The organism is Janthinobacterium sp. JC611, from assembly GCF_018682595.1.
Lineage (GTDB): Bacteria > Pseudomonadota > Gammaproteobacteria > Burkholderiales > Burkholderiaceae_D > Janthinobacterium.
This window is the reverse complement of sequence record NZ_JAFLJN010000015.1, coordinates 112,353-201,948: the sequence shown is the minus strand read 5'-3', so window position 1 is coordinate 201,948 and position 89,596 is coordinate 112,353. Positions and strand designations below refer to the sequence as shown.

The window sequence follows — 89,596 nt, the reverse complement described above, 5'->3', positions numbered from 1 at the left end:
CTTTCGCGCTATCGACAAAGCGTTGTGTTTGTCAGCTGCGAAGAAGGAAGAGTATGAAGCATTTCAGCACAATCGTCAACTCCTTCTTTTCTACTACCCAGCCCCTGAAGGCCGTCCCCTTTGTGCCGCAAACCAGTGCGTCTCATCGGGGAGGCGAATCATATCAAAGACCGTCGAAGTTTGGCAAGCGCTTTTCCAGGAACGCGTGCATGCCTTCTTTTTGCGCAGGCGTCCCGAAAGCGGCCTGGAACAGGCGGCGCTCGTAGGCGACACCATCGGTCAAGGTCGTTTCAAAGGCGCGGTTGACGCAATCCTTGATCATCATGGCCACCGAGGTCGGCATGGCGGCGATGGTCTTGGCGGCGGCCAAGGTTTCTTCCAGTAACTTATCGGCCGGCACCACGCGCGACACCAGGCCGATGCGTTCCGCCTCGGCGGCGTCGATCGTGCGCGCCGTCAGCAGCAGATCCATGGCCTTGGCCTTGCCGATGGCGCGCGGCAAACGCTGCGTGCCGCCCGCGCCTGGCGTGACGCCGACCTTGATTTCCGGCTGGCCGAATTTGGCGCTGTCGGCGGCGATCAGGAAATCGCACATCATGGCCAGTTCGCAACCGCCACCGAGCGCATAACCAGCCACCGCGCCCACCACCGGTTTGCGCACACGCAAGATATACTCCCAATTGCGGCTGATATAACCTTGGGTAAAGGTGTCGGGATACGTGTAATCGGCCATGGCGGCGATATCGGCGCCGGCGGCAAACGCTTTTTCGCTGCCCGTGAGCACGATACAGCCGATATTGTCATCCGCATCGAACTTCAGCAGGGCGTCGCCCAGCTCATTCATCATATTGTCGTTCAAGGCGTTCAATGCCTTCGGGCGATTCAGGCGGATGACCGCCACTTTGTCCTGGATATCGATGATCAAGTCTTCGTATTGCATAGTGTCTCCTCTGGATGAACGGTGCAACGATTGTAGCGGCTAACGGCAGCGGCGCGACAGGCGCGCTGCTATTATTGTGAGTCCGATCATCTTTTATCGAGCTGCGTATTTTCTCCTCCTTCTTTCAATACTGCGCCCATTACCTGCGCGGCGACGGCAGCGCCGCCAGCGTCAATTTTCGCCGTCTATGGTTCAGCAATGGCCTCAATTGCTTTGGCGCCCAGATCACCTCGCTGGCCCTGCCCCTGTGCGCGGTACTCTTGCTGCATGCAACGCCGGAACAGATGGGCGTGCTGGTCGCCCTGCAGGCGCTGCCGTTCGCCCTGTTCGGCTTGCCCGTCGGCGTGCTGCTGGATCGGCGCAGCAAGCACCCGATCATGCTCTTCAGCGAAAGCATGTCCGGCCTGGCCCTGGCCAGCGTGGCCGTGGCTTACTGGTGCGGCGTGCTGTCGATGCCGTGGTTATATATAGTGGGGTTCATCATCGGCACGGGCTTTGTCGTCGGCGGCGGCGCCGAGCAAGTGTTTTTGACCTTCCTGGTGGGCCGCGATGGCTTGATCGATGCGCAATCGAAATTCGCCGCCACCGAATCGGCTTCGCGCCTGATCGGCCCCGGCCTGGCCGGCGTGCTGGTGCAGGTCTTGTCCGCGCCCGCCGCCATCCTGTGCACGGCGTGCGCTTATCTGATTTCCGTCTTCAATTTGCGCGCCATGAGCGTGCGCGACCCACGGCCGGCGCCCTCCGACAAGCACGCCCTGCGCGACATCGCCGACGGCTTGCTGTTCGTCTGGCGCGAACCACTGCTGCGCGCACTGGCCTGGGGCGCCGGCATCTGGCACTTCCTGTTTTACGCCAGCATGGCCTTGACGGTGCTGTTCGCCACACGCAACCTGGGCATGAGCCCTGGCGTGCTGGGCATGACGCAGATGCTGGGCGGCGCCGGCGTCCTGCTCAGCGCCTTCATCGTCAAACCGCTGACGAAGCGCTATGGCGCCGGACGCACCATCCTGATCGGCCTGGCATCGACCTCGCTCTGCTTTGCCCTGACACCAACGATTCCGGCAGCACTGTTTGGCAGCGCGGTCGCCAGCGCCGTCGCTTATGCCGTGCTGATGTTCTTTTTCGATTGCGGCGTGATGCTGTTTTTTATTCCCTACCTGGGCTTGCGCCAGAAAGTCACGCCCGACCCCATGCTGGGCCGCATGACGTCGACCATGCGCTTCCTGACGGTGGCGACGGCGCCGCTGGGCGCGCTGGCCGCCGGCTGGGTAGCGGAACACTTCGGCGTGCGCAATGGCCTGGTTTGCATCGCGGCAGGCAGCATCCTGTTGACGATTGCCATGGTGTGGGGCACGCCGCTGCGTAGCGTGCGCACCTGAAGCGATGAACGGGCATACACTGCCAGAAGATTGCCTTGGCGACACTATTCATGCCAAAGCTTGCGAGGTTTGATTTATATCAAGGTTTTAATTGATGTAAATCCATAAGCTGTCTGACATCACTTGAGGAGCACGCCATGTTTAACACCATCTTATTTCCCACCGACGGCTCGCCGTTGTCCGACAAAGCCGCCGAGACCGCCCTCGCCTTCGCCCAATTGAACAAGGCCAAGCTGGTCGCCATCAGCGTGGTGCAGCCTTTCCCGTTCTCGCCGATGGCCGACGGCGGCATCGTGCTCGACGCCAGCCTGTATGAACAGCAGATGCAGGAAGCATCGCAACGCGCCATCGACAAGATCGGCGCGGCGGCACGCGCCGCCGGCGTGCCCTTCGAAGGCGTGGTGGCCGTGTCGCCGAGCCCGCACGACGAAATCGTCAATGCGGCGCAAACCCACCATTGCGACATCATCCTGATGGCCTCGCATGGCCGCAAGGGCTTGAACAAGCTGTTCGTGGGCAGCGAAACGCAAAAAGTGCTGGCGCATACGCACTTGCCAGTGATGGTCCTGCGCTAACCTTGCGCTAGCGCAATCCCCGCCCGGCGCCGCGATAAACTCAGCGCGCCGGCGCCTGCTTCGGCAGCAACACCCACACGGCGCCGCTCTGCTTCATGCGGCCCGCATTCTCGGCCGCTTCCGCGCCAAAACCAAAGAAATAATCGACACGGATCGGCCCGCGAATGGCGCCGCCCGTATCCTGCGCCATCACCAGGCGCTGCATGGGAATCTCGCTGTTGGCTTGCGTGGTGGACAGGAACACGGGCGCACCGAGCGGCAGGAAGCGCGAATCGATGGCCACCGAGCGCTGCGGCGTCAGCGGCACGCCCAGCGCCCCCTTCGGCCCCACTTTCGGATCGGGCAGGCGCTCTTCCTTGAAGAACACATAGCTGGGATTGGCATTGAACAATTCATCCTTGCGCGTGGGATGGCCGGCGATCCACGCCTTGATGCCCTGCGCCGACGCCTGGTTCAACGTCAGCTCGCCCTTGTCGACCAGGTAGCGGCCGATCGATTTGTAGGGGTGGCCGTTTTGATCCGCATACGCCACGCGCACGGTTTCCTGCGTATCGGTCAGCTGCACGCGCCCGGAACCCTGCACTTGCAGGAAGAACGCCTCGACTTCGTCATCCACCCACAGCAATTCCTTGCCCGTGACGGAGGTGGCGCGCTCGATGTCGGCGCGGGTCGCATACGGTATCACCTTCTTGCCGACCAGCTTGCCACGCAAGCGCATGTTCTTCAATTCCGGATACACGCCGGCCAGGTCGACCGAAACCAGGTCGTCGGGCACCTTGTACAGCGGCGTCTGGTACGGGCCGCCGCGCTTGCGCGCGCCGTGCAGCAACGGTTCGTAATAGCCGGTGACGAGGCCGGTGCTGGCGCCATCGGCGGTGACGACTTGATTGGGCACAAAGAAGGTTTCGAAAAACAGGCGGATGGCCTTGTCGCTGTCGGCATTCACCTGGCGCGCGATCGTGCACGATTCCTTCCAGTCAGGACGCTTCACCAGCACGCCACACGAAGCCATGAAGGCGGGCCAGGCGGCGCGCATGTCGTCGCGGGCCCAGCCAGGCAAGGCGGCAAACTTGGCGGGCACGAAGGTAGGAGCAGCCACATCCGCGGCCTCCTTGGCGTCGGCCGGCTTGGCCGGCACCGGCTTGACGACGGTCGGAGCGATGGCCGGCGCCTTGCCGCCGGTGGCAGCAGGCGGCGCCGACGGCGTGGTGCAGGCGGAAAGCGCAAGCGCGACGGCGCCGACTGAAACGGGTAGACTACCGCGTGTAAAGAGATGGCGGGTAAATACTAAGCTGCGGGTAAATAACATAGGGGTGCGTATGTGGATCTTGATGATAGAGGCGCTGGTGGCGTTCTTCTTGCTGGCATTCATAGTCTGGTGGACCATGTATTCGGGTAAAAAACCCGCACCGCCGGCACGCAAGCAGCTCGGTGAAGAGCAGGACGCCACCGAAAAACTGAAATAAGGGGGCAAGCCCCCGGCGTTTCGTCAATGCAGGGTACGCGGCACCGACAGCACGAACTCGGGAATCAAAGCTTCAAACTGATGGCCGTCTTCGGCCACGCAAAAATATTCGCCATGCATCGAGCCTTGCGGCGTGCCCAGCATGGTGCCGCTCGTGTATTCGAACTGCTCGCCCGGCTGCAGCAGCGGCTGGTGGCCGACGGCGCCCAGGCCGCGCACCTCTTCCACCTTGTTGTTCGCATCCGTGATGACCCAGTGGCGCGAAATCAGTTGCGCGCCAACGGTCCCCGTGTTGACGACGCGGATCGTGTAGCTGAACACGTGCCGCCCCTGGTCCGGCGCCGATTGCTCGGGCAGATATTGCGTCTTGACCGTTACCGTAAATTCATAAGTCGCCATCGTCATTCCTATTCAGACATTGCCAGTCGTATTGTGTGTCGCGCGCGACGCCTTGTTCATCGCGTGATGCGTATTCTGTGTTTCACCGTATTCAATCAGGCATGGTAGCGGTGTCAGGCGTAAAATAGCGCAAATCGCATTTTCTATCCTTTGGCTACTTCACCATGACAACATTCCGTATCGCTCCCAGCATCCTGTCCGCCGACTTTGCCCGCCTGGGCGAGGAAGTGCGCAACGTCGTTAGCGCCGGCGCCGACATCATCCACTTCGACGTGATGGATAACCATTACGTGCCGAACCTGACCATCGGCCCGCTGGTGTGCGAAGCGATCCGCCCCCACGTGCAAGTGCCCATCGACGTGCATCTGATGGTCAAGCCTGTCGATCGCATTATCCCGGATTTCGCCAAGGCTGGCGCGAACATCATCACCTTTCATCCGGAAGCGTCGGATCACGTGGACCGTTCCTTGCAGCTGATCCGCGACAATGGCTGCAAATCGGGCCTCGTGTTCAACCCGGGCACGCCGCTGCACTACCTGGAACACGTGATGGACAAGATCGACATCATCCTGATCATGTCAGTCAACCCGGGCTTCGGCGGCCAATCCTTCATCCCGCAAGCGCTGAAGAAAATCGCCGAAGCGCGCCGCATGATCGACGAGTCGGGCCGTGACATCATGCTGGAAGTCGATGGCGGCATCAAGATCGACAACATCGCCGCCGCCGCCGCCGCCGGCGCCGACACCTTTGTCGCCGGCTCGGCCATCTTCGGCAAGCCGGACTACAAGGCCGTCATCGACGCCATGCGCGCCGAGCTGGCATCCGTCAAGGGCGCCTGATGCAAGCGGGCACGGTGAAAGACCACGTACTGGCCGGCGTGCGCGCCGCCATCATCGACCTCGATGGCACGATGCTCGACACCGTGCCCGATTTCCATGTCGCCATCAACGGCATGCGCGCCGAACTGGACCTGGCGCCCATCAGCGCCGAGGCCATCAAGCTGATGGTGGGCAAGGGCTCGGAAAACCTGATCCGCACCGTACTGGCGCTCGACTTCGACGCGGCCGGCGTGGAGCAGCATTTCGAGCAGGCGATGGACGGTTACCAGCGCCACTACCTGGCCATCAACGGCCAGTTCAGCACCCTGTATCCGGACGTGGAAGCGGGGCTGGCGGCGATGCAGGCGGCGGGCTTGCGCCTGGCTTGCGTCACCAACAAGCCGATCGCCTTCACCCTGCCGCTGCTGAAGCTGAAAAACCTGGACCGGTATTTCGAGATCGTCTATGGCGGCGACTCGCTGCCGCAGAAAAAACCGCACCCCATGCCGCTGCTGCAAGTGTGCGCGGACTTCGACCTGCCGCCCGCCAAAGTGGTGGCCATCGGCGACTCCTCGAATGACGCGCAAGCGGCCAGGGCTGCGGCTTGCCCCGTACTGACGGTACCGTATGGCTACAATCACGGACACTCTATACACGATACCGATTCCGATGGTATAGTAAAGACACTGCTCGAAGCAGCCCGTTTCATTGGCATGCAAAACTAACCGGCATACTGACCAAACCCAACACCATATCGTGAACACGTTTCTCATCAAAAAACACAATGTCACCCAAACCGGCTCGATTGAGGCCTGGCTTTGGCGACGCTGGCAATCCTGGCAGGCTTAAGGGCCGAGCCGTTACGATTGCTGCCGTTGCACACGTCGTTTGCGCATAGTGCGCATGTAGCGTGCCCCGGCAGGTTTTTTGATAGCCCACCGCAGGGTTTGTGCACTATGCACACGCACACCCTGACGGCATGGAGAGAAACATGACCGAACTCGAATTCAAATCGCTGGGCCAGCAAGGCTACAACCGCATCCCCCTGATCGCGGAAGCGTTCGCCGACCTGGAAACCCCGCTCACCCTGTACCTGAAACTGGCACAGGTCCAACAAGGTGGCAAGAACACCTTCCTGCTCGAATCCGTCGTCGGCGGCGAACGCTTCGGCCGCTATTCCTTCATCGGCTTGCCCGCCACGACCGTATTGCGCAGCTATGGCAAACGCACCGAAATCGTCAAGAACGGCGCCGTGATCGAAGAGCACGAGGGCAATCCGCTCGACTTCATCGAACAGTTCCAGTCGCGCTTCAAGGTGGCCCTGCGCCCCGGCATGCCGCGCTTCTGCGGCGGCCTGGCCGGCTACTTCGGCTACGACACCGTGCGCCACATCGAGAAAAAACTCGCCGGCGGCGCGCCGAAGGATGACCTGAACCTGCCCGACATCCAGCTGATGGTGACGGAGGAACTGGCCGTCATCGACAACCTGTCCGGCAAGCTCTACCTGATCGTCTACGCCGACACCACGCAACCCGAATCGTTTTCGAAAGCACAGCAGCGCCTGAAGGACTTGCGCATGATGCTGCGCCGCGGTGTCGATGCGCCCGTGACCAGCGCTTCCGTGCGCACGGAAACCATCCGCGACTTTTCCAAGGAAGATTACCTGAAAGCCGTCGCCAAGGCGCATGAATACGTGATGGCGGGCGACCTGATGCAGGTGCAGATCGGCCAGCGCATCCGCAAACCGTATGTCGATTCGCCACTGACCCTGTACCGCGCCTTGCGTTCGCTCAACCCGTCGCCGTATATGTACTTCTATAATTTCGGCGACATGCAGATCATCGGCGCCTCGCCCGAGATTTTGGTGCGCAATGAAACGACGGCGGACGGCGGCAAGAAAGTCACCCTGCGCCCCATCGCCGGCACCCGTCCGCGCGGCGCCACGCCAGAGCGCGACGTCGAATTGTCGGCCGAGCTGCTGGCCGACCCGAAAGAAATCGCCGAGCACGTGATGCTGATCGACCTGGCGCGCAACGACATCGGCCGCATCGCCGAGACGGGCAGCGTGCAAGTCACCGACCGCATGGTCATCGAAAAATACTCGCACGTGCAGCACATCGTCTCGAACGTGGAAGGCACCCTCAAGGAGGGCCTGTCGAACCTGGACGTGCTGCGCGCGACCTTCCCCGCCGGCACCCTGACGGGCGCGCCGAAGGTGCACGCCATGGAAGTGATCGACGAACTGGAAATCACCAAGCGCGGCATCTACGGCGGCGCCTGCGGCTACCTGTCGTTTGGCGGCGAAATGGATGTGGCGATCGCCATCCGCACGGGCGTGATCAAGGACGGCATGCTGTACGTGCAGGCCGCGGCCGGCATCGTGGCCGACTCCATCCCCGAAATGGAATGGCAGGAAACGGAAAACAAGGCGCGTGCCGTACTGCGCGCCGCCGAACAAGTGCAAGATGGCCTGGATGGAGGGTTTTAAGATGCTGCTGATGATCGACAACTACGACTCCTTCACCTACAACATCGTGCAGTATTTCGGCGAGCTGGGCGAAGACGTGCGGGTCTACCGCAACGATGAAATCACGATCGCACAGATCGAGGCGCTGAACCCGGACCGCATCTGCATCTCGCCAGGCCCGAAAGCGCCGGCACAGGCGGGCATTTCGGTGGAAGTGCTCAGGCACTTCGCCGGCAAGAAGCCGATACTGGGCGTGTGCCTGGGCCACCAGGCCATCGGCGAAGCGTTTGGCGGCAAGGTCATCCGCGCCAAGCAAGTCATGCATGGCAAGACTTCCCTCATCGCGCATACGGGCGTGGGCGCTTTCAAGGACTTGCCCAGCCCCTTCACAGTGATCCGCTACCACTCCCTGGCGATCGAACGCGCCTCGCTGCCTTCCTGCCTGGAAGTGACGGCGTGGACGGACGACGGCGAGATCATGGGCGTGCGCCACCGGGAATACGATATCGAGGGCGTGCAGTTCCACCCCGAATCGATCCTCTCGGAGCACGGCCATGCCCTGCTGAAGAATTTCCTCGAGCGCTGATTCCCTGCGCACGCCCCGGCGTGCCATCAGTGTCCTCCTGCGCCATCATTGAAGAAGGAAGCATCATGCCGATCACCCCTCAAGAAGCCCTGCTGCGCTGCATCGAACACCGCGAGATCTTTCACGACGAAATGCTGTACCTGTTCCGCCAGATCATGTCCGGCGACATGTCGCCCACCATGATCGCAGCCCTGACCATGGGCTTGCGCGTGAAAAAGGAAACCATCGGCGAAATCGCCGCCGCCGCGCAAGTGATGCGCGAGTTTTCCACCAAGGTGCCCATGGCCGACACCACCAACCTGCTCGACATCGTCGGCACGGGTGGCGATGGCGCGCACACGTTCAACATTTCCACCGCCTCGATGTTCGTGGCGGCGGCGGCCGGCGCGCGCGTGGCCAAGCATGGCGGGCGCAGCGTGTCATCCTCGTCCGGCAGCGCCGACGTGCTCGATTCCCTGGGCGTCAACATCAACCTGCAGCCCGAGCAGATCGCCCAATCGATCGCGCAAACGGGCATCGGTTTCATGTACGCGCCCAACCACCACGCGGCCATGAAGCATGCGGCGCCCGTGCGCCGCGAGCTGGGCGTGCGCACGATCTTCAATATCCTCGGACCGCTGACCAATCCCGCCGGCGCGCCGAACATTTTGATGGGCGTATTCCACGCCGACCTGGTCGGCATCCAGGTGCGCGTGCTGCAGCGCCTGGGCGCGCAGCATGCCATCGTCGTGTATGGCCGCGACAATATGGATGAAGTCTCGCTCGGTGCGGCCACCATGGTCGGTGAACTGGTCAACGGCGAAATCCGCGAGTATGAAATCCATCCGGAAGACTTCGGCATGTCGATGATCGCCAGCCGCAACCTGAAGGTGGCCGATTCGGTCGAATCGAAGGCGAAGATGATGGAAGCGCTGCGCGGCGAGCCTGGCGCGGCTGCCGACATCGTCGCGCTGAACGCGGGCACGGCGCTGTACGCGGCCGGCGTGGCCAGTTCGATCGAAGACGGCCTGGCGCGCGCGCGCAGCGCCGTCAGCTCGGGCGCGGCCCTGGCAAAACTGGAACAGTTCGTGCAGGTGACGCAGCAACTGGGCACGCCAAAGCAAGCGTGAGCCACCCGCCCTCCTTTATAGAATAGCGACCATCATGTCCGACATACTCGATAAAATCCTGGCCGTGAAGGCCGATGAAGTGGCCAAGGCCAAAGCCCGCCGCAGCCTGGCCAGCCTGCGCGGCGACGTGGAAAGCGACGGCGCCCTGCGCGCCGACCTGCGCGGTTTTGAGGCGAGCCTGCGCCAGCACATCGCCGCCGGCAAGCCCGGCATCATCGCCGAAGTGAAAAAGGCGTCGCCATCGAAAGGCGTGATCCGCGCCGACTTCCGCCCTGCCGACATCGCCGCCAGCTATGCGGCGCATGGCGCGGCCTGCCTGTCCGTGCTGACGGACGAACAGTTCTTCCAGGGTTCCGTGGCCTACCTGCAGCAGGCGCGCGCCGCCTGCGCCCTCCCCGTGCTGCGCAAGGATTTCATGGTCGACATGTACCAGATCTATGAAGCGCGGGCCATGGGCGCCGACTGCATCCTGCTGATCGTCGCGGCGCTCGACCATGGCCTGATGGCCGAGATGGAAGCGTGCGCCCACGAATTGGGCATGGGCGTGCTGATCGAAAGCCACGATGGCGAAGAACTGACGGCGGCATTGAAACTCAAGAGCGCGCTGATCGGCATCAACAACCGCAACCTGCGCACCTTCGACACCTCGCTCGACACGACCATCAATCTCTTGCCGCGCATTCCGCAAGAGCGCCTGATCATCACGGAATCGGGCATCCACGGCACGGCCGACGTGCAACGCATGCGCGATGCGCACGTCCACAGCTTCCTCGTGGGCGAAGCGTTCATGCGCGCGCCAGACCCCGGCGTGGAGCTGCAACGCCTGTTCAGCTAAACCATGGGAGGCTGGCAGCCATGAGATTCGCGATCAGCGTCCTTGCCGCCGCCGTCCTGCTGTCGGCCTGCCAGAATGCGCCACCGCCAGCGGTGCGCACGCCAGCACCGACGCCAGCCGCGCTACAGCTCGCCGCCAGCATCGACGCCTACAAGTCGCTGGTGGCGCAGCAGATCATGGCGGCCAATGGGGCATATACGTTCAGCGGGCGCCTGCCGCCCATGCTGCCGGCCATCGTCGTGCTCGACCTGAGCGTGGGCCCGGACGGCGAACTGAAAAGCGTGCATGTGCACCGTTCGCGCGACAGCGAAGCATCGGCCGCGGCGCTGGCTGCCGTGCGGCGCGTGCCAGCGCTCTTTCCGCCGGCGGGGCACCTGATGCGCCGCCACGCCCGAACCTTCGATTTCTCCGAAACCTTCCTCTTCAACGAGCAGTATCGATTCCAGCTGCGGACCTTGTCCGGTCCGCAGTAAGCGCGCAAGCATCGCATTCGATGCGGTCGCGTCCCCGCTCCTTGGCCAGGTACAGGGCCGCGTCGGCGCGCGACAGCAGCTGTTCCAGTCCTTCCACCACCGATCCCCGGCAAGCGATGCCGATGCTGACCGTACAGGATGGCAAGCCCGCATGATTGGGCGCGCGCAGCAAGGCGCGGATGCGTTCGGCCACACCCAGCGCATCAAGCGCCGGCATGTCCGGCATCAGCACGACGAACTCCTCGCCGCCGAAACGCGCCACGCAATCCGATTCGCGCAGGGTGCCTTTGATAATGGTGGCCACATGCGCCAGCACCCGGTCGCCCACGGCGTGACCGTAGCGGTCATTGATCGACTTGAAGTAATCGAGGTCGATGCTGAGCAATGTCAGCGGCAGGCGGCGGCGCCGCGGATTGCCAATTTCCCGCGCATAGGCGTCGCCGAAGCCGCGCCGGTTCAGCACCTGCGTCAGCGGATCGTGGGTCGAGCGGCGCTCCAGTATCTGCTGCAGGCGGCGCGTCGCCACCGTCATGAAGCCCACCGTCAGCAGCAGCGCCATGAAATTGGCGACCGCCAGATAAACACCGGCGAGCGTGCCGGCCACCGTCAGGTTCACGCTGGTGCCGCCATGCAGCAAGGCCGACACGCCACGCGCCAGCACCACGACAGCTTGTATCAGCATCAGCGCGCCAAAGAAAAGACTCGAAAAGTGGCGCTCTCCATGGCGCCACACCAGTTGCACCTGGCGCGCATAAAACAGGAAGACCAGCAGGGAAAAGACCGCCACGCGCGCCGAGAAATCGGGGCGCGCCAGCAGCCACCAGCCATTGCCGGCGATGGCCAGGGCAAGTATCAGCAGATAGGCGCGGCGGCTGGGCGCCAGGCCATAGAACTTCTCCGTACCCAGCATCGACAGGCCGATGCCGGCCGCCAGCGCAGCATTGGCCGCGATCATGGACAATGCCGGCGACAGCATCTCGCGGGTGCCGAACAGCAGCGACGCGCACACCAGCAACAGCAGGCCGGCCGCCCAATGCCCCAGGCCGTCCACCTCGCGCCGGAAACTGCGATAGACCGAAAACATGACGATGCTCATCGCACCGCACATCAGGGTCGTCATCAGCATAATCGTTCGTGGATCGAGGGTTTGCACGTTGGGCGCGATCTAAAAAAAGCAGTTCGGCAATTTTAGTTTAGTTAAAGAAAAATGAGTTCATTTGCAGCAAATATGATGGCAAGCTGCCAGCCTCAGCGGATGATTTGTATTTGAGAAATTGCTGCTTGAAATAGAAAACCGGCCAGTAACGGCCGGTTTCCTGTCTTACAGTACAAAAAACAGCGCTATGCCGCGCTAGGACGCTTCGGCCCCGCGGCCTTCCTTGGCGCCGGCAGCAGAGTCAAGCTGACGCCCGGCACGCGGTCGCCTTGCAGCACGGCCGCAAACGTCATCAGCTCGTCGCGGCGGAAGGCGTGGATCGCCACCTTGGCGCCGACGGCATAGCGGCCCAGCAAGGTGTCGAGGTTGGCCGGGTTGCCCGTCACGCGCAAGCCATCGACGGCCACCAGCACGTCGCCCGCGGACAGGCCTGCCACGTGGGCGGCGCCGCCCTGGTGTACCTGCGCCAGCCTGGCGTCGTTGCCGTCGCGGCCCAGGTTGACGTCCAGGCTGGCTTTTTCCGTCTTGCGCGCGTCGCTGTATTTCACGCCGAACGGCGCCAGCAGGCGCGCCAGCGGCACGTCGTCCGTGCCGCGGATGTAGCGCTCGAAGAAGGGCTTCATGCGCGTGCCGGAGATTTCGTCGAACAGGGCTTCGACTTCGGCCGGCGTCACGCCGCGGCCTTTGCCTTCTCCCTTGCCCTTGTAGAAATCGCGGCCATAGCGCTGCCACAGCGCCTGCATCACGTCGTCCAGCGATTTTTCGCCATGCGTCTTCGCGCGGATCGTCAGGTCGAAAGCCAGCGCGATCAGCGAACCCTTGGTGTAGTAGCTGACGATGGCGTTCGGCGCATTTTCATCCTGGCGGTAGTACTTGCCCCAGGCGTCGAAGCTGGAATCGGCCACACTTTGCTTGGTGCGGCCGCTGCCGCGCAGGACGCTGTTGACGGTTTTCCCCAGCAGCTTGAAATAGGCCGCCTCGTCGATCAGGCCCGCGCGCACCAGCATCAGGTCATCGTAATAGCTGGTGAAGCCTTCGAAGAGCCACAGCAGCGGCGAATAGCTTTCCGCCTGCAGGTTGTACGGCGCGAAGGCGGCCGGCTTGATGCGCTTGACGTTCCAGGTGTGGAAATACTCGTGGCTGCACAGGCCCAGGAATTTCAGGTAGCCGTCACCGATCTCGGTGCTGCTTGAGGCCGTCGTCGGCAAGTCGGCGCGCGCGCAGATCAGCGCCGTCGAGGCGCGGTGTTCCAGGCCGCCGTAACCGTCGCCGACGGCCATGGTCATGAACACATAGCGGTCCATCGGCGCCTTTTTCGTCTTCGGCTCGAAGAAGGCGATCTGTGTTTCGCAGATGGCTTTCAGGTCGCGGCACAGGCGGTCCAGGTCCAGGTTCGGCACCTTGCCCGTGACGACGATATCGTGCGGCACGCCATACGCCGTGAAGGTGGCCAGCGCGAAGTCGCCCATCTCCACCGGGTGGTCGATCAGCTCATCGTAGTTGGCCGCCTGGTAGCTGCCGAAGCCATAGCGCTTGGCTTTGAGTTCCGGCAGGGTGGTGGCCACGCGCCAGGTCTTGCAGGCGGCGTCCTTCGGCTGCACGATGTGCACTTCATGGGCGTCGGATTCCTGTCCCAGCACGCGCAGGAACACGCTGGTGCCGTTGAAGAAGCCGTGATTCTGGTCCAGATGGGCGGCGCGCACGGACAAATCCCAGGCATACACGTCGTATTCGACCGTCAACGGACCCTGGCACGGCGCGGCTTGCCACGAGTGCTTGTCCAGTTTGCTCAGCGCCACGGCCTTGCCCTCGGACTCGGCGCGGATGCTGACGATGTTGCGCGAAAATTCGCGGATCATGTAGCTGCCAGGTATCCAGGCCGGCAAGGACAAGACCTGGCCGATGGCGGCCGGCGACTTGACGGTCAACGTCACCTTGAACATGTGGCCCGCCAGATCCGCTGCGGCGATGCTGTAGATGATGCCGGCGGCCGGCGTGGTTTTCACTGCCGTTTTCGCCGCGGCTTTGCTTGTGGCTTTGCCGCTCGCCTTGGCTCCCGCCTTGGCGATGATTTTTTTGCTCGGTGCTTTCTTCATGTTTTCCTCGTGTTTGGCTTGGATGCTCTAAAATCGCCCGGGCGCGCCACGCACCGGCGACAAATCGTCAGGTGTATCAATATCGCGCAAGATGCCGCCGTCGTCCACTGTCACTTCGCATACGGCATGGCTGTTGACGATGCTGCGCGCGCCCTGGTCGCCATCGAGCGCCAGCAGCAGCGGCAAGTGAAAGGCGCCAAACGCGACAGGATTGCCGCGCCGTCCCTGGAACACGGGCACGGCGATGCGCGCGCCATCGCCGATGGCTTGCGACAAGGCGGCGATTGTAGCCGCTTCCACACCAGGCATGTCGCCCAGGGCGATCAGCCAGCCCGGCGCGCCGCGCACGTATTCGATGGCGCAGGTGAGCGAGGCGGCCATGCCCGTGTCGGCATCATGGCAGACGCGCACCTCGCAGCCCAGCGCGCCGAGCACGCGCGCCACCTGCGTATCGTCGGCGCGCACCACGGCCAGCACGCGCGGCAAGGCCGCCAGCATGGCTTTTGCGGCCGCCGCCACCACGGGCAAGCCCGCGTGCGGACCTTCCGTCAACGGTTGCAATAATTTGTTCTGTACGCCGGAGGGGTCGAACCTGCGTCCCCTTCCGGCTGCCAGCAGGATGCCGACCGTACTCAAGACACCACTGCCGTCATGCGGCCGCCAGGTCGAACGGCAGCTTGCGCAGGCGCTTGCCCGTCAGGGCGAACAGCGCATTGGCGAATGCGGGCGCCAGCGGCGGCACGCCCGGCTCGCCCATGCCCGTCGGCGCGTCGCCCGACGGCACCAGGTGCACCTCGATCACGGGCATGTCGGGCATGCGCGGCACCGGGTAGTCGCCGAAGTTCTGCTGCTCCACCACGCCATCCTTGAGCGTGATGGCGGCACCGGGAATGGTCATGCCCAGCGCCATCAGCGCGGCGCCCTGCACTTGCGCCTCGATCGTCAAGGGATTGACGGCCAGGTTGCAGTGCACGCCCGCCCACACCTGGTGCAGCCTGGGCGCGCCTTGGACCACGGATGCCGTGACCACGTAGGCGACCACGGAATTGAACGATTCATGCATGGCCACGCCCCAGGCCTGCCCCTTTGGCAGCTTCTTCCTGCCGTAGCCGGACTTGGCCACGGCCAGGTCCAGTGCGGCGATGTGGCGCGTGTGCCTGGCGTCGATCAGCTGCTTGCGGTAGGCGACGGGGTCCATCTTCGCCACGTGCGCCGCCTCGTCGATCAGGGTTTCCATGACGAAGGCCGTATGCGTCGAGCCGACGGAGCGCCACCACAGCACGGGCACGTTCGCCTTGGCCGTATGCACGGACAGCTTCATCGGCAGGGTGTACGGCTCGCCCATGCCTTCGACCATGGTGCCGTCGACGCCATTTTTCACCATGAAGGCTTCGAACGGCGTGCCGGCCATGATGGACTGGCCCACGATGGTGTGGTCCCAGGCGAGGATCTTGCCTTTGGCGTCGAGGCCGATCTGCGCGCGGTGCACATGCGACGGTCGGTAGTAGCCGCCCTTGATGTCATCCTCGCGGCTCCACATCAGCTTCAATGGTCCGCTCTTGCCCGCCGCCCGGTATGCCTTGGCGACGTTGACGGCTTCGACCACGTAGTCGGACGAGGGAACGGCGCGCCGGCCGAAGCCGCCGCCGGCCATCATCGTGTGCAGGGTCACCTGCTCGGGCTTCAGGCCGGAGGTGGCGGCAATCGCCGCCTGGTCGCCCGTCTGGAATTGCGAGCCCACCCACATCGTGCATTTGTCCGCCTGCAGGTCGACGACGCAGTTGAGCGGTTCCATCGGCGCGTGCGCCAGGTAGGGAAATTCATACACGGCTTCGATCTTTTTCGGCGCCGAGGCCAGCTTGCCCATGTCGGCAGGCTTGGCGACCGTGCCCGGCGTTTTCGCCAGCGCCTTGAAGGCGGCCAGCTGCTGGTCGCTGCTGACCTTTTCCACGGCGCTGGCATCCCATTCGATCACGAGCGCATCGCGTCCCTGTTTCGCGGGCCAGTAGCCGTCGGCAATCACCGCCACGCCGCTGCCGCCACGGTCGGTTTTCACCTCCAATACTTCCAGCACGCCCTTGATGGCCTTGGCCTTGCCGGCGTCGAACTTCGCCACCCTGGCGCCGAATACGGGCGGACGCGCCACCATCGCCACCTTGGCGCCAGGCGGCTTGAAGTCGATGCCGAACTGCTGTTTTCCCGTGGACTTGGCGGCCGCGTCCAGGCGTTTCACGGGTTTGCCGATGATGGCGAAGTCGCGCGGGTCCTTCAGCTTGACGGTGGTGGGCAGCGGTTGACGCATGGCCGCGTCGGCAAGTTCGCCAAACGTCGCCTTTTGCCCGCCGGGGCCGTACAACACGCCCTTGGCGGCGCGCACCTGGTCAGGGTTGACCTTCCACTGCGCGGCGGCGGCGCCCACCAGCATGGCGCGCGCCTTGGCGCCGATTTCGCGGTACTGCGTGAACGAATGGGCGATGCTGCCCGAGCCGCCCGTCATCTGCATGCCGTAGGCGGCATCCTTGTACTGCTCGCCGGCGGGCGCCAAGGCGCCGTGCACCAGGCTCCAGTCGGCGTCGAGTTCCTCGGCGATCAGCATGGGCAAGCTCGTTTGCACGCCCTGGCCGAATTCCAGCCGGTTCACCTGCACCGTCACCGTGTTATCGGGGGCGATGTGCAAGAAGGCGTTCGGCGCATACACGGGCTTGGCGGGTGCGGCATCGGCCGCCTGCGCCAGCTTGCCGGCGCCGGGCAGGAAAAAGCCCAGCATCAAGCCGCCGCCCGCCACCGCGCCGGCCTTCATGAAACCGCGCCGCGACACGCCATCGGCCAGCGCCACCGGCGCCGATGCCAGCGCCGCGCCCAAGGTCACGCCGCCATGCTGCAATGCTTCCTGATTCAACCATTCGATACGCATGTCGCTCTCCTCAGGCCAGGGTCTTGGCCGCGTCCTTGATGGCCGCGCGGATCCGTTGATAGGTGCCGCAGCGGCAGATATTGCCGCTCATGGCGCCGTCGATGTCGGCGTCGCTGGGCGCCTTGTTGGTACGCAGCAGCGCCGTGGCGCTCATCACCTGGCCGCTTTGACAGTAACCGCATTGCGGCACGTCGTGACGTACCCACGCCGCCTGCACCGCCTTGCCCACCTGGTCGTTTTCCATCGCTTCGATGGTGGTGATCTTTTGCGCGCCGACCGAGGAAATCGGCGTGATGCAGGAGCGGATGGGCTGGCCGTCGAGGTGCACCGTGCAGGCGCCGCACAGGGCAGCGCCGCAACCGAATTTGGTGCCCGTCATGTTCAGGTTATCGCGCAGCGCCCACAGGATGGGCGTGGAAGGATCGGCGTCGACCTGCGTGTCGCGTCCGTTGATATTCAAGGTAATCATCTGCTGCTTCCCCTTTTCTGGATTGTTATGGCGTCTACGAACAACACTTGATGATACGACAGCGGAAAAAAGCGCAAAAAAAAAGCGCGCCTTGCGAGGGCGCGCCGTCCAGCCTTCCTGGCGACAGCCCGGATTACTTAATGGTCGAGAATTTCTGTTCCAGCGTCTTCGCATCGACCGCGCCCGGAATGCGGCTGCCGTCGGCAAAGAAGATGGCTGGCGTGCCCGAGACGCGCAATTGCTGGCCCAGGGCCAGGATTTTTTCATGCGGGTTGGCGCAAGTGGCGGCGACCGCGGCTGGCGCCTTGCCGTTCAACATCCAGTCATCCCAGGCCTTGTTGCGGTCGGGCGCGCACCAGACATTGCGCGACTTGACGATGGAGTCGGGCGACAGGATGTTGTACATGAAGGTGTAGACGGTGACGTTGTCGATTTCCTTCAGCGCGTTCTGGCGGAAGCGCTTGCAATAGCCGCAGTTCGGATCTTCGAACACGGCGATCACGCGCTTGCCATTGCCCTTGACGGTCTTCATGGCAGAGTCGAGCGGCAGGTCGGAGAACTTGATGCGGTTGACTTCATCCAGGCGCACCTTGGTCAGGTCTTGCGACGTCTTGGCGTCGAAGACGTGGCCGACGAACAGATATTGCGCGGCCTTGTCCGTGTACAGGATGTCGCCGCCCGTGCGCACTTCGTACAGGCCGCCGTATGGGGTTTCCTTGACCGAGTCGACCTTGGCGCCTTCGCCCAGGCGCGGTTCGATCAGCTTCTTGATGTTCGCTTCCGTCGGCGTTTCCGCGCCGGCGCACGACATCATCAGGCCCGAGGCCAGCACCAATGCGATTCTGCTCATTTTCATCACTATCACTTCTCCACTTGAAACGCCTGGCGAAACTGGCCCCTGGCCCGACGTCATTATCTCTTTGACAAAACGATCGCCGCAGACCAGCTGCGGCGACCTTGAATTTTCACATCTGCCATTATCCGGCGATATCTTAAGATTGACTGATGTTTACTGATGTCCCAATGCGTGCGCAATCATTTTTCGCTTCAGGGCCGGCAATTTATCCAGCAAGTTTAATCCCAAATTGCGAACCACGCGCAACGGCTCCAGATCGGCGCCGAACAAACGCGCCAGGCCATCGGTGGCCAGCTGCATCAGCAGCACATCTTCCTTGCGCGCGCGGGCATAGCGCGCCAGCACGCGTTCGTCGCCGATGCCGCGGTGCGCTTCGCGTTCGGCGATCGTCTTGACCAGCTGTGCCACGTCGGCAAAGCCCAGGTTCATGCCGTGGCCGGCCATCGGGTGCACCACGTGGGCGGCGTCGCCAACCAGCGCCACGCGCGGCGCCACCATGGCGTGCGGACGCATCAGGGTCAGCGGAAACGCGCGCACCAGTTCCGGCTGCAGCGGCGTGAGTTTACCCAGCTTGTCGTGGCAGTAGGCGGCCAGGCGCGCGGCCAGGGCGTCGGCCGATTCGGCCATGAGGGTATCGGCCAGCGCATCGGGCGCCGACCAGACGAGGGAAACGCGGTCGCCCGGCAGCGGCAGCAGCGCGACGATGCCTTCGCTGCCAGTGAACCACTGGTGGGCCGCGCCATGGTGCGGCTTTTCGCAGGCGAAGTTGCTGACCACGCCGCGCTGGCCATACGCGCGGTAATCGAGGCCGATGTCGCACTGGCCGCGCACCCACGACTGGGCGCCGTCCGCGCCCACCACCAGCGCGCAGGTGATGGTGTCGCCGCCATCGAGGTGCACGATGGCCGAGTCGTCCGTCCATTCCAGGCGGCTGGCGCGGCCCTGCACCAGGTTGACGTTCGGCGCGAATTTCAGGGCGGCGTCCAGCGCCTGGCCCAGGTTTCGGTCCTCGATGATCCACGCCAGCGTGCCCACATGGGCGCCGTAGGCGTCGAAACCGAGTCCGCCCGCCTGCGCGCCGTCGCCGTTGACCAGCATGGCGTCGACGGGCGCCACCCTGTCGGCCTCCAGGGCGCCCCACACCTTCAGCGACGACAGCAGCTGGTGCGCCGTGTGATTGAGCGCATACACGCGCACGTCCCAGCTGGCTTCGACCGGCCTGGCGGCGGCAGCGGAGGCCGCCGGGCTCACCGGGGATAACAGGGTGACGCTTTGTCCTGCCTGGGCAAACGCCAGCGCCGTGGTTTTCGCGATGGCGCCGTTGCCGACGATGCAAACGTCGCTGTGGCTGTGCATGAAGCGCCGCATGGTAGGGGGAGTGGGACTGTTCATGCGGCCATTATAGCGTTTGCCCCACCTGTTTCCGATAGTCCGGAAGTACTGGACGCGTGCCCCAGATCAAGCGGCGCCATGAAATACGGGCAGCACGTGGTCCGCGATCTCCTGCATCGTCTCGGCCAGCGGACGGCGGTTCTGCCGCAGCTGCAAGCCGATGTGCCGCACGCCGGCGTCGCGCATGGCCTGCAATTCCGCGATCAGGCCAGCGCGCCCCGTGCGGGCGCCGAAGCGGAAACGCTGCAGCGGCATGTGCGGATCTTCGTCCAGGTCCAGGTGGATGAAGCTGACGTAGGGTTTATCTTCCCCGGCGACGGCGCGCCATTGCGCCGCGCGCCGCGCATGGTCGTCCGGCGTGCCCGGATAGGCGAGCCAGCCATCCATGTGCGCGCCGATCCACGCGGGCGACTGCTGCGCCAGCCCCGCCACCAGCAGCGGCAGCGGCGCGGCCGGCTTGGGCAGCAGGCGGATGCCGGGCGGCAGGCGCATTTCTCCCCAGTCGCGCAGCATGGCCACCTGTTCGCGGAAGGCGGCGCCGCGCCGGTCGAAGTCGCGCCCAAAGACGGGATACTCGACGGGCCGGTCGCCGCTGGCCACGCCCAGCAGCAAACGCCCGCCGCTCAGCTGGTCGACGCTGGCCGCCGCCTTCAAGGTCAATACGGGTTCGCGCAGCGGCAGCACCACGGCGGCCGTGCCCAGCAAAATGTTCTCCGTGATGCCGGCCAGGTAGCCCAGATATGTAAACACCTCGAAGACCTGGGCCGCGTCGCCGAATGACGGGTCATATAAGGGCACGTCGCGCAGCCACAGGGCGCGGAAGCCCAGGCGGTCGGCCAGCCTGGCCAGCGCCGCGTGCTGTTGCAGGTCCGGTTCGCCCGGCACGCGGACCGATGCCCCATTCGCCAGGCGCCCCGTGGACGTCCAGTCATTATCGAGCGGCAGTTCCAGGCCGATGCTGAAACCGCCCTGTCCAAGCTTGGTCATGGCGCCCATCTCAGTCCCACTGCGGCGCCAGGCCGTCCGGGTTGGCCAGGCGCTCGCACCGCTCCAGCGTGGCCATCTGCGCCATCTCGTCCGGCGACAGGATGATGCGCTGGAAATGCAGGTTCGCTTCCAGGTTGGCGCGTTTGGTCGACGACGGGATCACGGCAAAGCCCTGCTGCAGCGACCAGCTCAGGGCCACCTGCGCCGGCGTCACGCCGTGCCTGGCGGCGATGGCGGCGATCACTGGGTCAGCCATCACCTTGCCATACGCGAGCGGCATGTAGGCCGTGATGTGGATGCCCTGGCTGCGCGCGAACTCGATAACCTTGCGGTTTTGCAGGAAGGGGTGGATCTCGACCTGCTGCGTGGCGATTTCCGCCGCTCCCACCGTGTCGATGGCTTGCCGCAGCTGCGCATTCGTGAAATTCGATACGCCGATGGCCCTGGTCAGCCCCTGCGCCTTGGCCTCCGCCAGCGCCGCCATGTAGTCGGCCACGGGAATGGCGTCCTGCGGCGACGGCCAGTGGATCAGCGTTAAATCCAGCTGCTCCAGCCGCAGCTTGCGCAGGCTGTCCTTCAGGCTGGGAATGAGTTTGTCACGCTGCAGGTTGTCGATCCAGATCTTGGTGGTGACGAACAGTTCGTCGCGCGGGACGGCGCTGGCGGCGATCGCCTGGCCCACTTCGGCTTCATTGCCGTAGATTTGCGCCGTGTCGATATGGCGGTAGCCGACGTCCAGGCCCGTGCTGACGGAATCGATGACGACCTGGCCCTGCAAGCGGAAAGTGCCCAGGCCGATTTCAGGGATAGCGGTGTGTCGGGTAGTCGTGTTCATGCGGCAGTCCTCTCAAATCAATGTCGATGACCACACTATGCGCCCATCCTTTGTTGAGAAAAATACCGTTGATATCAAATCATATTTGATCCTACAGCAAATAAAACGATGCCCATGCAGGAAATCCATGAAAAGTCTCAGCCAGCTCTTGCATTCGCGTTTTGGTCTGCTATAATTCGCCACCTTGGCCTGGTAGCTCAGTCGGTAGAGCAGAGGATTGAAAATCCTTGTGTCGGTGGTTCGATTCCGCCCCGGGCCACCAAGAATTCGTTTTACGTTCAAAAACGCCACCTTCGGGTGGCGTTTTTGCGTTTATCGTCCCATCCCGCTTTCACGCTGCGCATCGCGCTGCCGCGCCAGCGACAATGCCTTCTGCGGCTCTTGATTCAATGAATCCAGCAACGCGACCACAGCCTGCTCGATGGCTTGCCATTCGTGCAGATGGCTGCGAAAGTAGCTGACTTGGATATGAGAATTTCTCAAGCCGTGCAGGAAAATATCGTGCGAGCAGCTAGGGCCTATTACCAATTTCCCACGCTTCTGCAGCGCGTTCGCCCTTTCCGTACCGGGATCGGGAAAAAAATCCGGGGCGCAGACAATCTGCGTTTCTATCCGCTCGCGCGATGGATATAGATACAAGTCCTTTTCATAAAACACCGTGATCACATCTTCCCGCACGCGCTGCGGCAGATCGTTGTGCTCATAGCGCAGCAAGCCATGGCGTGACGCCATCTGCTTGCGATTCGGCATCCAGATCGAGCTAAAGCGCTGGGCAAGCTGATACTTTTCGGCCAGCGTGTTGGCGTCAAAATGCTGCACCAGAATGGAGACTTCATCCTGATGACTGATCCAGACGGGCGTATTGTCATGCGGAGCGACGAAGGGCAGCAACTTGCCCCCCGTCCACCGCGCTTGCAAGAGCAAACCCTGCCTGTTGCCAACTTGCTCGTACAAACCCCGCATATAGCTTGGAATATAGTTCGCGGGAATGCGAAGCTTGTTGCGATTGACCATCATGTGCAGTTCGGTCGCTGGCTGTTTGCGTGGCGACGCATACCAGGCCAGGGTGGCCAGACAAAAAATGGCGAGCAATATCCTGGTTGTCAAATGTCGCTTGCGCGGGGACGGTTGCGTCACCTCATTTCCCCGGCATCAGATGAGAGAGATCCTGCGGATGTTTGTCCATCGGACGTAGACGCTCCAGGCGAAACAGCCTGTCCAGATCCAATTGCTTGCGCAGCCGCTCAGGCGCTATGTCCATGCCGAAGCTGCCATCCATGGCGGCAGGGTAATCGAAATGCACGCGCGACCAGGCGCCATTCGCATAGCGCCAACTGCCGATCTTGTCCGCGTCGGCATAGGCCTGGAATGGATCGAGGGCGTAGCCTGACGTGAGCACGCCAATTTTTCCCAGCCAGGCGGCATGCTCCATGGAATTTACTCCGTTCAATAACGCGCGCCCTTCCGACCGCAGAACACGCGATGCATTGGCATAAAAGCGCTCATCGAGCATGGCCTGCCAGACTTTCTCCGCGCCAGCGACATCATGGGCATCCAGATAAGGAGACAGAGGAACATGCGCGGTCCACGCTTCTGAATCCAAAAGAAAATCTTTGAAAATTACAGTGTGATATCTCGCCACGTCTTCCACCGAAAGCGGTGCGATTTTCCCCAGCGCCATCGAATTCGGCAGATATTTTTCACGATATCCAAGATCAGCCCGCATCAGCTCGATGCCAAACTGATGCCAATCGCGCTCGCTCATCACTCGCCCAAGCTGATCTGCCCGCATCTGCGCATAACCGTTGGCAATGACGCCGCTGATGGTGTCATTGCGCACGACACCCAGCGCCAGCTGCGCATAACGGTCGCCGCCGGCGGCCAGATAGTTCCAGTAGGCTTCACGGTTGCCCTGGGCCGCGTAGAAGCGCAGGATTTCCATGTCGCGCGCGACCTTGTTTGCGTTTGCCGCCACGCCTTTGACGGCAGCGGCCGGTGCGGTGCGCGCCAGCATGGCAGGCGCCGTCTCGATCGCCGCCGTTCGCGCCTGCAAGGACGGATGCCTGGCCAGCGCCAGTTCATTGCGCGCCAGCCACATGGCGACCTTGGGGCCGAGCCGCGCATTGTGCATGGCGGCGCCGAGTATGGCTTGCCGCCGCATGCTGCCGTGGCGTAAACCGAGGCTCACGCTGCGCAGCATGGCGGTGACGGCGAGCGCATGGCCATGGGCGAAATCGGCTGCAACCATGCTGGCATGGGGCGCTGGGCGATGCAAGTCAGACACAACAAAGCGGGCGTGCGCAGGATCAGCACCCCATAGTCTGCCTAAGCCCATGCGGTAAGTGCTGCCGGCGTCGCGCAGGCCGGCAACCATGGACTTGCCCATGGCGCCCGCGTTGAACACCTGCGCCAGCAAGGCTTCCAGCACCGCCTGCGATGCCAGCGTCGCCATGCCCAGGCACAAGGCGACATCATGGCAAATTTCGCTCAGCTGTGGCCATATGGTGGCAATATCGACCTGCGAAAACTGCAGGCGCAAACGCTTGAGCGCTGGATCTTTGGCGTAATCGAGCGCCTGCAGCACGCGACGCGAGCGGTTCTCAGCACGTATCAGGACAGCGGTATCATGCCTTGCATGCAACAGATGGCGCCGCAGGTCACGCTCGGCTTGCTGATCAAGCGCCACCAACATGGCATGCAGGCGCGAGCGGTCGTAGGGAAGTATCGTCATGGCATGCCCGATGGGAAGATTCCCATAGCATGCCGCGCTGGGCGGTGCCGACGTTGAGCAGCCTCAGCGATTGCTCTTATTTTCTTGCTTGCAGCATCTGCATTCGTGTCTCAACGCTGCAAGCGCGGCCTTACCACATCAAATCATCGGGAATCTGGAACGCCGCGTATGGATCGTCCTCGTCCACCTGCGTGCTGGCTTGCTTGACGCGCACGACGATGGCGGGGTCGCGTTCGGCGATCTTGTCGGCGATGATACGCGGCACCAGTTCCACGGCGCCGCCCAGGCAGATGATCACCAGGCGGCCCGCCACCAGGTGGGCTTGCACGGCGGCCGTCACGTAGATGCGCTCGATCTTGTTATCAAATGTAAAGTTGTACGGCACGTCGCCGTTGTTACCCTTGCTCTGGCGGTTCTTTTGCACCATTTGCGCGATCTGCGCCACGATGGCCTTCTGGTTGGCGGCCGCGTCGCGCTGGGCGTTCATTTCGCGCGCGCGTTCCGCGTTCTTGCGCTGGGTCTCGAGCGCGGCCAGGCGCACCTCGTCGACACTTTGCGTGCCGCTCTTGCGCTCGTCCTTTTTCTGCTTGCTCTTGTCCTGGTTGGCCAGCTTGACCTTCTTCTTGTCGACCAGGCCGGCCTTTAAAAACTGCTCTTGCAACGAGACCATAACTACTCCGTATTGAGGGTGCGCCGGCCAAGGCAGCGGCATCGGCCGGTGGAAAGACGCTAGCATAGCAAAAAACAGGGGCGCTGCCGCCGCAAGATGGCTGCCCGGGCCGACCGGCGAGCATCCAACGCCCGCCAGTAACAAAAAGACACACTCGCGTGGAAATTTTGTTGATAAATGTCATATAGTTAGTTACGTTCTGCATATCGGCTTCGCTGCCGCTTGCATGCCCCCCCTTCCACTGACTGCGTCTACAAGGATTTGCCATGAAACAATTAATCGCCCTCTGCATCGCCGCCGCGTTCGCCAGCACCGCCTTTGCCGCCGCACCGGAAGCGGCGCCCGTCGCCAAGACGGCGCAACAGTCAAAAATGACCACCTGCAATGCGGACGCCGCCGGCAAGAAAGGCGATGAGCGCAAGGCCTTCATGAAGGAATGCCTGAGCGCCAAGCCGGCACCGGCGATGACGCAGCAAAACAAGATGAAGGCCTGCAATGCCGACGCCAAGGACATGAAGGGCGATGCCCGCAAGGCCTTCATGAAAGAATGCCTGAGCGCGCCGAAGAAATAAGCAGTGCCAGTGCACGCTGCACAGCGCCAGCCGACAGGCTGGCTTTTTTTTGCCCGCAACACGCTGCCAGGCATGCAATCATGCCTAATGATCAAGATGACATGCAGAAAGATAACGCGTAGTATTTAATCCATCTACGGCTCAGTACGGTTACACGGCATTCTGGAGAAAGGACGGCAGCGTGGCGGCGTCGAACGATCTCGCACACTGGCGCGGCCAGGTCTTTAGCCGCCTGCTGCAGGCGGTGCTGCTGCTCGGCATCGTCACCGCCATCCCCAGCGCGCTGCTGGCCGCGAGCGAAGCCATCTGGTCCATTGTCGCCCTCGACTTGCTGGCCATCGGCTGGATCGGCATCATCTGGCATGGGCGCGCCATGCCCTACCGCCGGCGCGTGTGGCAATTCCTCATCGTCGCCTACCTGGTGGGCGTGGGCCTGTTGCTGAAAATCGGCCCCGTCAGCCAGATCTACATGATGCTCATGCCCGTGCTGGCGGCCTTGCTGCTGGGAATGCGGCCAGCCCTGTCGACCCTGGCCCTGACCTCGCTGACCATCTTTTTCCTCGGCCTGCATCCCGACGTCGCCCTGCAAATGCCGGGCACGCCCGATTCTCCCGTGCTGCGCGCGCTGATCGTGGCCCTGAACTTCCTGTTCATCGCCGCCGTGCTGACCCTGTCCTGCGCCTTCCTGCTGCGCCACCTGGAAAGCAGCACCCAGGCCCTGTCGCAGCTGAACGCCGATCTGCGTCTGACGGCCACGGCGCTGGCCCGCCTGAATGACATGGTGATGATCGCCGAAGTGGCCGATGCCCCGCCCGGCGCGGGCGCTCTATCGGCCACGCGCATCATCTTCGTCAACGATGCCTTCGAGCGCAGCAGCGGCTATGCGCGCGCCGAGGTGCTGGGCCGCAGCCTGCTGTTCCAGCATGGCCCCGACACCGATGCGGACGAACTGGCGCGCATCGCCGCCGCCATGGCCCGGGCCCAGCCGGCACGCGCGGAACTGCTCAACTACAACAAGGCCGGCAAGGCGTACTGGGTCGAAGCGGAACTGGTGCCGTTCACGGATGCGGACGGCAAGCAGACCCACTGGGTGGCCGTCGAGCGCGAGATCGACGAGCGCAAGAAATCGGAAGCGGACATCCACCGCCTGGCCTTCTACGACGTGCTGACGGGCTTGCCCAACCGGCGCCTGCTGATGGACCGCCTCGGCCACCTGCTGGCCGCCGCGCCGCGCGACCATAAGGTCAGCGCGCTGATGTTCATCGACCTCGACCACTTCAAGCACATCAACGACGCGCGCGGCCACGCCACCGGCGACGCGCTGCTGCGCCTGGCCGGCCAGCGGCTGGCGCAGCTGATGCGCAAGGCCGACACGGTGGCGCGCATCGGCGGCGACGAATTCGTCGTGCTGCTGGCGCAGCTGGCCGATGACCTGGACAGCGCCGCCCGCGCGGCGGCCCAGGTGGCCGAGAAAATCCGCGCCGCCATCGCGCGCGACTTCGATATCGACGGGCAGTCCTATCATTGCAGCGCCAGCATCGGCGTGACCCTGCTGCCGAAAGCGGGCCAGCAGGCGCACGACCTGCTGCGCGAAGCCGACATCGCCATGTACCGCGCCAAGGCGGGAGGGCGCAACGGCATCGCCTTCTTTGAGGCGGCCATGCAGGCGGGCGTGGAACGGCGCCTGACCCTGGAACGGGCGCTGGCGCGCGCCCTCTCCCTGGGCGAGTTGCGCATGCACGTGCAGCCGCAGGTCGACCGCCACGGCCGCGTGACGGGCGCCGAACTGCTGATGCGCTGGCCGCAGGCGGACGGCACGCACATCGGGCCCGGAGTCTTCATCCCCATCGCCGAGGAATCGGGGCTGATCGTCAGACTCGGACACTGGGCCCTGCGCGAGGCGTGCCGCGCCGCGACGCTGCTGGCGCAGGCAGGATCGCCCGTCGCCCTGTCGGTGAACGTCAGTCCGGCCCAGTTTCGCCAGCCCGACTTCGCTGCCCGTGTGCAGGCGGCGCTGGCCGAGCACGGCACGCCAGCCGGCGCCCTGATCCTGGAACTGACGGAAGGCTTGCTGATCGACCAGCGCGACGCCTCGCTGGCGCGCATGCGCGCACTGGCGGACCTGGGCATCCGCTTTTCCATCGACGATTTCGGCACCGGCTATTCCAGCCTCGCCTACCTGACCTCGATGCCGCTGTACGAACTCAAAATCGACAAGCGCTTCATCGACGACACGCCGCGCGATGCGCGCGACACGGCCATCGTGCAAGCGATACTGGCCATGGCGCGCCATCTGGGCTTGCGCGTCGTGGCCGAGGGCGTGGAAACGCAGGAGCAGGCCGACTTCCTCGTCGCCCACGATTGCGATGGCTTGCAGGGCTACCTGATCGCGCAGCCGATGCCGCTGGAAGACTTTCCCGCCTGGCTGGCCCGGCATCAAGCTTAGCTTTCCGACATTTCCCCCGCGAAACTCCTCCGCTAGAATACCGGCCGCATAGCCTGTACCTTCACCATCCCCTTTTCTTAAAGCGATCCCCGATGCGTCTGGTTCTTCCCCTGTTGGCCCGCCCTCTCCTGCTGTGTTTGCTGGCCGCCGCCCTGCCCGCCGCCCATGCGGCCCCTTCCACCACCGTCCCCACGCCGATCACGCTGGACCAGGCCATGGCCGATCCCGACTGGATCGGCACGCCCGTCGAAGCGGCATGGTGGGGCTGGAATGGCCAGCTCTACTACAAGCAGAAGCGCATTGGCTCGCCCCTGCGCGACACCTATCACGTGCCAGGCGCGAACGCCAGGATCAATAGCGGCAAGCAGGTCGACGACGCGCAGCTGGCCAACCTCGATGGCCAGCAGATGGTCGTCAACCGGGCCGGCACGCGCGCCATCCTGCTGCGCAACGGCGACCTGTTCGAGCGCGACCTGAAAAGCGGCGCCTTGACGCAGATCACGCGCGGCGTGTCCGCCATCAGCGACCCGCAATACTCGAACGACGGCGCCGCCGTGCAATACCGCAGCGGCACCGACTGGTTCAGCTGGAACCGTCTTGACCGCCTGAGCGCCCCCGTGGCCCTGCTGCGCGCGGCCAAGGACCCGGACGCCAAGCCGGAAACGGACGCCCTGCGCGAGCTGCAACTGCGCCTGATCGTCAACCTGGCGCGCCAGAAGGAAGAGCGCGACGCCAACCGCGAACGCCGCCACGCAGAGCGCCGCCTGGACGCCACGCGCGCGCCGGAACCGATCTACCTGGGCGAGAAAGTCACCATTTCCGGCAGCGCCCTGTCGCCGGATGGCCGCTGGCTGCTGGTCGTCACGCAAGACAAGGCCGCCGAAAAGGGCAAGCTGGGCAAACTGGCCCGCTACATCACGGAAACGGGCTACCCGGAAGCGGACGACGAGCGCACGCGCGTGGGCCGCAACATGCCCATCGCGCAAAGCCTGAAACTGGCGGACCTGCGCACGGGCCAGGTGCGCGACATCGCTTTTGATACGCTGCCCGGCATCGCCACCGATCCGCTGGCAGCCATGCGCGCCGAACAGAAGCTGCCGCCGCTGAAGGGCAACCGTGCCGTGCGCATCGACGCCCAGCGCGACGGCATCGCCTGGACTGATGACGGTTCCAAGGCGGCCGTGCGCGTGCGCGCCGTCGACAACAAGGATGGCTGGCTCGCCACCGTCGACCTGGCCAACGGCGCCCTCGTGCCCGTGCACCGCATCAGCGACACGGCCTGGGTCAACCGCCGCGCCGAAGAATTCGGCTGGCTGCCCGACAACGCCACCGTGTGGTATCTGTCCGAGGAAAGCGGCTACGCCCACCTGTACACGAAAACGGGCGCGGCGCCCGCGCGCGCCTTGACCAGCGGCCAGTGGGAAGTGAGCGCCGTCGAATGGAGCCGCGACGGCAAGACGGCTTATTTCATGTGCAACCGGCAGGCGCCCGGCACGTATGAAGTGTGCGCCAGCACGGCGAAGGACGGCGGCGCGCGCGAAGTGACGAATTTGAAAGGCGTGGAAAACTTCGGCCTGTCGCCCGATAACGGCAAGCTGCTGCTGCGTTTTTCCACCAGCTATATGCCGGCCCAGCTGGCGACCATCCCGGTCTCCGGCGGCAAGGCGAACATCCTGACGGATACGCGCAGCGAGGCCTTCAAGGCCCGCAGCTGGGTCATGCCGCAACTGGTGCAAGTACCGTCCACGCACGGCGCGGCGCCCATCTGGGCCAAGCTGTACAGGCCAAAGCAGCTGGAAACGGGCAAGAAGTATCCGATCGTCATGTTCGCGCACGGCGCCGGCTACCTGCAGAACGTGACCGAACGCTACCCCGTGTATTTCCGCGAACAGATGTTCCACAACCTGCTGGTGGAGCAAGGCTACATCGTGCTCGACGTCGACTACCGCGCCTCGCTCGGCTACGGCAGCGCCTGGCGCACGGCCATCTACCGCCAGATGGGCCACCCGGAACTGGAAGACTTCATCGACGGCGCCAACTGGCTGGCGCAGCAGCACCAGGGCGACATCCAGAACGTGGGCATCTATGGCGGCAGCTATGGCGGCTTCATGAGCCTGATGGCCCTGATGCGCGCGCCGGACATGTTCAAGTCCGGCGCCGCCCTGCGCCCCGTGACGGACTGGACCACCTACAACCACGAGTACACGGCGAACATCCTGAACACCCCGGACGTCGATCCGCAGGCGTATAAAATCTCGTCGCCGATCGAATACGCCGACAAACTGACGGGCAACCTCCTGATCGCCCATGGCATGATCGACGACAACGTGTTTTACCAGGACTCCGTGCGCCTGTCGCAGCGCCTCATCGAGCTGAAAAAGGATAACTGGGAAATGGCCAGCTACCCGATGGAGCGCCACGGCTTCGTGCAGCCGGAAGCGTGGTATGACGAGTACCGCCGGATTTATCAGTTGTTCCAGAGAACATTGAAATAAACTCCGATGCCCGCTTGATGCGGGCATTTTTTCATGCTGTCGCATTCGGCGACACGGAAGTCGCTGACGTGCGGCCGGCGCGCGAATCGCGCTTGCCATTTACGCAAGCATGGCACATGATGAAGGCATGACGACATCCACCACCTCCGCCCTGCTGCGCGCCGCGTGCGCCAGCTTCCTGCTGCTGGCCGCCAGCGCCTGCGGCAGCGCCCCCACGCAAAACGATGCGCCGCCCGCCCCCGGCAATGCCGGCTTGCTGGCGCAAATCGAGGCGGAAGTGGGCGCCGCCGCCTGCGATTCCACCCAGCAATGCCAAACCATCGCCATCGGCGCCAAGGCCTGCGGCGGACCCGAGCGCTACCTGGCCTGGTCCAGCAAGGGCAATGACGGCAAGAAACTCAAGGCGCTGGCCCAGGCGCAAGCCGAGGCCAGCCGCAAGCAGCAGCAGGCGGACGGCATGATGTCGACTTGCTCCATCGTCACGGACCCGGGCGCCACTTGCCAGGCGGGGCGCTGCGTGCTGCAAAAGAGCGGCCTGGGCGGCGGCTCCGCCCTGTAAAACCGCCGCCGCATCGAGCCAGCCGCGTGGCATGCGACAATATCAAAACAATATGATTTGGCTATCTGTTGCATTTGAACACAGCTAGCTCTGGTCAGGTGGAAAGTCTTTCTGCTATAATTCGCCGCCTTGGCCTGGTAGCTCAGTCGGTAGAGCAGAGGATTGAAAATCCTTGTGTCGGTGGTTCGATTCCGCCCCGGGCCACCAAGAACAGTTCCAATGAAACGCCCACTCCTGTCAGTGGGCGTTGTCGTTTCCGGACCTCGCCTTACCCGGCGGCAATGCCGACGCGCCCTGCCGCGGACGCCCGTCCGCGCCCATCCAGGCGAAATCTCATCCTTGCTTGATCTATTACAAAGTGCAACATCCGTCCCGGGGCGACAGTCCGTCAACGGGTGGCCGGCACGCAATCCACGCCAGCGGACCAGCCTATCTCCTCGACCAAGGATGTCCACGCACATGGATGAGCACAAGATTGTGGTGTTTACGGGCAACGATGGCCATGCGATCCGCCAGGGCATCGCGGCGATCGAGCGCGCCCTTCCCGGCTTGCGCTGGCTGCTCGTGATCCACGCGCGGCGCAAGTCGGCGCCGGAATTGCTGCATAACCAGTGGGCGAACCTGACAAAGAACGGCTGGCGCTGGATACCGTATCAAGCCGCGGATCTCTGGCGGCGCATGCGCGCGCGCGCCGCGCCGCAGCAGGGCGCACTGGCATCGCCAAGGCACCTCGACGTGCTCACGGTCGCCGACCTGCATGCGGACGCCACGCTGTCCGCCGTCAGGGCCTTCGCGCCGGCGCTGGGCCTGGCGCTCGACGCGCCTATCCTGCGCAGGCCGCTGTTCGCCCTGCCCACGCTGGGCACGCTCAACTTACACAAGGGCAAAGTGCCCGACTACCGCGGCATGCCGCCGGCATTCTGGGAATTGTGGAACGACGAGCCGTCGGTCGGCTGCACCATCCATTGGGTCGACGACAAACTCGACACGGGCAACGTCGTGCTGGCGGCCACGCTCGAGCGGGAAGCCTACGCGACGGTGCGAGGCATGCAGCTGCGCCTGGACGCGGCGGGTATCCAGTTGATGTGCGATGCCGTGCAGCAAGTCCTGGCCGGCGCCCCGCCGTCGCTGGCGCAAGCCGGCGCCGGCGCGACGTATCGAAAACCCAGCCTGGCGCAGGTGGCCGAACTGGACGCCAGGCTGCTGCGCAACCAGCGGCCAGCGGGCCACGCTATGCACAGAGCGCTCAAGGATGGCGCAGCGGCCGGCGCAGCGATGTTATCGCGCCTGGGCCTGAGCCGCGCGCTCGCGCCACGCCTGACGGTGCTGCTATACCATCGCGTCAGCGACGGCGCGCGCGACAATCTCACCGTCGGCATCGCACAGTTCGACCGGCAGATGGCATTGCTGCGCAAGCATTGCATGGTGCTGCCGCTCGAGCAGGCGCTGAGGCTGGAGTCGGTCCCCGCTTCGTCCCGCCCGCTGGTATGCGTCACCTTCGACGACGGCTACCTCGACAACTACACGAATGCCGTGCCCATCCTCCTGAAGCACCAGCTTCCCGGCGCCTTCTTTGTCGCCACCGGCTTCATCGGCAGCGGGCGCGCCTTCGCGCACGACGTGCGGCGCGGCAACCAGGCGATACCGATGATGACCTGGGAACAGTTGCGCGCGATGCGCGACGAGGGCTTCCTGATCGGCTCCCACACCGTCAACCATATCGACTGCGCCGCCGAACCGGAAAACATCGTGCGCCACGAACTGGCGCGCTCGCGCGACGACTTGCGGCATGAACTGGGGCTGGAAAGCGTCGTGCTAGGCTATCCCTACGGGGGACGCCGGCACATGACGCCGGAACGCCTCGAGCTGGTCAGGCAAGCCGGCTATGTCGCCTGCCTGTCCGCCTATGGCGGCAGCAATATCGGCGCCGTCGATCCCTTCAATCTGCTGCGGCGCGGCATACACTGGGAGTATTCCGATCGCGCCTTCCTGTTCGCGTGCCTGGGATGGAGATGAGCGGATGAGCGGAAAAACGCCCCCGCTGGTCTTGCATGTCATGCATCATCTGGTCACCGGGGGCCTGGAGAATGGCGTGGTCAACTTGATCAACCATATGCCCGAATCGGCCTTCCGGCATGGCATCGTCTGCATCGAAGACGACTCGGACTTCCGCGACCGCATCGTTCGCCGCGACGTGGACGTCATTGCCCTGAAGCGCAGCCGCATCGGCGTGTGGGCGATGCGCCGCGAACTCTACAAGCTGTGCCGCACGCTCCAACCCGCTATCTTGCATACGCGCAACCAGTCCGCTCTCGATGCGCTGTTACCGGCACGGCTGGCGGGCGTGCGCCATGCCGTGCATGGCGAGCACGGCTGGGATGTCGACAACTTGCGTGGCGACCGATGGAAGCCGGCGCTGCTGCGCCAGCTGCATTCACCGTTGATCGAGCGCTATGTCACGGTCTCGCAAAACCTGCAGCGCTACCTGAGCGGGCGCGTCGGTATCGCCCCCGCGAGGATCAGCCAGATCTACAACGGTGTCGACACGACCCGCTTCACGCCCCGGGAAAACGGCCCCCGCTGCGCCATGCCCGCAGCTTACGCGCGCGACGACGCGCTCATCATCGGCACGGTCGGCCGCATGCAGCCCGTCAAGGATCAAGCCACCCTGCTGCGCGCCTTTGCCGGCCTGGCGCCGCGTCACGCCAGAGCGCGCCTCGTGATGGCCGGCAGCGGCCCCCTGGCGGCGGACTTGCGCGCCTTGGCCGCAGCGCTCGGCGTCGGGGAGCGCGTGTGGTTTCCCGGCACCTTGCACGACGTCGCCGTGGTCATGCGCAATATCGATGTCTTCGTCCTGCCTTCCTTGTCGGAAGGGATCTCGAATACCTTGCTCGAGGCCATGGCCAGCGGCGTGCCGGCGCTCGCCACCAGCGTGGGGGGCAATCCCGAGCTGGTCCAGCAAGGGCTGACGGGCCGGCTGTTCCCGCCTGGCGACGTGGCCGCCCTGGGCCGCCTCCTGGACGACTATTTGACGCACCCCGCCTTGCGCCTCGCGCACGGCGCCGCCGCGCGGCGCGTGGCCGTCGAGCGTTTCAGCCTGCCCACCATGGTCGCGCATTACCAGTCGCTGTACCAGCAGTTGTGCCATTAGCGGGCGCCACCACGCCCCCCATGCGTTTGGCGTTGCGCGTATGCGCAGTACCGCACAGTAACATCGGCCATATCGGCCTATCCTGTTCCCATTCAACGGGAGAGATCGCATGCTGACGATAATACTGACGGTGGCCCTGCTGGGCCTGCTTGCACTGTTCGCGCCCGGCCCCGTGCGCCGCGCCCTGCTTGCACCACACCTGCTGGCCCTGTTCAAGCGCATCCTGCCGAGCATGTCCGGGACGGAGCGCGACGCCCTCGAAGCGGGCACGACCTGGTGGGATGCCGAGCTGTTTTCCGGCCGGCCCGACTGGTCCAGGCTGCTGGCTTATGGCCCCGCCTCGCTCACGGCCGAGGAGCGCCACTTTCTCAAGCACGACGTCGAGCGCTTGTGCGAACTGGTCAACGACTGGCAAACGCAGCAGCAACTCGACTTGCCAGAGCAAGCCTGGGCCTACATGAAAAGCCAGGGTTTCCTCGGCATGATCATCCCCAAGCAATACGGCGGCAAGCAGTTCTCCGCCTACATGCATTCGCAAGTGGTGATGAAGCTGTCGAGCCGCTGCTCGGCGCTGGCCGTCACCGTGATGGTGCCCAATTCGCTGGGGCCGGCCGAATTGCTGCTGCACTATGGCACCGAAGAACAGAAAGATTATTACCTGCCGCGATTGGCCGCCGGCACGGAGATTCCCTGCTTTGCGCTGACCAGCCCGTATGCGGGTTCCGATGCGGCCGCCATTCCCGACCTGGGCGTCGTCTGCATGGGCGTGCACGAAGGCCGCGCCACCCTGGGTTTCCGCCTCAGCTGGAACAAGCGCTACATCACCCTGGCGCCCGTGGCGACCCTGCTGGGCCTGGCCTTCCAGACCAGCGACCCCGACCATTTACTCTCCGACAACGATGCACCGGGCATCACTTGCGCCCTGATCCCCGCCAGCCACGACGGCGTGGTGATCGGCCGCCGCCATCATCCCCTGAACGCCGCGTTCCAGAACGGCCCCACTTCCGGCACCGATGTCTTCATCCCCATCGACTGGGTCATCGGCGGCCAGGCGCAAGTGGGCAAGGGATGGCGCATGCTGATGGAATGCCTGGCGGCCGGGCGCGCCATTTCGCTGCCCTCGTCCAGCGTCGGCATGGGCAAGATGGCCGTGCGCGGCACCGGCGCGTATGCGGCCGTGCGGCGCCAGTTCAACATGTCCATCGGTAAATTCGAAGGGGTGCAGGAAGCGCTGGCCCGCATGGGCGCCAACCTGTACCTGATGGATGCGGCCCGCACCCTGGCCGCGCACGCCGTCGACCTGGGCGAGAAGCCGGCCGTCATTTCCGCCATCGTCAAATACCACGTCACGCAGCGGGGCCGCGCGCTCGTTAACGACGGCATGGATATCTTGGGCGGCAAGGGCATCTGCATCGGGCCCAACAATTTCCTCGCCAGCGCCTACCAGCAAATCCCCATCGCCATTACCGTCGAAGGGGCCAACATCCTCACGCGCAGCCTGATCATCTTCGGCCAGGGCGCCATCCGCGCCCATCCATATGTGCTCAGGGAAATGGCCGCCGTCAGCGACAGCGACGGCCGCAAGGCCTTGCGCGATTTCGATGCGGCCTTCTTTGGCCACGTCGGCTTTGTGCTGGGCAACCTGGCCAGGGGATTGTGGTACGGACTGGGCGGCGCGCGCCTGGCGGCCGTGCCCGACGCCGGCGCGCCCGTACTGGCGCCCTATTACCGCGCCCTGACGCGGCTGTCGACGGCCTTCGCCGTCATGACCGATATGTCGATGTTCGTGCTCGGCGGCGAGCTCAAGCGCCGCGAGCGGCTGTCCGCCCGGCTGGGCGACGTGCTGGCGCAGCTGTACCTGGCCTCGTCCGTGCTGAAGCGCTACGAGGACGATGGCCGTCCCGAGGCCGACCTGCCCTATGTGCACTGGTCGCTGCAAGATGCGCTGGTCAAGGCCCGGCAGGGCTTGACGGGCGTGCTCGACAATTTCCCCGCGCGCGTGCTGGCCGTGCTGCTGCGCACCTTGCTGTTTCCCTTCGGCCTGCCCCACCGTCCGCCGTCCGACGAGCTGGGCAGCGAGGTGGCGCTGGCCCTGCAAACGCCGGGCGCCGACCGCGAACGGCTGCTGGCCGACGGCCATGTCGCCAGCGACGCGGCCGATCCCGTCGCCTGCGCAGAACGGGCGCTGGCCCTGCTGCCCGACGTGCTGCACATCGAAAAACGCCTGAAAGACACGCCCGAGGGCGCCGCCCTGCGGCACCTGCCGCAAAGCCTGTCCGCCATGCAGCAGTGGCTGGCCTCGGCCAAGCGGGCAGGCTCGGTCAGCTGCCAGGAGCACAACACCTTGCTGGAATATGCGCGCCTGGTCGACGGCTTGATCCAGGTCGACGATTTTCCGGCCGCGGCGGCGCAGCCCAAACCCTTGCCGATGCACGAGGCAGATAGCGGCAGCCGCGCCGCCTAGGCGAATTTGCGACCTATACTGAATGGAGCGGGCGCGGTGCCCGCCCTTTGCAGAAAGGAGTCCATCATGACGCGCAAATTCATCGATTGCCGGGAATTCCCCAGCGACGCGCATTGCTCGGTAGCTATCTCGGCCGACAGCGAGGAAGAACTATTGGGCATTGCTGTGGAGCATGCGGTCTCGGTACACCATCACCACGACACGCCGGAGCTGCGCCAGCAGCTGCGTCAACTGTTCAAGGACGGCATGCCGCCTGAACACCTGCCCATGACGAGACAGGCCGGCAGCAGCGGGGCCTCGCACGCGCACTAACCTGCCAGGGCTTGCGCCGGTTTCTGCAAGCGCAAGCCCAGCATGGCGACGCGCAGCGGGCCAAGGCCGGCTTTCTCGCCCTGGTGGAGCGGGGACATATCGGCCTGAACGCGGCCATGGCGGGATTACGCCTGAAGCCGTCGCGCGCCTTCGTTCAGGGCCTGTCCAGCGCAAGCCCTCGGACTTTCTTGACGCATTTGCTGGCGCCTGGGCTTGCGTAGCGCCTGGCGCCTTCCTATCATGAAACCACGCGCTGGCAAACGGTGCATGCAGGCCGGCACGCCGGAACAGTCCCCTGTTTCCGTCACGATACCCATAAGCGCATGCTGCCGCAGGGAGGTACATGATGAATACCTTGACGAATGGCCAGCTCAATGAGTTGCAAGCCTCATTGAGAGGGCAACTGTTACAAGCGGACGACGCTGGCTACGACGGCGCGCGCGCCGTCTGGAATGCGATGATCGACCGGCATCCGGCCCTCATCGCGCGTTGCGCCGGCACGGCCGACGTGCGCACGGCGCTGGCGTATGCGCGCGACCACGGCCTGCCCCTGGCCGTGCGGGGCGGCGGCCACAATATCGCCGGCAGCGCCCTGTGCAACGACGGGCTGGTGATCGACCTGTCGGCCATGCGCTCGGTGCATATCGATCCGCAACAGCGCCGCGCCCACGTCGAAGGCGGGGCCACCTTGCACGACTTCGACCACGAGGCGCAAGCCTTCGGCCTGGCCACGCCGCTGGGCATCAATTCCACCACGGGCGTGGCGGGACTGGCCCTGGGCGGCGGTTTTGGCTGGCTCAGCCGCACGCTGGGCCTGGCGGCCGACAACCTGCTGGCGGCCGACGTGGTCACGGCCGATGGACAATTCCTGCATGCCAGCGCGACCGAGCATCCCGACCTGTTCTGGGCCTTGCGCGGCGGCGGCGGCAACTTCGGCGTGGTCACGCGCTTCGAATTCCAGCTGCATCCGGTGGGGCCGCAAGTCACGGCCGGCCTCGTCGTCTTCCCCCACGCGCAAGCGAAGGCGGTGTTGACGAAATACCGCGATTTCGTCGATGGCATGCCCGATGCATTGACCGTCTGGGCCGTCTTGCGCAAGGCGCCGCCGCTGCCCTTCCTGCCGCCCGAGGTCCATGGCCAGGACGTGCTGGTCCTGCCCGTGTTTTCGCCCGTGCAATCGGCCGCCATGCAGGAAGCGATCGAGCGCATCGGCCAATTCGGCCAGCCGCTGGGCATGCACCTGGGCAGCATGCCGTACACAGCCTGGCAGCAAGCCTTCGATGCGCTGCTCACGCCGGGCGCGCGCAACTACTGGAAGTCGCATAACTTCACGCAACTCAGCGACGCGGCCATCGATACCGTCATCCGCCATGCCGGCAAACTGCCGACGCCGCAATGCGAAATCTTCCTCGGCCTGCTGGGCGCGCAGGCGAGCCGGCCGGCGCCGCAGGATACGGCCTATCCGCACCGCGACGCCCTGTACGTGATGAACGTGCACACGCGCTGGGACGCGCCGGCCGATGACGCGCGCTGCATCGCCTGGGCACGCGACTTCTTCAACGACGCGGCGCCGTATGCGACGGGCAGCGTGTACGTCAATTTCCTGACCGAGGATGAGAGCGGGCGCACGGCCGACGCGTATGGCGTCAACTATCCGCGCCTGGCGCAAATCAAGCAACGATACGACCCGGCCAACCTGTTCCGCGCCAACCAGAACATCTGTCCGGCCACCTAGGCTGCGGCGGCGCAGCGCCTTGCAATCCCTTGATCCAGGGCAATGCAATGCGCTCGCCGCGCGCCTACAATCGCCGGCTTTGCCCTTCGCCCATGCGCCACGCTCCCGAACTCCTCCTGCCCGCCGGCTCCCTGGCCAAGATGCATGCCGCCTTCGACTATGGCGCCGACGCCGTCTACGCGGGCCAGCCACGCTACAGCTTGCGCGTGCGCAATAACGATTTTTCGACCCTGCAAGCCTTGCAGGAAGGAATTGACGGCGCGCATGCGCGCGGCAAGCAATTCTTTGTCGCCAGCAATATCTTCGCCCACAACGCCAAGCTGAAGACGTATCTGCGCGACATGGAACCGGTGATCGCCATGCGTCCCGACGCGCTGATCATGGCCGACCCCGGCCTGATCATGATGGTGCGCGACAAGTGGCCGGAGATTCCCGTGCACCTGTCCGTGCAGGCGAACGCCGTCAACTGGGCGGACGTGAAATTCTGGCACCGCATGGGCTTGACGCGCGTGATCCTGTCGCGCGAACTGTCGCTCGACGAGATCGAGGAAATCCGCCAGCGCTGCCCCGAAATGGAACTCGAGGTGTTCGTCCACGGCGCCCTGTGCATCGCCTATTCGGGCCGCTGCCTGCTGTCCGGCTACTTCAACCACCGCGACCCGAACCAGGGCACGTGCACGAATTCCTGCCGCTGGGATTACAAGGTGAAAAATGCGTCCGAAGACGCCAGCGGCGACCTGGGCGGCATGCAGGTGGTGCCGCTGGCATTCCACCAGGCGCTGGCCGAAGCCGACAACAACGCGTTTTCCGCACTGCACCAGCAGCCGCGCCACCCGCTGGCCGACCAGCCCTATCTGATCGAAGAAGCCCAGCGCCCGGGCCAGCTGATGCCGATACTCGAAGACGAGCACGGCACTTACATCATGAATTCGAAAGACTTGCGCGCCGTCGAGCATATCGAGCGCCTGGTGAAGATCGGCGTCGATTCGCTGAAGGTCGAGGGCCGCACCAAGTCGCTGTACTACGCGGCGCGCACGGCGCAAGTCTACCGCCAGGCCATCGATGACGCCGTCGCGGGCCGCCCCTTCGACATGGGCCTGCTGGGCCAGCTGCAAGGCCTGGCCAACCGCGGCTACACGGACGGTTTTTATCAACGCCACCACACGCAGGCGCACCAGAACTACATGCGCGGCGCGTCCGAGGCGGACCGCAGCCAGTACGTGGGCGACGTGCTGGGCGTGACGGACGGCTGGGCCCGGGTGGACGTGAAAAACCGCTTCGCCGTGGGTGACCGGATGGAGGCCGTGCATCCTGGCGGCAACCGCGACTTCACCATCACCCGCATGCTCGGCGATGACGGCAAGGAGATCCAGGTGGCGCCCGGCAGCGGCCACTTCGTGCACATCGAGCTCGACGCAGCCCTCGACAAGGCCTTGCTGGCGCGCTATTTGTAACCGCCAGTCTGGCGGCGGCAGTGGCAAACCAGTCCACAAGTGTTTGATTTGACAAGTAAAAATCCGCGCATCACCGCCTAAACAATTTGTTTAGGCTTCAACATTGCTATACGATACGGCCACCCTGCGCCCGGGGGGCCTGATCGGCATCCCGGGCGTCCCTGACACGTTCACCGGAATCCCCGATGCCACCTGCCACTCCCGCCCTGATCACCAATGACGCCGTCGTCCTCGGCCTGCTCGCCATGACCCTGGGAGCCGTTTTCTGGACCGCCTCCCGCACCAATGGCTTCTGGAAAAAGTTCTATACGTATATCCCATCCTTGCTGATGTGCTATTTGATACCGGCCTTGCTCAACACCTTCGGCATCATCGATGGCAACGCCTCCGGCCTGTACGCGGTGGCGCGCGACTACCTGCTGCCCAGCGCGCTGGTCCTGCTGTGCGTGGCCATCGACTTCGGCGGCATCCTGCGCCTCGGGCCCAAGGCCATCATCATGTTTCTCACAGGAACGCTCGGCGTCATGCTGGGCGCCCTCGTCTCGTTCGAAGCCCTGCGCCTGCTCCACCCGGAAACGGTGGCGGGCGACACCTGGCGCGGCATGACGACCGTCGCCGGCTCCTGGATAGGCGGCGGCGCCAACCAGGCGGCCATGAAGGAAGTGTTCGAAGTGGACGCCACCCTGTTCGGCCAGTTCGTCGCCGTCGACGTGCTGGTGGCCAACGTGTGGACGGCCGTGCTGCTGTTCCTGGCCGGCCGCGCGGGTGCCTTCGACCGCTGGACGGGCGCCGATTTATCCGCCATCAACGCGCTCAAGGACAGCATCGAAAGTTACCGGGCCCAGCACGCGCGCATCGCCACCCTGACCGACATCATGATCATCCTCGGCGTGGGCCTGGGCGTGACGGGCCTGTCGCATTTCCTGGCCGGCCCCATCATCGGCTGGATCGCCACCCTGCCCGCCGCATGGCGCCTGCAGGACTACAGCCTGACGTCGACCTTCTTCTGGATCGTCGTGCTGGCCACCACCTTCGGCCTGCTGCTCAGTTTTACCAGGGCGCGCAGCCTGGAAGGCGCGGGCGCCTCGACCATCGGCTCGGCCATGCTGTACGTGCTGGTGGCCACCATCGGCATGCACATGGACTTGAAAGCCCTGTTCGACAAGCCGTTTTTGTTCCTGCTGGGCCTGATCTGGATCGCCGTGCATGGCGGCCTGATGCTGCTCGTCGCCAAGCTGATCCGCGCGCCCCTGTTCTTCATGGCCGTGGGCTCGCAAGCGAACATCGGCGGCGCCGCCTCGGCCCCCGTCATCGCCAGCGCCTTCCACCCGTCGCTGGCGCCCGTCGGCGTGCTGCTGGCCGTGCTCGGCTACGCGCTGGGCACCTATGGCGCCTACATCACGGGCTTGATCCTGCGCGGCATGGCGGGGTGATTCAGCCGGCAACGACGACAACGCCAGCCTTCGGGCTGGCGTTGTCGTTTGTGGGCCAGGCCCGTTCCCCCCACATCGGCCACGGCCCCCTACAAAATCACCAGAATGTAGCAGAAAGCCCTCAAAACCAAATTTCCGCACCATTTTTGTGCAAAATCTGCGATGATAGTTGCCCAAATAACCGATTACCTCCATGGAATTCTGATGAAATACGCATCTGCTCACGAGTATGTCCAGCATGTCGCCGCACGCAATCCAGGTCAGCCCGAGTTTCTGCAAGCCGTCACCGAAGTCATGGAGAGCTTGTGGCCGTTCCTGGAACAGCACCCGAAATACGCGGAACAAGGCTTGCTGGAACGCTTGATCGAGCCGGAGCGCGTGGTGATGTTCCGCGTGTCGTGGGTCGATGACCATGGGCAAGTGCAAGTCAATCGCGGCTACCGCATCCAGCACAGCATGGCCATCGGACCGTACAAGGGCGGCATCCGCTTCCACCCTTCCGTCACGCTGTCCGTGCTGAAATTCCTCGCCTTTGAGCAAACATTCAAGAATGCGCTGACCACGTTACCGATGGGCGGCGGCAAGGGCGGCGCCGACTTCGATCCGAAGGGCAAGAGCCCGGGCGAAGTGATGCGTTTCTGCCAGGCTTTCGTCAGTGAACTGTTCCGCCATGTGGGCTCGGACACGGACGTGCCGGCCGGCGACATCGGCGTGGGCGGGCGCGAAGTGGGCTATATGGCCGGCATGATGAAAAAACTCAGCAACCGCGCCGATTGCGTGTTCACGGGCAAGGGCGCCAGCTTCGGCGGCTCGCTGATGCGTCCCGAAGCGACGGGCTACGGCACCGTGTATTTTGCGCAGGAAATGCTGAAGACGCGGGGCCGCTCGTTCGAAGGCATGCGCGTTTCCGTGTCCGGTTCGGGCAACGTGGCGCAGTACGCGGTGGAAAAAGCCATGGCCATGGGCGCGAAAGTCATCACCGTCTCCGATTCCAGCGGCACCGTCATCGATGAAGACGGCTTTACGCCGGACAAGCTGGCCATCCTGATGGAGGTCAAGAACCATCTGTATGGCCGCGTCAGCGACTACGCCGCGCGCACGGGCGTACGCTTCGAAGCGGGCGTGTCGCCATGGCATGTGCCGGTCGACATCGCCCTGCCCTGCGCCACGCAAAACGAGCTGAACATCGACGACGCGCGCACGCTGATTACCAATGGCGTGCAATGCGTGGCCGAAGGCGCCAACATGCCCACCACCATCGAGGCGGCAAAGGCCTTCGAGGCGGCTGGCGTGCTGTATGCGCCGGGCAAGGCCAGCAATGCGGGCGGCGTGGCCACGTCGGGCCTGGAAATGAGCCAGAACGCGGCCCGCATTTCCTGGCCGCGCGAGGAAGTCGACGCGCGTTTGCTGCAGATCATGCAAGGCATCCACGCGGCGTGCAAGCAATACGGCACGCGCGCGGACGGTTCCGTCAGCTATGTGGATGGCGCCAATATCGCCGGTTTCGTCAAAGTGGCCGACGCGATGCTGGCGCAGGGGGTAATTTAGGCGGCCTAATGACACCTGACAAAACCGTAGCGAGCGGAAGAGAGAGGTGGCCGAGAAGCGCAACCGTACTCAAGTACGGTGAGCATCGCAGACCGCCTATATCGACGCGCAGCAGGTTTGGTCAGGTGTCCTACAACATTTCAGGCTTCATCAGACTCTTGCGGCTGATGGTGCGGCCCGACACCATGAACTCGCCGTTGCCACGGTAATGCAGGGTTTCGGGCAGCTTGGGCGAAGTGGCCACGTGGGCTTTCACGCATTCGAAAATAAAGAAGCCGCCCTTCGGATTGCCCGCCACCTGGGCCAGCTTGCATTCGAAGTTGGCGTAGCACTCGGCGATCAGGGGCGCGCCCACCAGTTCGGCCGGCTGCGGCGTCAGGCCGAAGGCCGTGAACTTGTCCGTGTCTGCGCCGCTGCAATTGCCGATGGCCACCACCTGATCGACCATGTCGGCCGTGGGCAGGTTAATCACGCATTCCATGCTGCGCTTGATCATTTCGTGGCTGTGGTTTGCGTCGGAAATGAAGCAGCCCAACAAGGATGGAGTGAATTCCATCAGCATGTGCCAGGCCATGGTCATGACGTCGCTTTCGCCCTTCCACGTCGAGCTGACCAGCACCACCGGCCCCGGTTCGAGGAAGCGCCGGATATCGGCGACGGGATAATCTTCTTTGTGGTAATTTTTCATCTAGTCTCCAGGACTCGGTACGCCATAGCATAGCCCAACGGCGCCTCGCCGGGCGCGCGGCTGGTCGGCGGCGGTGCTCATCCGCGCCGCGATTTGTGCCGTCCGTCGCAAATGTCTCCCCAATGGAGATGTTGCACAATAGAATACACTGATCAACTACTCAAGGAAATCGCCATGCGTCCTCTGTTCCTGTTGTCAGTCCTGTCCCTCGCCTGCCTCTCGCCCCTCGCGCATGCCGACGAGCAAACCCGCACGGTAGCCGCCTTCAACGCCATCGATATCCGCGGCCCCATCAGCATCGAAGTCGAATCGGGCAAGGAGCAAAGCCTGCTGCTGCGCGGCGACCAGAAATTCCTCAGCGGCGTGATCACGGAAGTGGTCGACGGCGAGCTGAAAATCTCCATGAAGGATAAAGACATCAAGAAGACCGAGGGCGACCCGCGCATCATCATCACCATGCCCACCTTGCGCAAGCTGATCGCGGAAGGCGCGGGCGAGAAGATATTGACCAAGCTCAATGGTCCAAGAGTCGACATCAGCTACAAGGGCGCGGGCCGCCTGGCCGCCGATGGCCAGGTCGACTGGCTGCGCCTGAAGGCGCAAGGCGTGGGCGACGTCGATACGAAAGCCTTGCTGGCGAAAAACGTCGACGTCAATTTCGAAGGCATCGGCTCCGTCAAGGTGTATTCCTCGGGCGAGCTGAACGCCGTGGTGCGCGGCATGGGCGAACTGACCTATTACGGCAAGCCGAAGATCGTGCACAAATCGGTCGCCGGCATCGGCAGCGTCAATGCCGCCAAATAAATTGCATAAAACAACAAGGCCATCAGGCCAGGGAGACCGCATGACCGCAACACCCGCAATCCAAGAGAGCGCAGCGCCGCTGGTGCTGCGCGAAGACGAAGGTGGCCTCGTCACCCTGCGCCTGAACCGGCCCCTGCAATTCAATGCCTTGTCGGAAGCCATGCTGGCGGCGCTGCAGGCTGAACTCGACCTCATCGCCGGGCAGCCGCACGTGCGCTGCGTGGTGCTGGCCGCCGAAGGCAAGGCCTTTTGCGCGGGCCACGACTTGCGCCAGATGCAGGCCACGCGCCAGCTTGCGTATTATCAAACCCTGTTCGCGCAATGCTCGCGCGTGATGCAAGCCATCCAGGCCTTGCCCGTGCCCGTGATTGCCCGCGTGCACGGCATCGCCACGGCGGCCGGCTGCCAATTGGTCGCCAGCTGCGACCTGGCCGTGGCGGGCGCCTCCGCCCGTTTTGCCGTCTCCGGCATCAATGTGGGCCTGTTCTGCGCCACGCCATCGGTCGCCCTGTCGCGCAATGTGTCGCCCAAGCGGGCCTTCGACATGCTGGTGACGGGCCGCTTCATCGACGCCGACACGGCCGCCGACTGGGGCCTGATCAATGAAACGGTGGCCGACGCGGCGCTCGACGAGGCCGTGGCGCGCCTGGCCCAGCAGATCATGGCGAAAAGCCCGACGGCCATCCGCTACGGCAAGCACATGTTTTACAAACAGCGCCAGCTGCCGCTGGACGAGGCGTATGCGTATGCGGGCGAGGTGATGGCGCGCAACATGATGGAAGAGGATGCGGACGAGGGCGTTACCGCCTTCCTTGAAAAACGGCCGCCCGGCTGGGCGGCCGTCAAGTAGCTTAGCGCTGTTCTTTCATCTGCTGCTGGACCGAAAGACTCAAGGTGCCCAGGTCTTCCTTGCCCAGCAGCGGCAATTGCGCCAGCAGCTGCATCAGGGCGGAACTGCCCGTCACGTCCAGCTCGGACGACTGCACCAGCACCGTGCCGGCGCCCGTGAAGTCGATCTGCTTTTCCTCGCCCGACAGGGTAAAACCCGTGAGCGCGCCGGCGGCCGAGGCCCAGCCCTGCACGTGGGCGTAATCGTAGTGATAGGACGGGCTGGGGCAGTCGGCCCAGCCCAGCACGGCCTGCTCGTCCACGCGGCACGGCAGCTCGAGGAAATGCACGGGGCCGTTCGACGAGGCGATGACTTTACCGGTGCCTATCATCGTCAGATAACCGGGCAAGGTCGATTCCTGGCAGATCACGTCCTTGGTAAAACCGAGCAGGTTTTTCGCGCGGATGGTCATGTTGGCGTTGTCCAGGTCGTAGCACGCCAGGTCGTTGCCGTTGTCGCCCAAAATCAATTGCCCTTGCCCTTGCGCCACGACAAAGTGGTGCACGTACTTGGGCGCATTGAAGGCGTTGCGCACGATGAGGTCGAGCACGCTGCTGCCCATGGCTTCGAAGCGCAGCTCGCCATAGAAGGCGATCATCTTGCCCTTGCGAATGAAGATCTGTTCCTTGACGTCGATGACATACGAAAAACGGTTCAAGTTATCGTTCTTCGGCAAGGTATCGGGATTGTAAATCGTCATGGCTTACCTTTCGCTCGCTTGGATGTAGACCGTGCCCTGGCCCGTGAATTTCACCTGGTACGATTCGCCGGACGCCTGGCCGACGAAGGTTTTCCAGTTCAAGTCCGTGACGATGGTCGAGCTCAGTTGTCCCGTGTGGCCGATGTACGCTTGCGGGTCGACGAACACGGGCACGTCCGGCGTGACGGGCAAGCCGATGGCATTGCCGTCCGACAAAATCGCCACGTCGCCCGTGCCTTGCAAGGTGGTGGTAAACAAGCCCTGGCCCGAGGCCATGCCGCGCACCACGCCCTGCACGCCGCCCTGGTTGCCGAGGAACATGGTGCCGGCCGTCAGGCGCGCATCGAAGGCAAGCAGGGAATCGCTTTCCACATAAAACGTTTCGCCGCGCACGGGCACGATGCTGACGAACAACCCGCCCTGCGCATAGAACACGCTGCCCGTGCCGCGCGCCGACATCATGGCGTAGCCCTCGTTCGTGACGGCGCGCATGGCCAGGCTTTGCACGCCCTGGCCGGCCAGGAAGGAGCGGCTAAACGCCACGTCGCCCTGGTAGGACACCATGGCACCCTTGCGGGCGAACACTTCCTCATTGCCGAGTTTGACCTCGAGCATCTTTTCATTGATTTGCTGATAGACAGGCATGGCGGGTCCTCGCTGACTTAACGTTCGGCGGGCTGGATGAACACCACGCCCTGGCCTGTGAATTTGTGCTGGTACGATTCGCCCGAGCTCTGGCCGATCATCGTGCGCCAGTTGACGTCGAAAACAAATTCCTGGCGGATGTCGCCCTTGAAGCCGACGAAGGCGTCCGGGTCCACGCGCAGCGGGTGCGCGGGCGTCACTTCCAGCATGATCAGGTTGCCGCGCGAAATGACGGCCAGGTTGCCGTGCCCTTCGACGGTGGTGGAAAACAGGCCCTGGCCCGAGCTGGCGCCGCGCAAGCCCGCAAAGCTGGTGCCCGTCTTCAGGCTGGTGTCGTAGGCCAGCAGGCTGCTGCTTTCGATGGTCAGCTTTTCGCCGGCCAGCGCCATGACGGTGATCTCGGCCGCGTTCTGCGCGAAAAACACGGTACCCGTGCCGGCGGCCTGCATCACCTGCATGCCTTCGTTCGTCACCTTGCGCTTGAGCGCGCCGAACAGGCCCTCGCCGCCGAGCAGGGACTTTTCAAATTTGATGCTGCCTGTGTAGGCGACCATGGCGCCGGCGATCGCCAGCACTTTTTCATCCTGCAGGCGCACTTCCAGCAGGCGGTCGGTATTGGTGCGGAAACTGGTCACGCGCAACTCCCCAAGAATGCCAGGGCACAAAGCCATGGCTATCCGACAAGATACCGTTGGCGTTACCGCTGTGCAAGCGCTATTCCTCCCGGACGGGGCCGTCCATAAAAAAAAAGCGTGCCCGGAGGCACGCCTTGCGTTCGGCGCAATGGCCGTTTAATCAGCCAGCACCGGCTTGGCGTTGCGCGCGTTCTGGAACAACGGCACGGGATCATTGGTATTGACCTCCACCACCGTCACGCCCTGCACCACGCCAGCCACCTGGTAGCCGACGGCGCCCAGGTGGCGCTTGCCTTCGGCCAGGTTGGACCAGCTCAGCGAGACAGAGGCCGTGCCGCCCGTGTAGGCCGTGCCCGGCATCAGCGCCTTGAAGCCGCCATTCGACAGGCCCGGCGCCAGCACCCACGACGACAAGGTGTAGTCGGCCTGGCCGTTTTGCGGCGCAAAACCGATCACGCATACCTTGTAGGTGCCGGCGGCGGGCAGGCGCAGTTCCACTTGCTCATTGGAGCTTTCATTGCCACTGCTGCCGACCAGCACATTGGCGGCGTTGTAGACCTCCATGTCCATGTCGGTATTCGCGCCGCCCGTCGTTTCCGCGTCGTAGGTGGCAAAGCGCGCCGCCAGGGTGCCGGCCGGGACCACCACGTTGTGCACGTTCACGCCCGTGGCGCCGCCGGCCTTGCAGGCGGCCGATGCGGCGGCGCCCGTCGCCGCCTGGCCGATCGTGCGCGTCTCGCGCACGGCTTCGACCAGGCCCGACTTGACGCCCACCAGCGCGCCCGTGAAGCCCGTGCCCAGGGTCAGCACCTTGCTGCCCGTGGCCGCTTCGCTGCTGACCAGCGGAATGGCGGCCAGCGACGTGCCGCGCGCCGTCAGCGGGCTGCGCACCGTGTGCGTGCCATCCGTCCAGCTCAGGGCGCCATAGGTCCAGGTATTGGCCGGCGCCGTGGTGCGCGTCAGCTTGACCTGGTACTGGCCCTTGGCGCCCGGCGCCAGGCTCAGGCTGCTTGGCGTCACCGCCACCGTGTAGCCGGGCAGGCTGGCCGAGACGTTGTAGACGGCGCTGCCGGCGCCCACGTTGGTCACCGTGCGCGTCAGGGTTTGCGTGCCCAGCACGTTGGCCGCCGTCAGCGACGCCAGGTTCAGGTTATAGGCCGCGATGGTGCCGATGGCCTGGCAGGTGGCGGCGCTGTAGACCTTCAGGTTCAGGCCGCACAGGAAGCGCGCATAGTCGATTTCCGACATGTCGTACACGAGGCCGGGATCGGCCGCGCCGTTCGGTGCGATGTGGCCGGCGCCCTGGCCCCACGGCAGCTGGCCCGAGTTCTTCGCCGTGGCATCCCACGACACGGACCCGTTCAAGCCATCCGAATACGTGCTGAAGGCCGTCGTCATCAGCGCCGACTTGATGGCCGCGGGCGACCAGTCCGGATGCTGCTGCTTGAGCAGCGCCGCCACGCCGGCCACGTGCGGGCTGGCCATCGACGTGCCGGAATAGAAATCCCACTCGACCGCCGGCGCCGCGCCGCCGGCCGCCACCGCGTCGCGCTGCGCCTGCGTCAGGTCGGCCGTCACGCCAGCGAGGATGTTCGTGCCCGGCGCCGACAGGTCGGGTTTCAGGATGTTCGCGTTGGCCACGTTCGGGCCGCGCGAGGAACGGTCGCTGACGATGGGTGCCTGCACCGTCGTGTCGGCGATGGTGTGGATTTCGCCCAATGCCGCCGTGCCATCGGGCGTCGCCGCCATGAAGGCCTTCAGGGCGTCGCCCTGCGCCTGCGCCAGGTGCACCGTCGACAGCGCGTGCGCCTGGTTGATGATGGTGTTGGCGCCGCCGGCCACGTTGGCGATGACCACGCCCGCCGCGCCCGCCGTCCTGGCATTCGCGCTCTTGTTGACCAGCACGTTGCCGCCACGGTCGCACACCAGCACCTTGCCCGCCACTTTCGCCGGGTCCAGATACGCCGAGGTGGCATCGGCCGCGCCGAAGCAGCGCAGCAGGTTGGCATCCGTCGGCGGCACGCCGGCCAGGCCCGCGTCGCGCGCGCGGATCAGCGGCAGGGCCGGCGTATTCGCATTGCTCGATGCGCCTTCGAGCTTGCTGCCGTTGCTGAGGATGACGTTGCCCGCATACAGGCGGTTGTGGGTGGAATTGGCCACCGTCGCCAGCCAGGGGCTGATGTGCGAGACGGGCGCAGGCACGTCGGGCGCCGGCGTGGCCGGGCCGGAATTGCCGCCCGAGGTGGCGACGAAGACGCCGGCCGCCGCCGCGCCGAGGAAGGCCACTTCCGTCGGCTCGTCGAAGGCGCCGCCGCCCGCGTTCGGGCCGATGGAAAAGTTGATGACGTTCACGCCATCCTTGACCGCCTGGTCGATGGCGGCCACGCTGTCGGCCGTGGCGCAGCCGTTGCGGCCCGTCGAGGCGGCCGTCCAGCAGACTTTATAGGCGGCGATGCGGGCGCGCGGCGCCATGCCCGAGGCCTTGCCCAGCGACACGCCGCCCGAGGTGGCGATGGCGCCATTGTTGCCGCCGGCCGTGGAGGCCGTGTGCGTGCCGTGGCCGCCGTGCCCCGTCAGGCCGGCGACGGAATCGCGTGGCGACAAAAATTCCGTCCAGTGCAGCGCCGACGTAGCGGCGCGGTAGTAGCGCGCACCGATCAGCTTATTGTTGCAATTCTCGGCGGAAAATCCCTCGCCCGTCTGGCAAGTGCCGTGCCAGCTGGCCGGCGGCGCGCCGTACACGACGTTGCTGCCGCCGTGGCTGGGCACGCCGTTCTCGTCGAGGCGGTCGGCAAAGGCCGTGTTCTCGGGCCAGATGCCGCTGTCGACGATGCCGATGATGATGTCTTCGCCCGCGTGCGCCTTGCCGCCCAGCTGCTCCCAGATGCCGCCCGGCTTGTCCAGGCCCAGGAAGCTGGGCGTGTAGCTGGTGTCGAGCTGCAGGATGGAGTCGGCGCTGATGCTGGCCACGCCGCTGTTCTTCTTCAGGGCCCGCACTTCATCGTCCGTCAGCAAGGCGGAAAAGCCGTTGAAGACGACGCTGTACTGGTGCGTGATTTCAGCCGCGCTGACGGTGCCGGCCACGGCAGCCTGCTTGCTGTCGAGGTAGTTCAAATAGGCTTGCACGTCGGCCGCGCCCACGTTGATGCGCGCGCCCGGGGCTGGCTTGGTGGCGGCCAGGCCGTCGACCTGGCCCGTGTAGGTGGCGGCCGGCTTGTCAACCAGTTGCACGATGTAGGAACGGCGTTCCTGCGCCTGCGCCGCTTGCGCCAGGCTGGCGGCCAGCAGGAGGATGCCGAGCGAAACGGGACGTAATCTCATCTCACGCTCCTTGCACGGTGAATGCTGCGAACTTGCCGCTGCGGCGGCGCGACAGCATGCCGAGGGCGCCCAGGCCGGCCAGCATCAGCATGTAGGTCGACGGTTCCGGCACGGCGCTGATGTTGAGATTGTCGAGCGCGAACTGGCCCTGGTTGAAGGCGGGGAAATCGAGGGAATTGCTGCACGCGCCAGTGTCATTGAAAATGCAGGCGTTGAAGGTCAGGCCCGTGAAGGCGTAATTGCTGAAGCCGCTCAACAGCGATGCGCTCTGGAAATGGTAATTGCCATCGCTGCCCTGGCCGGGAAACGCCAGCGAGGTGCTGATCACCTGGCCGTTGCTGAGGGTGCCGCTCAGCTGCAGTTCGCCCCACTGCAGATTGGGCAAGCCGGAGACGGGGGCGATGAAGGAATAGTCGAAACCGGCCAGGCTGAACGCCTGGCGGTCGGCACGGGAAAAGTTCACGCCGCCATCGTTGAGGATGGCCAGGTAGTTGCCGGTGGCGCCCTGCGGGCAGGCGGCGATATCGCACGACGAGCCCACGCGGCCGTCGAGGATGGCGCCCACGCCGCTGACGCCGCCGCCGGCCGCCGTCGTCGGGTCGGCCAGGAACAGCAGGTTGTAGCTCGATGTATTGAGCGTCTGGCCGCTGGCATACACGTCGGGGCGCAAGTTGTCGAAGCTCAGGACACCAGCCATGGCCGGCGCCGTAGCCAGCACGGACAAGGTGGCCAGCGCGGCCAGGATGGTGGCGCGACCGCGGGTAGCGGGCGGATGAGCGGTGGCGGGCGATACCCGCGCATGTGATAAACGATTCATTCTATTCCCTTGAGTGTTGTGGATAGAGAGGTCGGCAGGTCTGACGCCCGCTTTCAGCTTTTTCACAAAAGTGTCAACAAATATAGCAAATCGCATAAAACAAATATCATATTTTTAATATCATTTATTTATTTTTTATCTAACTCCGCGAAACTTTGTTTTGTTTTATCTATGAAAGTTTGAGGAACCTCAACGTTACATTGGGACAACAATGCATCGCACGGCAGGCGTGCGCGCCAGCGGGACGGCGCGACTTCAGATATGCTCGAAAACCGCGCCTGCCACATCGTCACCACGCGTCACATCGCGGTACACCTGTTCCATCCTGGAACACTGCCTGCCACCCGCCGCCCCGCCATCACGTCTCCCTTGCGCCCTGCACCGATGGCATGAAGCTTGCACAACAAGAAGATCGACCGTGCTCAGGGAGCAGCATCATGGAACACCATCAACTGGCCGGCAGCGGCCGCTCAGGCACGCGGCCTGCCTGGCGCGCCCGGCGCATCGTCGCGTGCTGCGCGCTGGCGCCGGCGTTTTTCCTGCTGGCCGCCAGGCTGGATCTGGCCGAGCGGCTGGCGCACGCACTGTGGCGCCAGGAACACTGGCAACTCGATGAACTGGTCCTGAGCCTGCTGCTGCTGGTCTTGGCGCTGGCCGGCTTTGCCGTGCGGCGCGGACGCCAGGTGGCGCTGCTGCTGGCGCAAAACCGCGCCCTCACGCAGCGCCTGCTGCGCGCGCAGGAAGAAGAGCGCTGCGCGCTGGCGCGCGAGCTGCACGATGAAGTGGGACAAGACTGCACGGCCATCCGCGCCGCCGCCAGTTACATCCTGCGCGCGCGCGACGGCGACCAGGCGAATGTGCAGGCATGCGCCGCCAGCATCGCCCGCTCCTCGGAAGCGCTGCATGCGATGGTGCGCAGCATGCTGCGCCGGCTGCGTCCGCCCGTGCTCGACAGCCTGGGATTGGCGCCGGCCCTGCAGGCGCTGTGCGACAGCTGGTCCCAGCAGCACGGCATCGCCTGCCATTTCGCGCCGCAGGCCATTCCCGCCGAGCTCGACGACGGCACGGCCATCGCCATCTACCGCCTGGTGCAGGAAGGCTTGACGAACGTGGCGCGCCACGCGGGCGCCGACCGGGCCACGGTGGAATTGCGCGCCGATGCGCACGGCTTGCTGCACCTGGCCATCGAAGACAATGGCCGCGGTTTGCGCCAGGACATGGCGCAGGACTGCGGCTTCGGCATGCTGGGCATGCGCGAGCGCGTGGCCGGCTTGCGCGGCCATATCCGCTGGATCAGCGCGCTGGGCAACGGCTTGCGCATCGAAGTGGCCCTGGCGGCACGGTGCGCGGCATGAGCGCCATGCGTGGCAATATGCGGCCGATCCGCGTGATGCTGGTGGACGACCACCCGGTGGTGCGCACGGGCTACCGGCGCCTGCTGGAACAGGGCGGCGACATCGCCGTCGTGGCCGAGGCAGGCAATGGCGAAACGGCATATGGCTTGTACCTGGCGCAAACGCCCGACGTGTGCGTGACGGATTTGTCCATGCCCGGCATCGGCGGGCTGGAATTGCTGCGCAAGCTGCTCGCGCGCGACGCGGGCGCCCGCGTGCTGGTGTTTTCCATGCACGACACGCCGCAGCTGATCGCCCGCGCGTTTGATGGCGGCGCCTGCGGCTTCGTCAGCAAGCAGGCCGACCCGGAACACCTGGTCGACGCCGTGCGCGCCGCCCACGCGGGCCGGCGCTACCTGGACCCGCACAGCGCGCCCGGCGTGCTGCAGGGCACGGCCCGCATGGAAGCGGAGCGTTTGAGCAGCCTGAGCCAGCGCGAATTCGAAATCTTCCGCCTGCTGGCCGAAGGCCGCAGCGCCGCCGACTGCGCCCGCCTGCTGCACCTGAGCAGCAAGACGGTGGCCAACCACCAGACGTGCATCCGTGAAAAGCTCGACGTGCCCGGCCCCGCCGCGTTGGTGCACCTGGCCCTGCGCAACGGGGTCATCGAGCACGTCCAGCCTTAAAACGCGTAGCGCACGCCCACGTTCACGCTGCGCGGCGCGCCGGCAGCATAGAAGGTAGCATTGACCATCGGATAGGCGCCATGCACGGCGGGCAATGGCCGGGCGGCGAAATTGCCGTTGGCGTCGAACCCCGTCGCGCCCAGCTGGGCCGCCGTCGCATATTTTCGGTCGAACAGGTTATTCACCTGAGCAAATATGCTCAGGCGTGGCGTCAGCTGGTACTTGCCGTTCAATTCCACCACGGCGTAGCCGCCGCTCTTGCCCGCGCCCAGGAACGACGCCCCGCCCGCCTGGTGCTGGTTGTTTTCATTGCCGCGCGCATAGGAACTCGACACGGCCGTCATGGCCAGGCCCACCGTCCAGTCGCGTCCGCCCTCGTAATCCACGTGCGCCTTGAAGATATGGCTCGGCGTCAGGGGAATGCGCTTGCCGGGCGTGATGACGATATTGCCTTCCAGACCAGGTGCTTGCGCGTCGCTGCTGCTGTTGGCGCTGCCGTTGACGAGCTCCCGGCTTTGGTACGTCGCCTGCAGCCACGTGTAATTGACGCCGAAGTCCAGCGCGCCCGCCTTGCCGTCGGCCGCCAGTTCCACGCCCTGGTGGCGCGTCTTGCCGAAATTTTTAAAATAGCCAAACCCCGCCTGATTGTCGGCGACGAACAGGATATCGTCGTGGTTTTCCGCGCGGAACACGCCCGCGCTCCAGCGGGCCACCACGCCCCACTGGCCGCGCACGCCCGCTTCCCACGTCTTCGTCACCACCTGTTTTAACGGCGGATCGCCGGCCATGGCGTTGGGCAGGCGGCACGGGTTGTCCGGGTCGGCGCAGCCGAGCTCGATGGCCGTCGGCGTGCGGCTGCCCTCGTTGTAACCGAGGTAGGCGCCGATACCGGCCACCGGCGCATACGCCAGGCCGATGGCGGGATTGAAGCGGCTGAAACGGTGGTCGCCATCGAGCGAACCGCTGCCGCCGCCGGGCGTGATGGCGTCGCGGTTGCGCACCGTGCTGCGGTTGTAGCGGCCGGAAACGGTAAGCGTCAATGCTTGATTCAACGCCATGCTGTCGCTCGCATACACGCTCCAGGTGCGCATGCGCCCGCTCAAGTCGACGCGGTTGTCCACGGGCGTGCCGTCGTCGTCGATCTGCGTGCCGTCGGCAAAGAACTCGACGGGCGTGATGCTGCGGTCCGGATTCAGGTAGCCGAACTGGCTGGTCTGGCGGAAGGTGGCGTGGCTCGCGTCGAAGGCCACGCCGGCCGTCACGGCGTGGCGCATGCCGGCCACGTCGGCCAGCGCGGTGAACTGGCCGGAGAATCCATAGTTTTCCTGCGTGGTATGGCTACGGTTGAGCATGCCGTTGCATTTTTCGGCCGGCTCATCGTTCAACAGCACGTTGGCGATGCAGCGCCACTTCGGGAACGGCGTATTGCTTGCATTCGCCCCGCTGGCGGGAAAGCCCGTGTAGCCGGCCGCCGCCAGCGCCGCGCGTTCGGCCGCGCCGGGCTGGTAGACGGACTGGTCGAGCGACTCGTCGTTCAGGTCGCCGTTGAACGTGCGCGTATCGATCTTGCGGTAGTACACATTGCCGGACAGCAGCAAGCCGGCGCCGGCCTGGTGCTTGCCCGTCAGATTCAGCAGGGTCGACTTGTTTTGCGTCAAATCGGGCTTGGTGTAGACGCTGCGGTAATCGCGCGCCAGCAGGCGCTGTTCCTGCAAGCCGTTGCCCGTCAGCGCATTGTCCGCGTGGGCCACGGTGACGGCGATATCGGTGCGCGCATCGCTCCAGCCCAGCTTGCCAAACACCTGGCGCACGTCGGACGGCGAATCGTCGCGCCAGCCATCCTCCTTGAAACGGTTGCCCGTCACATACCAGTGCCAGCCTTGCGCATTGCTGCCGCCATGCTCGACCTCGACGCCGCGCCGCTTGTCGGCGCCCAGGCGCGCCTCGATGGCGGTGCCAGGGCTGCCGCGCCCATCCTTGGTGCGCAGGGCCAGCGCGCCGCCCAGGGTATTGAGGCCGAACAGGGGATTCGAGCCGGGCATCAGGGTCAGCGATTCGATGGCCATGCGCGGGATCAAGTCCCAGCTGACGACGTCGCCAAACGGCTGGTTCAGGCGCATGCCGTCCAGATACACGGACAGGCCTTGCGGCGTGCCCAGCAGTGGTGACGCCGTGTAGCCGCGGTAGCTGACGTCGGGCTGGAACGGATTGTTCTGCACCTCGTTCACATAGACGCTGCCCAGGTTGCGGCGCAGGAAGGCGGAAATGTCGAGCGCCTGACTGCCGGCGATCTGTTGCGCGCTGGCCGTCTGCACGGGCGCGGCGATGGCATCGCGCGGCTGCGCCACGCTGGGCAAGGGCATGCTGCCGGAGACAATAACGGTGGGCAAGTCACCGGAGATGGCCAGGTTGGCGGCCGGTTCGGCGGCGTGCGCCTGGCACAGCGCCATGGCGGCGGCGGCCAATACAGTCAGTTTCATGCGGGTCCCCAGTGTTATCGTGGTTTTTATGTCTGTCCAGTATCGGACAGCCACTGGGCGATGGGCTAGGGAAAAACTCCCGCCGTGCAGGCCGACTTATCGTTGCAGGGGCAAATAACTCTGCTTGAGCTGGCGCAAGACGAAACTCGATTTGCTGTGGCGGATGCCGGGAATTTTATATAAACGCTCGCGCAGCAGGCGTTCGTAGTCGCGCGTGTCGCTCACGGCGATGCGCAGGTAGTAATCGTAGTCGCCGGAGACGAGAAACGCTTCCAGCACTTCCGGGATCATGGCCAGCGCGTGGCCGAATTCGAACAGGGCCTGGTCGGAATGGTCGTCCAGCGTGACTTGCACGATGACGGTGTCGGCCAGCCCCACCTTGGCCGCGTTGACGTTCACCGTGTAGCCTTCGATGACGCCATCGTCTTCCATGCGCTTGATGCGCGCCCAGCACGGCGACGAGGTCAGGCCCACCTTGGCGCTCAGCTCGTGCAGGCTGATGCGGGCATCCTGCTGCAGGGCCGTCAGGATGGCGAGGTCGAATTTGTCCAGCTTCATTCTGTCATATCCTTATATCACGGCAAATTTTGCTGAATATCGTATTCTATACGAGAAAACCAGCAGCCTTTTCTGCCGGGGCAAGCAGAAAATAGACGCATGAAACCCGATCCCGCCCCCCTCCTCGCTCCCGCCCACGATCCTGCGCCGCGCAACGGCGCCAGCGTCCTGATCGACACCCTGCTGGCCCTGGGCGTCGACACCGTCTTCGGCTACCCGGGCGGCGCCGTGCTGCCCCTGTACGACGCGCTGCACGCCCAGCCCCGCTTGCGCCACGTGCTGGTGCGCCACGAACAGGCGGCCGTGCACGCGGCCGAAGGCTATGCGCGCAGCACGGGCCGGCCCGGCGTCGTCTTCGTCACGTCCGGTCCCGGCATGAGCAATACCACCACGGGCTTGCTCGACGCCCTGTGCGATTCGATTCCCGTCATCTGCATCAGCGGCCAGGTGGCCAGCACCAGCATCGGCAGCAACGCCTTCCAGGAATGCGACGCGCTGGGCATCTCGCGCCCCGTCACCAAGTGGAACCGGCAAATCCGCGCGGCCGACGAGACGGCGGCCGTCGTGCGCGAGGCATTTATCCAGGCCACGCAGGGACGGCCCGGCCCCGTGCTGGTCGACTTTCCCAAGGATATGCAGCTGGCGACCGTGGAAGGATCGGCGGTGCTTGCCCCCTGCATGCCGGCGGTGCTCCCTCTGCCGGCGGCAGCCGACCTGGAACATGCCGCCAGCCTGATCGCCTCCGCGCGCAAGCCCGTGTTCTATGGCGGCGGGGGTCTCGTCAATTCCGGCCTCGATGCCTGCGCCGCTTTCGGCCAGCTGGTGAAACTGGCGGCCGCGCCGTGCACCCTGACCTTGTTGGGCCTGGGCGCCTTTCCCGCCTCGCACCCGGCCTTCCTCGGCATGCTGGGCATGCATGGGACGCTGGAAGCGAACCTGGCCATGCACCATGCGGATCTGATCGTCTGCGTCGGCGCCCGCTTCGACGACCGGGTCACGGGCCGCCTGGACGCCTTCTGCCCCGGCGCGAAAATCATCCACGTCGATATCGACCCGGCGTCGATCGGCAAGGTGGTGCGCGCCGACGTGGCCCTGCGCGGCGATTGCGCGCCCGTGCTGGCGGCCTTGCTGGCGCAGCTGCGCGGACGCTTGCTGGCGGACCGCCAGCCGTGGTGGCGGCGCATCGACGGCTGGCGCGCGCAGGATTCGCTGGCGTTCGACGACACGCCGGACGTGATCGCGCCGCAGGCGCTGATGCGGCGACTGCAGGCGGCCTTGGGCGGCATCGACGCCATCGTCTCCACCGACGTGGGCCAGCACCAGATGTGGGCGGCGCAGCATTTGCGCGTCGAGCAGCCGCGCCGCTGGCTGACCTCGGGCGGCGCCGGCACCATGGGCTATGGCTTGCCGGCGGCCATCGGCGCGCAAATCGCCCATCCCGAAAAATGCGTCGTGTGCGTCAGCGGCGACGCGTCGATTCTGATGAATATCCAGGAACTGGCCACGGCCGTGCAGCACCGCCTGCCCGTCAAGGTGGTGTTGTCGAACAATGGCTACATGGGCATGGTGCGCCAGTGGCAGGAACTGATACACGGCGGGCGCTACAGCCACAGCTACACGGAAGCGCTGCCCGATTTCGTCGCCCTGGCGCGGGCGTTCGGCTGGCAGGCGCACACGGTGAGCCGGCGCGACGAGCTCGACGCGGCGCTGGCGGCCTGCCTGGCCTCCGACGGCCCGTATTTTCTCGACGTGCGCGTGCATGGCGCGGAAAACTGCTTCCCCATGCTGGCGCCCGGCGCGGGACACCATGAAATCACGTTGGCGAAAGGCCTCGTCTATGCCGAGTAAGCCTCCCGTTTAACTCCACACTCTATATATCCAGTAACTTTCATCCTCGCGGCTGGCACGCGCCAGTTCGGTGGGACTCAAGCCCGTGATGGCGCGCACCTCGCGGCACAGGTGGGCCTGGTCGGCGTAACCGCCGTCGGCGGCGATATCGCTCCATGAGGCCTTGCCTTGCAGCATGGCCTCGCGGGCGTCGAGAAACGACTGTTCCGCGCGGCGCATGCGGCGCAAGGTGCGCATGGGCTGGCCGGCCCAGGTCTTGATGCGGCGCTCGATATGGCGCGCGCTGCTGGCCAGGCCCGTCGATGCCGCCTGCACGCCCAGGCGGCGCACCCAGTCCTGTATGGCGCCGGCCGGATGGTCGCCGCTCTTGCGCGCCAGCGCCCAGCGCGGCGCCAGGAACGCTTCCACCAGCGCGATGCGTGCCGCGTCGTCGGGTGCGGCCAGCACGGCATCGGACAGCGCCAGCCAGTCGGCGTCGAACAGGGGTTCGAGCGGGCGCACCTGGTCGAACAGGACCGCCATGTCGATGCCCGTCAGCGCATGCAGGGCGGCCGGATACAGCATCACCATGAACGAGTGCACGGGACCGGGGTTGTAGCTGACCAGCGGATAGCCGCGCGGGCCGCTGAACAGGGCGGGCGGCATGCGCACCTGCTGCAGGTCGGGGCCAGGCGCCGCCGCCTCGACCTCGCCCGCGACGGTCCACAGCAGGCAGCACATGGGTGTGGCGGGAAACCGGTTCAGGCGCTGCGCTGGCGGCAACGGCGCGCAGCGCGTGGTGTCGCGCACGAGGAAGGCGCGCACGCAGGAAGCGAGCGCGGTGCGCGGCGCGATCAGGCGCGTGACGGGTGCAAGTGCGGGAGTCGGTATGTAAGCCATGGCGGCCATTGTAGCGGGAATTTTTGCTGCGCCACGCTGTCGTAAACGTTCAAGACAAGCGGGCCTCCATCGCGTAGAGTATGGTTATTATTGCAAGCAATCCTCGTACTTTCACCGTATCGACAGGAGATGTTCATGCCGCCACTCGACCACGCCGCCGCGCCCGCCATCGCGCGGCCCTTGCGCCAGATCCGCCGCTTGCCGGGGCCGTTCGCCCTGCCCATCGTCGGCAACAGCCTGCAGATCAAGCTCACCCGCATCCACCGCGACGTGGAAGAGTGGGTGCGGCGCTACGGTCCCTACCTGCGCGCATGGTTCGGCCGCACCCTGGTGCTGGTGGTGGCCGACAGCGAGGCCGTCGGCGCCGTGCTGCGCGACCGGCCCGACGGTTTTCGCCGCCCCCTGAGCAGCTCCCTCGTCTCCGACGAAATGGGCGGCGTGCCCGGCCTGTTCCTGGCCGAGGGCACGGAGTGGCGCAACCAGCGCCGCATGGTCATGGCCAGCATGGCGCCCGGCGCCATCAAGGCCTATTTCCCGGCGCTGGTGACGGTGGCGCAGCGCCTGCGGCGGCGCTGGCATCTTGCCGCCACGCAAGGCCAGGCCATCGACCTGGACGGCGACCTGAAACGCTACACGGTCGACATCATCGCCGGCCTGGCCTTCGGCACGGAAGTCAATACGCTGGAATCGGGAGAAGACGTGATCCAGCGCCACATGGATGACATCCTGCCCGCCGTGGCGCGGCGCAGCCTGTCCATGTTCCCCTACTGGCGCTATGTCAAGCTGCCCATCGACCGCCGCCTGGACCGCGACGTGGCGGCCCTTTCCGTCGCCGTGGCCGACCTGGTGCAGCAGGCGCGCACGCGTATGGCGCGCGACCCGGCGCGGCGCGAGCGTCCGCCCAACTTGCTTGAAGCCATGATCGCCGCCGCCGACCTGGAAGGCAGCGGCGTGACCGACCGCAACGTGGCCGGCAACGTGCTGACCATGCTGCTGGCGGGCGAAGATACGACGGCCAACACGGTATCCTGGATGATCTACCTGTTGCAGCGCCATCCGCACACCCTGGCCAAGGCGCGCGAGGAAGTGCGGCGCCTGGCGCCCGACGCGGCGCACTTCACGATCGAACAGATGGACAGCCTCGATTACCTGGGCGCCTGCGCCAGCGAAGCCATGCGCCTGAAGCCCGTGGCGCCCTTCCTGCCCGTCGAGGCACTGCGCGACACGGTGATCGGCGATATCGCCGTGCCGGCCGGCACCCTCGTGTGGTGCGTGATGCGCCATGACAGCGTGTCCGACGCGCACTTTCCCGACGCGCAAGCCTTCCAGCCCGAGCGCTGGCTGGCGGATGGCGCGGAGGCAAACAACAAGCGCGCCGCCATGCCCTTCGGCGCGGGCGTGCGCACGTGTCCGGGCCGCTACCTGGCCTTGCTGGAAATCAAGATCGCCATGGCCATGCTGCTGGGCAGCTTCGACATCGCCGGCGTCGATACGCCCGATGGCGGCGAGGCGCAGGAACTGATGGGTTTTGTGATGTCGCCCATCGGCCTGAGCATGCGCCTGGCGCCGCCGCAGTGATACCATGGGGGACGTCCCATTCATACGACCTCCCCATGACTATCCGCCTCGAATCGCCGCAGCAAGCCGACGTGCAAACCCTGATCGCCGAACTCGATGCGTATCAACAAACGCTGTATCCGGCCGAGTGCGTCTACTCGCTGGACCTGGCATCCGTGCCGCCGGACAGCCTGCTGTTCGCCGTCGCCCGCGATGCGGCAGGCACGGCGCGCGCCTGCGGCGCCATCGTCGTCACGCCCGCATTCGGCGAGCTCAAGCGCATGTACGTGCACCCGGACAGCCGTGGCCTGGGCCTGGGCAGGCGTCTGCTGGCGGTGCTGGAAGAACAGGCGCTGGCGCGCGGCTGCCGCTTGCTGACCCTGGAGACGGGCATCCACCAGCCCGCCGCCATCGCCCTGTACGCGCGCCACGGCTACCAGCGGCGCGGGCCGTACGGCGACTATCCCGACGATCCGTTCAGTGTCTTCATGGAAAAACCGCTGCAGGCGGCCGCATGAACGCGCCTCTCGACAGCCTGCTCGACATCCGCGCCCGCCTGCGCGCCTTTGCCGACGAGCGCGACTGGGACCAGTTCCACACGCCGAAAAACCTGGCCATGGCCCTGTCCGTGGAAGTGGCGGAACTGGTCGAGCACTACCAGTGGCTGCCCACGGGCGCGGATAGCGAACTGGACGAGGCGAAGCGCACGGGCATCCGCCACGAACTGGCCGACGTGCTGATGTATCTGGTGCGCCTGGCCGACAAGAGCGGCGTCGACCTGCACGCGGCCGTGCTGGAAAAGATGGAATTGAACGCGCAGAAATACCCGGCGCAGCAGGTGCGCGGCGACCCGCGCAAATACAGCGAGTACTGATCCCCACCCGTGCGTGGCTGCTGCGCAAAAAGGCGTAGCATCGGGCCATGCGTGCCTACCTCCCTCTCCTGCTGGCTTTGCTGCTTCCTGGCGCTGTTGCGCTGGCGCAAACCGCGCCCGTGCCGCAAGTCAAGGTGGACGCCACGCGCGACCCCGTCGACAAATCCTACCGCAAGATGCTGCAGGGCGTGGAACGCTTCGAGCGCGACCATGCGCTGGCGCCGCAGGCCGTGCTGCGCTTTCGCTTGCTGCCGCGCCAGCCCGGCGTGGACATGACGGGCGTGCAGCTGCGCATCGCCGGCGACACCGTCAGCATCCCCTTGCCGCTGGCCGAAGACAACAGCTTTGCCCCCGTGCGCAACGCGCAGGCCGCGCGCGAAGACGCCGTGCTGATCGCCAACCGCAAGGCCACCACCATGAGCTGGCGCGCGCAGGTGATCACGCCCGGCTTGCCGCCCGGCACGCGGCGCCTGGGCGATTTGCGCCTGGAATGCCGCGCCGGCATGGATTCCGGCCTGATCTCGAACGACCCGCAAATCATCGCCTGGCTGTCCAGCATGCTCTACAGCACGGATAAAGTGTGTTCCGAGCCGGATGGCAACTACCTGTTCTTCACGGACCGGCCCCTGTTCGGCGTCACCCTCGTGCATGGCGAGCGACGCCTGGCGCTGCCGTTCACCATGCTGTACGCGGGCGGCGAGCAAACGCCCGCCTCGCTGCCGTATTGCGATTGCCAGGTCTTGCTTGACCGCACGTATTACGCGCCCCTGTGGGACCAGAACTGGCCGGACGACACCCTGCTGGAATTTAGCTACATGGACGAGGCGGCGCCATGAAGCGGCTGTTGCTGATCGTGCTGATGCTGCTGGCCGCGTGCTCAGGCACGCGTGCCTTGCAGGCAAGCAAAAACGTACCGTACGCTACGCTGGAACAGACGGTGCGGCCGGGCAGCAGCACGCGCGAGCAGGTGCGCGCCGCGCTGGGAGACAGCACCTCGATCCGTTTCGACAGCGGCAATGAAGTGTGGATGTACACCTACCCGGCGGCCTCGGGCGCGCGGGGCGAATATGTCATTCTGTTTGGCGGGGATGGGGTGGTGAAGCAGGTGCGCAGCGGGGAGGTGTACCAGGTACGGAAATGACCCCGCCAGCATGGCGCTGGCGGGGTGGCCTGCTTATCTTGCCTTCAGCAAGGCCCGCGAGGCTACGCCGGCGCCCACGCTGCGGCCCACGCCCGTGGCCTTGCGCTTGGGCGACGCCTTCAGTTTGAAGATGCCGATCGACTGCGCCACGCTGTCCGTGCGCTGCGCCAGGTTGGTGGCGGCCGCCGCCGCCTGCTCCACCAGCGCCGCATTCTGCTGCGTGATGCCATCCATGTGGATGACGGCCTGGTTGACCTGGCCGATGCCCTGGTTCTGCTCGCGCGTGGTCGAGGAAATCTCGTCCATCACTTCCGTCACGCGGGCCACCGAGGCGATCACTTCCGTCATGGTGGCGCCCGCATTGCTGGTCAGCACGCTGCCCGCATTCACGGTGGCGATCGAATGGTCGATCAGGTTTTTCACCTCTTTCGCCGCCGTCGCCGAGCGCTGCGCCAGGCTGCGCACTTCGCCGGCCACGACGGCGAAGCCGCGGCCGTGCTCGCCCGCGCGCGCCGCTTCCACGGCCGCGTTCAAGGCGAGGATATTCGTCTGGAAGGCGATGCCGTCGATCAAACCGATGATGTCGAGAATCTTGCGCGACGACGTGCTGATCTCGTCCATCGTGGTCACCACTTCGCTGACGATGGTGCCGCCCTTGGCGGCGACGGTGGACGCCTGCGCCGCCAGGTCGTTGGCCGTGGCCACGTGGTCGGCGCTGTTTTGCACGGTCGACGTCAGCTCTTCCATGCTGGCCGCCGTCTGCTCCAGGCTGGACGCCTGCGATTCCGTGCGGCTGGACAGGTCCATGTTCCCGGTGGCGATTTCCGCCGTGGTGATGCGGATATCCTCGAAGTTGGCGCGCACGTCGCCGATGATGCTGTGCAAATTGATATTCGTCTGGCGCAAGGCCGCCATCAATTGGCCCATGTCATCGTCGCGCACCTTCTCGATGGCGCCCGTCAAGTCGCCACCGGCCATCTTGCGCGCCACCGTGATGGCCTCGCCCAGCGGTGCGACGAGGGAATTGTGCAGGTGGATCCAGAAATACAGCATCAGCACGATGGCGGCGGCGGCAGCGCCGCTGAGCCAGCTGCGTGCGGCCGTGCTCGTGTCGCCATCGATACTCCACACGGCGCAACCGAGGATGGCCAGCACCACGCCAAAGACGATGCAATGCAGGGCCAGGTCTTGCGACAGGCTCAGCTTGCGCCATTCGGCCAGCTTGGCGGCCCAGCCCTGGCGCACGACGCGGCCCTTGCGGATCGCCAGCCTGGCGGCATTGCCATCCTTGAAACTTTTATACAGGGCTGTCGCTTCGTTGATCTGCTCGCGCGTGGGCTTGGTGCGCACGGACATATAGCCGATCGGGCGGCCATTTTCGATGACGGGCGTGATGTTCGCGAAAACCCAGTAGAAATCGCCGTTCTTGCAGCGGTTCTTGACCATGCCGGTCCACGGCATGCCCGTCTTGATCGTCGCCCACAGGTCGGCGAACGCTTCGGCCGGCATGTCGGGATGCCGCAGGATATTCTGTGGTGCACCCAGCAGTTCCATTTCTGAAAAACCGCTGACTTCAATGAAATACTGATTGGCGTAATTGATGTTTCCCTGTAAATCCGTGGTGGAAACAATCGTCATGCCTTCATTTAATACGTATTCATTTTGCGTGATAGGCGTATTGACCCGCATCGTCGCTCCTCTATATTTTTTTCAACTAGCATAACAAAAACATAAAAACAATATATCACATCAAGCACGCATGAGATATCGCCCAGGCGACAATGACGCCAGTCAAACAATATAATAAAAGTCAATTCATGTATGTTTTATAATTTACTTTGAATTAACTTGATTGTTTTTATTGAAATATCAAATTCAAATCGCGCGCATGCACAATAGTTAATAGAAAAATATTTATCGACGCGATGCGCAATAAACATGGCGTTTGCGCCGATAAAAAGATGCACAGGGGCCGCCATGATGGCCGGCATAGGGCCGCGCCTGCCGGCAAGCATGCTGCGGCAACGCAGTTCATTTCTTGGGGGAAAATAAAAACTGGCGCGAACGCGCCAGCCGGGGGATGTGTCTCCAATCCGCGACACAGGCGCCGGGGAGACGCCTGTGACGGGATCGCTTACTTGAACGTTTTGCGCGGCGCTTTCGGACGCGGTGGCGCAGGCTTGCGCTCCGTCGTGCCGTCGTCCAGGCTGATGCGCAGTTTCTGGCCCGAGACCACGACCGATTTCAGGTGATCGAGGATTTCCGGCGGCATGCCTTCCGGCAGGTCCAGCACGCTGTAATTGTCAAAGATATCGATGCGGCCGATATGCTTGGCTTCCAGGTTCGCTTCGTTGGCGATGGCGCCAACGATGTTGCTTGGCGTTACGGCGTGCTCGCGGCCCACTTCGATGCGGTAGGCCGTCACGCCTGGGCGTGGACGTTCCTTCTTCGGCGCGCGCGGCGCCGGGGCGGCCTCGCCCGCGTCCGCTGGCGCGGACTTGGCGGCGAACGGCTTGCGCGGCGCGGCTGGCGGCGCCAGGTCCGGCGCGTCGCCGTCGCGGCTGATGCGCAGCTGCTGGCCCGCGACCCACACGGTTTTCAGCTGGTCCAGCAATTCTTTCGGCATGCTGTCTGGCAAGTCCAGGACGCTGTAGTCGTCATAGATTTCGATGCGGCCGATGTTTTTCGAATCGATGCCCGCTTCGTTGGCGATGGCGCCCACGATATTGCCCGGCTTCACGCCATGCTGATGACCGACTTCAATACGGAAAGTCTGCATGCCGGCGTCGGCAGGACGGGAGATGCGTTCCTTTTTCGGGAAGGCCGGGCGTTCGCTGCGCTCGAAACGGTCATTGCGCTCAGGGCGGTCGAAGCGGTCTTGGCGCACGGGACGGTCGTCTTGCCACGTGGCTTGCTCGCGCGCCTTGTTCTTGTCCAGCAACAAAGGCACATTGCCACGCGCCATCTTCGCCAGGGCGGCGGCGATTTCGATGGCGGGAATGTTCTGTTCGCGTTCGAAATCTTCGATCAGCGACTGGAACTGTTCCAGTTCGCCCAGGGCCAGGGTTTCGCTGATCTGTTCCTTGAACTTGGCGATGCGCACGTCGTTGACGGCCTGGATCGTCGGCAGTTCCAGCATGCCGATCGGCTGGCGCGTGGCGCGTTCGATGGAGCGCAGCAAGTTCTTTTCGCGTGGGGTGATGAACAGGATCGCTTCGCCGCTGCGGCCGGCGCGGCCCGTGCGGCCGATGCGGTGGGTATAGCTTTCCGGATCGTGCGGCACGTCGTAGTTGACGACGTGGCTGATGCGCTCGACGTCCAGGCCGCGGGCGGCCACGTCGGTTGCCACGAGGATGTCGATCTTGCCGTCTTTCAACTGCTGGATCGTGCGCTCGCGCTGCGCTTGCTGGATGTCGCCATTGATGGCGGCGGCCGAGAAGCCGCGCGCCTGCAGCTTGCCGGCCAGCTCTTCCGTGCCCAGCTTGGTGCGGGCGAAGATGATCATGCCGTCGAACGCTTCCGCTTCCAGGATGCGGGTCAGCGCGTCGAGCTTGTGCATGCCCGACACCAGCCAGTAGCGCTGGCGGATGTTGTCGGCCGTGCCCGTCTTGGCGGCGACCGTCACTTCGGCCGGGTTCACCAGGTAGGTCGTGGCGATGCGCTTGATGACGGAAGGCATGGTGGCCGAGAACAGGGCCGTTTGATGGCCATCCGGCGTTTCTTTCAAGATGCGTTCGACGTCGTCGATAAAGCCCATGCGCAACATTTCATCGGCTTCGTCCAGCACCAGCGTTTTCAGCTTGGACAGGTCGAGCGACCCCTTGTCCAGGTGATCGATGACGCGGCCAGGCGTGCCGACGACGACGTGCACGCCGCGGCGCAGGGCCGACAACTGCGGGCCGTAGCTTTGGCCGCCGTAGATCGGCAGCACATGGAAGCCGGGAATGTGGGCGGCGTACACCTGGAACGCTTCGGCGACCTGGATGGCCAGTTCGCGCGTCGGTGCCAGGACCAGGGCTTGGGGTGAGCTTTGTTTCAGATCGATGCGCGACAGGATAGGCAAGGCGAAGGCGGCGGTCTTGCCCGTGCCCGTTTGCGCCTGGCCCAGCACGTCGCGGTTCGCGAGCAATAATGGAATCGTGGCCGCCTGGATAGGCGACGGTGTTTCGTAACCGACATCCTTGAGCGCGCGAACCAGCGGCTCGCTCAGGTTAAGGTCGGAAAATAAGGAAATTGGTGTATCAGACATGAAATCACTCACAAGTTCGCTCGAATCGCCCAATGCGAAAGAGTGTATCCGCTAGTTTACTCTTTACTGGACCGTACCGGGTGGCCGCATGCCGTAGAACGCCGTTTTTTGCGGCATATCTACGTAAAAAAGGCAGAAAAATCGGCGATCCGCACGCAATTGGCGCGTGCTTTTGCCAACATTGGACGATACACAACAATATGCCACCTGCGCCTGTTCTTCGTGGCAACAGCTACGGCGGGCGCCTCGCCAGCATGGCGCCCGCCCCCGTTTCAGGTGCGCAAAAACTCCAGCAAGTCCGCGTTCAGCCGGTCCTTGTGCGTCGTCGCCAGGCCATGCGGCGCGCCCGCATACACGAGCAGCTTGCTGCCGATGATGAGCTCGGCCGTGCGCCGCGCCGAGGCGGCAATCGGCACGATCTGGTCGTCGTCGCCGTGGATCACCAGGGTCGGCACGTCGAACCTGGCCAGGTCGGCCGTGAAATCCGTCTCCGAAAATTGCTTGATGCACAGGTAGGCGGCGGGCATGCCCGCCTGCATGCCTTGCAGCCAGAAATGCTCGCGCACGCCCTGCGACGGTGTCGCGCCGGGCCGGTTGTAGCCATAGAACGCCTCGCTCAAGTCGCGGAAGAAGGCGCTGCGGTCGGCCTGCACGCCAGCGCGGATGGCGTCAAACGTCGACAGCGGCAAGCCCAGCGGATTATCGGCCGTTTGCAGCATCAGCGGCGGCACGGCGCCCACCAGCACGGCGCCGGCCAGGCGCTCCGTGCCGTGGCGGCCGATATAGCGCGCCACCTCGCCGCCGCCCGTCGAGTGCCCCACCAGGGTGGCGCCCGTCAAGTCCAGCGCCGTGATCAGGGCGGCCAGGTCGTCCGCATAGGTATCCATGTCGTTGCCGCCGAAAGGCTGGCTGGAACGTCCATGGCCGCGCCGGTCGTGCGCGATGACGCGGTAGCCGCGCGAGGCCAGGTAAAACATCTGGTCTTCCCAGGCGTCGGACGACAATGGCCAGCCGTGGCTGAAGACGACGGGCGGGCCGCTGCCCCAGTCCTTGTAGTGGATCAGGGTGCCGTCGGCGGTACGCAGCGTGTTACTCGATTGCAATTCAGGGCTAGTCATGGAACGCTCCTTGTCGGTGGACCAGCGGCCATTGTGGCCGCAATCGGCTGGCGCGCGCCGCGCGCTAGGCCAGAGCATTGCGGTAGAGTAAGATTGTCGCTGTTTTGTCTTCACTTTTGGAGTTGTCATGCGTGTCCCCTTCGTCCTCGCCGCCAGCCTGCTCAGCACGGCTCCCCTCGCCCAACCGCTCGTGGCCGAGGCGCCTCTGCGCGCCCACCTGTCCTTCCTGGCCGACGATTTGCTGGAAGGACGCGGCACAGGCCAGCGCGGCGGCGACCTGGCCGTGCGCTACCTGGAAACCCAGGCGGCCGTGGCCGGCTTGCAGCCATTGCCTGACGGCACGTATCGCCAGGCGCTGACCATCGTCGGCAGCAAGGCCTTGCCATCGAGCACAGTGACCTTCAGCGCGGGCGGCCAGACCTTGTCCCCCGCCTTCGGCCAGGACATCGTCTTCGGCGCGGCCAACGGCAAGGAAAAAGTGGCGTTCGACGCGCCCGTCGTGTTCGCCGGCTACGGCATCCGCGCACCCGAGGAAAACTGGGACGATTTCAAGGGCATCGATCTGAAAGGCAAGCTGGTCATCATGATGGTCAACGACCCGCAGCCCACAAGCGACGAGCCGAACCGCTTCGCCGGCAAGTCGCTGACCTGGTACGGCCGCTGGGTCTACAAGTACGAGGAAGCACTGCGCCAGGGCGCCGCCGGCGTCTTGCTGATCCACACGACCGCATCGGCGTCGTACCCGTGGTCGGTGCCGGCCAACGGTTTCGGCCATGAGCGCTTCAACCTGGCCGGCGCGGGCAATGCCATGGAAGGCTGGCTGCAGGAAGACATGGCGCGCGCGCTGTTCCAGGCGGGCGGGCAAGACCTGGACGCCTTGCGCGCGCAGGCGGAAACGCGCGCGTTCCGCCCCGTAGCCCTGAACGCCACGGTCAAGGTGGTCTTGAACAGCCAGATCCGCAGCATCGAGCAATTCAACGTGGCCGGCATCGTCCCGGGCACGGACCCGAAATTGAAGGACGAAGCCGTGATCTATTCGGCGCACTGGGACCACCTGGGCAAGGATGACGACGGCGGCAGCCGCGGCGGGCAAAGCGACCACATCTACAATGGCGCCATCGACAACGCCTCGGGCGCGGCGGCCCTGCTGGCCATGGCGCAAGTGGCCGTCAAACAACCGGCGCGCCGCACGCAGATCTTCCTGTGGCCGGCTGGCGAGGAAACGGGCATGCTGGGCAGCACGGCCTACACGCGCGCGCCCCTGTGGCCGCTGGCGAAAACCGCCGCCGACCTGAACCTCGACAGCTTGAACTTCGTCGGCAAGACGCACGACATCGGCGTGGCCGGCGCCGAGCGCAGCAGCCTGTACGCGAGCGCCGCCAAGGTGGCCAAGCGCATGGGCTTGCGCCTGGCGCCCAGCATTCCCGACCTGTCCGGCGCGTTTTACCGGGCCGACCATTTTGCCTTCGCCAAGGCTGGCGTGCCCGCCTTCAACGTGGGCTCGGCCGTGTTTTCCGGCGACGGCTCGTTCGACTTCGTCCGGGAGCCGAAAGCGTCGGGCGAACGCCTGGTGGCGTTCAAAAAGGATTACCACCAGGTCACCGATGAATACCACCCGTCGTGGGACTTGTCGGGCATGGTGCAGCAGGCGCAGTTCACCCTGAACCTCGGCTATGAAGTGGCGAATGACAAGAATTTGCCTACATGGAACAAGGGCGAGGCGTTTGGCAAGGTGCAACGCTAGGCGCCATGAAAAACACCGGCCTGGCCGGTGTTTTCATTTAAATCGCCATGATGCGTTTCAGGTCGACGAATGCCGTTTCATACAAGTGCTGGAACGCACCGACCATGACCTCTTCCACGCCTTCGGCCGCGTCGAATTCGCTCGACCATTGCGCCACGCAGGAAGCGGCACCCGGTTCGCCCGTGACGCGCAGGGTGGAACGGTAGTTCTTGACGGGGATCGGGCCAGAGACGATGGTGTAGCTGTAGCTCTTGTCCGCTTCGCTGTAGCTTTGCAGGCGCTCGGCGATGATGGCGCCGTCCGTGGTTTTCAGGCGGCGCACCCGGCCGCCGTGTTCGGACAGGCTGGTCTTGATCGAGCTGGACCATTCAGCCAGCGACTGGAAGCCGCCGATAAAATCCCACACTCTTTCGGCGCTTGCCGCCAATGTTACAGAAACAATTACTTGGGCCATCTTTAATTCGGTTCCTCATCCAGGTTTGCCGGGCGCCGCGCCCGGCCGGCCGGAGTTGCCCGGCACAGCCGCTATTTTAGCGCCCATGCGGCTTTGCTGCTGGGCGGATATCGACGTGAACAGCGTCGGCGATCCAGCCAGGCGAGGCAACCTTACAAGTTTTCTGCCAGGAAAATCAAGGAATTGCCATGCGCGTGGGCGGCCGCGCGTTGCTGGTAGCTGTCGCGGTGGGTGCAGTTGAAACCGTGCTCGGCGCCCGGGTAGATATGGATTTCCACGTCTTGCCGGTCTTCGAAGCGCTCGGCGATCTTTTGCACGGCTTCCGGCGGAATGTGGCTGTCCTGGCCGCCGAAATGCATGAGCAACGGCACCTGGATGCGGTCGGCCAGGTCCAGCTTGTTCTGGATGCCGCCGCCGTAATAGGCGACGGCCGCGTCGACCAGGCCGGCCGCGGCCGCCTGGTACGACAGGCGGCCGCCGAAGCAGTAGCCGACCGAGGCCAGCTTGCCCGTCACTTCCGGACGCGCGCGCAGGACGGCGACGGTGGCGGCGATATCGCTATCCACATGCGGATTGTCGGTGGCCTGCATCAGTTCGACGGCACGCTTCCAGCCGTCCGCGTCGTAGCCCAGCTCGATGTGCGCGCCGGCGCGCCAGAACAGGTCGGGCACCAGCACCACGTAGCCATCGGCCGCGTACTGGTCGGCCACGGCGCGGATGTGTTCATTGACGCCGAAAATTTCCTGCAACAGGATGATGGCGGGGCCCTTGCCCACGTGCGGCACGGCCAGGTAAGCCTGGAAACTGCCGTCCGGGCCGGCGATATCGATCCACTGCGATGTTGTGCTCATAGAAACTCCAGTCTGAGGTTGGGGGGAATGCCACAAGCAGGCATGTTACTGGTTTTCCCCTCTTTCTGCGCCCGCCCTTTGTCCAGGCTCAATACATCTCGCGCAGGTAAATCACGGGACCCGACTTGAAGACGCCAAAGACGACGGTGCCCACGGTGCTGGCCAGATAGGGATGGCTGCCCACGGACACATCGACGCTGCCGGCCTTGCCGGCGCCGGGCGCCAGCAGGGTCAGGAGATTGGTTTGCGGCAGTGTCCCTTGAGCAACGGTATAGGTCCGGTCATCGACGGCCAGCGCGGCGCAGTCCAGCGTTTTCTTGCAATTGGCCAGCACCACATCCGGCTTCTTGATCGCACTGATGCTGTCGAGCAGATTCGTGACCCATTTCGTCCCATTCCAGTACTGGACTTGTACGGCCAGCCGGACGGGCAGCAATTCGGAGCCATAGCCGTGAGGCACCATCCATTGCCCCGACAGCACGGTCATACGTGCCTCGTTCTGAATCACTGGCGAGATTGAGCTGACGACGATGCTGCCCGGATACGTGCTGCTGGCGCGCAAACGCACGTCGGTGGGCGCGATCTTCGCCGGCACGCCTGCCTTGCCCGGAAAACGGTAGGCGACCATGGGCGAGGCGACGCCGAGGGTGAATTTCGCCGGTGCCACGCCGGTGACGGTGTTCTGCTCCTTCTTGCCGTCGGTAAGGCGGCTGCTGCCATCAGAAGTGCTCGACGGAAAGGAAATCGTGCCCGTGGCCGCATCCAGGCCTTCGAGCAGCACCGGCGCCAGGGCCGTCGGGTTGCGGTCGTCATAGTTTTGCGTCGTCGTCCCGCTCAGGGCGCGCGCCGTCACGCGTACGCCGATCGCCTGCCCCGAGTAGGCGTAGCGGCCTGTCGTCCCATCGTTGGCGCAGGTGAGCGGCGGCGCGCATGGCATGGCGATACCATTGGCGACCTTCGGCAAGTCACCCTTGCTGTTGTCCTTGATCAGCTCCGTGATGAAGTGGTGCGGGATAAACTGCACCTCCTTGCTCACGCTCGGGGTGGGCGCAGCAAGGTTGGCGTCCAGGTAGCCCTTGGGATTGGCCAGATTGAAGGCGATGGTGATCGTTCCCACTTCCGGCCAGCTCATGTCGCTGCTGGCAACGATGCCATTCTTGAAGACCACGCTTCCCTGCATGGCCGGCTTGGCCGGCTTGTCTGGTGCGGCAATCTCAGCCGTCGTCGGCTTGACCAGGCTGGCCAGCGAAGGCAGCGCCGTCTCTGCTATCTTTTCATTGCCGAAATTCGGCGTCACCTGGTCCACGCTATTGAGCGCGCTCATGCTGACCGCCACGGGCGCGCCCGCGCGCTGGGGAGTGGCAATGGCAGCGGCGCCGAACTTGGCCGGCACGACGATGACGCTGCCGCTGCCGGTCATGCTCAAACCGGCGTCGCCGGTTGTGGCCGATCCCGTATAGGTGGCCTTCAAATTCAGCTGTCCCACGTCCGCATACGACATGAAGGCCGTGGCGATGCCCAGGCCGTTGAACGCCAGGTTGACGGTCGCGCCCGTCGTGCTGCAGGCGCTGGCACTATTCGGGGCCAGCGGCACGAAGCCCCCCGTACCTTGCACGAGAACAGGCAGGGTACCGCTGGCGGGATTGTCATAGCTGCAAGCGAGGTTCAGGTTCTTGCTGGTATTTTTGAACAGGGGCACGCACGCTTGCGGGGTCGCGCTGGGAGGGGCTTGCACGGCGCTGACTTCGAACGCCTTTTGCGTGGCAGAAACATGATTGACGGGTGTGACGGTCAAGCCTGTCGCCGCAAAGCTCATGTCGCAGCTGCCGCTGTTGTCCGATGCCCGCTTGCACACGAGCGCGCCCGTGGTGCCGGGCACGCTCGTCAGGCTCAAGGTGGCCGTGCCGACCGTGTACTGGCGCACGCTGGCCGTTGCCACCCCGCTGCTGTCTATCTGCGTCGCCGTGCCGCCAGGGCTGACGGTGACATTCACGCCGCCCGTATACTTGGCACTGCAGGCGGCATTCGCGCACGCCGTGACCGTCACCGCCTGCGGCGCGCACGTCAGGGCATTGCCCGAATGCTCGATCTGGAAGTGGTCGGGCCCGGCCTGCGTGCCGGGTCCGCATTTCGGCCCCATCGGTTCGTTGAAGGCCCAGCCGCTGTTGTTCGTCACGCAGCTGCACGGATTCGACGGCGTATACGCCTTGCAAGTGATGGTCTGCTGCACCCGGCCCTGCCAGCCCAGGGTGATGTGGTCGACCTTGGCGTTGCCCGTGATATACGCGTTGGACGAGTCAAGGGTCACCTCGCCGGCGTCCACATTGCCCTTGATGCCATTGCCGGAGGCGATGGTGAGCTTGTTCGAGGCAGTGACGTTGCCCGTGACCAGCAGGCCGGAGGCCTTCAGGTCGATGACAGGCGACGTCAGGTCGCCCGTCACCTGGCTGCCCGAACCGACGACGAGCGAGGTGCTGGCCGTGATGTCGCCCTGTACCTGGCTGTTCGACGCGTCGATGCTAACGACGGGCGCCTTGGTGGCGCCCTTCAGATTGCTGCCCGAGCCGAGGCTGAACGCATTGACGGCCGTCACGTCGCCCGTGATCGTCACGCTGGAACTGGTGGAGATGCTGCCGCCGTTGACGGGTCCCGTTATCGTCGAACTGGAGCCGATGCTGACGTTGCCGCTGGCCTTTACGCTGCCCGTGATCGTGACCTTGGAGTTGCCGCTGATCGAGCCGCCGCTGATGGCGCCATTCAGCGTCGAGCCGGAGGAAATGTCGATATTGCCCGTGGCCGTGATATTGCCCGTCACCTTCACGGGCGTGCCGCCCAGGGAGACGGACGCCGCCGAGATATCGGCCACGAGCACGGTGCCGCCCTGCGAGCCCACCTTGAAATTGCCGCCCTTGGCCGTCAGGCTACCGCCCGTGATCTTCAGGTTGGGCGGATTGACATTGCCGATGTCGATATTTTTGTTGGCCGTCAGGGCCGCCGTGCCGCTCATGCTCAGGCCCTGGTTGTAGTCGATGCTCACATCGCTGTTGACCGTCACGCCATAGCCGCTGGCGATGACGACGTTGTCGGTGCTGCCCATGATCAGGCTGGCGCACGTGTATTGGGTGCTGGACGCCGGCAGGCTGCAGCCGCTGACGGCGCCGCCATTGAAGTTGAGCGTGGCCGCGTGGGCAAGGGATGCGCCCAGCAGCAATGTCAGGGCGGCAAAAGTGTGGAGTAAGCGCACGATATCGAGGAATCCGGTGGGTGGGAAGCCAGCGGGCGCGCGGATTATTTCATGCTAACCTACGCCATCGCTGTTGTTGCATTATGGCAGTATTTATCCCCCTCGCGCATATCGCATGATCAAGCAAAGCCCCAAAGAATTCCCCCTGCGCACCGTCGACATCATCGTCTATCCCGGCTTCAAGGCGCTCGAAGCCATCGGCGCCATGAAAGTGTTTGACTACGCCAACACCCATTTGCGCCTGCGCAATCTGCCCGGCGGCTACGACGTGCGCATCGCCTCGACGGCCATCGGCCCGGTCGAGTCGGACACCCTGATGTCGCTGCACGCCAGCAAGGCGCTCGATGCCAGCCGCTTGCCCGACCTGGCCGTCATCGTCGGCTGCCACCACGTCGAGCAAGTCTTGCAGGACATTCCCGCCCTCGCCGCCTGGGTGGCCGAGGCCGCGCCGCGCATCGACACCCTGGCGGCCCTGTGCACGGGCTGCTTCTTCCTGGCCGAGGCCGGCGTGCTGGACGGCAAGAGCGCCGCCACGCACTGGAGCGCCGTGGACAGCCTGCGCCAGCGCTATCCATTGATACAGGTCAATGCCGATGCGATTTTCGTGCGGGAAGGGAAATTCTGGACGTCGGCCGGCGTGACGGCCGGCATCGACCTGGCGCTGGCCCTGGTGGAAGACGATTTCAGCCGCGATATCGCGCTGGAAGTGGCGCGCGACCTGGTCGTGTACCTGAAGCGGCCCGGCGGCCAGTCGCAGTTTTCCGTGCACTTGTCGAGCCAGATGACGACGCATCCGAGCATCCGCCAGTTGCAGGGCTGGATCATGGAGCATCTTGCCGACGAGCTCACCGTGCCGCTGCTGGCGGCCAGGCTGGCCATGAGCGAACGCAATTTTACGCGCGTCTTCCAGCGCGAAACGGGCGCCAGCCCCACGGAATTCATCGACACGGCCCGCTTCGAAGTGGCGCGCCGCTTGCTGGAAGACAATGTGTCCTCCTTAAAACAGGTGGCCGCACAGGCGGGCTTGCATAGCGAGGAAAGGCTGCGCCGCCTGTTTCAAAAGAAACTCGCCATCACGCCGCGCGATTACCGCGAGCGCTTTTCCAGCACGGCGCGCTAGGGCTTCAGCGTGGCTTGCCGTGACGTACGTGGCGCGTGGCCAATTGGCGGCTCTGCCGAGCCAGCGGTGTAAACAGGAGTGCGCACAGCAGATAGGTGGCCAGCAGCGCCAGCCAGATGGCGGGCGTGGCAAGGCTGGCGGCATTGCTCCACCACAAAGCCAGCAGGGAAGACAGGGCCGCGCCGAGAAAGACGGGCAGCATGCGGCGCAAGGTCGCGAGGTAGGCAGTGGCAAACATGGACGGCTCCCAAAGCAAGGCGGATGCCTTCACACTAGCAGGGGCCGGCGGCGAAGTACAGCCTGCCGCCCTGCCCCGTCCGCCATGTGTTGCGCAATGAGTACAGTCAGATAAAATTAGTACAACACGACGGAACGGATCGACTCGCCGCTCTTCATCAGGTCGAAGCCCTCGTTGATGCGTTCGAGCGGCAAGCGGTGCGTGATCAGGTCGTCAATGTTGAGTTTGCCTTCCATATACCAGTCGACGATCTTCGGCACGTCCGTGCGGCCGCGCGCGCCGCCGAAGGCCGAACCGCGCCATTCGCGCCCCGTCACCAGCTGGAACGGGCGCGTGGAAATTTCCTGCCCGGCCGCCGCCACGCCGATGATGAAGGACTTGCCCCAGCCCTTGTGCGTGCACTCGAGCGCCTGGCGCATCAGGGTCGTGTTGCCGACGCATTCGAAACTGTAGTCGGCGCCGCCGTCCGTCAGCTGCACGATGGCGTCGACGACGTTTTCCACCTCGTTCGGGTTAATAAAATGCGTCATGCCGAACTTGCGCGCGATGGCCTGGCGCGCCGGGTTGATGTCGATGCCGATGATCTTGTCGGCGCCGACCATCTTCGCCGCCTGGATCACGTTCAGGCCGATACCGCCCAGGCCGAAGACGGCCACGTTGGCGCCCGCCTCGACCTTGGCCGAGAACAGCACGGCGCCCACGCCCGTCGTCACGCCGCAGCCGATGTAGCAGACCTTGTCGAACGGCGCATCTTCGCGGATCTTCGCCAGGGCGATTTCCGGCACGACGATGTAATTCGAAAAGGTGGACGTGCCCATGTAGTGGAACAGCGGCTGGCCATTCAGCGAGAAGCGGCTGGTGGCGTCCGGCATCAGGCCACGGCCCTGGGTCGAGCGGATGGCCTGGCACAGGTTCGTCTTTTGCGACAGGCAGAATTTGCACTGGCGACATTCCGGCGTGTACAGGGGGATGACGTGGTCATCTTTTTTCAGGGTGGTCACGCCCGGGCCCACGTCGACGACGACGCCGGCGCCTTCATGGCCGAGGATGGCGGGGAAGATGCCTTCCGGATCGGCGCCCGACAAGGTGTAGTAATCGGTGTGGCAAATGCCCGTCGCTTTCAGCTCGACCAGCACTTCGCCGGCGCGCGGGCCGGCCAGCTCGACTTCTTCGACGGTCAGCGGGGCGCCCGCCTTCCAGGCAATCGCGGCTTTGGTTTTCATGGGATCTCTTCCTGCTCGGTTTCAGATGCGCCATTATCGGGCGCCGGCGGGCGCGGTGGCGCGCCTGGCTCCGCGCTTGTCTGAAAACACGGCGCATTTGTCCGATGCCGCCGTACGTTTGCGCCAGCGCAAACCTCCCGACACGAAGACGCGCATTCTAGGCACAAGCCCATCCCCTAGAGCAGCCATTGCGTCGTTCCCGCAGGATACCGACATGCGCCACCTCCTACGCCGACTGTCCCCCACCTGGCTGGTCCTGCTGCTGGCCTGCTGCCTGGGCTTGCTGGCCGCGTGCGGCGGCGGCGACGCTCCCCCTGCGCCAGGCAGCGGCAGCCTGAACGTCACCATCCGCGGCTTGCCAGCCGGCGTGGCCGCCGCCGTCACGGTGACGGGGCCCGCGTCGTACAGCAAGCTGCTGACGGCGTCCGGCACGCTCGATGGCCTGACGCCCGGCACCTATGCGGTCGGCGCCGCCAGCGTGCTACAAGGAACAGCCAGCCTGGTGCCCGTGCCGGCGACGCAACAAGTGCAGCTTGGCGCCGGCGCCACGGCCAGCGCCACCGTCACGTATGCGGCCGGCGCGCCGCTGGCCTTGCGCCTGCAGGAAGTGGCCAGCGGACTGGATACCCCCATCTTCCTGACGGCGCCGCCGGGCGACAGCCGTTTGTTCATCCTTGAACGCCCCGGGCGCATCCGCGTGGTGCAAGGCGGCAACCTGCTGGCCACGCCCTTCCTCGACATCAGTGCACTCACCACCACCAGCGGCGAGCGGGGCCTGCTGTCGCTGGCCTTCCATCCGCGATACGCCAGCAACGGCTATTTCTTCCTGTATTACACGAACCGGGATGGCGATATCGCCATCGAGCGGCGGCAAGTATCGGCCGGTAACGCCAACGTGGCCGATCCCCTGTCCGCGCTGGCCATCCTGACGATACCGCACCCCACGTTCAGCAACCACTATGGCGGCTTGCTCAGCTTTGGCCCGGACGGCTACCTGTACGCGGGCACGGGCGACGGTGGCGGCGGGGGCGACCCGCCCGGCAACGCGCAAAACACGAACGTCCTGCTGGGCAAGCTGCTGCGCCTGGACGTCAACGCCAGCACAGTGGCCCAGCCATATGCCATTCCACCCGGCAATCCATTTGCCACGGCAGGCGGACGCCCTGAAATCTGGGCCTACGGCTTGCGCAATCCATGGCGCTACGCCTTCGACGTGCCGGCCCAGCTGCTGTACATCGCCGACGTGGGCCAGGCCAGCTGGGAAGAGGTCGATGTGCGCCCCGTGGGTCAGGCGGGCAACAACTATGGCTGGAACATCATGGAAGGGTTGCACTGCTATAACAGCGCCAGCTGCAACCATACGGGACTGGTCCTGCCCGCCATCGAATACGGCCACGATACGGCCGGCGGCTGTTCGATCACGGGCGGCTATGTGTACCGGGGCACGGCCTTGCCGGAACTGGCGGGACAGTACCTGTATGCCGACTACTGCAGCGGCTGGTTGAAAAGTTTCAGCTACAGCAATGGCACGGCCTCGGCCGTGACGGACTGGAGCATCACGAACGTGGGCAATATCCTGTCGTTTGGCCAAGATGCGCAGAACGAGCTGTACATGCTGAGCGGCACGGGCAAGGTGTACCGCATTGTGCGCCAGTGAAGCGCAGCGCGTGCGACAGACGGCGTTTTTCGACGGCGCGCGGGGAACCGGCTAGAATTGCATTTTCCGCCGCGCCCTGCGCCCTAGCCCAAGAGAACACCATGGCCCGTTTGAAACTTGAATTCCCCGAAGACCAGTACTGCTATTCCTCGCAACTGACGGTACGCACGACGGACATCAACGCCGGCAACCATCTCGGCAACGATTCCATGATTTCCATGATTTCCGAGGCCCGCGCCCGCTTCCTGTTCGAATATGGCGTGCGCGACATCGAAGCGGACGGCACCGGCATCATCGTCACCGACCTGGCCACCACCTACCGCGCCGAAGCCCATGCGCGCGACCAGTTGCTGTTCGAAGTGGGCGTCATGGATTTCAACAAGTATGGCGGCGACATCACCTTCCGCATCACGCGCCCGCGCGACAATACCCTGATCGCCATGGCCAAGTCCGGCTTTGTATTTTTCAACTATAAGCTCAGCCAGGTCGTGCCCATGCCGGAAGATTTCGGCAGCAAGTTCCCACAGGTGAACTGGATCGATTAATTCGCGCGCCATGCTGTATGCTTGCCAGGAAGATAATTAATTCTGGAGCGGCATGCGATTAGCGATAAGGGCAGGACTGTGCTTCACCCTGGCGTTGTTGGGCGTCTCGCCGTGCGCCGGGGCCGCGCCGCAAACCGTCGTCCTGTATGGCGACGACGATTATGCACCGTACAGCTATGTGGAAAACGGCGTCTTCAAGGGCATGTATGTCGACATCCTGCGCCTGGCGGCCCGCGCGATGCCCGCTTACCGGCTGGAACTGCAGCCGCGTCCGTGGAAACGGGGGCTTGATGCGCTGGAAAAGGGACAGGTTTTCGGCCTGTTCCCGCCCGGACGCAAGACGGAACGGCCGTATGTGCAACCGTATTCGGCCGTGCTGTACCGCGAATCGGTGGTGCTGTTTTGCCATGACGCCGTCATGCGCACGCCGCGCACGCGGTTTCCCGCCGACTTTGCCGGCCTGACCATCGGCGTCAATACAGGATTTTTGCTCTCGGAAAAATTGATGGCGCCGGCCCGCGCAGGATTGTTGCGCCTGGAAGCGGCCAAGGGAAATGAAGCCAATCTGAAAAAACTGGCCCTGGGGCGCATCGATTGCTACGCCAGCGACCGCGGCGCGGCCCGCCACACGGCGCGCCGGCTGCGAGGCGAGCTGGCCAGTTTGGACTTTACCTTGCACGAAGTGCTGGAGCTGTCGTCCGAAGCCACCCATATCGCCTACAGCGCCCGCAACACGCCGGCCTACAAGGCCGATTTCATCGAGAAAATGAATGCCGCCCTGCTGGCCCTGCGGCAGAGCGGCCAGCTAGCGCGCATCGAAGGGGCTTATTTACGTTGATTATCTGCGCTGAACGTCGCGCGGCTGCAAGGTGATCACGGGACTACTGCGGCCCTGTGGCTTGACGCCGAAGGTATTCTTGAACCACTCGTCGATCATGCGCTTTTCATAGCGCAAGGCATCGTTGCTGGAATAACGATTGATATGCTGCAAATACGACATATCCGACAGATAGGCGTTGCCGCTGGCAATGACCTTGCCATGTTGTTCGAGCGTATAGCGCAAGCGCAGGCGCGGCCAGTCCGCACGGCCCGTCATCACGCGCACATCGAAGGCGCCGCGGCGCGCCGGGTCTTCGCGTCCCGCCAGGTCGACATCGGTGATCTCGATCCTGAGATCCTGCCCATGGGGCAAGCTCTTGCCCAGCCAGGTGAAGTGATTGGCCAGGCCCGCCAGCACCTGCTCCCGGTCGCGCGAGCTGAACGGTACATCGGAATAATCGTCGGGCTTGTCGAACGTCACCTGGACGCCCGCCCAGGCGCTGCTGCCAGCGGCCAGCGCCAATGCGGCCACCCATGTTTTCGTCAGTCTGGAAATACGCATATGCATTCCTTTCAGAAAGTTCACGGCAAGCAGACGCTGCAATGCCGCATCTGCCTGCTCACACCAGACTATAGACCGAAGTGAAAATTTCCGGAGCGCAATACGTTTCGCGCGGCCGCAGACCACGCGGCCGGCTGTGCCTGGCAAACTGTACAGCTTACTTGCGCGCCTGGCGCTTCACCTTGACGCCAAAGGTATCGGCATACCAGTCATCGATCATCAGCTTTTCATAGCGCAGCTTTTCATTGCTGAAGTAATGATTGATACGGCTCAGGTACGACATGTCGGACAGGGCTGCATCGCCACTGCGAATGACCTTGCCATCCTGTTCCAGCACATAGTGCAGGCGTATGCGCGGCCAGTCGACCCGGCCACTCATGACGCGGATATCCTGCCCGGCACGCAGGGACGGATTTTCACGTCCCGCCAGATCCACGTCCGTGACGTCGATTTTCAAGGTCTGCCCGGGCGGCAGCGATGCGCCCAGTTTCTCGAAATGCCGGCCCAGTTCCTTCAACACCTCGTCGCGTTCCTGCGGGTTGAACGGAACATCCGTGAATTGATCCGGTTTGCTGAACCGCACTTCCGTTCCTGCCCAGGCGGCGCTGCTGGCCAGCAAGGCCAGACCGACGACCAGGGCGCGCGTCGTTTGCTTTTGCATGATGTACCCTTTCAGGAAATGTGAGTGGCATGGGGCCACTTCTTATGCCTGTCAAATATAGCGCGCTGCATCCCATTCTGGCGCGGAATTCATACCTTGTTACTTTTCTGTTTTACCGCCAGAAAGGCGATACGCCGTATTTTTTGCAGATTCATTGGCAATATTAACTAAAACAAAGTATTGTCTTGAAAATATAGTTGCCTAAGCGATAAAGTATAGATAGTGTCAGCTGCATGGATTTACAGTGCTTTTTTGGCACGCGTGTTGCATGATTCTAGTCAATTGTTCTTGCTTATTGTTAATACTTAGCTGTCAGTCTACAATCGACAAAATGCGCCCGAAAAACGCGCAACGCCAGTAGTGGCGCACAGGCAAGCCTGGCGCGGGCGTCTCAGCATTGCGTCAGTTATGCCTTTTAGCGGAACTCGCCCTTATGTCATTTTTGTCTTCAGCCTCACCCAAGTTACTCCCCTGGAAAGTCTTGCTCGTCGACGATGAACCCGACATCCATGACATCACCAAGCTGACATTGAGCCGTTTCCGCCTGGAAGGCCGCGCCTTGAGTTTCGTGCATGCCTACAGCGGCGCCGAGGCCAAGCAGGTGCTGGCGCGCGAGGCCGGCATCGCGCTGGTGTTTCTCGACGTGGTGATGGAACGCGAAGACAGCGGCCTGGAAGTGGCGCGCTGGATGCGCGAAGACCTGGGCAACCAGTTTACGCGCATCGTGCTGCGCACGGGCCAGCCGGGACAGGCGCCGGAAGAACGGGTGATCGTCAACTACGACATCAATGACTACAAGGAAAAGACCGAGCTCGACCGTACCAAGCTGTTCACCACCACCTTTGCCGCCTTGCGCGCCTACCGCGACATCATGAAGGTGGAAGAGGCGCGCCAGGCCCAGCTGCACTACCGCGAGGGACTCGAGCGCGTCATCGCCGCCTCGGCGCACATTTTCAAGCAGCGCAACCTGCGCGACTTCGCCAGCGGCCTGCTGCAGCAAGTCGTCGCCCTGCTGCGCCTGGAGACGAGCATGCTGCTGCGCCTGCGCGGCGCCAGCGCCATCACGGGCGAGCAGGACTATGAAATCCTCGCGCAGATCGGCGACACGGACGACGGCATCCTCAGCCCTTCCCTGCTGTCGCAGCTGGACCATGCCAAGAGCAACAAGATCTCGCGCCTGCACGGCGACACCTATGTCGGCTATTTCCCCAACAGCAGCGGCAAGGCGTCCTTGCTGGTACTCAAGGGCGTGGAAGAGATTTCCGACCTCGACGCGCAATTGCTGGAAGTCTTCTGCTCCGGCGTGGCGATCGCCTTCGACAACATCCTGCTGACGCAGGAAATCACCGATACCCAGGCCGAGCTGATCCTGCGCCTGGGCGACGTGGTCGAATCGCGTTCGCACGAAGGGGGCAACCACGTGCGCCGCATGGCCGAAGTGTGCCAGCTGCTGGCGCAGGCCTCCGGCATGTCGGAAGAGGAAACCATGGTGCTGCGCCACGCGGCGCCCATGCATGACATCGGCAAGATTTCCACGCCCGACGCCGTGCTGCTGAAACCGGGCAAGCTCGATGCGGCCGAGTGGGAAATCATGAAGCAACATCCGACGGTGGGCATGTCCATCCTCGACGGCTCGCAGCGCCCGCTCTTGAAGGCGGCCGCCGTGATCGCCCACCAGCACCATGAAAAATACGACGGCAGCGGCTACCCGCAAGGCCTGGTCGGCGAGCACATCCACAAATACGCGCGCATCGCCGCCGTCGCCGACGTCTTCGACGCCCTCATGCACAAGCGCTGCTACAAGGACGCCTGGCCCCTCGAGCGCGTGGTGGGCTACCTGCGCGAAGTGAGCGGCAGCCACCTCGACCCGCGCTATGTGGAGTTGCTGATTGAAAATCTCGATGCCGCGCTGGCGTTGAATCAGCGTTTCCCTGACTGATATGCACGGCCATCGTTTTCATTCTGCGAGCCCGCGCCGCAAGAGCGCCTGAAAAACGTTCAGGGCAAGGCGCGCGGTCGCAGACAGTGCGAATAGCACGGCAAGACCAAGCAACGCAGCCATGGACGTTTTCTCAGGTGCTCTTAGGTTCCAGTGGGAAACGGATCTTGTAGTGCAAGCCCATCCCCGGCGCACTGACCACCTTCACCGTGCCGCCCAGCGGCCCCGTCACCAGGTTATACAGGATATGCGCGCCCAGGCCGCTGCCGCCGGAACCGCGCTTGGTGGTGAAAAACGGGTCGAACAGCTGGCCCAGGGTGGCGCTGTCCATGCCCATGCCATCATCGCTGTAGTCAAGTTCCAGCATCTCGCCGGCCGTCCGGGCGGACAGCTTGATCTTGCCCGGCTCGCCTTCGACAAAGCCGTGCACCAGTGAATTGACCACCATGTTCGTGACGATCTGCGAGACGGCGCCCGGATAGCTGCGCAGCTGCACCTCGGGCGCGCAATCGATGTCCACCCTGACCGGCTTGCCCTTGAGCTTGGGCTGCAGCGACAGCAGGATTTCATCGAGGTATTTGCGCAAGTTAAAGCTGCGCAATTCGTCCGACGACTGGTCCACGGCCACCTGCTTGAAGCTGCGCACCAGCGCCGCGGCGCGCTGGGTATTCGTCGTCATGATGCGCAGGGTCTGATCGATGATGTCGAAGAATTGCCGCAAGCCGTCTTCATCGAGCTGGCCGCCTTCCAGGTCTTCGCGCGTGAGCTTCAATTCCTGCACCAGGTGGCTGGTGGCCGTCACGCAAATGCCCAGCGGCGTATTGATTTCATGCGCCACGCCCGCCACCAGGCGCCCCAGCGAAGCCAGCTTTTCCTGGCGTACCAGTTCCGACTGCGCTTCCTGCAAGGCGTTCAGGGCGCTGTTCAGGGCCGCGTTCTGCTCTTCCAGCGCTTCCTTGGCCTGGCGCATGGCGCTGTCGGCCTGGATGCGGGCCATCGCCACAGCCACGTGGCTGGCCATGAAGGCCAGCACGTCCAGTTCCGCCTGACCATATACGACGGAGCTGTCGTAGCTTTGCACGATGATCACGCCATATTTCCGCTCGCCCAGCAGCATGGGCGCGCCCATCCAGCTGGCGATGCTGGTATTGCCCAGCGGCTCTTCCATCTCGCCGCTGGCCACCAGCGCCGCATAGCTGCCGGCATCAAGCAGGCAGGCTTGCCGGCGCGCCAGCACGTAGGAACTCATGCCGATGCCGTAATGAAAGCGTTTTACGGGCGCCTGCGCATCCTTCTCGTCGACGAAATATGGGATCGTGATGTCCTTGTTGTCCGGATGGTACAGGGCGATGAGGAAATTCTTTGCCGTCACCAGCTCGCTGATGATGGCGTGCAGGCGCGCGTACAAGGTCGTCGCGTCGGCCGCCTGCGCCGACAGGTTGGCGATTTCATACAACGCATGCTGCAGGTTTTCCGCGCGGCGCCGCTCGGCCACCTCGTGCGCCAGCAGGGCCGTGCGCTCCTGCACCGCCTTTTCCAGCCGGTCCATGCTTTGCATGCCTTGCAGGGCGCTCGACACGTGCGTGGCGATCAGCGCGAACAGGGCCTGGTCTTCCAGGCTGAAGCGGTGCTGCGCGTCGTAGCTCTGGATGACGATGGCGCCCAGCACCTGGTGCTGCTGGTCCAGCAGCGGGCAGCCGATCCAGTGCTCGGCCGCCGTGCCGCCGCCCCAGGCGCCGCCGTCGATGGCGCGCATGGCGTCGTCGTCGGCCGTCATCACCAGCTGCTTGCGGTTGACGATGACCCACGCCGTGGGCGACTGCGCGGCGCTGGCCAGGCGCACGCCTTCATCCGGGTCGGGCGCGGCGTCGAATTCGTCGACAAAATAGGGAAAGCGCACGAGGCCGTCGTCATGGTCGCTGAGCGCCACATAAAAGTTCGCCGCATACATGATGCGCCCCAGCGCCGCATGCACCGCCCGCAGGAATTCACTGATATCGCTGCAGGTGCTCGAGCGCTGCCCGATTTCCAGCAACACGGTTTGAACGGCTTCCAGGCGGCTGAGGCGGCTTTCCATGGGTGGCTATGTACCTTGTGCAAGTATATGTTCTGAAAATCAATATTATCAGTTCAGCCCGGCCTTGGCACGGCATAAAACGGACAATCTTGCCTTAATGCATAGCCACACACGCCACGCGCGCATTTGCCACCTTGGCGATACAGTGGCAGACTAGGCCCCTTCCTTCAGACCAGACCGTCCTCATGACTGCCACGCTACGCGCCTCGCTTCGTCCCTACACCCTCGCCGGCCTGCTGGCCTTTGCCGCGCTGGGCATGCCGCCCCTGTGCGCCGCGCCAGCCAAGGCGCCGGCGGCGGAAACGGCCGATGGCGGGCGCTACTTCGGCCCCCTCGTCGCGGGCAAGATGCACGGCCAGGGCCGGCTCGAATATGCGAGCGGCGCGTTCTACGAAGGGGGCTTCGCGCGCGGCGTGTTTTCCGGCCAGGGCAAGCTGCGCCAGGCTTCGGGCGTCGAATACACGGGCGCCTTCCGCCAGGGCGCCTTCGATGGCGTCGGCCGCTACACCTCGCCCAAGGGCGAAATCTATGCGGGCAGCTTCGTCAAGGGCAGCTTCGAGGGACAAGGCCGCTTCCAGGGCGCCGACGGCGCCACCTTCGAAGGCCAGTTCAAGCACTGGCGCCCGCATGGCGCCGGCAAGCTGACCGATACGGACGGCACCGTCTTCAAAGGCGACTTCGTCCAGGGCCAGGTGCAGGGCAAGGCCAGCGTCACCACCAGCGACGGCATCCACTACGAAGGCGAGCTGAAGGACTGGAAATTCGAGGGCCAGGGCGTGCTGCGCACGGCCGATGGCGACGAATACCGGGGCGGCTTCAAGAATGGCCAGTTCGACGGCCAGGGCGTGCTGCGCTATGCCGTGGCGCAAGCGGACGGCCGGCGCGAAGACAGCGGCAACTGGACGGAAGGCCAGCTGGACGACCCGGCCTTGGATAAGCTCACGCGCGACAATATCGAGCTGGCCCTGTACAACCAGCGCACCTTGCTCGACGGCGCCCTGGCCCGCATCGCGCCGCGCGACGCGGCGAAAAAGATCAACCTGTACCTGCTGGGCGTGGCCGGCGATGGCGCGCAGGAAGTGTTTCACCGCGAAACGGCGTTCGTGCAGCGCCAGTTCGACCGCGATTACGGCACCGTGGGCCGCTCCCTGATGCTCGTCAACAGCCGCAACACGGTGGCGCAGCAGCCGATGGCCACGCGCACCAGCATCGCCGCCAGCCTCGAGGCGCTGGGCGCGAAGATGGACAAGCAAAACGACATCCTGTTTTTATTCCTTACCAGCCACGGCTCGCCCGAGCACGAACTGGCGCTGGCGCAAAACGGCATGGACCTGCACAGCCTGCCCGCGCAAGAGCTGGCCACCATGCTCAAGCACAGCGGCATCCGCTGGAAGGTCATCGTGATCTCGGCCTGCTACGCGGGCGGCTTCATTGCGCCGCTGAAAGATGACCATACCCTCATCATCACGGCCGCGCGCAGCGACCGCACCTCGTTCGGCTGCGACGACCAGAACGATTTTACCTATTTCAGCGAAGCGTATTTCAAGGAAGCCCTGCCGAAGAGCGCGGGCTTTGCCGAAGCGTTCGAGCAAGCCAAGGTGCTGGTGCAGGCGCGCGAGGCGGCCGATTTCCGCGAAGGCGGCATGGAGGCGGAAGAGCATTCCGAGCCGCAACTGTTCCAGGGCAAAGCCATCGCCGCGCAACTGAAGGCGTGGCGCGCCCAGCCACGTTAAGCGCTTCTTTCTGTACAATAGCCGTCACCATGCGCCGATTCTTCCTCATTTTGCTGCTGTTCGTGCTTCCGCTCCAGATGTCCTGGGCAGCGGCGAGCGCGTATTGCCTGCACGAGGAAGGCAAGGCGGCGCAGCACCTGGGCCACCACAGCCACCAGCACAAGGCCGATGCGGACAAAAAACCGGTCGCCGACAAAAAAGCTGAGCAGCAGAAAAAAGGCCAGCCGCACGGCGACTGCAACGTCTGCCACGGCATCGGCCATGCATGGCTGCCGGCCGGCTCCAGCCAGCCAGTCGGCGACATGGCGTCCGTCAATGCGGACACCGCCCCCTTCTTTTACGCTTCCCACATTCCGGACGCTCCCAAGCGCCCCGACTGGTCGTCGGCCATCTAGGCCGACGGGACGTCCCATTCCACTTGTCGCAACACGCGCCCTGACATAGCTCGGGCGCCAGCTTGCGCGTCCCGTCGAATTCTTTTCCATGCTTTTGGAGAATTCGATGCACCGATTCATCTTGTTACTTTCCGCTGGCCTGCTGGCCGGCAACTTTGCCCACGCGCAATCTAACGTGGAAGCCGCTGCACCGCTGACCCTGCCCGCCGCGCTGGCCCTGGCCGAAGGCGGCAACGCCGCCCTGTCGGCCGCCCGCCATGAATTGGCGGCGCAAGGCGGCGCCCTGCAACAGGCGCGCGCCCTGCCCAACCCGGAACTGCAAACCGTGCTGGAAGACACGCGGCGCGCCACGCGCAGCACCACCGTGCAACTCAACCAGCTCATTGAGCTGGGCGGCAAGCGGGGGGCGCGCGCCGCCGTCGCCCAACGCGGCGCCGACCTGGCGCAGGCGGGCCTGTCCCTGCAGCAGGCGGAAACCCGCGCCGCCGTGACGTCCGCCTTCGTCGACGTGCTGGCGGCGCAGGAAGGCTTGCGCCTGGCCGACAGCGCGCAGGCGCTGGCCGCGCGCGCCAGCGACATCACGGCGCGCCGGGTGACGGCCGGCAAGGCGTCCCCGGTCGAGGAAACCCGCGCCAGGGTGGCCGAGGCAAGCGTGCGGCTGGAGCTGAACCTGGCGCGCAGCGCCCTGACTGGCGCGCGCAAGCGCCTGGCCGCCCTGTGGGGCAACGCCACGCCCCGCTTTACCCTCGCCGAGGGACGCCTGGAAACCTTGCCCGAGCTGCCGCCAGCCAGCGAACTGGCGGCGCGCATGGCCCAGGCGCCGGCCGTGCGCCAGGCGCACAGCGCGCTGGCGCAGCGGCAAGCCATGCTGGACGTGGAACAGCGGCGCGCCACGCCCGACGTGACGCTCAGCATCGGCATGAAACGCTCGGAAGAGCTGGGCCGCAACCAGGCCATCCTCGGCCTGGCCGTGCCGCTGCCGCTGTTCGACCGCAATGCGGGCAACAAGCTCGACGCCCTGCGCCGCAGCGACAAGGCCAGCGACGAGCTGGCCGCCGCCCGCATCGATGTGCAGACGAAGGTTGCCGCCGCCAGCGAACGCCTGGCCACGGCCCGGCTCGACGTGGAAAGCTTGCGCCAGGACATCTTGCCCGGCGCCCAGAGCGCCTACGACGCGGCCAGCAAGGGCTTCGAGTTCGGCAAGTTCGCCTTCCTCGACGTGCTCGATGCCCAGCGCACCTTGCTGCAAGCCAAAAACCAATACCTGCGCGCGCTGACGGAAGCGCAGCACGCCGCCGCCGACATCGAGCGCCTGCTGGGCACACCAGCTCCCCTGTAAGGAAGACCCGACATGAACATCACACTCAACAAGAAACAAACGCTCGCCATCGCGGCCATCGCGGCCGCCGGCATCGTGCTGGCCATCCTCATCCTCGGCACGGGCAATTCCAAGACCCCGCCACCCGCCGCCGCCAAGGCGGAAGCACATGCCGAAAAGAAAGACGAACATGGCCATGAAGCAGTGGAAGGCAAGCTGGAATTGAGCGCCGCGCAAAGCCGCGCGGCCGGCGTCGTCATCGCCACGGCCGCGCCCGGCCGTATCAAGACGACGGTGGCCCTGCCCGGCGAAATCCGTTTCAACGAAGACCGCACGGCCCACGTCGTGCCGCGCCTGGCCGGCGTGGTGGAAGCCGTGCACGCCGACCTGGGCCAGCTGGTCAAGAAGGGACAAGTGCTGGCCGTCATCGCCAGCACGGAATTGTCGGAACAGCGCAGCGCCCTGCTGTCGG

General features: G+C 64.5%; 77 protein-coding genes and 2 tRNA genes (1 of these 79 running past the window's edge). 44 read left to right on the top strand and 35 right to left on the bottom strand.

What is annotated here, in order from left to right; all coding sequences use genetic code 11:
* Positions 1-163 precede the first annotated feature (163 nt).
* The gene (locus tag J0O65_RS11875; protein ID WP_215406953.1) at positions 164-940 is read right to left on the bottom strand and encodes an enoyl-CoA hydratase; all 777 of its coding nucleotides are present in this window, start codon (positions 938-940) and stop codon (positions 164-166) included.
* 95 nt (positions 941-1,035) lie between these two features.
* Between J0O65_RS11875 and J0O65_RS11870 the strand changes: the two genes are divergently transcribed.
* Together J0O65_RS11870 and J0O65_RS11865 are read left to right on the top strand one after the other, a co-directional pair.
* On the top strand, positions 1,036-2,319 hold the full coding sequence (locus J0O65_RS11870; protein WP_215406990.1) for an MFS transporter: 1,284 nt from the start codon (positions 1,036-1,038) through the stop codon (positions 2,317-2,319).
* A 137-nt stretch (positions 2,320-2,456) separates the two neighbouring features.
* Positions 2,457-2,894, top strand: a complete 438-nt coding sequence (locus J0O65_RS11865; RefSeq protein WP_131689922.1) for a universal stress protein — start codon at positions 2,457-2,459, stop codon at positions 2,892-2,894.
* Positions 2,895-2,934: 40 nt separating this feature from the next.
* Here J0O65_RS11865 and mltA read toward each other — a convergent pair whose 3' ends face one another.
* On the bottom strand, positions 2,935-4,203 hold the full coding sequence (gene mltA, locus J0O65_RS11860) for a murein transglycosylase A (protein WP_251373678.1): 1,269 nt from the start codon (positions 4,201-4,203) through the stop codon (positions 2,935-2,937).
* A gap of 22 nt (positions 4,204-4,225) precedes the next feature.
* Between mltA and J0O65_RS28120 the strand changes: the two genes are divergently transcribed.
* Positions 4,226-4,360 (top strand): hypothetical protein, encoded by a 135-nt coding sequence (locus J0O65_RS28120; protein ID WP_285896786.1) that lies wholly within the window; start codon positions 4,226-4,228, stop codon positions 4,358-4,360.
* Positions 4,361-4,383: 23 nt separating this feature from the next.
* Here J0O65_RS28120 and apaG read toward each other — a convergent pair whose 3' ends face one another.
* Positions 4,384-4,758, bottom strand: a complete 375-nt coding sequence (gene apaG, locus J0O65_RS11855) for a Co2+/Mg2+ efflux facilitator ApaG/CorD (protein WP_215406951.1) — start codon at positions 4,756-4,758, stop codon at positions 4,384-4,386.
* 164 nt (positions 4,759-4,922) lie between these two features.
* On the opposite strand from apaG, the gene rpe reads away from it, so the two are divergent.
* The 7 genes from rpe (at position 4,923) to J0O65_RS11820 (ending at position 11,046) form a co-directional block, all read left to right on the top strand.
* Positions 4,923-5,597, top strand: a complete 675-nt coding sequence (gene rpe / locus J0O65_RS11850) for a ribulose-phosphate 3-epimerase (protein WP_215406949.1) — start codon at positions 4,923-4,925, stop codon at positions 5,595-5,597.
* Positions 5,597-6,301 (top strand): phosphoglycolate phosphatase, encoded by a 705-nt coding sequence (locus J0O65_RS11845; RefSeq protein ID WP_215406947.1) that lies wholly within the window; start codon positions 5,597-5,599, stop codon positions 6,299-6,301. The genes rpe and J0O65_RS11845 overlap by 1 nt, the downstream gene beginning before the upstream one ends.
* A gap of 266 nt (positions 6,302-6,567) precedes the next feature.
* Positions 6,568-8,064, top strand: coding sequence for an anthranilate synthase component I (trpE, locus tag J0O65_RS11840; RefSeq protein WP_215406945.1), 1,497 nt, complete (start codon positions 6,568-6,570; stop codon positions 8,062-8,064).
* Between the two features lies 1 nt (position 8,065).
* Positions 8,066-8,629 (top strand): aminodeoxychorismate/anthranilate synthase component II, encoded by a 564-nt coding sequence (locus tag J0O65_RS11835; protein WP_215406943.1) that lies wholly within the window; start codon positions 8,066-8,068, stop codon positions 8,627-8,629.
* A gap of 65 nt (positions 8,630-8,694) precedes the next feature.
* Complete coding sequence (gene trpD, locus J0O65_RS11830) at positions 8,695-9,738, top strand: anthranilate phosphoribosyltransferase (protein WP_215406942.1); 1,044 nt, start codon at positions 8,695-8,697, stop codon at positions 9,736-9,738.
* 34 nt (positions 9,739-9,772) lie between these two features.
* On the top strand, positions 9,773-10,573 hold the full coding sequence (gene trpC / locus J0O65_RS11825; RefSeq protein ID WP_215406940.1) for an indole-3-glycerol phosphate synthase TrpC: 801 nt from the start codon (positions 9,773-9,775) through the stop codon (positions 10,571-10,573).
* 20 nt (positions 10,574-10,593) lie between these two features.
* Positions 10,594-11,046, top strand: a complete 453-nt coding sequence (locus J0O65_RS11820) for a hypothetical protein (protein ID WP_215406938.1) — start codon at positions 10,594-10,596, stop codon at positions 11,044-11,046.
* On the opposite strand, the gene J0O65_RS11815 is transcribed toward J0O65_RS11820, so the two are convergent.
* The 9 genes from J0O65_RS11815 to dkgB all read right to left on the bottom strand — a co-directional run bounded on the left by J0O65_RS11815 (position 10,997) and on the right by dkgB (position 21,751).
* Positions 10,997-12,172: a GGDEF domain-containing protein gene (locus tag J0O65_RS11815; protein WP_215406936.1), complete on the bottom strand. Its 1,176-nt coding sequence runs from the start codon at positions 12,170-12,172 to the stop codon at positions 10,997-10,999. The genes J0O65_RS11820 and J0O65_RS11815 overlap by 50 nt on opposite strands.
* 215 nt (positions 12,173-12,387) lie before the next feature.
* Positions 12,388-14,298 (bottom strand): M61 family metallopeptidase, encoded by a 1,911-nt coding sequence (locus J0O65_RS11810; RefSeq protein ID WP_285896785.1) that lies wholly within the window; start codon positions 14,296-14,298, stop codon positions 12,388-12,390.
* A 27-nt stretch (positions 14,299-14,325) separates the two neighbouring features.
* Entirely contained in the window at positions 14,326-14,934 is a 609-nt protein-coding gene (locus J0O65_RS11805) for a nucleotidyltransferase family protein (protein WP_215406934.1), read from the bottom strand.
* A gap of 13 nt (positions 14,935-14,947) precedes the next feature.
* Complete coding sequence (locus J0O65_RS11800; protein WP_215406932.1) at positions 14,948-17,212, bottom strand: xanthine dehydrogenase family protein molybdopterin-binding subunit; 2,265 nt, start codon at positions 17,210-17,212, stop codon at positions 14,948-14,950.
* A 10-nt stretch (positions 17,213-17,222) separates the two neighbouring features.
* Positions 17,223-17,681 carry a (2Fe-2S)-binding protein gene (locus J0O65_RS11795; protein ID WP_034753534.1) on the bottom strand — a complete coding sequence of 153 codons (459 nt, stop codon included), beginning with the start codon at positions 17,679-17,681 and terminating at the stop codon, positions 17,223-17,225.
* Positions 17,682-17,814: 133 nt separating this feature from the next.
* On the bottom strand, positions 17,815-18,537 hold the full coding sequence (locus J0O65_RS11790; RefSeq protein ID WP_215406930.1) for a DsbC family protein: 723 nt from the start codon (positions 18,535-18,537) through the stop codon (positions 17,815-17,817).
* Positions 18,538-18,690: 153 nt separating this feature from the next.
* Positions 18,691-19,929 (bottom strand): FAD-dependent monooxygenase, encoded by a 1,239-nt coding sequence (locus tag J0O65_RS11785; protein ID WP_251373677.1) that lies wholly within the window; start codon positions 19,927-19,929, stop codon positions 18,691-18,693.
* Between the two features lie 66 nt (positions 19,930-19,995).
* Positions 19,996-20,916 carry an LLM class oxidoreductase gene (locus J0O65_RS11780; RefSeq protein ID WP_502793558.1) on the bottom strand — a complete coding sequence of 307 codons (921 nt, stop codon included), beginning with the start codon at positions 20,914-20,916 and terminating at the stop codon, positions 19,996-19,998.
* A gap of 10 nt (positions 20,917-20,926) precedes the next feature.
* Complete coding sequence (gene dkgB / locus J0O65_RS11775; protein WP_215406926.1) at positions 20,927-21,751, bottom strand: 2,5-didehydrogluconate reductase DkgB; 825 nt, start codon at positions 21,749-21,751, stop codon at positions 20,927-20,929.
* A gap of 186 nt (positions 21,752-21,937) precedes the next feature.
* On the opposite strand from dkgB, the gene J0O65_RS11770 reads away from it, so the two are divergent.
* A tRNA-Phe gene (locus J0O65_RS11770) sits at positions 21,938-22,013 on the top strand.
* Between the two features lie 50 nt (positions 22,014-22,063).
* Here J0O65_RS11770 and J0O65_RS11765 read toward each other — a convergent pair.
* The 3 genes from J0O65_RS11765 to J0O65_RS11755 form a co-directional block, all read right to left on the bottom strand.
* Positions 22,064-22,888, bottom strand: a complete 825-nt coding sequence (locus J0O65_RS11765) for a hypothetical protein (protein ID WP_215406924.1) — start codon at positions 22,886-22,888, stop codon at positions 22,064-22,066.
* Position 22,889: 1 nt separating this feature from the next.
* Complete coding sequence (locus tag J0O65_RS11760; RefSeq protein WP_215406922.1) at positions 22,890-24,482, bottom strand: DUF6861 domain-containing protein; 1,593 nt, start codon at positions 24,480-24,482, stop codon at positions 22,890-22,892.
* A gap of 130 nt (positions 24,483-24,612) precedes the next feature.
* A complete protein-coding gene (locus J0O65_RS11755; protein WP_215406921.1) occupies positions 24,613-25,152 on the bottom strand; it encodes a DUF2058 domain-containing protein in 540 nt (179 codons plus the stop codon).
* A gap of 266 nt (positions 25,153-25,418) precedes the next feature.
* On the opposite strand from J0O65_RS11755, the gene J0O65_RS11750 reads away from it, so the two are divergent.
* The 13 genes from J0O65_RS11750 (at position 25,419) to gdhA (ending at position 43,321) form a co-directional block, all read left to right on the top strand.
* The gene (locus tag J0O65_RS11750; protein ID WP_152252152.1) at positions 25,419-25,724 is read left to right on the top strand and encodes a PsiF family protein; all 306 of its coding nucleotides are present in this window, start codon (positions 25,419-25,421) and stop codon (positions 25,722-25,724) included.
* 181 nt (positions 25,725-25,905) lie between these two features.
* The gene (locus J0O65_RS28115) at positions 25,906-28,170 is read left to right on the top strand and encodes a putative bifunctional diguanylate cyclase/phosphodiesterase (RefSeq protein ID WP_215406918.1); all 2,265 of its coding nucleotides are present in this window, start codon (positions 25,906-25,908) and stop codon (positions 28,168-28,170) included.
* Between the two features lie 92 nt (positions 28,171-28,262).
* Positions 28,263-30,665 (top strand): S9 family peptidase, encoded by a 2,403-nt coding sequence (locus J0O65_RS11740; RefSeq protein WP_215406916.1) that lies wholly within the window; start codon positions 28,263-28,265, stop codon positions 30,663-30,665.
* Positions 30,666-30,792: 127 nt separating this feature from the next.
* On the top strand, positions 30,793-31,224 hold the full coding sequence (locus J0O65_RS11735) for a hypothetical protein (RefSeq protein ID WP_215406914.1): 432 nt from the start codon (positions 30,793-30,795) through the stop codon (positions 31,222-31,224).
* A gap of 131 nt (positions 31,225-31,355) precedes the next feature.
* Positions 31,356-31,431: transfer RNA gene (locus J0O65_RS11730), tRNA-Phe, on the top strand.
* Positions 31,432-31,683: 252 nt separating this feature from the next.
* Entirely contained in the window at positions 31,684-33,240 is a 1,557-nt protein-coding gene (locus tag J0O65_RS11725; RefSeq protein ID WP_215406912.1) for a polysaccharide deacetylase family protein, read from the top strand.
* Positions 33,241-33,244: 4 nt separating this feature from the next.
* Complete coding sequence (locus J0O65_RS11720; RefSeq protein ID WP_215406910.1) at positions 33,245-34,375, top strand: TIGR03088 family PEP-CTERM/XrtA system glycosyltransferase; 1,131 nt, start codon at positions 33,245-33,247, stop codon at positions 34,373-34,375.
* A gap of 109 nt (positions 34,376-34,484) precedes the next feature.
* Positions 34,485-36,839, top strand: a complete 2,355-nt coding sequence (locus J0O65_RS11715) for an acyl-CoA dehydrogenase (RefSeq protein ID WP_215406908.1) — start codon at positions 34,485-34,487, stop codon at positions 36,837-36,839.
* 66 nt (positions 36,840-36,905) lie between these two features.
* On the top strand, positions 36,906-37,151 hold the full coding sequence (locus J0O65_RS11710; RefSeq protein ID WP_215406906.1) for a DUF1059 domain-containing protein: 246 nt from the start codon (positions 36,906-36,908) through the stop codon (positions 37,149-37,151).
* A 346-nt stretch (positions 37,152-37,497) separates the two neighbouring features.
* A complete protein-coding gene (locus J0O65_RS11705) occupies positions 37,498-38,886 on the top strand; it encodes an FAD-binding oxidoreductase (protein WP_215406982.1) in 1,389 nt (462 codons plus the stop codon).
* 92 nt (positions 38,887-38,978) lie between these two features.
* Complete coding sequence (trhP, locus tag J0O65_RS11700; protein ID WP_215406904.1) at positions 38,979-40,340, top strand: prephenate-dependent tRNA uridine(34) hydroxylase TrhP; 1,362 nt, start codon at positions 38,979-38,981, stop codon at positions 40,338-40,340.
* A 185-nt stretch (positions 40,341-40,525) separates the two neighbouring features.
* The gene (locus J0O65_RS11695) at positions 40,526-41,773 is read left to right on the top strand and encodes a DUF819 family protein (RefSeq protein ID WP_215406902.1); all 1,248 of its coding nucleotides are present in this window, start codon (positions 40,526-40,528) and stop codon (positions 41,771-41,773) included.
* A gap of 204 nt (positions 41,774-41,977) precedes the next feature.
* Complete coding sequence (gdhA, locus tag J0O65_RS11690) at positions 41,978-43,321, top strand: NADP-specific glutamate dehydrogenase (RefSeq protein WP_215406900.1); 1,344 nt, start codon at positions 41,978-41,980, stop codon at positions 43,319-43,321.
* 130 nt (positions 43,322-43,451) lie between these two features.
* On the opposite strand, the gene J0O65_RS11685 is transcribed toward gdhA, so the two are convergent.
* Positions 43,452-44,009 (bottom strand): flavin reductase family protein, encoded by a 558-nt coding sequence (locus J0O65_RS11685; RefSeq protein ID WP_215406899.1) that lies wholly within the window; start codon positions 44,007-44,009, stop codon positions 43,452-43,454.
* 174 nt (positions 44,010-44,183) lie between these two features.
* Between J0O65_RS11685 and J0O65_RS11680 the strand changes: the two genes are divergently transcribed.
* Positions 44,184-44,813, top strand: a complete 630-nt coding sequence (locus J0O65_RS11680) for a head GIN domain-containing protein (protein WP_215406897.1) — start codon at positions 44,184-44,186, stop codon at positions 44,811-44,813.
* Between the two features lie 40 nt (positions 44,814-44,853).
* Complete coding sequence (locus tag J0O65_RS11675) at positions 44,854-45,663, top strand: enoyl-CoA hydratase (protein WP_215406895.1); 810 nt, start codon at positions 44,854-44,856, stop codon at positions 45,661-45,663.
* A gap of 1 nt (position 45,664) precedes the next feature.
* On the opposite strand, the gene J0O65_RS11670 is transcribed toward J0O65_RS11675, so the two are convergent.
* The 5 genes from J0O65_RS11670 to J0O65_RS11650 all read right to left on the bottom strand — a co-directional run bounded on the left by J0O65_RS11670 (position 45,665) and on the right by J0O65_RS11650 (position 51,820).
* Positions 45,665-46,402, bottom strand: a complete 738-nt coding sequence (locus J0O65_RS11670; protein ID WP_215406893.1) for an AIM24 family protein — start codon at positions 46,400-46,402, stop codon at positions 45,665-45,667.
* 3 nt (positions 46,403-46,405) lie between these two features.
* On the bottom strand, positions 46,406-47,047 hold the full coding sequence (locus J0O65_RS11665) for an AIM24 family protein (RefSeq protein ID WP_215406891.1): 642 nt from the start codon (positions 47,045-47,047) through the stop codon (positions 46,406-46,408).
* 17 nt (positions 47,048-47,064) lie between these two features.
* Entirely contained in the window at positions 47,065-47,718 is a 654-nt protein-coding gene (locus tag J0O65_RS11660; RefSeq protein ID WP_251373676.1) for an AIM24 family protein, read from the bottom strand.
* A gap of 120 nt (positions 47,719-47,838) precedes the next feature.
* Entirely contained in the window at positions 47,839-51,003 is a 3,165-nt protein-coding gene (locus J0O65_RS28110; RefSeq protein ID WP_215406890.1) for a S8 family serine peptidase, read from the bottom strand.
* A gap of 1 nt (position 51,004) precedes the next feature.
* A complete protein-coding gene (locus J0O65_RS11650; RefSeq protein ID WP_215406889.1) occupies positions 51,005-51,820 on the bottom strand; it encodes an NF038120 family PEP-CTERM protein in 816 nt (271 codons plus the stop codon).
* A 437-nt stretch (positions 51,821-52,257) separates the two neighbouring features.
* Between J0O65_RS11650 and J0O65_RS11645 the strand changes: the two genes are divergently transcribed.
* Together J0O65_RS11645 and J0O65_RS11640 are read left to right on the top strand one after the other, a co-directional pair.
* On the top strand, positions 52,258-53,175 hold the full coding sequence (locus tag J0O65_RS11645; RefSeq protein ID WP_215406888.1) for a histidine kinase: 918 nt from the start codon (positions 52,258-52,260) through the stop codon (positions 53,173-53,175).
* Positions 53,172-53,840 (top strand): response regulator, encoded by a 669-nt coding sequence (locus tag J0O65_RS11640; protein ID WP_251373675.1) that lies wholly within the window; start codon positions 53,172-53,174, stop codon positions 53,838-53,840. The genes J0O65_RS11645 and J0O65_RS11640 overlap by 4 nt, the downstream gene beginning before the upstream one ends.
* On the opposite strand, the gene J0O65_RS11635 is transcribed toward J0O65_RS11640, so the two are convergent.
* Positions 53,837-56,320, bottom strand: coding sequence for a TonB-dependent receptor (locus tag J0O65_RS11635; protein ID WP_215406887.1), 2,484 nt, complete (start codon positions 56,318-56,320; stop codon positions 53,837-53,839). The genes J0O65_RS11640 and J0O65_RS11635 overlap by 4 nt on opposite strands.
* Positions 56,321-56,416: 96 nt before the next feature.
* On the bottom strand, positions 56,417-56,878 hold the full coding sequence (locus J0O65_RS11630; protein WP_034784295.1) for an Lrp/AsnC family transcriptional regulator: 462 nt from the start codon (positions 56,876-56,878) through the stop codon (positions 56,417-56,419).
* Between the two features lie 99 nt (positions 56,879-56,977).
* On the opposite strand from J0O65_RS11630, the gene ilvB reads away from it, so the two are divergent.
* Positions 56,978-58,726 (top strand): biosynthetic-type acetolactate synthase large subunit, encoded by a 1,749-nt coding sequence (ilvB, locus tag J0O65_RS11625; protein ID WP_215406886.1) that lies wholly within the window; start codon positions 56,978-56,980, stop codon positions 58,724-58,726.
* Between the two features lie 9 nt (positions 58,727-58,735).
* Here the strand turns inward: ilvB and J0O65_RS11620 are convergent, their stop codons facing one another.
* Positions 58,736-59,605 (bottom strand): helix-turn-helix domain-containing protein, encoded by an 870-nt coding sequence (locus J0O65_RS11620; RefSeq protein WP_215406885.1) that lies wholly within the window; start codon positions 59,603-59,605, stop codon positions 58,736-58,738.
* Positions 59,606-59,740: 135 nt separating this feature from the next.
* Here J0O65_RS11620 and J0O65_RS11615 point away from each other — a divergent pair, with 135 nt between their 5' ends.
* The 5 genes from J0O65_RS11615 to bamE are packed head-to-tail and all read left to right on the top strand — an operon-like array spanning position 59,741 to position 63,177.
* Complete coding sequence (locus J0O65_RS11615; protein ID WP_215406884.1) at positions 59,741-61,183, top strand: cytochrome P450; 1,443 nt, start codon at positions 59,741-59,743, stop codon at positions 61,181-61,183.
* 35 nt (positions 61,184-61,218) lie between these two features.
* Positions 61,219-61,680 (top strand): GNAT family N-acetyltransferase, encoded by a 462-nt coding sequence (locus J0O65_RS11610; protein ID WP_215406882.1) that lies wholly within the window; start codon positions 61,219-61,221, stop codon positions 61,678-61,680.
* Entirely contained in the window at positions 61,677-62,036 is a 360-nt protein-coding gene (locus J0O65_RS11605; RefSeq protein WP_215406880.1) for a nucleotide pyrophosphohydrolase, read from the top strand. The genes J0O65_RS11610 and J0O65_RS11605 overlap by 4 nt, the downstream gene beginning before the upstream one ends.
* Positions 62,037-62,083: 47 nt before the next feature.
* Positions 62,084-62,872: a hypothetical protein gene (locus J0O65_RS11600; protein ID WP_215406878.1), complete on the top strand. Its 789-nt coding sequence runs from the start codon at positions 62,084-62,086 to the stop codon at positions 62,870-62,872.
* Complete coding sequence (gene bamE, locus J0O65_RS11595) at positions 62,869-63,177, top strand: outer membrane protein assembly factor BamE domain-containing protein (RefSeq protein WP_215406877.1); 309 nt, start codon at positions 62,869-62,871, stop codon at positions 63,175-63,177. The genes J0O65_RS11600 and bamE overlap by 4 nt, the downstream gene beginning before the upstream one ends.
* A 33-nt stretch (positions 63,178-63,210) precedes the next feature.
* Here bamE and J0O65_RS11590 read toward each other — a convergent pair whose 3' ends face one another.
* The 3 genes from J0O65_RS11590 to J0O65_RS11580 all read right to left on the bottom strand — a co-directional run bounded on the left by J0O65_RS11590 (position 63,211) and on the right by J0O65_RS11580 (position 68,544).
* Complete coding sequence (locus J0O65_RS11590) at positions 63,211-64,866, bottom strand: methyl-accepting chemotaxis protein (RefSeq protein WP_215406876.1); 1,656 nt, start codon at positions 64,864-64,866, stop codon at positions 63,211-63,213.
* A gap of 445 nt (positions 64,867-65,311) precedes the next feature.
* Positions 65,312-67,426: a DEAD/DEAH box helicase gene (locus tag J0O65_RS11585; RefSeq protein WP_215406875.1), complete on the bottom strand. Its 2,115-nt coding sequence runs from the start codon at positions 67,424-67,426 to the stop codon at positions 65,312-65,314.
* 272 nt (positions 67,427-67,698) lie between these two features.
* Positions 67,699-68,544: an alpha/beta fold hydrolase gene (locus J0O65_RS11580; protein WP_215406874.1), complete on the bottom strand. Its 846-nt coding sequence runs from the start codon at positions 68,542-68,544 to the stop codon at positions 67,699-67,701.
* 127 nt (positions 68,545-68,671) lie between these two features.
* Between J0O65_RS11580 and J0O65_RS11575 the strand changes: the two genes are divergently transcribed.
* Complete coding sequence (locus tag J0O65_RS11575; RefSeq protein ID WP_215406873.1) at positions 68,672-70,288, top strand: M28 family peptidase; 1,617 nt, start codon at positions 68,672-68,674, stop codon at positions 70,286-70,288.
* A 37-nt stretch (positions 70,289-70,325) separates the two neighbouring features.
* On the opposite strand, the gene J0O65_RS11570 is transcribed toward J0O65_RS11575, so the two are convergent.
* The 3 genes from J0O65_RS11570 to J0O65_RS11560 form a co-directional block, all read right to left on the bottom strand.
* On the bottom strand, positions 70,326-70,742 hold the full coding sequence (locus tag J0O65_RS11570) for an SRPBCC family protein (RefSeq protein ID WP_215406872.1): 417 nt from the start codon (positions 70,740-70,742) through the stop codon (positions 70,326-70,328).
* A gap of 152 nt (positions 70,743-70,894) precedes the next feature.
* Positions 70,895-71,593, bottom strand: a complete 699-nt coding sequence (locus J0O65_RS11565; RefSeq protein WP_215406871.1) for a dienelactone hydrolase family protein — start codon at positions 71,591-71,593, stop codon at positions 70,895-70,897.
* An 88-nt stretch (positions 71,594-71,681) separates the two neighbouring features.
* Positions 71,682-74,837 (bottom strand): DUF6701 domain-containing protein, encoded by a 3,156-nt coding sequence (locus tag J0O65_RS11560; protein ID WP_215406869.1) that lies wholly within the window; start codon positions 74,835-74,837, stop codon positions 71,682-71,684.
* Between the two features lie 115 nt (positions 74,838-74,952).
* Between J0O65_RS11560 and J0O65_RS11555 the strand changes: the two genes are divergently transcribed.
* A complete protein-coding gene (locus tag J0O65_RS11555) occupies positions 74,953-75,957 on the top strand; it encodes a GlxA family transcriptional regulator (protein WP_215406868.1) in 1,005 nt (334 codons plus the stop codon).
* Positions 75,958-75,961: 4 nt separating this feature from the next.
* On the opposite strand, the gene J0O65_RS11550 is transcribed toward J0O65_RS11555, so the two are convergent.
* Positions 75,962-76,195, bottom strand: coding sequence for a hypothetical protein (locus J0O65_RS11550; RefSeq protein ID WP_034784311.1), 234 nt, complete (start codon positions 76,193-76,195; stop codon positions 75,962-75,964).
* Between the two features lie 116 nt (positions 76,196-76,311).
* On the bottom strand, positions 76,312-77,418 hold the full coding sequence (locus tag J0O65_RS11545; RefSeq protein WP_215406866.1) for an S-(hydroxymethyl)glutathione dehydrogenase/class III alcohol dehydrogenase: 1,107 nt from the start codon (positions 77,416-77,418) through the stop codon (positions 76,312-76,314).
* Between the two features lie 214 nt (positions 77,419-77,632).
* On the opposite strand from J0O65_RS11545, the gene J0O65_RS11540 reads away from it, so the two are divergent.
* The 3 genes from J0O65_RS11540 to J0O65_RS11530 all read left to right on the top strand — a co-directional run bounded on the left by J0O65_RS11540 (position 77,633) and on the right by J0O65_RS11530 (position 80,458).
* Positions 77,633-79,075 carry a PQQ-dependent sugar dehydrogenase gene (locus J0O65_RS11540; protein ID WP_215406864.1) on the top strand — a complete coding sequence of 481 codons (1,443 nt, stop codon included), beginning with the start codon at positions 77,633-77,635 and terminating at the stop codon, positions 79,073-79,075.
* A 101-nt stretch (positions 79,076-79,176) separates the two neighbouring features.
* Entirely contained in the window at positions 79,177-79,620 is a 444-nt protein-coding gene (locus J0O65_RS11535; protein WP_215406862.1) for a thioesterase family protein, read from the top strand.
* Positions 79,621-79,672: 52 nt separating this feature from the next.
* Positions 79,673-80,458, top strand: a complete 786-nt coding sequence (locus tag J0O65_RS11530; protein WP_215406860.1) for a substrate-binding periplasmic protein — start codon at positions 79,673-79,675, stop codon at positions 80,456-80,458.
* Here the strand turns inward: J0O65_RS11530 and J0O65_RS11525 are convergent, their stop codons facing one another.
* Together J0O65_RS11525 and J0O65_RS11520 are read right to left on the bottom strand one after the other, a co-directional pair.
* Entirely contained in the window at positions 80,459-81,001 is a 543-nt protein-coding gene (locus J0O65_RS11525) for a DUF3016 domain-containing protein (RefSeq protein ID WP_215406858.1), read from the bottom strand.
* 157 nt (positions 81,002-81,158) lie between these two features.
* Positions 81,159-81,662 carry a DUF3016 domain-containing protein gene (locus J0O65_RS11520; RefSeq protein WP_215406856.1) on the bottom strand — a complete coding sequence of 168 codons (504 nt, stop codon included), beginning with the start codon at positions 81,660-81,662 and terminating at the stop codon, positions 81,159-81,161.
* A gap of 433 nt (positions 81,663-82,095) precedes the next feature.
* On the opposite strand from J0O65_RS11520, the gene J0O65_RS11515 reads away from it, so the two are divergent.
* A complete protein-coding gene (locus J0O65_RS11515) occupies positions 82,096-83,601 on the top strand; it encodes a DUF3369 domain-containing protein (RefSeq protein ID WP_215406854.1) in 1,506 nt (501 codons plus the stop codon).
* 133 nt (positions 83,602-83,734) lie between these two features.
* On the opposite strand, the gene J0O65_RS11510 is transcribed toward J0O65_RS11515, so the two are convergent.
* The gene (locus J0O65_RS11510) at positions 83,735-85,678 is read right to left on the bottom strand and encodes a GAF domain-containing sensor histidine kinase (RefSeq protein ID WP_215406853.1); all 1,944 of its coding nucleotides are present in this window, start codon (positions 85,676-85,678) and stop codon (positions 83,735-83,737) included.
* A 185-nt stretch (positions 85,679-85,863) separates the two neighbouring features.
* On the opposite strand from J0O65_RS11510, the gene J0O65_RS11505 reads away from it, so the two are divergent.
* From J0O65_RS11505 to J0O65_RS11490, 4 genes are all read left to right on the top strand, one after another.
* Positions 85,864-87,411 (top strand): C13 family peptidase, encoded by a 1,548-nt coding sequence (locus J0O65_RS11505; RefSeq protein ID WP_215406852.1) that lies wholly within the window; start codon positions 85,864-85,866, stop codon positions 87,409-87,411.
* Between the two features lie 29 nt (positions 87,412-87,440).
* Positions 87,441-87,806, top strand: coding sequence for a cation efflux protein, CzcI family (gene czcI, locus J0O65_RS11500; RefSeq protein WP_215406851.1), 366 nt, complete (start codon positions 87,441-87,443; stop codon positions 87,804-87,806).
* A gap of 106 nt (positions 87,807-87,912) precedes the next feature.
* The gene (locus tag J0O65_RS11495; RefSeq protein ID WP_215406850.1) at positions 87,913-89,145 is read left to right on the top strand and encodes a TolC family protein; all 1,233 of its coding nucleotides are present in this window, start codon (positions 87,913-87,915) and stop codon (positions 89,143-89,145) included.
* A 12-nt stretch (positions 89,146-89,157) separates the two neighbouring features.
* Positions 89,158-89,596, top strand: partial view of an efflux RND transporter periplasmic adaptor subunit gene (locus tag J0O65_RS11490; RefSeq protein WP_215406849.1) — the 5' end (the start) only. 767 nt of this gene lie beyond the right edge of the window; only the first 439 of its 1,206 coding nucleotides appear in the window; the start codon lies at positions 89,158-89,160; the stop codon falls past the right edge of the window.

What these genes read in the sequence shown, in the direction of transcription:
- J0O65_RS11715 (WP_215406908.1), top strand. Translation starts at nt 34,485, where the DNA reads ATGCTGACGATAATACTGACGGTGGCCCTGCTGGGCCTGCTTGCACTG.
- J0O65_RS11535 (WP_215406862.1), top strand. Translation starts at nt 79,177, where the DNA reads ATGGCCCGTTTGAAACTTGAATTCCCCGAAGACCAGTACTGCTATTCC.
- J0O65_RS11575 (WP_215406873.1), top strand. Translation starts at nt 68,672, where the DNA reads ATGCGTGTCCCCTTCGTCCTCGCCGCCAGCCTGCTCAGCACGGCTCCC.
- J0O65_RS11505 (WP_215406852.1), top strand. Translation starts at nt 85,864, where the DNA reads ATGACTGCCACGCTACGCGCCTCGCTTCGTCCCTACACCCTCGCCGGC.
- J0O65_RS11710 (WP_215406906.1), top strand. Translation starts at nt 36,906, where the DNA reads ATGACGCGCAAATTCATCGATTGCCGGGAATTCCCCAGCGACGCGCAT.
- J0O65_RS11555 (WP_215406868.1), top strand. Translation starts at nt 74,953, where the DNA reads ATGATCAAGCAAAGCCCCAAAGAATTCCCCCTGCGCACCGTCGACATC.
- trhP (WP_215406904.1), top strand. Translation starts at nt 38,979, where the DNA reads ATGCGCCACGCTCCCGAACTCCTCCTGCCCGCCGGCTCCCTGGCCAAG.
- czcI (WP_215406851.1), top strand. Translation starts at nt 87,441, where the DNA reads ATGCGCCGATTCTTCCTCATTTTGCTGCTGTTCGTGCTTCCGCTCCAG.
- J0O65_RS11795 (WP_034753534.1), bottom strand. Translation starts at nt 17,681, where the DNA reads ATGATTACCTTGAATATCAACGGACGCGACACGCAGGTCGACGCCGAT.
- J0O65_RS11820 (WP_215406938.1), top strand. Translation starts at nt 10,594, where the DNA reads ATGAGATTCGCGATCAGCGTCCTTGCCGCCGCCGTCCTGCTGTCGGCC.
- J0O65_RS11670 (WP_215406893.1), bottom strand. Translation starts at nt 46,402, where the DNA reads ATGACGATTTACAATCCCGATACCTTGCCGAAGAACGATAACTTGAAC.
- J0O65_RS11685 (WP_215406899.1), bottom strand. Translation starts at nt 44,009, where the DNA reads ATGAAAAATTACCACAAAGAAGATTATCCCGTCGCCGATATCCGGCGC.
- bamE (WP_215406877.1), top strand. Translation starts at nt 62,869, where the DNA reads ATGAAGCGGCTGTTGCTGATCGTGCTGATGCTGCTGGCCGCGTGCTCA.
- J0O65_RS11520 (WP_215406856.1), bottom strand. Translation starts at nt 81,662, where the DNA reads ATGCAAAAGCAAACGACGCGCGCCCTGGTCGTCGGTCTGGCCTTGCTG.
- J0O65_RS11845 (WP_215406947.1), top strand. Translation starts at nt 5,597, where the DNA reads ATGCAAGCGGGCACGGTGAAAGACCACGTACTGGCCGGCGTGCGCGCC.
- J0O65_RS11725 (WP_215406912.1), top strand. Translation starts at nt 31,684, where the DNA reads ATGGATGAGCACAAGATTGTGGTGTTTACGGGCAACGATGGCCATGCG.
- J0O65_RS11865 (WP_131689922.1), top strand. Translation starts at nt 2,457, where the DNA reads ATGTTTAACACCATCTTATTTCCCACCGACGGCTCGCCGTTGTCCGAC.
- J0O65_RS11640 (WP_251373675.1), top strand. Translation starts at nt 53,172, where the DNA reads ATGAGCGCCATGCGTGGCAATATGCGGCCGATCCGCGTGATGCTGGTG.
- J0O65_RS11635 (WP_215406887.1), bottom strand. Translation starts at nt 56,320, where the DNA reads ATGAAACTGACTGTATTGGCCGCCGCCGCCATGGCGCTGTGCCAGGCG.
- J0O65_RS11585 (WP_215406875.1), bottom strand. Translation starts at nt 67,426, where the DNA reads ATGTCTGATACACCAATTTCCTTATTTTCCGACCTTAACCTGAGCGAG.
- J0O65_RS11615 (WP_215406884.1), top strand. Translation starts at nt 59,741, where the DNA reads ATGCCGCCACTCGACCACGCCGCCGCGCCCGCCATCGCGCGGCCCTTG.
- ilvB (WP_215406886.1), top strand. Translation starts at nt 56,978, where the DNA reads ATGAAACCCGATCCCGCCCCCCTCCTCGCTCCCGCCCACGATCCTGCG.
- J0O65_RS11755 (WP_215406921.1), bottom strand. Translation starts at nt 25,152, where the DNA reads ATGGTCTCGTTGCAAGAGCAGTTTTTAAAGGCCGGCCTGGTCGACAAG.
- trpE (WP_215406945.1), top strand. Translation starts at nt 6,568, where the DNA reads ATGACCGAACTCGAATTCAAATCGCTGGGCCAGCAAGGCTACAACCGC.
- J0O65_RS11530 (WP_215406860.1), top strand. Translation starts at nt 79,673, where the DNA reads ATGCGATTAGCGATAAGGGCAGGACTGTGCTTCACCCTGGCGTTGTTG.
- J0O65_RS11580 (WP_215406874.1), bottom strand. Translation starts at nt 68,544, where the DNA reads ATGACTAGCCCTGAATTGCAATCGAGTAACACGCTGCGTACCGCCGAC.
- J0O65_RS11570 (WP_215406872.1), bottom strand. Translation starts at nt 70,742, where the DNA reads ATGGCCCAAGTAATTGTTTCTGTAACATTGGCGGCAAGCGCCGAAAGA.
- J0O65_RS11510 (WP_215406853.1), bottom strand. Translation starts at nt 85,678, where the DNA reads ATGGAAAGCCGCCTCAGCCGCCTGGAAGCCGTTCAAACCGTGTTGCTG.
- J0O65_RS11720 (WP_215406910.1), top strand. Translation starts at nt 33,245, where the DNA reads ATGAGCGGAAAAACGCCCCCGCTGGTCTTGCATGTCATGCATCATCTG.
- J0O65_RS11525 (WP_215406858.1), bottom strand. Translation starts at nt 81,001, where the DNA reads ATGCGTATTTCCAGACTGACGAAAACATGGGTGGCCGCATTGGCGCTG.
- J0O65_RS11545 (WP_215406866.1), bottom strand. Translation starts at nt 77,418, where the DNA reads ATGAAAACCAAAGCCGCGATTGCCTGGAAGGCGGGCGCCCCGCTGACC.
- J0O65_RS11875 (WP_215406953.1), bottom strand. Translation starts at nt 940, where the DNA reads ATGCAATACGAAGACTTGATCATCGATATCCAGGACAAAGTGGCGGTC.
- J0O65_RS11675 (WP_215406895.1), top strand. Translation starts at nt 44,854, where the DNA reads ATGACCGCAACACCCGCAATCCAAGAGAGCGCAGCGCCGCTGGTGCTG.
- J0O65_RS11540 (WP_215406864.1), top strand. Translation starts at nt 77,633, where the DNA reads ATGCGCCACCTCCTACGCCGACTGTCCCCCACCTGGCTGGTCCTGCTG.
- J0O65_RS11815 (WP_215406936.1), bottom strand. Translation starts at nt 12,172, where the DNA reads ATGCTGATGACGACCCTGATGTGCGGTGCGATGAGCATCGTCATGTTT.
- J0O65_RS11630 (WP_034784295.1), bottom strand. Translation starts at nt 56,878, where the DNA reads ATGAAGCTGGACAAATTCGACCTCGCCATCCTGACGGCCCTGCAGCAG.
- trpD (WP_215406942.1), top strand. Translation starts at nt 8,695, where the DNA reads ATGCCGATCACCCCTCAAGAAGCCCTGCTGCGCTGCATCGAACACCGC.
- mltA (WP_251373678.1), bottom strand. Translation starts at nt 4,203, where the DNA reads ATGTTATTTACCCGCAGCTTAGTATTTACCCGCCATCTCTTTACACGC.
- J0O65_RS11645 (WP_215406888.1), top strand. Translation starts at nt 52,258, where the DNA reads ATGGAACACCATCAACTGGCCGGCAGCGGCCGCTCAGGCACGCGGCCT.
- J0O65_RS11650 (WP_215406889.1), bottom strand. Translation starts at nt 51,820, where the DNA reads ATGAATCGTTTATCACATGCGCGGGTATCGCCCGCCACCGCTCATCCG.
- J0O65_RS11665 (WP_215406891.1), bottom strand. Translation starts at nt 47,047, where the DNA reads ATGCCTGTCTATCAGCAAATCAATGAAAAGATGCTCGAGGTCAAACTC.
- J0O65_RS11600 (WP_215406878.1), top strand. Translation starts at nt 62,084, where the DNA reads ATGCGTGCCTACCTCCCTCTCCTGCTGGCTTTGCTGCTTCCTGGCGCT.
- J0O65_RS11835 (WP_215406943.1), top strand. Translation starts at nt 8,066, where the DNA reads ATGCTGCTGATGATCGACAACTACGACTCCTTCACCTACAACATCGTG.
- rpe (WP_215406949.1), top strand. Translation starts at nt 4,923, where the DNA reads ATGACAACATTCCGTATCGCTCCCAGCATCCTGTCCGCCGACTTTGCC.
- J0O65_RS28110 (WP_215406890.1), bottom strand. Translation starts at nt 51,003, where the DNA reads ATGAGATTACGTCCCGTTTCGCTCGGCATCCTCCTGCTGGCCGCCAGC.
- J0O65_RS11790 (WP_215406930.1), bottom strand. Translation starts at nt 18,537, where the DNA reads ATGAAAATGAGCAGAATCGCATTGGTGCTGGCCTCGGGCCTGATGATG.
- J0O65_RS11800 (WP_215406932.1), bottom strand. Translation starts at nt 17,212, where the DNA reads ATGCGTATCGAATGGTTGAATCAGGAAGCATTGCAGCATGGCGGCGTG.
- J0O65_RS11515 (WP_215406854.1), top strand. Translation starts at nt 82,096, where the DNA reads ATGTCATTTTTGTCTTCAGCCTCACCCAAGTTACTCCCCTGGAAAGTC.
- J0O65_RS11810 (WP_285896785.1), bottom strand. Translation starts at nt 14,298, where the DNA reads ATGAAGAAAGCACCGAGCAAAAAAATCATCGCCAAGGCGGGAGCCAAG.
- apaG (WP_215406951.1), bottom strand. Translation starts at nt 4,758, where the DNA reads ATGGCGACTTATGAATTTACGGTAACGGTCAAGACGCAATATCTGCCC.
- J0O65_RS11565 (WP_215406871.1), bottom strand. Translation starts at nt 71,593, where the DNA reads ATGAGCACAACATCGCAGTGGATCGATATCGCCGGCCCGGACGGCAGT.
- J0O65_RS11785 (WP_251373677.1), bottom strand. Translation starts at nt 19,929, where the DNA reads ATGAACAGTCCCACTCCCCCTACCATGCGGCGCTTCATGCACAGCCAC.
- dkgB (WP_215406926.1), bottom strand. Translation starts at nt 21,751, where the DNA reads ATGAACACGACTACCCGACACACCGCTATCCCTGAAATCGGCCTGGGC.
- J0O65_RS11610 (WP_215406882.1), top strand. Translation starts at nt 61,219, where the DNA reads ATGACTATCCGCCTCGAATCGCCGCAGCAAGCCGACGTGCAAACCCTG.
- J0O65_RS11550 (WP_034784311.1), bottom strand. Translation starts at nt 76,195, where the DNA reads ATGTTTGCCACTGCCTACCTCGCGACCTTGCGCCGCATGCTGCCCGTC.
- J0O65_RS11660 (WP_251373676.1), bottom strand. Translation starts at nt 47,718, where the DNA reads ATGGCTTTGTGCCCTGGCATTCTTGGGGAGTTGCGCGTGACCAGTTTC.
- J0O65_RS11750 (WP_152252152.1), top strand. Translation starts at nt 25,419, where the DNA reads ATGAAACAATTAATCGCCCTCTGCATCGCCGCCGCGTTCGCCAGCACC.
- J0O65_RS11780 (WP_502793558.1), bottom strand. Translation starts at nt 20,916, where the DNA reads ATGACCAAGCTTGGACAGGGCGGTTTCAGCATCGGCCTGGAACTGCCG.
- J0O65_RS11620 (WP_215406885.1), bottom strand. Translation starts at nt 59,605, where the DNA reads ATGGCTTACATACCGACTCCCGCACTTGCACCCGTCACGCGCCTGATC.
- J0O65_RS11740 (WP_215406916.1), top strand. Translation starts at nt 28,263, where the DNA reads ATGCGTCTGGTTCTTCCCCTGTTGGCCCGCCCTCTCCTGCTGTGTTTG.
- trpC (WP_215406940.1), top strand. Translation starts at nt 9,773, where the DNA reads ATGTCCGACATACTCGATAAAATCCTGGCCGTGAAGGCCGATGAAGTG.
- J0O65_RS11590 (WP_215406876.1), bottom strand. Translation starts at nt 64,866, where the DNA reads ATGCGGGTCAATACGCCTATCACGCAAAATGAATACGTATTAAATGAA.
- J0O65_RS11605 (WP_215406880.1), top strand. Translation starts at nt 61,677, where the DNA reads ATGAACGCGCCTCTCGACAGCCTGCTCGACATCCGCGCCCGCCTGCGC.
- gdhA (WP_215406900.1), top strand. Translation starts at nt 41,978, where the DNA reads ATGAAATACGCATCTGCTCACGAGTATGTCCAGCATGTCGCCGCACGC.
- J0O65_RS28120 (WP_285896786.1), top strand. Translation starts at nt 4,226, where the DNA reads ATGATAGAGGCGCTGGTGGCGTTCTTCTTGCTGGCATTCATAGTCTGG.
- J0O65_RS11680 (WP_215406897.1), top strand. Translation starts at nt 44,184, where the DNA reads ATGCGTCCTCTGTTCCTGTTGTCAGTCCTGTCCCTCGCCTGCCTCTCG.
- J0O65_RS11760 (WP_215406922.1), bottom strand. Translation starts at nt 24,482, where the DNA reads ATGACGATACTTCCCTACGACCGCTCGCGCCTGCATGCCATGTTGGTG.
- J0O65_RS11495 (WP_215406850.1), top strand. Translation starts at nt 87,913, where the DNA reads ATGCACCGATTCATCTTGTTACTTTCCGCTGGCCTGCTGGCCGGCAAC.
- J0O65_RS11695 (WP_215406902.1), top strand. Translation starts at nt 40,526, where the DNA reads ATGCCACCTGCCACTCCCGCCCTGATCACCAATGACGCCGTCGTCCTC.
- J0O65_RS11735 (WP_215406914.1), top strand. Translation starts at nt 30,793, where the DNA reads ATGACGACATCCACCACCTCCGCCCTGCTGCGCGCCGCGTGCGCCAGC.
- J0O65_RS11705 (WP_215406982.1), top strand. Translation starts at nt 37,498, where the DNA reads ATGAATACCTTGACGAATGGCCAGCTCAATGAGTTGCAAGCCTCATTG.